At 63.2% G+C, this 98479-nt stretch carries 81 protein-coding genes and 2 pseudogenes (1 of these 83 only partly in view); 37 read left to right on the top strand and 46 right to left on the bottom strand.

The annotated features are described in order from the left end of the window. Nucleotides 1-357: 357 nt before the first annotated feature. The 4 genes from NL2_RS08275 to NL2_RS08260 are packed head-to-tail and all read right to left on the bottom strand — an operon-like array spanning nt 358 to nt 3867. Nucleotides 358-879, bottom strand: coding sequence for a hypothetical protein (locus tag NL2_RS08275; RefSeq protein WP_068073629.1), 522 nt, complete (start codon nt 877-879; stop codon nt 358-360). Then, nucleotides 876-2093 (bottom strand): phosphotransferase family protein, encoded by a 1218-nt coding sequence (locus NL2_RS08270; protein ID WP_068073627.1) that lies wholly within the window; start codon nt 2091-2093, stop codon nt 876-878. The genes NL2_RS08275 and NL2_RS08270 overlap by 4 nt, the downstream gene beginning before the upstream one ends. Nucleotides 2094-2123: 30 nt before the next feature. Then, complete coding sequence (locus NL2_RS08265; protein WP_068073625.1) at nt 2124-3095, bottom strand: DUF7064 domain-containing protein; 972 nt, start codon at nt 3093-3095, stop codon at nt 2124-2126. 25 nt (nt 3096-3120) lie between these two features. Beyond that, entirely contained in the window at nt 3121-3867 is a 747-nt protein-coding gene (locus tag NL2_RS08260) for an SDR family NAD(P)-dependent oxidoreductase (RefSeq protein ID WP_068073624.1), read from the bottom strand. Nucleotides 3868-4085: 218 nt separating this feature from the next. Here NL2_RS08260 and NL2_RS08255 point away from each other — a divergent pair, with 218 nt between their 5' ends. From NL2_RS08255 to NL2_RS08190, 14 genes and pseudogenes are all read left to right on the top strand, one after another. Continuing rightward, nucleotides 4086-4739, top strand: coding sequence for a TetR/AcrR family transcriptional regulator (locus NL2_RS08255; protein ID WP_068073623.1), 654 nt, complete (start codon nt 4086-4088; stop codon nt 4737-4739). A 564-nt stretch (nt 4740-5303) separates the two neighbouring features. Next, on the top strand, nt 5304-7709 hold the full coding sequence (locus tag NL2_RS08250) for a TonB-dependent receptor (RefSeq protein WP_084355974.1): 2406 nt from the start codon (nt 5304-5306) through the stop codon (nt 7707-7709). Between the two features lie 117 nt (nt 7710-7826). Then, nucleotides 7827-8486, top strand: a complete 660-nt coding sequence (locus NL2_RS08245; protein ID WP_068073620.1) for a glutathione S-transferase family protein — start codon at nt 7827-7829, stop codon at nt 8484-8486. Nucleotides 8487-8574: 88 nt separating this feature from the next. Continuing rightward, a complete protein-coding gene (locus NL2_RS08240) occupies nt 8575-9768 on the top strand; it encodes an LLM class flavin-dependent oxidoreductase (RefSeq protein WP_068073619.1) in 1194 nt (397 codons plus the stop codon). 104 nt (nt 9769-9872) lie between these two features. After that, nucleotides 9873-11819, top strand: coding sequence for a flavin-containing monooxygenase (locus NL2_RS08235; protein ID WP_068073617.1), 1947 nt, complete (start codon nt 9873-9875; stop codon nt 11817-11819). A 6-nt stretch (nt 11820-11825) separates the two neighbouring features. Next, a complete protein-coding gene (locus NL2_RS08230; RefSeq protein WP_068073615.1) occupies nt 11826-12590 on the top strand; it encodes a crotonase/enoyl-CoA hydratase family protein in 765 nt (254 codons plus the stop codon). 7 nt (nt 12591-12597) lie between these two features. Beyond that, nucleotides 12598-13476 carry a 3-hydroxyacyl-CoA dehydrogenase family protein gene (locus NL2_RS08225; RefSeq protein ID WP_218006100.1) on the top strand — a complete coding sequence of 293 codons (879 nt, stop codon included), beginning with the start codon at nt 12598-12600 and terminating at the stop codon, nt 13474-13476. A gap of 27 nt (nt 13477-13503) precedes the next feature. Continuing rightward, nucleotides 13504-14685 carry an acyl-CoA dehydrogenase family protein gene (locus NL2_RS08220; protein WP_068073614.1) on the top strand — a complete coding sequence of 394 codons (1182 nt, stop codon included), beginning with the start codon at nt 13504-13506 and terminating at the stop codon, nt 14683-14685. 2 nt (nt 14686-14687) lie between these two features. Then, nucleotides 14688-16229, top strand: coding sequence for a long-chain-fatty-acid--CoA ligase (locus NL2_RS08215; protein WP_068073613.1), 1542 nt, complete (start codon nt 14688-14690; stop codon nt 16227-16229). A gap of 10 nt (nt 16230-16239) precedes the next feature. Continuing rightward, nucleotides 16240-17055, top strand: coding sequence for a nuclear transport factor 2 family protein (locus tag NL2_RS08210; protein ID WP_157083095.1), 816 nt, complete (start codon nt 16240-16242; stop codon nt 17053-17055). Nucleotides 17056-17068: 13 nt separating this feature from the next. Then, nucleotides 17069-17995 (top strand): 3,5-dioxohexanoate:acetyl-CoA acetone transferase, encoded by a 927-nt coding sequence (gene kce / locus NL2_RS08205; protein ID WP_068073609.1) that lies wholly within the window; start codon nt 17069-17071, stop codon nt 17993-17995. Between the two features lie 3 nt (nt 17996-17998). Continuing rightward, nucleotides 17999-18763 (top strand): annotated as a pseudogene (locus NL2_RS08200) (cyclase family protein); the annotation flags it as partial. 182 nt (nt 18764-18945) lie between these two features. Then, nucleotides 18946-21102 (top strand): methyl-accepting chemotaxis protein, encoded by a 2157-nt coding sequence (locus NL2_RS08195; protein WP_218006099.1) that lies wholly within the window; start codon nt 18946-18948, stop codon nt 21100-21102. Next, nucleotides 21095-22723 (top strand): chemotaxis protein CheW, encoded by a 1629-nt coding sequence (locus NL2_RS08190; RefSeq protein ID WP_068073607.1) that lies wholly within the window; start codon nt 21095-21097, stop codon nt 22721-22723. The genes NL2_RS08195 and NL2_RS08190 overlap by 8 nt, the downstream gene beginning before the upstream one ends. Nucleotides 22724-22858: 135 nt before the next feature. Here the strand turns inward: NL2_RS08190 and NL2_RS08185 are convergent, their stop codons facing one another. Beyond that, nucleotides 22859-25660: a DUF3857 domain-containing protein gene (locus NL2_RS08185; RefSeq protein WP_068073605.1), complete on the bottom strand. Its 2802-nt coding sequence runs from the start codon at nt 25658-25660 to the stop codon at nt 22859-22861. Nucleotides 25661-26046: 386 nt separating this feature from the next. Here NL2_RS08185 and NL2_RS08180 point away from each other — a divergent pair, with 386 nt between their 5' ends. Beyond that, nucleotides 26047-26289, top strand: coding sequence for a helix-turn-helix domain-containing protein (locus tag NL2_RS08180; protein ID WP_068073636.1), 243 nt, complete (start codon nt 26047-26049; stop codon nt 26287-26289). Between the two features lie 49 nt (nt 26290-26338). Here NL2_RS08180 and NL2_RS08175 read toward each other — a convergent pair whose 3' ends face one another. The 10 genes from NL2_RS08175 to NL2_RS08130 all read right to left on the bottom strand — a co-directional run bounded on the left by NL2_RS08175 (nt 26339) and on the right by NL2_RS08130 (nt 38307). Continuing rightward, on the bottom strand, nt 26339-27661 hold the full coding sequence (locus NL2_RS08175; RefSeq protein WP_068073602.1) for an Hsp70 family protein: 1323 nt from the start codon (nt 27659-27661) through the stop codon (nt 26339-26341). A 102-nt stretch (nt 27662-27763) separates the two neighbouring features. Next, nucleotides 27764-28564 carry an SDR family NAD(P)-dependent oxidoreductase gene (locus NL2_RS08170; RefSeq protein WP_068073600.1) on the bottom strand — a complete coding sequence of 267 codons (801 nt, stop codon included), beginning with the start codon at nt 28562-28564 and terminating at the stop codon, nt 27764-27766. Further along, nucleotides 28561-28929: an EthD domain-containing protein gene (locus NL2_RS08165; protein WP_068073598.1), complete on the bottom strand. Its 369-nt coding sequence runs from the start codon at nt 28927-28929 to the stop codon at nt 28561-28563. Before NL2_RS08165 ends, NL2_RS08170 begins: the two co-directional genes overlap by 4 nt. 17 nt (nt 28930-28946) lie before the next feature. Beyond that, nucleotides 28947-29687, bottom strand: coding sequence for an SDR family NAD(P)-dependent oxidoreductase (locus tag NL2_RS08160; RefSeq protein WP_068073596.1), 741 nt, complete (start codon nt 29685-29687; stop codon nt 28947-28949). A 12-nt stretch (nt 29688-29699) separates the two neighbouring features. Beyond that, nucleotides 29700-30485 carry a glucose 1-dehydrogenase gene (locus NL2_RS08155; RefSeq protein WP_068073594.1) on the bottom strand — a complete coding sequence of 262 codons (786 nt, stop codon included), beginning with the start codon at nt 30483-30485 and terminating at the stop codon, nt 29700-29702. Beyond that, nucleotides 30485-31600: a saccharopine dehydrogenase family protein gene (locus NL2_RS08150; RefSeq protein WP_068073593.1), complete on the bottom strand. Its 1116-nt coding sequence runs from the start codon at nt 31598-31600 to the stop codon at nt 30485-30487. Before NL2_RS08150 ends, NL2_RS08155 begins: the two co-directional genes overlap by 1 nt. Then, a complete protein-coding gene (locus NL2_RS08145) occupies nt 31597-33195 on the bottom strand; it encodes an AMP-binding protein (protein ID WP_068073592.1) in 1599 nt (532 codons plus the stop codon). The genes NL2_RS08150 and NL2_RS08145 overlap by 4 nt, the downstream gene beginning before the upstream one ends. A gap of 5 nt (nt 33196-33200) precedes the next feature. After that, a complete protein-coding gene (locus NL2_RS08140) occupies nt 33201-34442 on the bottom strand; it encodes a thiolase family protein (RefSeq protein ID WP_068073590.1) in 1242 nt (413 codons plus the stop codon). Nucleotides 34443-34453: 11 nt separating this feature from the next. Next, on the bottom strand, nt 34454-35764 hold the full coding sequence (locus tag NL2_RS08135; protein WP_084355979.1) for an acyl-CoA dehydrogenase family protein: 1311 nt from the start codon (nt 35762-35764) through the stop codon (nt 34454-34456). 17 nt (nt 35765-35781) lie between these two features. Then, nucleotides 35782-38307 carry a TonB-dependent receptor gene (locus NL2_RS08130; RefSeq protein ID WP_068073588.1) on the bottom strand — a complete coding sequence of 842 codons (2526 nt, stop codon included), beginning with the start codon at nt 38305-38307 and terminating at the stop codon, nt 35782-35784. Nucleotides 38308-38609: 302 nt separating this feature from the next. Between NL2_RS08130 and NL2_RS08125 the strand changes: the two genes are divergently transcribed. Both NL2_RS08125 and NL2_RS08120 read left to right on the top strand, forming a co-directional pair. Beyond that, a complete protein-coding gene (locus NL2_RS08125; protein ID WP_068073587.1) occupies nt 38610-39584 on the top strand; it encodes an AraC-like ligand-binding domain-containing protein in 975 nt (324 codons plus the stop codon). Nucleotides 39585-39798: 214 nt separating this feature from the next. Next, entirely contained in the window at nt 39799-40680 is an 882-nt protein-coding gene (locus NL2_RS08120) for a LysR family transcriptional regulator (RefSeq protein WP_068073586.1), read from the top strand. Between the two features lie 2 nt (nt 40681-40682). On the opposite strand, the gene NL2_RS08115 is transcribed toward NL2_RS08120, so the two are convergent. Next, complete coding sequence (locus NL2_RS08115) at nt 40683-41378, bottom strand: peroxiredoxin-like family protein (protein ID WP_068073583.1); 696 nt, start codon at nt 41376-41378, stop codon at nt 40683-40685. A 44-nt stretch (nt 41379-41422) separates the two neighbouring features. Beyond that, nucleotides 41423-42772 carry an NAD(P)/FAD-dependent oxidoreductase gene (locus tag NL2_RS08110; RefSeq protein ID WP_068073580.1) on the bottom strand — a complete coding sequence of 450 codons (1350 nt, stop codon included), beginning with the start codon at nt 42770-42772 and terminating at the stop codon, nt 41423-41425. Between the two features lie 315 nt (nt 42773-43087). Between NL2_RS08110 and NL2_RS08105 the strand changes: the two genes are divergently transcribed. From NL2_RS08105 to NL2_RS08090, 4 genes are read left to right on the top strand one after another with little or no spacing between them, the layout of a single operon-like run. Next, the gene (locus tag NL2_RS08105) at nt 43088-43360 is read left to right on the top strand and encodes a BufA1 family periplasmic bufferin-type metallophore (RefSeq protein WP_068073578.1); all 273 of its coding nucleotides are present in this window, start codon (nt 43088-43090) and stop codon (nt 43358-43360) included. 44 nt (nt 43361-43404) lie between these two features. Then, entirely contained in the window at nt 43405-44271 is an 867-nt protein-coding gene (bufB, locus tag NL2_RS08100) for an MNIO family bufferin maturase (RefSeq protein ID WP_245647618.1), read from the top strand. Further along, nucleotides 44264-44983 (top strand): HvfC/BufC N-terminal domain-containing protein, encoded by a 720-nt coding sequence (locus NL2_RS08095; protein ID WP_068073576.1) that lies wholly within the window; start codon nt 44264-44266, stop codon nt 44981-44983. The genes bufB and NL2_RS08095 overlap by 8 nt, the downstream gene beginning before the upstream one ends. Nucleotides 44984-45011: 28 nt before the next feature. After that, the gene (locus NL2_RS08090) at nt 45012-45491 is read left to right on the top strand and encodes a DoxX family protein (protein ID WP_068073574.1); all 480 of its coding nucleotides are present in this window, start codon (nt 45012-45014) and stop codon (nt 45489-45491) included. A 112-nt stretch (nt 45492-45603) separates the two neighbouring features. On the opposite strand, the gene NL2_RS08085 is transcribed toward NL2_RS08090, so the two are convergent. The 3 genes and pseudogenes from NL2_RS08085 to NL2_RS08080 form a co-directional block, all read right to left on the bottom strand. Continuing rightward, nucleotides 45604-47268 (bottom strand): FAD-dependent oxidoreductase, encoded by a 1665-nt coding sequence (locus NL2_RS08085; protein ID WP_068073572.1) that lies wholly within the window; start codon nt 47266-47268, stop codon nt 45604-45606. Nucleotides 47269-47274: 6 nt separating this feature from the next. Then, nucleotides 47275-47475: pseudogene (locus NL2_RS20725) on the bottom strand (ubiquitin carboxyl-terminal hydrolase family protein); the annotation flags it as partial. A 198-nt stretch (nt 47476-47673) separates the two neighbouring features. Next, nucleotides 47674-48327: an FABP family protein gene (locus NL2_RS08080; protein ID WP_068073571.1), complete on the bottom strand. Its 654-nt coding sequence runs from the start codon at nt 48325-48327 to the stop codon at nt 47674-47676. A 190-nt stretch (nt 48328-48517) separates the two neighbouring features. Between NL2_RS08080 and NL2_RS21115 the strand changes: the two genes are divergently transcribed. Continuing rightward, on the top strand, nt 48518-48694 hold the full coding sequence (locus NL2_RS21115; protein WP_157083094.1) for a hypothetical protein: 177 nt from the start codon (nt 48518-48520) through the stop codon (nt 48692-48694). Nucleotides 48695-48715: 21 nt separating this feature from the next. Here NL2_RS21115 and NL2_RS08075 read toward each other — a convergent pair whose 3' ends face one another. Together NL2_RS08075 and NL2_RS08070 are read right to left on the bottom strand one after the other, a co-directional pair. Then, nucleotides 48716-49453: a DUF2182 domain-containing protein gene (locus tag NL2_RS08075; protein WP_245647617.1), complete on the bottom strand. Its 738-nt coding sequence runs from the start codon at nt 49451-49453 to the stop codon at nt 48716-48718. Between the two features lie 113 nt (nt 49454-49566). Beyond that, complete coding sequence (locus NL2_RS08070; RefSeq protein WP_068073565.1) at nt 49567-50199, bottom strand: DUF1326 domain-containing protein; 633 nt, start codon at nt 50197-50199, stop codon at nt 49567-49569. Between the two features lie 121 nt (nt 50200-50320). Here NL2_RS08070 and NL2_RS21110 point away from each other — a divergent pair, with 121 nt between their 5' ends. Further along, entirely contained in the window at nt 50321-50614 is a 294-nt protein-coding gene (locus NL2_RS21110) for a DUF4166 domain-containing protein (RefSeq protein WP_218006098.1), read from the top strand. A gap of 187 nt (nt 50615-50801) precedes the next feature. Here the strand turns inward: NL2_RS21110 and NL2_RS20720 are convergent, their stop codons facing one another. The 13 genes from NL2_RS20720 to NL2_RS08010 form a co-directional block, all read right to left on the bottom strand. After that, nucleotides 50802-51146, bottom strand: a complete 345-nt coding sequence (locus tag NL2_RS20720; protein ID WP_081798938.1) for a helix-turn-helix domain-containing protein — start codon at nt 51144-51146, stop codon at nt 50802-50804. Continuing rightward, nucleotides 51052-51264 carry a DUF2274 domain-containing protein gene (locus NL2_RS08065; protein ID WP_036524254.1) on the bottom strand — a complete coding sequence of 71 codons (213 nt, stop codon included), beginning with the start codon at nt 51262-51264 and terminating at the stop codon, nt 51052-51054. Before NL2_RS08065 ends, NL2_RS20720 begins: the two co-directional genes overlap by 95 nt. Then, a complete protein-coding gene (locus NL2_RS08060) occupies nt 51264-52472 on the bottom strand; it encodes a TraB/TrbI/VirB10 family type IV secretion system protein (RefSeq protein WP_036524252.1) in 1209 nt (402 codons plus the stop codon). Before NL2_RS08060 ends, NL2_RS08065 begins: the two co-directional genes overlap by 1 nt. After that, nucleotides 52469-53296 carry a P-type conjugative transfer protein TrbG gene (gene trbG / locus NL2_RS08055; protein ID WP_036524250.1) on the bottom strand — a complete coding sequence of 276 codons (828 nt, stop codon included), beginning with the start codon at nt 53294-53296 and terminating at the stop codon, nt 52469-52471. Before trbG ends, NL2_RS08060 begins: the two co-directional genes overlap by 4 nt. Further along, on the bottom strand, nt 53293-54147 hold the full coding sequence (gene trbF / locus NL2_RS08050) for a conjugal transfer protein TrbF (protein ID WP_051586744.1): 855 nt from the start codon (nt 54145-54147) through the stop codon (nt 53293-53295). The genes trbG and trbF overlap by 4 nt, the downstream gene beginning before the upstream one ends. 3 nt (nt 54148-54150) lie before the next feature. Further along, the gene (trbL, locus tag NL2_RS08045; RefSeq protein ID WP_036524247.1) at nt 54151-55455 is read right to left on the bottom strand and encodes a P-type conjugative transfer protein TrbL; all 1305 of its coding nucleotides are present in this window, start codon (nt 55453-55455) and stop codon (nt 54151-54153) included. 135 nt (nt 55456-55590) lie between these two features. Then, nucleotides 55591-56310, bottom strand: a complete 720-nt coding sequence (gene trbJ / locus NL2_RS08040) for a P-type conjugative transfer protein TrbJ (protein WP_036524810.1) — start codon at nt 56308-56310, stop codon at nt 55591-55593. A gap of 2 nt (nt 56311-56312) precedes the next feature. Continuing rightward, on the bottom strand, nt 56313-58784 hold the full coding sequence (gene trbE, locus NL2_RS08035) for a conjugal transfer protein TrbE (RefSeq protein ID WP_036524245.1): 2472 nt from the start codon (nt 58782-58784) through the stop codon (nt 56313-56315). Beyond that, nucleotides 58778-59050, bottom strand: a complete 273-nt coding sequence (locus tag NL2_RS08030; protein ID WP_036524242.1) for a VirB3 family type IV secretion system protein — start codon at nt 59048-59050, stop codon at nt 58778-58780. The genes trbE and NL2_RS08030 overlap by 7 nt, the downstream gene beginning before the upstream one ends. Then, nucleotides 59047-59409 carry a TrbC/VirB2 family type IV secretion system protein gene (locus NL2_RS08025; RefSeq protein ID WP_439646887.1) on the bottom strand — a complete coding sequence of 121 codons (363 nt, stop codon included), beginning with the start codon at nt 59407-59409 and terminating at the stop codon, nt 59047-59049. Before NL2_RS08025 ends, NL2_RS08030 begins: the two co-directional genes overlap by 4 nt. A gap of 7 nt (nt 59410-59416) precedes the next feature. Continuing rightward, nucleotides 59417-60421 carry a P-type conjugative transfer ATPase TrbB gene (gene trbB, locus NL2_RS08020; protein ID WP_174522599.1) on the bottom strand — a complete coding sequence of 335 codons (1005 nt, stop codon included), beginning with the start codon at nt 60419-60421 and terminating at the stop codon, nt 59417-59419. Then, nucleotides 60418-60843: a hypothetical protein gene (locus tag NL2_RS08015; RefSeq protein WP_036524239.1), complete on the bottom strand. Its 426-nt coding sequence runs from the start codon at nt 60841-60843 to the stop codon at nt 60418-60420. The genes trbB and NL2_RS08015 overlap by 4 nt, the downstream gene beginning before the upstream one ends. Nucleotides 60844-60845: 2 nt before the next feature. Next, on the bottom strand, nt 60846-62876 hold the full coding sequence (locus tag NL2_RS08010; RefSeq protein WP_036524237.1) for a conjugal transfer protein TraG: 2031 nt from the start codon (nt 62874-62876) through the stop codon (nt 60846-60848). A 207-nt stretch (nt 62877-63083) separates the two neighbouring features. Here NL2_RS08010 and NL2_RS21410 point away from each other — a divergent pair, with 207 nt between their 5' ends. Both NL2_RS21410 and NL2_RS08005 read left to right on the top strand, forming a co-directional pair. Continuing rightward, nucleotides 63084-63251: a DUF6771 family protein gene (locus NL2_RS21410; RefSeq protein ID WP_169799489.1), complete on the top strand. Its 168-nt coding sequence runs from the start codon at nt 63084-63086 to the stop codon at nt 63249-63251. Nucleotides 63252-63375: 124 nt separating this feature from the next. Beyond that, entirely contained in the window at nt 63376-63624 is a 249-nt protein-coding gene (locus NL2_RS08005; RefSeq protein ID WP_051586743.1) for a hypothetical protein, read from the top strand. Between the two features lie 124 nt (nt 63625-63748). Here the strand turns inward: NL2_RS08005 and NL2_RS08000 are convergent, their stop codons facing one another. Beyond that, complete coding sequence (locus tag NL2_RS08000; RefSeq protein WP_068073560.1) at nt 63749-64906, bottom strand: hypothetical protein; 1158 nt, start codon at nt 64904-64906, stop codon at nt 63749-63751. A 59-nt stretch (nt 64907-64965) separates the two neighbouring features. Then, complete coding sequence (locus NL2_RS07995) at nt 64966-67041, bottom strand: caspase family protein (RefSeq protein ID WP_162177367.1); 2076 nt, start codon at nt 67039-67041, stop codon at nt 64966-64968. A 215-nt stretch (nt 67042-67256) separates the two neighbouring features. On the opposite strand from NL2_RS07995, the gene NL2_RS07990 reads away from it, so the two are divergent. After that, entirely contained in the window at nt 67257-71036 is a 3780-nt protein-coding gene (locus NL2_RS07990) for a caspase family protein (RefSeq protein WP_081798936.1), read from the top strand. Nucleotides 71037-71057: 21 nt separating this feature from the next. On the opposite strand, the gene NL2_RS20715 is transcribed toward NL2_RS07990, so the two are convergent. Both NL2_RS20715 and NL2_RS07975 read right to left on the bottom strand, forming a co-directional pair. Continuing rightward, nucleotides 71058-72896, bottom strand: a complete 1839-nt coding sequence (locus tag NL2_RS20715) for an NACHT domain-containing protein (protein WP_081798935.1) — start codon at nt 72894-72896, stop codon at nt 71058-71060. Between the two features lie 122 nt (nt 72897-73018). After that, nucleotides 73019-73861, bottom strand: a complete 843-nt coding sequence (locus tag NL2_RS07975; RefSeq protein ID WP_051586741.1) for an NYN domain-containing protein — start codon at nt 73859-73861, stop codon at nt 73019-73021. Between the two features lie 265 nt (nt 73862-74126). On the opposite strand from NL2_RS07975, the gene NL2_RS07970 reads away from it, so the two are divergent. From NL2_RS07970 to NL2_RS07960, 3 genes are read left to right on the top strand one after another with little or no spacing between them, the layout of a single operon-like run. After that, nucleotides 74127-75602, top strand: a complete 1476-nt coding sequence (locus NL2_RS07970; RefSeq protein WP_036524222.1) for a flavin-containing monooxygenase — start codon at nt 74127-74129, stop codon at nt 75600-75602. Then, nucleotides 75599-76777 carry a CaiB/BaiF CoA transferase family protein gene (locus NL2_RS07965; RefSeq protein ID WP_036524219.1) on the top strand — a complete coding sequence of 393 codons (1179 nt, stop codon included), beginning with the start codon at nt 75599-75601 and terminating at the stop codon, nt 76775-76777. Before NL2_RS07970 ends, NL2_RS07965 begins: the two co-directional genes overlap by 4 nt. Next, nucleotides 76774-77397 (top strand): glutathione S-transferase family protein, encoded by a 624-nt coding sequence (locus NL2_RS07960; protein WP_036524216.1) that lies wholly within the window; start codon nt 76774-76776, stop codon nt 77395-77397. Before NL2_RS07965 ends, NL2_RS07960 begins: the two co-directional genes overlap by 4 nt. 10 nt (nt 77398-77407) lie before the next feature. Here the strand turns inward: NL2_RS07960 and NL2_RS07955 are convergent, their stop codons facing one another. Further along, complete coding sequence (locus tag NL2_RS07955) at nt 77408-78205, bottom strand: helix-turn-helix transcriptional regulator (RefSeq protein ID WP_051586740.1); 798 nt, start codon at nt 78203-78205, stop codon at nt 77408-77410. Nucleotides 78206-78260: 55 nt separating this feature from the next. Between NL2_RS07955 and NL2_RS07950 the strand changes: the two genes are divergently transcribed. From NL2_RS07950 to NL2_RS07940, 3 genes are all read left to right on the top strand, one after another. Then, a complete protein-coding gene (locus NL2_RS07950; RefSeq protein ID WP_051586739.1) occupies nt 78261-79136 on the top strand; it encodes an alpha/beta hydrolase in 876 nt (291 codons plus the stop codon). After that, nucleotides 79133-79882: an SDR family NAD(P)-dependent oxidoreductase gene (locus tag NL2_RS07945; RefSeq protein ID WP_036524210.1), complete on the top strand. Its 750-nt coding sequence runs from the start codon at nt 79133-79135 to the stop codon at nt 79880-79882. The genes NL2_RS07950 and NL2_RS07945 overlap by 4 nt, the downstream gene beginning before the upstream one ends. 65 nt (nt 79883-79947) lie before the next feature. Continuing rightward, nucleotides 79948-81555, top strand: coding sequence for an AMP-binding protein (locus tag NL2_RS07940; RefSeq protein ID WP_036524207.1), 1608 nt, complete (start codon nt 79948-79950; stop codon nt 81553-81555). Nucleotides 81556-81582: 27 nt separating this feature from the next. Here NL2_RS07940 and NL2_RS07935 read toward each other — a convergent pair whose 3' ends face one another. Then, complete coding sequence (locus tag NL2_RS07935; protein WP_036524204.1) at nt 81583-83907, bottom strand: TonB-dependent receptor; 2325 nt, start codon at nt 83905-83907, stop codon at nt 81583-81585. A 139-nt stretch (nt 83908-84046) separates the two neighbouring features. Beyond that, nucleotides 84047-84973 carry a HEPN domain-containing protein gene (locus tag NL2_RS07930; RefSeq protein WP_036524201.1) on the bottom strand — a complete coding sequence of 309 codons (927 nt, stop codon included), beginning with the start codon at nt 84971-84973 and terminating at the stop codon, nt 84047-84049. A gap of 405 nt (nt 84974-85378) precedes the next feature. Between NL2_RS07930 and NL2_RS07925 the strand changes: the two genes are divergently transcribed. From NL2_RS07925 to NL2_RS07905, 5 genes are all read left to right on the top strand, one after another. Continuing rightward, nucleotides 85379-85993, top strand: a complete 615-nt coding sequence (locus tag NL2_RS07925) for a DUF2971 domain-containing protein (protein ID WP_036524198.1) — start codon at nt 85379-85381, stop codon at nt 85991-85993. A gap of 221 nt (nt 85994-86214) precedes the next feature. Then, the gene (locus tag NL2_RS21105) at nt 86215-86739 is read left to right on the top strand and encodes a hypothetical protein (RefSeq protein ID WP_155986197.1); all 525 of its coding nucleotides are present in this window, start codon (nt 86215-86217) and stop codon (nt 86737-86739) included. Then, complete coding sequence (locus tag NL2_RS07915) at nt 86739-89948, top strand: DEAD/DEAH box helicase (protein WP_051586737.1); 3210 nt, start codon at nt 86739-86741, stop codon at nt 89946-89948. Before NL2_RS21105 ends, NL2_RS07915 begins: the two co-directional genes overlap by 1 nt. A 1-nt stretch (nt 89949) precedes the next feature. After that, nucleotides 89950-93030, top strand: a complete 3081-nt coding sequence (locus tag NL2_RS07910; RefSeq protein WP_036524192.1) for a sacsin N-terminal ATP-binding-like domain-containing protein — start codon at nt 89950-89952, stop codon at nt 93028-93030. 259 nt (nt 93031-93289) lie between these two features. Then, entirely contained in the window at nt 93290-95515 is a 2226-nt protein-coding gene (locus NL2_RS07905; protein ID WP_068073551.1) for an ATP-binding protein, read from the top strand. Nucleotides 95516-95723: 208 nt separating this feature from the next. Here NL2_RS07905 and NL2_RS07900 read toward each other — a convergent pair whose 3' ends face one another. The 4 genes in view from NL2_RS07900 to NL2_RS07885 are tightly spaced (at most 52 nt apart) and all read right to left on the bottom strand, a layout consistent with a single transcriptional unit that may run on beyond the window. Further along, complete coding sequence (locus NL2_RS07900; RefSeq protein ID WP_036530991.1) at nt 95724-96920, bottom strand: DNA cytosine methyltransferase; 1197 nt, start codon at nt 96918-96920, stop codon at nt 95724-95726. A 49-nt stretch (nt 96921-96969) separates the two neighbouring features. Beyond that, nucleotides 96970-97704 carry a hypothetical protein gene (locus tag NL2_RS07895; RefSeq protein WP_157083093.1) on the bottom strand — a complete coding sequence of 245 codons (735 nt, stop codon included), beginning with the start codon at nt 97702-97704 and terminating at the stop codon, nt 96970-96972. Further along, nucleotides 97701-98417 carry a hypothetical protein gene (locus NL2_RS07890; protein WP_155986498.1) on the bottom strand — a complete coding sequence of 239 codons (717 nt, stop codon included), beginning with the start codon at nt 98415-98417 and terminating at the stop codon, nt 97701-97703. The genes NL2_RS07895 and NL2_RS07890 overlap by 4 nt, the downstream gene beginning before the upstream one ends. Before the next feature lie 52 nt (nt 98418-98469). Beyond that, a protein-coding gene (locus tag NL2_RS07885) for a hypothetical protein (RefSeq protein WP_157083092.1) crosses the window boundary here: on the bottom strand, nt 98470-98479 show its 3' portion. The gene runs 1532 nt beyond the window's last position; 10 of the gene's 1542 nt are visible here — the last part of the coding sequence; its start codon lies off the right edge, out of view; its stop codon occupies nt 98470-98472.

Below are 98479 nucleotides of genomic sequence, written 5' to 3'. Positions count from 1 at the left end.
TCATCTGGTGGCGGGTCGCATGGGCTGACGATTATCCATACGAACCGTTGCTGCTGTTGAACTACAAATTGTCCGCCAGCAGCAGCACCGGCGTTTCGATCAGCTTTTTCACCGCCTGAATGAAGCTGGCCGCGTCCCATACGTCTGACCTGCTGCGCACGGCGCGCCGCATCATGCTTGGCTCGGTCGAAGTTCCGATGAATCGGGTTTTCGTGGCCGAATGAAGCAAGAAGCGAGGCCGAACCTGGTTCCAACCCAACGGCCAGGCTCCACTACGGAATGCTTTTGTCCTATTTTTTCGGTGTGTTATATCGTTCGGCTGCGGAGCAGTATCCGTCGCTCCGCATAACATTATCGTCAGCCCACCTGATCCTTCTCAATATCCGGCAAATCCTCAGGGCGAAGCTCAAACCCCAGCGGAATGCACCATACCCGGTCGCGCAGCAGGATCGGTCCACTCAGATCCAGAATCAGCGCATCCAGCGCCCCTTCATAAGCTGATTCGGGGGCATCTGCGGCCACGGCCGCGATGCGCGCACGCAATTGACGGGTAAACCCGATGTAGTGGGCATCATCGGCTGCAGGCGCCTGCAGCAGGCTGCGACCCTCGGTGACCAACACCGCCAGCCCGCCGCTTTCGGCACCCGCGTAACCGGACAAAAGCGCGATGATGGCCTCCGCCATAGCAACATAACTCGATACGGTTTCTCGATGAAAGTGCCGCGAACGGGACAGTCTCTGCTGCATGAAGGCCAGGGCGGCGATCGACAGGTGCAGTTGCTCGATCACGTGCCCCTCGGCGCCCCCCAGCGCCGGCAGGACGACTTCGCCAAGCGCGCGCTGGACCACCTGCAGTTGGGTTTCGAACTCCTGGTTCATGCCGTCACGCTCCGGAAATAGTCACGCAGGTCCGACAGCGCGAGATAGCCCATGCCCGATACGTGGTTGAGCAGCACGTCCTGGTGGGTCGCCGCACAGCGCGCTGCCCGGCTGGACGCCGCCAGCAGCAGCACCGAAACCAGGTAGCGGTTGAACACGCCGAAATAACCGAGACGCTTCGGATCGACCGGAAGGCCCGATGCCTGTTCGTAAGCGGCGAACAGTTCGGCCTCGGGCATCATCCCCGAAACCAGGATCGTCTCGCCATCCTCGGCATAGTGCTGAAAAATCGGAAGCGCCGCATACGTCAGGTCCTGATGGCGATCCCCCAGCACCGCCCCTTCCCAGTCGAGCCATGCCGTGATCTCGCCGGGCTGCTCATCGAACAGGAAATTGCCGCTGCGATAATCGCCGTGGACGATCGATACGTGATCGATCGGCGGTGCGTTGCGGATCAGCCATTTGTAGACGACCGCCATGACCGGCTCGTCTTCGATGCGATCTTCCTCCCAGATCCGCCGGGCGGCGTTCACTTGCTTGATGATGGACGCGTTCGAGCCGACTTCGGGTCGGTCGAAGCTGGCAAGGACCGGCGGCGCGCCGATCGGGATGTTGTGGATTCTTGCAAGATAATCGACAAACTGCGGCGCCAGCCGCGCCCGCAAAGCGGGACCATAATTCTGGCCCAGCCCGGTCACCTTGGCGGCATCCTGTGACGGCTTCGCCGATCCGGTGGCGAAACCGTAAACCATCGCCGGATAGGGCAGGAACTCGGCGTCGGGGTCCATCCAGTAGGCGTGTGGAACCGGCACGGTGCCCTCGGCCGCCCTGATGACTTCGAATTCCCGGCGGCGGCTCGATTCGGTGACCGACGCGGCCGGTTCCATCCGCACCACGAGCGGCGTCACCACGTGTGCGTCCGCTGCGCCATCCTCGCCACGCCAGTGCAGATCGAACCGCATCTGCAGTTTCGACGCCCCGCCCGATAGCCAGCGGGCGTCCTCGACGCTGATTTCATAGCCCAGCCTTTTGGCAATCAGCCGCTCGACCCCGCTGACCAGCGTTTCGAGTGCAACCGCCCGGAACGATGGTCCGTTGCGGCGACGCATCTTGCGCGTGAGCACCGTGTCCACTTCGCGCTCGGTCGGAAAGCGGGCGCGCACCTCGGCGATAAAGGCATCGCTGGGGTGCCGCCTGATGTCGTCGTCGGTCATGGTGATCCCGTCATCCCGTTAAGCTGTCGATCAATTGTCGTGCCGGTCGGCCATGCCCCGCGACAGATACGCCAGGCCGGCAAAATCGGCGATGTGACTGTAGCCGACGCGCGATCCGCTCTCCCACCGCATCAGCGTCTGGAAGGCCGCACTCGACGGATTGAAATTGTACCACGGCGCTGCAGCCACGGTCGTGCCGACCGCTTCGTAGCAGTTGCCGCGATCGTCCTCGAATTCGACCACCGCGCGCGTCACCAGCATGTCGAACCGCTGCGCACGCATCGCGGCGCGGACGATGGCGCGGCGTTCCCCGTCGATGGCCACGAACCCGAAGTTGAAGGGGCCATAGACCACCTCCTTGTTGTCGAAAGCCAGCCCCAGAACCAGGAACGCGCCCAGGTTGTCGCCAAGGTTTACATGAACCCACGTCGCACCCTTGCTGCCCCAGTCCTTGCGCGGGCCCCAGCTCTTGTCCATGCCGTCGATGCAATCGACCCGGTAATCGCGACCGTGGAGCGAAAGCGTTCCCGTCACCCGGCCCTTGCTCTCCATGTGCCCGGTGTTCCAGCCGTCGTAGCCCTGGACCTTGGCCGAACCGATCAGCGGATTCTCGTTCGCATCGTGCGGATCGAAGGGATCGCATACCGCCTTGAACGCCAGGTCGAGCGAGCAGTTGCCGTCGAGCGAGCGATACCGGAACTCGCACTCGCGCGCGCTGTGCGCCTTGAACGACAGGCCGTTATCCAAAGTGAAATCGTCAAAGCGTTCCGGGCAAGGCAAATGCATTTGCGCATCGTTGTGGTCGATCTGCCACGGATGCAGGCTCATGCCGGTGTGGATCTCGATCGAGCTGTGGCAGATGCCCAGATTGGGTCTGGCGAGCGTATAGAGATTGCCGCTGATCCCGGCCTCGGCCACCGAGAAGATCAGGAACAGCGTTTCGGTCCACAGCTTGTCGGCCGGGTCACAGGGATGGAATGCGAAATCGGCTGCGGTGATCATCGTTGCTACTCCTGCTCCAGCCTGCTCACGACGCGGTCATGCCGCCGTCGATGACGTGCTCCATGCCGGTGATGAACGAAGACTCATCCGATGCGAGGAACACGACGAGAGGCGAAATTTCCTGCGCCTCGGCAAACCGTCCGAGCGGTATCGCCGACGCGGCCCCGCCGCCGTCTTCGTCCGTGGCCGCCACCATCATCGGTGTGTTGACGTAACCCGGATGGACCGAATTGGCGCGGATGTTGTCGGCACCGTATTCGACCGCCACCTGTTTGGTCATACCGCGCACCGCGAACTTGCTGCCGGCATAAGCCAGGTTGGGCGTGCCGACGTTGGCGACCATACCCGACGTCGATGAGACATTGATGATCGAGCCCCCGCCCAAGGCCAGCATCGAAAGCAACACGGCCTGCATCCCGAGGAACACGCCGGTCTGATTCACCGCGCAGACATGCGCATAATCGGCTTCGGCGATTTCGGCGGTTCTGGCGACCGGACCGATAATTCCGGCATTGTTGACCAGGACGTTGATCGGCCCGAACCGTGCTTCCCCGTCGGCCACGACTTGCGCCCAGCCCGACGCGCTGGCCACATCATGGCGGATGAACATCGCGTCGCCCCCCAGCGATTCCGCCACGGCCCGCCCCGCCACCTCGTTGATATCGGTGAGGATGACTTTCGCACCCTCGGCCACGAACGCCACGGCGTGCGCCGCGCCCATGCCTTGCGACGCGCCCGTGATCACCGCGACCTTGCCGGCCAATCGTCCCATGACATCTCTCCATGCCTGATCCCGGCATTCCGCCCGGATAGCCAACGCGTGCGAGATCTGCGCGTCTCGTCCATCTGCGCCTCGCTTATCGACTGCCGGCCAAAAATGTCAACATTGCCGTTGATTGATCGGCTCGACCTCGTCAAAATGGCGATTGATCGGCTTCGATATCGCGTTAATCGTCCCCTCCAAGAATGGCTTTGAAAGACAGTGTGGATATGACGAAGGTAAGTGGCATCGGCCGGAGGCGGGTTGCCGCAGAAGAAGAATCCAGCGACGCCTACAAGGTGCGCCGCGGGGAAATCGCCAAAGCCGCCGTCCGGGTGTTCAATCGCGTCGGCCTGCAGCGCGCCACGCTCAAAGCTGTTGCCGATGAGATGGGTGTCGATCGCGCATCTCTATACTATTATGTCACCTCGAAAGAGGCGCTCTTCGACGAAGTCGTGAAGACTGTTGTTGAAAACAATCTTGAAATTACAAATAAAATTTGTGCAAGCGATTTAAGCCCCCGCCGAAAGTTGCGCGATCTTATTTGCACCTTGATGACTTCGTACGGTGAACACTATCCGATTTTCTACATTTATATTCGTGAAAATCTGAGCCATGTCGACGAGACGCGGTCTGCCTGGTCAAGAGAAATGCGCGATCTGAACCGTCAGACGACCGAGGCGGTTATCTCGATCATCGAGCAGGGCTATGCCGACAAGAGTTTTCGCAACGTCGGATCGGCGCGGGTGGTGGCCTATGGCGTGCTGGGCGTGGTGGGGTGGACGCATCGCTGGTATCGCCCGGGCCAGAGCGACGTCAGCGCCGAGGAAATCGGCAAGATCTACGCAGAGATGATTTTGGCGGGAATCGAATCGCCCTACTGACCGGATTTTACGCCCACGTTGCTCCGTCGCAGCCATCCCGCACCAAAGCGCTGAAATTCCCGCATTCCAGCCCTGTCGACTCGCCTAGACTATGAGATTGGCCATGCCGCGTGGAACTGCTCGCGGGCAATCCCGTCGCGGCTTGAAGTCCATCCCATAATATCGAGACATTTCAGCATGAATTTGCAACGGCCGGCTCCGGCCAGGATGGCGCTCGCCCTATGGAGTTTTTGCCACGGGCATCCCCGCCGGACATCGGCCAGATCCGCTGTGCGCAAAACTTCGGGCGCAATTCTGTGCGCTTGTTCAAGCATTTAACCTCACCTCACTGCACCACGCAATGCATCGCCACTGCCCTTGTCAACTTAGGCGTTGACGCGTCAACGCACGCGTTATAATTCCATTCTCAACTTGAATCGGGGTCGGCACCCCAAGCCTTCGCAAAGATGCAGCCGCGAACGGCCCGATGTCGATCACTGGGGCAAGCGCCGGTCAGGGCCAATCCAAGGCTCGCCCGGGTGCGAATGAAAATATTCGAAAACAATAACCTTGGGAGAAAATGAGATGTCCAGGCTGAAAGTTGGCTTCGCGTCCGCAGTGACAGTGCTGGCGTTGCTGGATGCGTCCGCAGCCTTGGCGCAGGCCGCACAGGCGCAAGCGGCGCAGGATGGGCCGTCGGCAGGCACCGGTAGCGACATCATCGTAACCGCGCAGCGTCGTTCCGAAACGCTGGAGCGCACCCCGGTCGCGGTGTCGGTGCTCAGTGCCGATACACTGGTCAAGCAGGCGATCGTGACCGAATCCGATCTGCAGGCGGCAACCCCCGGCCTGACCATCCGCGCCGGCCAGAACTCAAACCAGCTCAATTATTCGTTGCGCGGCCAGTCGCTCGACGCGTTCAGCGATACGCGCCCGGGCGTGCTGCCCTATTTCGACGAAATCCAGCTCGACGGCGTGGGCGGCGGATCGTCCGCGTTCTATGACTTGCAATCGGTGCAGGTCCTCAAAGGTCCGCAGGGCACGCTGTTCGGCCGCAACTCGACTGGCGGCGCGGTGCTGTTCACGTCCGCCCGACCGACCGACACCTTCGGCGGCTACGTCAGCGGCCGCGTCGGCAACTATCATGCCTACCAGCTTGAAGGTGCGGTCAACGTGCCGTTGGCGGGCGACAAGGTCATGGCGCGCGTCGCCGGCTTCTATGAAAAGCGCGACGGCTATCAGCAGAACCTGTTCAACAACACGCGCGCCGGCAATGTCGATCGCTATGGCCTGCGCGGAAGCCTGACGATCAACCTGACCGACACGATCAAGAACGAACTGGTGGTCGATTACCTGCACTCGGGCGGCAACAGCCTGAGCGGCCTGATCGACAGCCTCGAACCGACCGGGCTCGTGCCGTTGATCGCGCTGACCAATTTCGGCAACCAGGCCCAGTACAATTTCCTGATCAACGCCTTCACCGGCGGCGCGGCCGGCTGCAACGCCACCACCAACAACTGCGCCGCAGCCTATGCCGCCGCCCATCCCAAGCTCGATCCGGGCGGCCTCGCCTCCTACCTGGCGACGCAAAAGGCGCGCGGTCCCTACCAGATCGAATCCGACGGGCCGGCAAAATATCGCGGGCGCAACATCATCGTCTCCAACATCACCTCGTTCGAGGTCGCACCCGACACCAAGATCCGCAACATCTTCGGCTACACGTACCTGAAAAACGGTATCGCCGGTGACATCGACGGCACGCCTTACGGCATCGACGACAATGGCAACGGCGGCAAGAACGACGACACGAAACAGTATTCCGAGGAGCTCCAGCTGGTCGGCAAGGCGCTTGGCGGAAACCTCGACTACGTCATCGGCGGGTTCTACTCGCACGAAACCAACGTCGACCTGACCACCAGCCTGCTGCTGCAGTTCCCGCCGCTGACGGGCACGACGGTCTACAACAAGCTGACCACACGCGACATGTATGCCGGATACGGCCAGGGCACCTACAACCTGAGCGAGGCGACGGGCATCGAGGGTCTCGGCATCACCATCGGCGCACGCTACACGCACGAGAAGATCAAGTTCGACGTGCTTCCATCCGATACCGCCTACCTTGCGGCCCCCGCGCAACTGGCGACGTACGATTTCCACCAGAAGAAATCTTACGGCAACGTCAGCTGGACGCTGGGCATCCAGGAACAGGTCAATCCCAACCTGCTGATCTACATCGCCTCGCGCCGGAGCTACAAGAACGGCGGCTACAACGGCATCCAGAACCCCGTTCCGGGACTGGGACCGAACGGCGGCGACGGTTACGGGCTGGAAACGGTTACCGATGCCGAAATTGGGCTCAAATATCGCGGCAACATCGGCAGTGTCCCGACCCAGTTCACGATCGCCGGGTATCAGGACTGGATCAAGGACGGGCAGCGCGTCGCGTACACCCTGCTGGGATCGACCCCGGCTGCGGTGACCGTGAACGTTCCGCGCTCCAAGGTTACCGGCTTCGAGTTCGACGGAACGATCCGTCCTTCGTCGTGGTTCACGCTGGGCGGTTCGCTGAATTATACCGACGCGCGCTTCACCGACAGCTTCGTCTCGATCGGCGGTGCCCCGCCGGTGCTGTTCGGCACCTATCCCGACACCCCGAAATGGTCGGGATCGGTGTTCGGTGAAATCGAGGTGCCGGTTCGCAATTCGATCACGGCCAGCTTGCGGTCCGATCTCTACTCGCAGTCGTTCTTCTGGTTTGCTTCGACCGGCAACCGCAGCCCCGGCGCACGGATCGAGGGGTACACACTGGTCAACTTCCGCGCCGGCCTGGCCGATAGCGATGCGGGCTGGTCGCTCTCGGCCAACCTCAAGAACGCCTTCAACCGCGTGTATTACGTTGGCGGCATCGCGACGGGCGAGCTGTTCCAGTTCAACACCGTGGTCCCCGGATCGCCACGGACATTCATGGCCGAGGTGCGCTACAAATTCTGAGCACCGGATCGCAAGGCTGACTGCCGGTCGGACGGGTCCCTCTCCGTCCGACCGGCCCCCGCAGAAGTGGCCTCTGCATGGACGAGGCGCCATGTCCGGCACGGCAGGAGAATTGAAATGGCATTCACGCTGATCAATGCCCGGCCCAGTCCTTTCGGCCGCAAAGTGGCGATCGCGCTGATCGAAAAGGGCATTGCCTACGATGTGCAATACGATGTCCCCTGGGGCGATCTGACGTGTACGCCCGACTACAGCCCGCTCGAGCAGTTGCCGATCCTGATCACCGATCACGAGACGGTCTACGATTCCGCGCATATCCTCGATTGGCTGGAAGCCCGTTTCCCCGAACCCGCGCTCATGCCGATGCAAATCGACGCCCGACTGGATGCCATGAAGCGGCGCATGCTGGGCGAACGGCTGATGGAGGTGGCGCAGGCGCTCATCTTCGAGCTGGTCCGCCCCGACCCCAGCGCGCCGTGGGCCGATCGCCAGACCCGCAAGGTCACGGGTGTCCTCAACGAACTGGAGCGCCTTTACAGCGTGCGAGCACAGGACGCGGCGTCGCCGCTCGACCTTGGCGACATTGCCGTTGCCACCACGTTGCTGGGTATCGAATTCGCACTCACGTCAGGGTTGAGTCCCGATATCGCCGTGCTTCGTTGGCGGACGGCGCATCCTGCTCTCGACGGCGCGACGGCGGCGCTCGATGCCCGGCCTTCGTTCGCGGCAACGCGGCCGCAGATGATGGACTTCAACTTGCAGGCCACCGTGGCCTGAGCAGTCGCAGTTTTCGCTGCGTTGCGCGCGCGCAATGCCGGCCACGATCGATCAACCACCCGCAAGGGTGATAACAAGGAGCACTCGGATGTCTGGAAAACTTCGGTTCGGCGCGTTTTGCGGTCCGCATCATCCGTTGAACGAGAACCCCACGCTCGCCTTGCAGCGCGATCTCGAACTGGCCGAGCACCTCGACGATCTGGGCTTCGACGAACTGTGGTACGGTGAACACCATTCCGCCGGCTGGGAGCTTATCGCCAGCCCCGAAATCATGATCGCGGCGGCGGCGCAGCGCACCAAGCGGATCATGCTCGGGTCGGCGGTGACGTCGGTTCCGTATCACCATCCGCTGATGACCGCCGAACGCTACAGCCAGCTAGATCACATGACCCGTGGCCGTGTCATGCTGGGCATGGGGCCTGGGTCGCTGGCGTCCGACGCCAAGATGATGGGCATCTCGGTGGCCAAGCAGCGCGACATGATGGACGAGGCGATCGACGTGCTGGCCCGCCTGATGCGCGGCGAGACGGTGACCGCCAAGACCGAATGGTTCACGCTCGACAATGCGCGCATCCACATGACCCCGTACACCCGGCCGCGCATCGAAATGATCGCCGCCAGCACGGTCTCGCCCACCGGATCGCGCGCGGCGGGGCGCAACGGCATCGGCATGCTGTCATTCGGCGCCACATCGGGCGGCGCGTTCGATGCGCTGGCGGCAAACTGGTCGATTGCCGAGGAAGTCGCTGCAGCCAATGGCCAGACCGTCGATCGCAAGAACTGGCGGCTCGTCGCCCCGATGCACATCGCCCCGACGCGCGAACAGGCGCGCGAAGAGGTGAAGTTCGGCATCGATGGCTGGGCCGACTACTTGCGGGAAGTGGCCGCGCTGCCGATCGCTCCGGGTGGCGGCGATGTGATCGATGCGCTGCTCAGCTCGAACATGGCGGTGATCGGCACGCCCGACGATGCGGTGGCGCAGATCCGCCGCCTGCAAAAGCAGTCGGGCGGGTTCGGCACGCTGGTGCTGTTCGCGCACAACTGGGCCGACTGGGCGCACACCAAGCGATCCTACGAAATGTTCGCGCGCTTCGTCATGCCGCAGATCGACGACATGGTCGACAACCGCGTCGTGTCCGAGGCCGAGTGCCGCGCTGCCCGCCCCGAACTGGCCGGACAGATCGGTGCCGCGATCCAGGCGCGCATCCAGCAGCACATCGATGAACAGGGCACCAAAAACATCAGCCCGGACCTCATCGCCGCGCTGCCCAAGCGCGGCTGACGCGTCGCCCGGCGAACTTCGGCATCCCCGGCGGACCGGCAGGCGGGGTTCGCCATGCCGGACCGTCCCGGCTGCTCCCACCTTTTCGAATCGAGACGACAGTCGTGACAGCAGGCAGCACCCCTTCAGTTCCAGACAGCGCGTGGCTGCAGGCCGCCATCGCCACTGCCAATGTCCCGACGCTGGCCTGCATCCTGGTGCAGCTGACCGGCGATCGGCGTTGGATCGAGGGAAACTATGTCCCCACCCGCACGCGCGGGCTTGAGGACAACGACGACGGCGGCCTGCCTGAGACAGTCCAGCAGGAGATCAAGGACGCCGCGTTCGATGCGCTGACCGCGTGGTTCAACGGCCGCCCGCTGGCGATGCCGAACCCGTCCGACGATCTGCTGCTCGAGATGATGAGCGTGACGCTGGGCGAGACGATCCCGTCGGAATACGCATCGATCATCCGGCACGAGTTGCGCCTGTCACCCTTGCCGGAGGACTTGGCCTCGCCACCGCCGGGGTTCAGCGCACTGATCATCGGCGCCGGGATTTCCGGGCTTTGCGCAGCCGTCCAGCTCGCCGCCGCCAACGTGCCCTACATGATCGTCGAGCGGCGCGAGGAGTTGGGCGGGGTGTGGTTCGACAACCGCTATCCCGGCGCGGCTTGTGACGTGCCGAGCCATCTCTATTCGTTTTCGTTCGCGCCCTACCCGTGGTCGCGCTATTTTGCGGGCAGCCGCGAAATCCATCAGTACCTCGAACATGTCGCGGACGAATTCGACGTGCGCCGCCACATTCGCTTCGGCGTGGAGGTGATCGAAGCCCGGTTCGATGAGGGCAGCGGCACATGGCAGGCCGACGTGCAGACCAAGGGCGGGCAGCGTGAAACGCTGCACGCCAACATCGTGATCAGCGGCGTCGGCGCGTTCAACAAGCCGCGCATTCCCGATGTCCCGGGACTTGCCCTGTTCGACGGGCCGAGTGTCCACACCGCGCGCTATCCCGATGCCGGGCTGGACCTTGGCGGGCGCAACGTCGTGCTGGTGGGCAACGGCGCCAGCGCGATGCAGGTCGCCCCGGCGATAGTCGACGAGGTCGGCTCGCTCACCGTCGTGCAGCGCACGCCCCAATGGGTTGCGCCGTTTCCCAAGTTCAAGCAGCCGATTCCCGGCCCGCTGCAGGATCTGCTCCGGCAAGTCCCGCTCTACCGTCTGTGGTATCGCCTGCGGCTGAGCTGGGCGTTCAACGACAAGCTGTACGATGCCCTGCAGCAGGATCCGGCATGGCAGGGCCAGGGCCGTTCGATCAACCCTATCAACGAAGCCCATCGCCGCCACCTGACCTCGTACATGACGGCGGAACTGGGCGACCGGCAGGACCTGCTGCCCGACGTGCTGCCGCAGTATCCGCCGTTCGGGAAACGGATGCTGCTCGACAACGGCTGGTTCCGCGCGCTCACTCGCAGCCACGTCGACCACGTCAACGGGTCGGTGGTCGAAGTCCGGCCGCACAGCGTGATCACCAGCGATGGCGTGGAGCGCCCGGCGGACGTGATCATCTGGGCTACCGGGTTCGACGTGGTCAACCTGCTGGCGCCGATGAAGATCACCGGTATCGGCGGCCGCGACATTCACGATGACTGGGATGGCGACGATGCGCGCGCCTACCTCGGCACGGTGGTTCCGGGCTATCCCAACCTGTTCTGCCTTTACGGCCCCAACACCCAGTTCGGCCACGGCGGCAGCCTGATCACCGTTCTGGAACGGCAGATGCATTACGTGATGTCGCTGCTGGAGCAGATATTCGCAAACGGGATCGCCACCGTCGATGTCCGCCAGGACGTGCACGATGCCTATAATGAGCAGGTCGACAGCATCCATTCGCGGATGATCTGGACGTATCCCGGCGTCGAAAACTACTGCCAGAATTCCAAGGGCCGCATCGTCGTAAACAACCCGTTCCGCATCATCGACGTGTGGGGGATGACCGAAACCGCCGATCTGTCCGACTACATCTGCACGCCGCTCCGCGCCAACGCCGCGCCTGCGGCCAAGGCGGGATAGGCGCCGATGACCGATCCCGTCCTGATCGAACGGCACGGCGCGGTGCTGGTCATTGCGATCAATCGCCCGCGCCAGCGCAACGCGGTCAACCGCGCGGTGTCGGAGGCGATTGCGGCGGCGCTGGACACGCTCGATGCCAGCGCCGAGCTTCGTGTCGGGATCCTGACCGGGCAGGACGGCAACTTCTGTTCGGGCATGGACCTGAAAGCGTTCGTCGACGGCGAACGGCCCGAACTGGAGGGTCGCGGGTTCGGCGGCCTGACCGAGCGATCACCGGCCAAGCCGCTGATCGCCGCAGTCGAGGGTTTTGCGCTGGCCGGGGGCTGCGAGCTGGCGCTGGCCTGCGACCTGATCGTCGCCGGCGAAGATGCGTGGTTCGGCTTGCCCGAAGTGGCGCGCGGCCTTGTCGCCGGGTCGGGCGGGCTGGTGCGATTGCCCCGGCGCATCCCGCCCGCGATCGCGCTCGAATATGCGCTGACCGGCGAGCGGATGGCGGCGCCGGTGGCGCACAATTGGGGGCTGGTGAACCGGCTGGTGCCATCGGGCGGCGCGCTGGCAGAGGCGCTGCGTCTGGCCACGCAGATCGCCGCCAACGCCCCGCTGTCGGTGGCAATGACCAAGCGCATCGTCAGCGAATCCGCTGACTGGCCGATGGACGGCGTCTGGGACCGCCAGCGGCCGCTCGCCGAAGCGGTCATCGGATCGGACGACGCGCAGGAGGGCGCCCGTGCCTTTGCCGAAAAGCGCGCGCCCGTATGGACAGGGCGGTAGCGAAGCGATGGCGGACAACACTCTGGAACGGGAACGCGGCATGGCGGATCGGATGGCGGTCCTGGGGGGTGGCACGATGGGTGTCGGCATCGCCTATGTCGCGGCGCAGGCAGGCTATGACGTGCTGCTGGTCGAACCCGACGATCGCCGGGTCAATACGCTGCGGGCGACCATCCGCGATGCGGTCGCCTCGGCCATCGGTCGCGGCAAGCTGGACGCCGCGCAAGGTGAGGCGCTGATCGGCCGCATCGACCGCGTCGCTTCGATCGAAGCGCTGCCCGATGGGCTCGACCTCATCGTGGAATCGGTGCCCGAACGGCTAGACCTCAAGCTCGATGTGCTGGCGCGTTCGGCAGCGCGCAATCCCCGCCTGCTCGCCAGCAACACCAGCGCGCTATCGATCGACCGGCTGGCCGAGGCGGTAACCGATCGCCAGGCGTTTCTCGGCATGCATTTCTTCAACCCGGTGTGGTCGATCAAGCTGGTCGAACTGGTTCGCGGCGATGCCACGTCCGAAGTCGCGCTGGAACAGGCGCGCGCGTTCGTCACCCGGCTGGGCAAGGAATCGCTGACGGTGCGCAACGTGCCGGGCTTTGCCACCAGCCGCCTCGATCTGATCGCCTCGCTCGAAGCCATGCGCATGCTCGAAAGCGGGGTTGCCAGTGCCGAGGACATCGATCGCGCCGCCGTACTCGCCTATCGTCACCCGGTCGGTCCGCTGCGGCTGAGCGACATCGTCGGGCTCGATGTCCGGCTGGACATCGCGCGCACGCTGCAAGCCGCGCACGGCGACCGGTTTGCCCCGCCTGCTCTGCTGACCCGCATGGTCGCTGAAGGAAAGCTGGGCGCAAAATCGGGCCAGGGCTTTTTCGCCTGGCCCGCCTGAACCGATTTGAGAAGAGGAAGTCCCGAGATGTCCGCTGTACCGATGTTCTTTTCGCCGCTCGTGGATACGGCCGACCACCACCGTGCCTTGCGCGAAAGCGTGGGCAAGCTGGTGGGCAAGTACGGGCGTAAGTATTTCCAGGACATGGTCGCGAAAGGCACCCAGCCCGACGCACTGTGGAAGGAACTGGGCGAAGCCGGGTTCCTGGGCGTTCACATCCCCGAAGCGTACGGTGGCACGGGCGGCGGGCTGGCCGAACTGTACATCGTGATCGAGGAATGCGCGGCGCAGGGCTGCCCGATGCTGTCGCTGGTGATCGCATCGATCTGCGCGCCGATCATCGCCGGGTTCGGATCGAAAGACCTGAAGAACAAGTGGCTGCCGGGCCTTGCCAGCGGGACGCTGAAGATGGCGTTCGGCATTACCGAACCCGATGCCGGCTCAAACACCCACAAAGTATCCACGACCGCACACAGGACCGACAAGGGGTGGGTGCTCAACGGCGCGAAGTACTGGACGTCGGGCATCGATGAATCCGAAGCGGTGATGGTCGTTGCGCGCGATGGCGATATCCCGGTCGAGGAAGGGCGTTCGGCGCTGTCGCTGTTCGTCGTGCCGACCGATACACCGGGCATCACCCTGCAGCAGATCGACGCTGCGGTGCGGACCACCGAGCGCCAGTTTTTCGTGTTCTTCGACAATGTCGAACTCGCGCCCGAGGCGCTGGTGGGAGAGCGCGGCGCCGGGCTCAAGCAGGTGTTCGTCGGGTTGAACCCCGAACGCGTTTCCGCCGCCGCGATCAACAACGGCATCTCGCGCTTTGCGCTGGCACAGGCGGCACAATACGCGCGCGACCGCAGCGTGTGGAAAACGCCGATCGGCGCGCATCAGGGCGTCGCGCATCCGCTGGCCGAAGCCTACATCGGGGTGCAGGCTGCGCGCCTGCTGGCGGCCCGCGCTGCCGATCTTTACGATCAGGGCGAAGATGCGGCGGAAGCGGCCAACATGGCCAAGTTTTTGGCGGCCGAATCCTCGCTCAAGGCGCTGGACCAGGCGATCCAGGTCCACGGCGGCAACGGCTTGTCGTTCGAGTACGGATTGGCCGACTTGTGGTTCATCGCCCGACTGCACAAGACTGCGCCGGTCAGCCGCGAGATGATCCTGAATTACGTAGCGCAGCATAGTCTGGGCCTGCCCAAGAGCTACTGACCATGACCCCGCACCTCGTCGATCTTTTGCGGCACTTCGCTTCGGAAACGCCCGACGCGCGGTGCCTTGCGCACGAGGACGAGTTGTTGAGCTATGCGAACCTGCATCAGCGCAGCAGCCGGCTGGCCAATGCGCTCGCCGCTGAAGGCGTCGGGGCCGGTGACCGCGTGGCGATCCTCGATCGCACCGCAACGGCGACTTACGAACTGTTCTTCGCCTGCGCCAAGATCGGCGCTATCATGATGCCGCTGAACTGGCGGCTGTCGGCACCCGAAATCGCCGGCATCCTCGCCGATGGCACGCCGTCGCTGATGCTGGTCGCGCCCGACCTCGTGCCGCTGCTGCGCGATGCACCGGCGCTGCCCTGCCAGATCGAACTCGGCGCGGACTGGGCGGCGTGGCGCGATGCGGGGGGCGATACCGATCCCGCCGTGCCGCACGCGCCCGACGATGCGCTGTTGCTGCTATACACATCCGGGACCACCGGCGTGCCCAAAGGGGTCATGCTCACCCACGAGAGCCACGCCTACAACGGCCGCATCGCCGCCGAGGCGTGGGAATTCACTGCCGATAGCGTGAACCTTGTTGCCATGCCGCTGTTTCACATCGGGGGCATCGGTTACGGCATGATGGCGCTCAGCCAGGGCGGCCACACCGTGCTGATGCAGCAACCCGACGCCGCCGCGGTGATGGACCTGATCGCGCGCCATCGCGTGACGCATGCCTTCTTCGTCCCGACCGTGATCCAGCGCCTGGTAGACCATGCCGAGCAGGGCGGCGCGGCCCCGGCCGGCCTGGAACGCATGATCTACGGCGCCTCACCCATCGGCGAAAGTGTGCTCCGGCGCGCCATGGCGGCGTTCGGGTGCCGTTTCACCCACGCTTATGGCATGACCGAGACGAGCGGAACGGTAGTATCGCTGGCACCGCAGGATCACGACCCCGACGGGCCGCACCCCGAGCGCCTGCGCTCGTGCGGCAAACCCTTTCCGTGGGTGGACGTGATCATCGTCGATCCGGCTACGGGTGAGCGCGCTGCCGCAGGGAATGTCGGCGAAATCCGGATCAGGTCGGCGATGAACATGGCCGGGTACTGGCACAAGCCCGCCGAAACATCGGCGACGGTCGATCCCGGCGGCTGGCTGTGCACCGGGGATGCGGCCTGGCAGGACGCCGATGGCTATCTGTACATCCACGACCGGTACAAGGACATGATCGTGTCGGGCGGGGAGAACATCTATCCGGCCGAACTCGAAAACGTCCTGCTGGCCCATCCGCAGATCGCCGAAGTCGGCGTGATCGGCACACCGCACGCGCACTGGGGCGAAACACCCCGCGCGTATGTCGTCACCCGAAGCGGCGGTCAGTCGCCCAGCGAAGCAGACGTGATCGCGTTTACCCGCGAGCGGCTGGCGCGCTACAAATGCCCGACTTCGGTGGTGTTCGTTGCTGCCTTGCCGCGCAACGCATCGGGCAAGCTGCTCAAACGCGATTTGCGCCTGATCGACCAGTCGGGCGACGGCCCGGCTCAAACCGATGGATGAAGCGCGCATCATGACCGGTACGATCGATCCTGCCGCCTGCCTGCTGCGCGGCTTCGCGGTCGATTTCCTGACCGCACACAACGCTGCCGCCGCGCAACGGATCATGGATCCCGGCTATCGCCTGTCGATCGGCGGCCATCTGTTCGACGGGCGCGACGGTTCCTACCTTCCGGCCACGCTGGCCCAGCTGGAGCAGTTTCCGGGCCTGTGCGTCACCGTGCACGATGTCATCATCGGTGAAGACGCGATGGCGATGCGCTTTACCGAGCACGGCGTTTCGATCCGCTCGCCCGGCCATGCCGCCGCGTGGGGCGGCATTACGCTGTTCACCACCAGCGCGGGCCGACTTCGGCACGGCTGGGCGGAGGAAGACTACTTCGCGCGCAAGCGGCAGTTGAAGTCGGGCGTCTGCGATCAGGTTTTGCCGCCACATCAGGCCCCGTGGGATGAGCCGGCTCTGGCACCGGACGCCAGCACCGAAGCGGCCGCGCGTGCGTTTCTGGCGGTGCCCGGCTCCCTGCTGGAGCGACCCCATGTCGAGACGATCTGCGCGGGCGGCCCGGCGTTGGGCCAGCTGATCGTACCTTCCGCCCTGACGGTCAACATGCTGTTCACCGCCGGCAACCGCGCGGGCTTTCACGTCACGTGTCATGGCAGCTACGCAGGCGGATTTGCCGACGTCGATGCAGGCTTGACCGGGCGGGAGGTGACGTTGCCGATGGCCGGAATGATGACGCTTGATCCATCAGGCGACGTGACGCGCGTGCAGGTTTCCGCCGACCGGCTGGGCTTGCATCGCCATCTCCTCGACCAATCGCGACGCTGAGAGCGAGAGCACCATGGCCAAGATCATCGTCACTTGTGCGGTCACCGGCGGCGCCCACACCCCGACGATGTCCGATGCCCTGCCGGTGACACCGCAGGAGATCGCCGAACAGTCGATCGCGGCGGCCGAATCCGGGGCTGCCATCCTCCACCTCCACGCGCGCGATCCCGCCACGGGTGCACCCACCGGCGAACCGGCGGTCTATTCGCAGTTTCTGGGCGCGATCCGCCAGCGCACCGATGCCGTGGTCAACATCACCACCGGCGGCTCCGCAACGATGGCAGTGCAGGATCGGCTGAAAGCCGCCATGGCGTTCAAGCCGGAGATGTGTTCGCTCAACATGGGCAGCATGAACTTCGCGTTCTTCCCCGCAGCCGCGCGGATCGATCGCTGGAAGCATGATTGGGAACGCGATTATGTCGTCAATTCGGACGACTACATCTTCCGCAACACCTTCCGCGACATCGCCTTCATCATGGAAAGCCTGAGCGACGCGGGCACCCGGTTCGAACACGAATGCTATGATCTGAGCCACCTCTACAACCTGGCGCACTTCGTCGATCGCGGGTTGGTCAAGCCGCCGTTCTTCATCCAGATGATCTTCGGGATCCTCGGCGGTGTCGGCCCCGATCTTGAAAACCTGATGTTCATGAAATCGACCGCCGACCGGCTGTTCGGCCGCGACAGCTTCCAGTGGTCCGTGCTCGCCGCCGGACGCCACCAGATGCCGTTCCTGACGCAGGCCGCGCTGCTCGGCGGTCACGTGCGGGTGGGTCTGGAAGACAGCCTGTTCATCGAACGCGGCGTGCTCGCAACGTCCAACGCCCAGCAAGTTGCCAAGATCGTGCGCATCCTGCGGGAAATGGGCCATGAACCTGCCACCCCGGTCGAAGCGCGCGCAATGCTGAGGCTCAAGGGCGGCGATCGGGTGGAGTTCTAGGGCATGGCACGCACCATCATCGACTTGTCGATCTACCTCGAAAACGACGTGGTCTCGGACCCGCCGCCCTACCGGCCGAAAATCCACTACATCGACCACAAGACCTCGGTCCCCGAACTGACCCAGTTCTTCCCCGGGCTTGAGGCCGCCGACTTGCCCGATGGCGAGGCCTGGGCGATCGAGCGGATCGAGCTGATCACGCACAACGGCACGCACCTTGATGCACCCTACCACTTCGCCTCGACGATGAACCGTGGCGAACGTGCGATCACGATCGACGAGGTTCCGCTCGACTGGTGCCTGCAACCCGGCGTCAAGCTGGACTTCCGGCATTTTCCCGATGGTTACGTCGTCACCGCCGCCGACGTGGAGGCGGAACTGGCGCGCATCGGCCACACGTTGGCACCGCTCGAGATCGTCGTCGTCAACACCTCGGCCGGCTTGCGCTACGGCCATGACGACTACGTCACCGCCGGCTGCGGCATGGGCTACGAAGCGACGATGTACCTGCTCGAACGCGGCGTGAGGCTGACTGGCACCGACGGCTGGAGCTGGGACGCACCGTTTGTCCACACCAAGGAACGCTATGAGGCGACGGGCAACGCGGGCCTGATCTGGGAAGGCCACAAGGCCGGCCGCGACATCGGCTACTGCCACCTCGAAAAGCTGCACAATCTCGAGGCCTTGCCCCCCAGCGGCTTCACGATATCCTGTTTCCCCGTCAAAATTCGCGATGCCTCGGCGGGTTGGACCCGCGCCGTCGCGATCCTGAACATGCTCGACCAACGCGGCGATACCGATTGCACGCTTCCTGACGCCGCGCGCGTTCACCATGACGGCCTGGCCGAAGATGGGCCTGGCCCCGGCCAGGAACAGAACAATATCGTGTTAAAACAGAATACTGATGGTCCAGCTAAGTAGTCTGCTGAGTGGCACTTTAAAGCGTTGTGATGGGGAAGTTGGTAAACGGGCCGCAGACCACCATCGACACGGGCAGCCCGCACATGAAAATTGAAAAGATCGACACCGAGGATGCGACCCCGATCCTGGGGCCAATAGCGCACGGCGACGACGATACGCTGGCGGCGATCGAGCGCGCGTTCGCGGTGATCGAATTCGATCTTGCGGGCACCATCCTGCGCGCCAACGCCAATTTTCTGAATGCGCTGGGCTACGAAGCGCAGGAACTGGTCGGCAAGAGCCACCGCTTGTTCTGCACCAAGGCTTTTGCCGCGTCGGCCGGCTACCACCAGTTCTGGCAGCAGTTGGGCGAAGGCCGCAACCAGCAGGGTGAATTCTGCCGACTGCGCAAGGACGGCAGCGAAATCTGGCTTCAGGCCAGCTACAACCCGGTGCTCGACGAGGCGGGCAACCCCGTCAAGATCGTCAAGGTGGCGATGGATGTCACCCAGCGCCAGATCGAAGCGCTGGCCGCGATCGGCAAGATCGATGCGGTCGAGAAGTCGCAGGCTGTGGTCGAATTCGACCTGTCGGGCCGGATCGTGGCGGCCAACGCGCTGTTCCTTGAGATGAAGGGCATCGAGCCCGGCACCGAGCACACCATGACGCACAAGGACTTGTGCGATCGGGCTTATGCCGAGTGCGATGACTACACCGCATTCTGGAGCACGCTGACCAAGGGCAACTTCGTCTCGGGCGTGTTCAAGCGGCGCGCGACCGACGGGCGCGAAGTGTGGATCCGCGCGGTCTACAGCCCGATCCTCGATCTCAACGGCAAGCCGCGCCGGATCGTGCAGTTCGCACACGACATCACCGACCAGCGGCGCATCGATGCCGAACACGAAGGCAAGGTCCGCGCGATCGACCGGGCGCAGGCGATCATCGAGTTCGATCTTGCGGGCAACGTGCTGGCTGCGAACCCGAATTTCCTCAACCTGACGGGCTACACCTTCGATGAGGTGATCGGGCGCCACCACCGCATCTTCTGCGACCCGGCAACCACGCAAGGCGAAGCCTACCTGGCGTTCTGGGACAAGCTGGCGCGCGGCGAATTCGATGCCGGCGAATACAAGCGGCTGCGCAAGGATGGCCACGAAGTGTGGATCCAGGCGAGTTACAACCCGATCTTCGACGCCAACGGCAAGCCGGTGAAGGTGGTCAAATTCGCTACCGACGTGACTTGCGAAAAGGTCCGCAACAACGAATTCGTCGCCAAGGTCGATGCCATCGGCCGCAGCCTTGCCGTGATCGAGTTCGATCTTGACGGCAAGGTGGTCAGCGCCAACGACAATTTTCTGCGCACCCTGGGCTATTCGCTGCGCGAGATCATCGGGCAGCACCATTCGATGTTCTGTTCGCCCGACTATATCCGCAGCCAGGACTACCGCGACTTCTGGCTGAAACTGAACGCCGGTGAATTTCACGCCGGGCGCTTCCACCGGGTGGGCAAGTACGATCGCGATATCTGGATCCAGGCGACCTACAATCCCATCATGGACCTGCAGGGCCAGCCCAGCCGGATCGTCAAATATGCCTTCGACGTCACCGAACAGGTCAAGATGGAGCAGGCGATCACCCAGCGCGCGGCACAGATGGACGGACTTTCGGACCGGCTGTCGCATTCCATCCACGAGATCACCGCATCGACCGGGCTGGCGCGCAGCCTGTCGTTGCAGACCAAGGTCAATGCCGAACAGGGCCAGGAAACGCTCGGCGCCGCCATCGAAGCGATCGAACTGATCCAGAAATCGGCCGCCGCAATCGCCGAGATCGTGCGGATCATCAGCGAGATTTCGGGCCAGACCAACCTGCTGGCCTTCAATGCCGAAATCGAGGCCGCCCGCGCCGGTGAACACGGCGTGGGCTTCTCGGTGGTCGCGGGCGAAGTGCGCAAGCTGGCCGAGCGCAGTTCGACCGCGGCGCGCGACATTTCGCGGCTGATCGAGGAATCGAACACGCGGGTCGTCGAAGGCACGGGGCGTTCGCGCCATGCCCGCGATGCCTTCGCGCACATCGTCACCAGTGTCCACCAGACCAGCGATGCGATCGAGGCGATCAATGGTCTCGCCGCCGCGCAGGAAGTGGTCTCGGGCGAAGTGGTCGATCTGGTCTCGCAACTCGTGGCCGCGACCAAAGGCAATGCTTGAGGCAGCGGACGGCGATACCCCGTTCGGGACCGACGAAGCCCCGACGATGAACGCCGATGCCACCGACCCGGCGCGCGGCCTGTTCGGCCTGATCCGCCTCGCGGGGCTGTGTGTCGCCATCCCGGCCATCGCGATCCGCGAGGTGGTGCCCTGCCCCGCCACGCTCGATCGCTTCCCGGCCACGCGGCCCGACGTGGTCGGCGCGATCGACTTGCGCGGGCAACTGATCCCGGTGCTCGACCTGACCCGCGCGCTGGCCGCCAGCACGGCGGTTACCGTTGACGCGGCAGCACCGATTGCGGTGATCCTGCGGCACGAGGGCAAGGTGTTCGGCGTGCTGGCCGAAGGAATCGAAGGCGTCAGCCTGATCGATGACAGCGCGATCGGCGCGCTTTCGATCGGCGCGGCATTATCCTGCGAGAACACGACCGCGCGCCCGCTGGTGTCGTCCACCTTCCATCAGGGCGATCGGCGCGGGATGCTGCTCGGTCTCGACGCGGTCTGTGGCCTGCCCGGCTTGCCGCGTTCTGACGATCGGGCGGGGCAGCATAACCGCGCGCGAATGGTCGATGAACCCACGCTGGTGTTCACGCTGAACGACTTGCGCTGCGCCTTGCCGACCGGCTGCGTCGACGCCACGCTGCCGTGGCAGGACCTGGTCCCGGCGCCGGTCGAGGATTCGCTGTGGATCGCCATGCTGCCCTACAAGGGCGCCGATATCCCGGTGGTCGATACCGTGGCGCTGCTCGGCCACGGCGCGATGGAACCGGGCCGGCGTCGCGGCGCCGCGATTGTCCTGCGGACCACACCACCGCAAGCGTCTGAATCCACCGGTGCTGGCCCCGGATTCGGCTTGGTCGCGCTGCTGATCGATTCGGTCGACGATATCGTGCGTTTCGATGCCGACGCGGTCACGCTGCTGCCACAAGGCACGCCGGGCACCCGGTTTGCGCGCGGCCTGGTCCAGCGCGGCGAAGGTTCGTGTTTGCTGCTCGACGCCGAGCGGCTCAAGCAGGATGCACGGCTTTGCCAGCTCGGAACGATCGAGCAAAGACCCGGTACCGGCGCCAGCAAAGGTGCCTTGAGCGCGGCAAGCGTCAGCGCGCAATGCACCAAGGTTACGACAACCGCCGAGCCTGCCGAGGGCGCTGAGGGTGCGGACGCGCGCAAACCCTATCTTGTGTTCGGGCTGGGCGATTGCGATTTTTCGGTGCCGCTCGACATCGTCGACGAGATACTGCCCGCCTCGCTCGATGTCGTCCCGCTGCCCGATGGCGGCACGGGCATGATCGGCCTGTTTTCGCGCCGCGGGCTAGCGGTTCCGCTGATCGACCTGGGCAGCCATCTGCACATTCCCGGCGCGGCCGAAGGTCGTTTCGTCGTGGTCGCACGGTTCATGCGCGGTGCCGAGATCTTGCGCGCGGGATTTCGCGTCGATGCGCTGCGCTCGGTCGAACGCGCGGTAGTGCAGCGGCTCAAGCCGTTGTCGCGTGACAAGGCGGATCGCCGCACTCCGCACAACATGATGGAACGCACGATCCGGATCGACAATGGCAGCACTTGCTGCGTGCTCGATCTGGCGGAGATGGCACATGCTCTCGTCCTCAGCGGTCATGCCTGACGCGGCTGTCCGTCCGCCGCCAATGCCCGCCCGGATCAACATCGCCATCGCGTGCTCGCCATGTGGGCCTGCGCCGGGCTGGCCAGCAATCGCCGGACGACACCGACGCCCTCAGGGCGTACTGCACCGGCGCCCTCAGGGTTTGATCCCGTAGCGCTGGTAGAAGTGATCGATGTCGGGGAAAACGGTGCGGGCCGCGCTTTCCTCGATCGCGGCCCTGCCCTTGTCGCCCAGCGCGGTGTGCACGATCCCCGACATGAACAGCGAACTGGACTGTTCGGGCGACGAGGCGAGCGCGGCTTCGTAATCGGCGCGTGCGAGATCGAGTTGGCCGGCCCGGAAATGGACCATGGCCCGGCTGTCGAGATAGGCGGCGGGATTGGAGGCGAGCTCGATGGCGCGGTTGCAATCGGACAAGGCAGCATCGAGGTGGCTGTTGCGAAGTCCTTCGTACCAGCAGCGGGCGTTGCGCAGTTCGGCCGAACTGCCCCGCTTTTCAAGCGCGCCGTCCAGCAGCGCGATCGCATCGTCATGGCGGTTGCCGGTTTCCAGCACGTCGATCCGCATCAGGAACGCGGACAGGCCATCGTCGGTGGTGACGTCCGGATCGGACTTAAGCAGCGCGAGGCCGTCGTCGGTCTTGCCGGCATCGGCCAGTTCGATGGCCAGCCGATTGCGGGCCTCGTCATTGCCCTGCTCCAGATCGTACGCGGCTTGCGCATCCTTGAGCGCGCCGGGATGATCGCCGCGCTCGGCCCGCAGCCGGGACCGGGCGAGATAGCGCGCGGCCGATGCGTCGATCGCGATGGCCTTGCCATAGTCCGTTTCGGCCCTGGCCCGATCGAACAGCCGTTCCTCGAACCACGCGCGATCGGCCAGGCGGCCGGCATCGTCGGGCTTTTCGGCGACGCGCTGGTCGAACACCGCGCGCACCCGGGCCAGCGCAGCGGACGTGCGCATGCGCGACACGTCGTCCCAGTGTTGGGGATAGCTGCGGGCCAGATCGACGTGGGTCGTCTTGCCCATCGCATCGGCGATGGTCCTGCCGGTCGTGCTGATGCTGTCGGGCGGGATTTCAACGCCGCTCTCGCGCGTGGTGATCTCCTCGACCAGTTGCGCACCGCCGAATTGGACCGAGCGCTGCCAATCGACGGCGGGGAGCGTGAACCGCGCGGGCTCGTTGCCGGACACCGTCATGCCCTTGCCGCCATCGGGCAGCAGGGTGACGATATGACTGTGCGCCGTCCACGGCTGGTCGATCACGGCGGGAATCGACCGCCAGCTCGCCCGGTCGCGCGCCGCATCGAACACCACGCGCAAGGTCGGCGCCACCGCCAAGCCATAATGGCCGTCGCGATATTTCCAATCCGGGTAGGCTACGCCATCGACGGCCAGCGTCCACACCGCCAGAACGGGGTCGTAGGTCGCTTGCGGTTTGGCGATCGTGTCGCTGCCGGTCCAGGCTTTCGCGGCCTTCTCGGCAAAGGCGGTCAGCTTTTCGTCGTAATCCGCGCCCGGTTCCACCCGGTTGGAAACGCCATAAAGCCCGGCATAGCGCAGCGTCATGCGGAACGGCGCGGGCAAGTGCGGCCCGCTGGTCATGTCGTAGGCGACGTCGATGTCGAGGTCGGGCCGGGCATGCGCACGGCGCGGCAGATCCACCAGCCTGCCTTCCGGCGCGAACACCGGCAACACCGTACCAAATCGTGGCACGTCGTGGATGTCGGCCAGCCGCGAACCCAGCGAGGTGCCGTCGAGCCAGTAGCTTTCGCCACCCACGCGCGCGCGGACGATCACATGGTCGAATGCCATGGCGGCGGGGACGGACTGTGCGACCGCGTCACCGCGTTTCGAATTCGCGAGCACCGGCTCGGCCGCGATCCCCAGCCGGTCGAGAATGGCCAGCAGCAGGCGCGACTTGGCCTTGCAATCGCCATACCGCTTGGCCCAGGTATCCGCCGGCGCCTGCGGCACGTAGTTGCCGGTGCCGAGCGCGATCAGCTGATACCGCACATCGTCCTGCACGAGACGGAGCGCATCGGCCATCCGCTGCAACGGATCGGTCGACCGGGCGGCGATGGCGTCCACTTTGGCCGCGAGGTCCGATCCTGGCGCGATCGTTCCCTTGACCCCGTAAAGCGGCGCCATCGCCTTGGCGACAGCGCCCCAATCGGCAAAGCTTGAAAAGATGATCATCGGCACCGGACCAAACCGCGACGGGCTGTTCTTGGGCATTTCGGGCAGCTTGGGCGTGGGCAGGGACACCACCAGCTCGGTCCATTTCGCGTCGATGGGGTGCGGCACCGCGGTGATGCCCGGCAGCATCGCCTTCCACTGGATCGCGCGGTCGGTGGGCCAGACCAGCCGCGCGCGGCCATAACCGATCTGCACCGGCGCAGGCAGCAGCAGCAGCCCGTCCTGCACGTTGCCGCCCAGCGTCTCGTCGCGTTCCGACAGGCTGAACACCATGCGCAGCACATCGCCCACCTGCAGGCCCTCGATATGCTTGACCGCAGTCAGCTGGCCATCGACGACCAGTTGCTCGAGGCTGGCTTCCCGGCGCAGCACGGTAAAGCCTTCGCCGCCCTTGAGCACATCGATCGCCTGTCCGCCGCGCAGGATCTCGATGCGGTGGAACGTGAGGTCGGCGTGGCTGGGCTGCCAGTTCATCGACAACGTCCCCATCCGGGCCAGCTGCTCGGGGCTGGATACCCTGGTCTCGCTGTCGAAATAGGCGGTGACGGTGTCGCCATCGACCCGCACCTGCTCATCGAACCGGGGAACGGCAATGGCCGCACCCGTCACGGTTCCGGCAGCCTGCGGCGGCGGCGGCGTGATCCAGGTGGGCTCGGGACCGGTCAGCAGCTTGTCGCCTGCGCGAGCCGGGCCGGAAACCAGCACCGCCAGCGCAACCGAACCCAACAGCAGTTTCTTCAATGCACAGCCCCCCGCCGAGCAGACAAGCTCGATACTTGCACAGGCATAACCTGTGGGAACGCAAATACTATGCGGTTTTGGTCAATGGCTGGAATCGGTCGGGATTTCCCGGTCGGCTTGCTTGCCTCGCATTACGCCCTGCCCCCAATGCCTTCTTCGGACCGAAGCGCCCACATGACCCTGACAGTGGCCGCCAGAGGCTCGATCGGCGGCGCGACGGCAATCGCACCCCGACCGACGTTGCGCCAGCGCAGGCATTACAGATGTCCATCGCTGCGAAATGACGATGCCGCCCTTCAGAGATCATCCGGGGATTGACGGGCACATCGGTGTTGCCGCAGTCGCATGACAACATCATCGCCCACAGAAACGAAATGAGTCCCACCATGACCGCGTCAGTCACCATGCCGGATCCGCGAGACCAGTTTGCCCATTGCGTCCAGGTGCTTGGCGGTGTCACTGCGTCGTCGCGCCGCCTCGGCATCGACGAACGGGCGATCCGGCGGTTTATCAACGGCGAGCGGCCCGTCGGCCAAGGTCTTCTGGACGACACCGCAAAAGCGCTGCGCGTCCTTATCGCTGAGGCAACAGCGGCGGAAGGACAGATCGCTGCGGCTTCTGGCTCTTAGCCGAACGACCCGCAAATAACGAGGCCGGCGAGATCGGCGATGCCGCCGTTCACGCCTGCCCTTCATGCGGCGCGACCCAATCGTTCAGGTCCGGCGCTTGTCCCATCAGCGCAAGGCCGTGGGCAATCGAGGTCAGCTCGTTGCCGCTGGCGATCCGGCTTTGTCCAAAACGCCGTTCGAACAGCTGGCGTACGGCAGGGATCATCGAAGAACCGCCGGTCAGGAACACATGATCGATCTGGCTGGCCTGCAATCCGGCGCTGGCAAGCGCCCCGTCGAGGGTTTCGCCGATCCGCTCCAGGTCCGGCGCGATCCAGCGTTCGAAATCGCTCCGGCTCACCTCGGCATCTATCACCAGACCCGGGCCGTCAAACCGGAATCGGCCATGGGTTTCGCTTGAAAGGGTGCGCTTCAACTGCCCCACAGTTTCATACAGCGCATAGCCGAGTTCGTTTTCAACCACCGAGATCATGCGCGCGATCGCGGCGGGATCGGACGCACTGCGCTGCAGCCGCGCCAGTTCCTCAAGCGTCCGCCGGTTGCGCATCAGGGCCAGCCGCGACCAATCGCTGAAATCGCTGAAATGCCCGGCCGGAATATCCAGCACTTTGCCAAAGGAATTGTAAGTGCCGCCCTTGCCCAGCAGCGGCAGCACCAGCTGATCCATGATCCGCGCATCGAACCTGTCACCTGCGATGCCGATGCCCGCCGAGCCCAGTGGAACACACCGCTGCGCCTCGCCCGGCGGGCCGACGCGTACGATCGAAAAATCGCTGGTGCCGCCGCCGAAATCCGCCACAAGCAGCGTGGCCGGATCCGACAGGCCGGCGGCGAAACCATAAGCCGCGCCCAATGGCTCGTAAACGTAGTGGATCTCTCGCCCGAGCAACGCAAACATCGCGTCATAGCGCGCGCGGGCCAAGGCCGGATCTGGCCGCGCGCCAACATAGCGCACGGGCCGCCCCACCACGATGCGCTCGGGCAAATCGCGCAACGGCTCGCCGCCGTGCGCCAGCATATGCTTCAGGAAGACTTGTCCCAGTTCCTCGAAGCGCAACCGCTTCTCGAACAAGTTGGCATGCTGGAACGTGGCGCGCGCCGCCACGGACTTGAAGGATTGCAGGAAACGCGACCCTTGCGGAAAATCCAGAAACTCGGCGATGGCCCAGGGCCCGGCTTCATGGGCCAAGCCACCACGAACAGACTCGTCCTGCCAGAAGCACAAGGCCGACCGGAAGACCGAGCTGGCGCCATCGGGCGCGTCGAATTCGACAAGTTCCGCATCCCCGGCGCCTGATGTCCGGGCGATGACCGAATTGGTGGTGCCAAAGTCGATGCCGACAGCACGGACGGGCGGCGTGCTGGCGGGCATGGGGTGGTGTCCTTATGGGAATCAGAAGCGGTCGGCGCCTATGCCAGCGTGAGCATGATCCCGCAATTGATACGACCGGTCCTGCCGGCGAAGCACGCCAGCTTACGCTCCAAAGGCCAGCGTTCCGACGTCCACAATCGCGCCACCGCCGTCGGCCACCACCACCGACCCGGTCATGAACGCACTGTCGGCCGAACCCAGGAAGGCGACGATCGACGCGATCTCGTCGGGCTGCGCGATGCGGCGCAAGGGATAGACCTTGACCATCTCGGCAATCATCTCGTCGAGACTGATGCCCTTTGCTGCAGCGAATTCGCCGATGGCGCGTTCGGCCATTTCAGTCCGCACCCAGCCGGGGCAGAGGGCGTTGCAGCGAATGTTTTCCGGCCCGTAGTCATAGGCGAGCGAGCGGTTCAGGCCGAGCAAGGCGGCCTTGCTGGTCAGGTATGCGACATAGTGTGGTGCGCCCGACAGCGCGGCCACCGAGGCGACAAGCACGATCGATCCGCCGCCGCGCTTGCGCATTGCGGGCACACACGCCCGCGCGGCAAGCATCGATCCATCGAGGTTGACTGAAAGCGTGCGCTGCCATTGGTCGATCGGGACATTTTCGACCGACCCGAACACTTCGATCCCGGCGTTGGCGACCAGAATGTCGAGTCCGCCGAACGTTGCGACTGCCGCCTTGACCGCCCGCACGAGATCGGGCTCTGACGATGTATCTCCGATCACCGCGAGCCCGCCGCACTCTGCCGCCACCGCCTCGAGTGGCTCGGCACGCCGCCCGACGAGCACAACCTTCCCGCCCTCGGCCGCGATCCTGCGTGCCGCCGCCGCGCCGATGCCTGTCCCGCCGCCGGTGATCAACGCAACCTTGTTCGTGAACCGCCGGGACGTCGTCATCCGATGACCTTTTTAGCTTGCGTGAACAGGATCGCCGACCGCGCAAGGTCGATGAACTTGGCCTCGTCCTGCGCGAGTTCGGCCTGTGCCGCGGCAGCGGCGGGATCGAGATTGCCGCGTTCGAGCGCCTCGAAGCTTTCGAAGCCGATCTCGGCCACGCCATCGAACGGCGCCTGCAGTCCGCGCATCGCCTGCATCGCAACGGCGGCTTCGGGGGCAATCGCATGGTGCTGCACATAGCGGATCACGCCGATCGCTGGCGCAACCCGCTTGACCAGATCGGCGTGCGGACCGTTCCAGTAAGCGCTGAATTCTTCCAGGCTGAGTCCCGGCTTGCGGTGCAGGCAATAGTGGATCGTGATCATCGCGGACGCTCCCCGTTTCAGCTTGCGGTGATGCCGCCATCGACGAGGTGCGCCGATCCGGTGACCGATCGCGCATCGCTGCTCAGCAGGAACGCGGTCATCGCCGCCACGTCTTCGGGGCTGGCGCAGTGGCCGGTGGCATGGCGGGCATCGAGTTCGGTCCAGATCGCCGGGTCCTTCAATTCGGCCAGCGTCAGCGGCGTCTGCACATACGTCGGGCAGACCGCGTTGCAGCGGATGTTCTGCGCACCGTATTCCAGCGCGACGGTCTTGGTCAGGCCGATGACCGCGTGCTTGGCCGCGACATAGGCGGCAGTGCCGGCCTGTCCGATCAATCCGCAGATCGACGACATGTTGACGATCGCTCCGCCCCCGCCCGCCGCCAGCAACGGCAGCTCCGCGCGCAGCGAATGGAACACGCCGGTCAGGTTGATCGCCAGGGTCCGATCCCACCAGTCGAGCGGGTAGTCCGCCGTCGGGATGAACGGGCCGCCGATCCCGGCGTTGTTCACCGCACCATCGAGCCGGCCATGATCCGCAATGACCCGGCCGAACGCCTCGACCATTCCGGCCGCATCGGTCACATCCGCCCGATAGGCCCTGGCCGACCCCGCCTCGCTTGCGACCCGCTCGGCTGCGGCAAGGTCGATGTCCATCACCGCCACCAGCGCGCCTTCGCCGGCGAGGCGCTTGACGATGGCCTCACCCAGCCCGGAACCGCCGCCCGTGACCGAAATGACCTTGCCCGAAAATCGCATGGGGATGCTCCGCTAGTTGGACAGGGTCATGCCGCCATCGACGACAAGCTGGCTGCCGGTGATGAACCGCGCCTCGTCCGACAGCAGGAACAGCACGGCGTGCGCGATGTCATCGGGTTCCTGGAACTTGCCCAGCGGGATCTGGTCGAGAAACACCTGCTCGGCCGCAGGCAGCCCCATGCTGGTTTCGCGACCGACCCGATCGATGATGGTGTTCATCATCTCCGTCCTGACCTGACCCGGATGGACCGAGTTGCAGCGGATGCCATACCCGCGCGAGGCGCAGTGCATCGCCACCGACCGCGTGAGGTGCGCAATCGTTGCCTTGCTCGCACCATAGGCGATGACGAATGCCGCCGGGATCAGCGCGGCGATCGACGACAGATTGACGATCGCGCCCGGCCCGCTGCGCGCCATCAATGGCAGGGCATGCTTGCAGCCCAGCACCGTGCCATCGACGTTGACCGCAAAGATGCGGTGCAGGTCGTCCAGCTCGATGCCTTCGATATCTTCTGCGCCGGTGCTGGCGGCGATGCCGGCATTGTTGACCAGCCCGTCGAGCCCGCCCAGTTCCTGTTCGGCCCACGACATGGCCTGTTGCCACTCCCGCTCCGACGTCACGTCGAGATGGAGATAGCTGCCGCCGGTTTGCGCCGCCAGCGAACGGCCAACGACATCGCGCACGTCGGCAACGATCACATGCGCGCCTTCCTGCGCCAGACGGCGGACAAATGCCGCGCCAAGGCCCGCCGCACCGCCGGTGACGAGAATGCGCTTGCCGTCGACCCGGCCTGCCATCAGATCAGCACCGAGGTCTGGCCCAGCACGCCTTCGCTGACCAGCTCACCGCGCATCCGCTCGACCCCGACGACGGTGGTGGCAGGCTGGAAACCGACCGCGCGCTGGCGTCCCAGCAACAGCGTATCGATCGTCACGGCCCCGATCGCGCCGGTCATCACATAACCCGTCACGCCCCAGGTGGCGGTAGAGCGCGCCACCAGCGTGCCCCGGCCGTGGCAGGTGAACACCACGCGGTGCTGCGAATAGTCCTCGCGCGGCATATCGCCTTGCGGCGCGATCTCCATCGCCCAGGCATTGGTCGCCGCTTCCTGTTCGGCGGCCGACAGATGCGCGTACTTTTCGGCGAATTCCTGCATCTTGGGCACGAGCATGCCCATCAGCCCCTGATTGAGGAAGGTGACCATGGTCGAACAGTTCTGCACACGGGCGTCGTGTTCGTAGAACAGCGATTCACCGCCGCCGCTCCACGGCAGCGCGGTCAGCACCTGATGCATCCCGGGCACCGCGACCGGGAAGTGAGCGCCGGCGGGCCAGGGCTCCAGATTGCCGTGGACCAGGCGCAACTGCGGTTGGCAGCACATGCGCATGAAGCTGAGCGTCGATGCGGCAGACGGTACGCCGTGCAGCGTGTAAAGGATGTCGATGCTGTCGATGCCCGGCTTTTCGAGCACGGTTTCCGCAGCCAGCAATCCCGATACCCACATCGACGATGTCGCCGGGGCCAGCACCAGTCCCTTGTCTTCAAACGCCAGGCCATACGTATCGCGCAGCAGGATCTTCCAGTCCTGCTCGCCGGTCGCGTCGAGATAATGGCAGCCGGTCGCCAGCGCCGCCTTGACCACCGGCTCGCCATATTGCGCGTAAGGTCCGACAAGGTTGTGCACGACCTTGCGGCCACGGAACAGCTCGGTCAGCGCGGCTTCGTCGTGCGCCACCTCGACCACTTCATAGCGGGCGTTGCGCAGTTCGGGCTGCTCGGCAATGCGCCGTTCCAGCTTCGCCTTGTCACGGCCCGCAGCGATGAACGGGATGCCGCGCTCGGCCAGCTTCCACATCACATGCTCGCCGGTGTAGCCGCTGGCCCCGTACAGGACGACTTGCGGATCGGTCATGGTCTGGCTCCTTCGATGGTGTGGACGGGCGCGGCCCGGTCCTGGAACATTGCGATGAGAAACCGCTCCTGCGGCTTTTCCGACGCGGTCTTGGGGATGGCCGGCACGACCTGGACGTATGTCGGCACCGCGTTGGGTTCGAGCCGGCTGGCGGCCCAGCCAAGCAGCTCGGCCGGGTCGATCGGCGAGGCCAGCACGGCGGCGGCCACGATATCCTTTTCGCCCGGCGCACCATTGGCGGCAGGGACGCCGTAGACGAAAATGTCGTCCACTGCGGGATGCTCGGCCAGCACGCGCTCGACATGCGCAGGGTTCACGAACTCGCCATTGCGCCGCAATCCGCCGCCCTTGCGATACTGGTAGAAGATCCAGCCATCGGCATCGCGGTGCACGATATCGCCCGAGCGCAGCCAGCCATCGACGACCTTGGCCGCCGAAGCTGAGGGATTGTTGTGATACGAAACCGGCGGAAACGGTGCGTCGCTCAGGCGGAACAGCAGTTCGCCGGGTTCGCCGGGCGCTACCTCGACGTCATCAGCGTCAACGACCTTGACCTCCAGCCCCGGCGCCGGGCGACCACAGCTTCCGACCGGCCCTTCGCCGACGCGCTTGATCGTCATGCCGCCTTCCATCGCGCCGTAGAACTCGAACACAGCAACGCCAAAGCGCCGCTCGAACGCTTCCCAGATCGCGGCGGGCATTCCGGCCGAAATGACAAGGCGCACCGGGTTCTCGGCATCGTCCGGCTTGGGCGGTTCGGCGTAAATCGCGGTGACCATGCCGCCCAGCAGCGAGAACGTGGTGCAGCCGTGCGCGCGGATCACCTCCCACAGTCGCGATTTGGTGAAGCGGCGGCTGAACACCACGCGCAGCCCCATCTTGAGCGACGGCGCGAGCGTCACGAACTGCGCATTGCCATGCGTCAGCGACAGCCCGGTGTAGGGCCGGTCGTCCGGACGATAGCCGAACACCGCCTCGCCATGGTTCGATACTGCGCCAAACCGCGCGTGCGGCACGACGATGCCCTTGGGATCGCCGGTCGTGCCCGATGTGTACATCAACTGCATCGGCTCGGCTTCGCTAGCGACCGTCACCGGCAGCAGCGGATCGGGCAACGGGGCCGCAAGCCAGTCTCCCAGCGCGTAAGCCGGGCGCGGCAGGGCGCGATCCCCCAGCTCGCCGATCAGCGCGATCCATTCGACCTCGGGGCATTCGGGCAAGGCTTCGGCCAGCCCTTCTCTGGAATAGCCCGCGCAGATCACGCCGCGACATCCGCTGTCGCGCAGCATGTAGGCCAGCTTTGCGCCACGCGTGCGCGGGTCGATCGGCACGAACACGGTGCCCAGGATGGCCGAGGCGACCATCAGTTCGACGAACTCGGGATGGTTCTGGATCAGCAGGGCAAAGCGATCGCCCTGGGCCATGCCAAGGCCGCGAAGGCCGTTGGCCAGCCGCTGGCCGTTTTCCCACAGCTGCCGGTAGGTCAGCGTCTCGACCTCGCCTTCGTGCTCGAACGTCAGCACGTCGTGGTCGGGCTGGCTCGCGGCGCGGTCCGCCACGAGATTGGCAACGATCAGGAGGTTGGCCTGTGACATGACGGTTACCGCTTGAGGATGGTGACGCACAGCGCCGCGACATCGCCGTTGATGTAGCCCCCGCCGTTCTCCGCCACGCCGATGCGGGGATCGCCCGGCACCTGCCGCGCCTCGCAGCGGCGATGAAGCTGCTCGTAAAGCTCGACGACCTGCGCGATGCCCGTCGCGCCGATGGGGTGCCCCTTGCGCAGCAGCCCGCCCGACGGGTTGACGATTGTGCGCCCTTCCCCGCCAAGCGCGGTCATGCCGCTCTCGATGAAGCGGCCGCCTTCGCCCGTGGCGCACAGCCCGAGATATTCGGTATGGAGGATTTCCGAGGACGCGGAGGCATCGTGCAGTTCGACCACGTCGATGTCCCGCGGGCCAATCCCGGCATCGGCATAGGCGCGGGCGATCGTCTCGTGGAACACCAGCGATTCCTCGCCTTCGGGATAATCCCAGCTGGTCTGGAGGTTCGAGGCGACGATCCGCACCGGATCGGTGATCCCCAGTTCGCGCGCCTTCTTTTCGCTGACAAGGACCACCGCCGCCGCACCGTCACCGATCGGCGAGCACATCGGCAGGGTGAGCGGCCAGACGATCTCGCGTGCGGCCAGCACTTGCTCCACGCTCACGATGTCGCGGAATTGCGCGCGCGGATTGAGCGCACCGTGGCGCGAATTCTTGGCCGGCACCGCCGCCAGCTGCTCGCGGGTGGTGCCGTATTTCTGCATGTGCGCGATCGCCTCGGTCGCGTAGATGTCCATGAACAGCGATCGGCTGGCCGCCGTCGCCGGATCGGGCTTCAGCCCCACCGCCGCCATCTTGCGATCGATCAGCGCGGCCAGGCCGTCCATGTTGCCGACATCGACCGCGCCGGTGAACACCGAGAACGTCCGCGCCTTGTCGGCGTGGACCAGCTTCTCGTAACCCACCGCCAGCACCACGTCGTACAGCCCTGCGCTGACCATCGCCGCCGCCTGATTGAGCGCGGTCGAGGCCGTGGCGCAGGCGTTCTCGATATTGATGACCGGGATGCGCCCCATGCCCATCGCGCGCAGCACCACTTCACCCGGCACGCAGACCTGCCCGGTGATCGTGCCCGCCGCAGCGTTACCCATATAGGCCGCCTCGATCGCGCCCGGCTCAAGCCCGGCATCGGACAGTGCGGCGCGGATAGCTTCACCGGCCAGATCGCTCAAGGCACGGTCGGGGAACTTGCCGAAAGCGGTCATCCCGCCCCCGGCAATGATGGCATTCATCTTCATCGGTCAGGTTCCTAGAGGAGATCGGGATCCATCATCTGGTAGCCGCCCTTGATCGACAGGATCTCGTTGCAGCCGTCCTCGATCATCGAAGCACGGGCATCGCGCAGGATCTTCTCGATCGGGTATTCGCGGGTGTTGCCGTTGCCGCCGAGCATCTGCAGCGCATCGGACGCCACCTCGAACGCGGTCTGCGTGGCGGTAACCTTGGTTGCCATCGCCGACTGGAGCGACGGCATCGGCGCGGTCATGTTGTACATCGCCACCCGGCGTACCAGCGCGCGCGATGCCTCGACCTTGCGGTACATATGAAACAATCGCTGGGCGACCGACTGGTGGCGATAGATCGGGACGCCGCCCTGCTTGCGTTCATGCGCGTACTTCCACGCAATCTCGAACGAGGCGCGCGCCGATCCGGTCCAGATCGCGCCCATCTGCCCGTTGGCCTCGCAATGGATCGCATAGACCGCACGCTGGAATTCATCGGGCCCGGCGATGATGTGGTCGGCGGACAATTCGACATTGTCGAAGAAAATCTCGCCCTGCGGCAAGGGACGCTGGCCCAGCTTGTCGATGAACTTGCCACGACTGATGCCCTTGGCGTTCATCGGCACGATCATCACCACGCCGTTTTCGGGGTCGGGACCGTTGCCGCGATCCGCCGCCGCATACAGCACGCAGACGTCCGCGATCGGGCCGTTGGAGACCCAGGCGGATTTCTGGCCGTTGATGATGACCTTGTCGCCCACGATCTTCGCGACGCAGTTGGGACGCCCGTACTGGCCTTGCGGATGGAAGATCTGCTTCGACGGATCGAGCGAGTCCGATCCATGGTCGGGCTCGGTGATGGCCCAGCAGCCGATCAGGTCGACCGGGTAGCGTTGCAGCAGATATTCCTTGCCGAACATCAGCGCCAGCAACGGCGGTAACTGGCACGCGCCGATGGTGACCGACAGCCCGCCATCACCCCAGCCGAACTCTTCCATGATGATCGGCAGGACTTTGCCCAGATCCTCGGGCGGCAAGGCCCCGAGCGTGACCGGGTTGATGTCGAGCGCAAGGTATCTGGGCCGGAACTCGGTGTAGTACGGCGAATCCTTGGCAAGAATCTGCTCAGGCGTCAGCTTGTCCAGCGCCTGCCCCACCGGGCGCATGACATCGCGCGCAAACGCGTGGGCCATGTCCTGGAAGGCCGTTTCGGTCTCGGACAGCGGCGGCTCCGCACCCGTCATGCCGAGCTTGACCTTGGGCTGGCGGGGCCACGAGAGCGGCCCCACCGTCGGTGCCGCCGATACATCGGCGACGCTGTCGATCACGTTTGCCATATCGCTGTCCTCGCGCATCAGAACTTGACCCGACCGGTGACGAACCACTCGGCCGGGCGGCTGTAGGTGCCGTAGGCGAGACCGCCTGCCACCTGGTTCTGCCCGGTCGTCAGGTAGCGCGCGTTGGTGATGTTGGTGGCGCCGCCGACCAGCTGCCAGTGGTCGCCGGGCGCCTTGTAGGTCAGCGAGGCGTTGAGCACATCGGTCGCAGGCCGCAGCAGCAGCACGGTGTTCTCGGTGTCGTTGAACAGCGAGCTGGTGTGCGTGTAGTCCGCCGAAAACAGCAGGCTGCCGTGATCGCCAAGATCGACGGTGTATTCAGGGCTGAGCGTGAACTTCCATTCGGGCGTCTTGGGCAGCGACGATGCCAGCGTCACCCCGGTCACGAACGGCGACAGCGACGAATAACGCGCATGGGTGTAGCCCAGGTTGGCGGCGATGGTCAGCGCGGGGAGCGGACGCGCCTGCAGTTCGGCCTCGAACCCGTAGATGTGCGCATTGCCCGCGTTCTGCAGCGTGGGCGACGTGCCCACCTGGAAGTTGAGCTGGATGCCCTTGTAGTCGGTGTAGAACCCGGCAAGGTTGAACACGACCTTGCGGTTGAGGAACTGCGACTTGATGCCGCCTTCATACGTCGTCGCCTTTTCGGGGCCGAACGTCGGCGCGCTGGTCCCGGCGGGCTGCGGCGTGGTCAGGCGCGTGGTCCAGCCGCCGGTCTTGTACCCGCGCGAGAACGAGGCATACATCAGGAGGTCGGGGTTGGCCTGGAATTCCAGCCCCACTTTGGGCGAGAAGTTGTTGAACGACTGCTGGAACCCGCCTGCGGGAGCCACGGGATAGACCTGGTAGATGTTGTTCGGGTTGGGATAGCAGAACAGGCCCGGCGGAATGCCCTGCAGCGACGGCACTGCGGCACCGGCGGTGCACAGCGAGGCCTGGCTCGCCGTCGTGGGCGCGTAATAGCCGTTGAGCTTGTAGAAGATGCCGTTGGGATCGGACTGCAGGCCGGTGAAGTGCTTGTTCTCATGCGTGTAGCGGCCGCCGATGGTGATGCTCAGCTGGTCGGTGACTTTGTAGTTGAGGTGGGCGTAGCCGGCGTAGTTGGTGGTCCGCAGGAAGTTCTGCCCGTCGATCTGGAGCAGGCCCGCCGGGAACGTCACGAGATCGTGGAGGTTGCCGCCTTCGTTGAAGTAATACAGGCCGAACACATAGTTGAGGCGGTTTTCGATCGCCTTGCCGGTCAGCTGCAGTTCCTCGCTGAACTGGTGCTGGTTCTCGTCGAACGAGGTCTGCAGGATCGGCAGCGGCGAACCGTCCTCGTCCTCGGCCGATTGCCAGTGCAGCTTGCGATAGGCAGTGACCGACTTCAGCGCCGCGCCGCCGAGTGACAGGTCGATGGTCAGCGAACCGCCATAGTTGCGCAACCGCGAGAAGTTGTTGCCCGTGGCGTAGGACGTGTCCTTTGACGGCGCGATGAACTGGTCGCCGTAGAACAGCGTCGGGCTGGTCGCGACCAGGCCGCCCAGGCTGGTGCCGTTGACGATGTTGTTGCAGATGCCCGCCGTGGCAAACGGCGGCAGCGCGCCGGCGATGCAGCCATTGTAGAGCGGGCCGAACACGTTGCTGGGATCGGCGGGGTTGGTGAATGTCTTCAGGACCGTGCTGGCGACGCCGTTGTTGTTCTGGTGCAGGTAATCACCCGACAGCGTGAACGACAGGTCGGGCGTGGCCTCCCACAGCAGCTTGCCGCGCATGCTGTACTGGTTCTCGCCGCCAAAGCTGTTGGGATGGCCCGAACCGAAATAATTGAAGTTGTCGGCGACTACGCCGCTCGCGAAGCCGGGGAAGCCGATCTGCTTCTGGTAACCATCGTTGTTCTTGGTCGAGAAGCTGAACGAGGAATACAGCCCGGTTGCCAGCGGAATGTTGATGACGCCCTTGGTGTCGATGCGGTGGAACCGACCGCCGGTCACTTCGAACTTGGCGCCGAACTCGCTGGTCGGCTTCTTGGTGTTGATCGAGATGGCGCCGCCAATGGTGTTGCGCCCGAACAGCGTGCCTTGCGGCCCTTTGAGGATTTCCACGCGGTCGATATCGAGCAGGTCCTGGTTCGCGCCGACCGAGCGCGCGAGATAGACGCCGTCGAGATAGACGCCCACGCCCGGATCGAGGTTGAAGGCGAAATCGTTCTGGCCGATGCCGCGGATGTAGGCCGAAAGCACGGCCGACGATCCGGCAAACGGCGTGCCCGCGTCCAGCGTGACGTTGGGTGCCAGGTTGCCGATCGCGGTCACGTCGGTGACGCCCTTGGTCTCGAGCGAAGCGGCGGTGAACGCGGTGATCGAGATCGGCACGTTCTGGATGTTTTCGGCGCGCTTCTGTGCGGTCACCACGATCTCGGCGATGCCACCATCGTCCTTGGCCTGCGCCGCCTGATCGGGCGCGGTCTGGGCCGAGGCGGTCTGCGCGGTGAGCGATACGGCCGCAACACCGGCGAGAAGCGCGGGCGTGACGCTGCGCTTGGCCCATGAGAATGATTTCATTGGTTTACCCCTCCACTGCACGTCAGTTCGATCCGACGGCTTTTGAATTTCAGGCTGGATCATGACCGACAGCACGCCGCAAGTCTGCGCGATTGCGGCCCAAATTGTTTGCATTTTGGGAACCGGGTGCATTATTCGCTGCAGCAAGGCAGGATACCGCACGCAACCTGCGTGTACATTCATATATCTGTTATATAATCATATTTTTTGCATTTTGGGTAGTTTTCTGATCGTTTCTCATCTCCACCACCCAGCAACGATTTGCATTTTCTGATGAAGTTTTCTGATGACAAGGATGGGCCATGCGTCGGCGGAGACTCGAACGAACCGGTGATTTCGTTCCCATCGCGGGCGGCAAGTCGGCGTGGGAGGCGGGCCTTTCGGACGTGTTCGTCGAACTGGAATTCCAGCAGGTCGATCCTGCAGCCCGCCTGGTCGGCAGGATGTACCCTTATCCGTTTGGCGATCTGACGTTCATTCGCGCTGTCACCCGTGGCGGCGCGCATCGCGTGATCCGTTCCGCCCGCACGATTGCCCAGTCGAGCCACAACAACTATTTCATCGGCTTCCTCCTCGCGGGCGAAGCGACTTTGTCGCAAGCGGGCCACCAGGCAGACTTGCAACCCGGCGACATCGCCATCCTCGACAGCACGCGCGAATACACCATCGAAGTCCCGCGCAGCTTCGACGCGCTTTGGGTGCGCGTGCCGCGCTATCGGCTGGAAGGGCGCCTGCGATCCTCGTCCGATGTGATGGCCCAAAGGCTTGATGGCAGCGCCGGAACGGGTCACGTCGCTTCCACGATGCTGCACACCGCGCTGGAAGAAGCGCCAAGGATCGAGCCTGCCGAGGCGAACCGCATCGCCAATCACCTCCTCGACCTGATCGCGATGAGCCTGGGCAACCAGGTCGGGACCAGCCCCGACCGGACCAGCAACCACCAGAAGTCGACGCTGCGCCGGATACAGGAGTATATCGAACAGCGCCTCGACGATGAAGACCTGTCGCCGAGCGCAATCGCCGGGGCGCACGGCGTAAGCATCCGCTATGTCAACAAACTGTTCGAACGCGAAGGCGCCTCGGTTGCCCGCTGGATCAGGACACGGCGGCTGGAAAATTGCCGGGCCGATATAGAAGACCCGGACAAGTCGGCGCTGAACATCAGCGAAATCGCGTACCAGCACGGCTTCGGCAACATCAGCAACTTCAATCGCGCGTTCCGCAGCCGTTTCGGTGTGTCGCCACGGGCACTGCGCGGCGATGCAAGGCAACGATGATGCAAAATGCCCAAAATCGCAGTCGGTCGGAGCAGATTTTGCAAAAAAATCACGGTAACGGACAAAAATCGCAAAACGCAACTTCCCATACGTGAACGTCCGCCCATCAGGAGTTGAATGCGCAAAGTGGCCGGGGCTGATCCCAGATTGTTCCATGCGGCTTGATTGACTGGCATCGATTGCGCATAGTGCGCGGGGTTAGGAAATCGCCATCATGGAAATGCAGCAAGTCCGCTATTTCCTCGCCGTGGCGAAGACCCTCAACTTCACCCGCGCGGCCGAGCAGTGCCATGTCACCCAGCCCGCACTGACTCGCGCGATCCGCCAGCTTGAGGAGGAACTCGGTGGCGAGCTCATCCGGCGCGAAGGGCGGCTGAGCCACCTCACCGACCTCGGCATGCGGATGCTGCCGTTGCTGACCCAATGTCATGACAGCGCGCTGGGTGCCAAATCGCTGGCGGCGCAAGTGCAGCGCGGCGAGGTCAGCGTGCTGGCGGTGGGGATCACCCGCTCGTTCGATCTCGACCTGCTGCTGCCGTCGCTGAATGAAGTCCGCGCTGCCTTTGCCGGGCTGCAGTTGCGCGTGATGCGCGGCAACGGAGCCCAAATTGCCGAGTGGCTCAAGATCGGCGAGATCGAGGTGGCGATTGGCGGCGCGCTCAGCGAAGGCTGGGACCGGCTCGATTCGTGGCCCCTGTTCGCCGAGGCGTTCGAGCTGGTCATGGCGGCGGACTTTCCGCAGGGCGCTGACGTCGAGCCGGCAGCGGTCGGCGGCGACGCGCGGTTGCTGGTCCATGCCGATGCCGAAGAGATTCCGTCCGACGTGCTTGACCGGGCGGGCCTGTGCCGCGACCGGGCGCATGAAGTGACCTGCGCGCGCGATCTGGAGGTGCTGGTGACGGCCGGATTCGGCGTTGCGATGTTGCCGGCGAGCGCGATGCGGCTCGATCACCTGCATCGCACGCGCTGCCCTGAACCCGGCCACACGCGCACGGTGGCAGCGCATGCAACTGCCGGGCGCGCGCGCTCGGATGCGGCAGCGGCCTTGCTCGCGCTGGTTCGTGCTGCGGACTGGTCGGCGCTTCAGTCCTACTGACGTCAGGCAGCGGCCGTCACGGCGGCGAGCAGCGCATCGAGCTCCATCCGGCGGCGATAGTCGGGATCGACGTGGCGCGATCGGACAATGCCCGCGCGATCGACGACGAACACTGCCGGGATCGGGACAATCCACTGGCCGCCGCCATGATAGGCATGAAGATCGCGTCCCGCGTTCCGGTGGAATCTGGCCAGATCGTCGTCGAGCCACACAGCCAGCCCGAGGGACAGCGCATATCCCGCATCGATATCGGTCAGGAACGGGAACCGCGCGCGCGACAGGTCGCGCATCTGGCGTGCATATTGCGCAATCTGCGGCGAGATCGCGTGGAGTCTGGCCGGACCGAGCCGGTCCTGGATCTCAGCCAGCGCGGTCATGCTCACCTTGCAGAACGGGCACCAGTGGCCGCGATGGAACACCAGCACCGCCGGACCCTGGCGCAGGATCGTGTCGAGGCTGACGAGGTGCCCATCGTGATCGGGCATGAGGAACGGCGGCATCGGATCGCCCACACGCGGCGCGGTCTCGCCGGCTTTGGCCGCCACCAGCCGGGCGACGAAGCGTTCGAGTGCGGCGATGTAGCCGGGACTGCGCGCACGGGTCGCCTCGGCCTCGCGCATGAGGCGCGAGGCGAGGGGCTCGGGAAGCATGTCTGCGCGGCGATCGGGTGGTGCATCGGGGATCGGGCTGTCCTCCATGGACTCCACCCTAGCATAAAAGCCGCCAGCGACGTCCGCCGCGTTCATGCGGGCACCAATTGCGCGGGGGGCGGGACTACCGGCTCAGCTGCGTTCACCGGCACCGGCTCGATCTCGCCGGTGATCAGCCGCGCATGGCGAGCGTAGGTCAGGTAGTTCCACAACAGGCCCCAGCCCACGCTGAACCGATTGCGGAAGCCGACCAAAAAGAAGACATGGATCATCGACCAGATCAGCCAGGCGGCAAGCCCTTCGACCTGCCACCGACCGAAGTCGATGACCGCGTGGCTGCGACCGATGGTGGCCAGGTTGCCATAGTGGCGATAGCGAAAGCTTGGCGGCGGAGCGCCCGTCTCGGCCGCCAGGATCGCGCGCGCCACATGTGCACCCTGTTGCTTGGCGACGGGGGCGATGCCGGGCAACGGGCGACCGTTGGCCCCATTGCAACTGGCGGTATCGCCGATCACGAAGATGCGGGCATCGCCTGAGGGATGGAAGTTTTCGTCCACGGCGACGCGCCCCGACCGGTCGGATTCGTGGCCCAGCCACTTTGCCGCGGGTGAGGCCATGACGCCCGCCGCCCAGACCGCGGTATGTGCCGCAATCGTCTCGTCGCCGAGCATCACGTGATCGCAGCCGACCCCCGTCACGGCGGTATCCAGCCTGACCTCGACGCCCAGCTTGGTGAGATCGCGCAGCGCGGAGGCAGACAATGCTTCAGGGAACGGTTCGAGCAGGCGCTTGCCGCGATGGACCAGCACCACGCGTGAGCAATGCGGCGTGATCGAGCGGAAATCGCGGCTGACCGAGCGGTGCGCCAGCTCGGCGATGGCCCCCGCGAGTTCGACCCCAGTCGGGCCCCCGCCGATCACCACGAATGTGAGCAAGGCCGAACGGCGCACTTTGTCGGTCTCGGTCTCGGCCCGTTCCAGCGCGAGCAGAATCTTGCGCCGGACGGCGGTGGCATCCTCGATCGACTTGATGCCGGGGGCATGAACGGCCCAATCATCGCGCCCGAAATAGGAATGGCGCGCACCGGTCGCGAGCACCAGCCAATCGTAGGGCAGGTCGCGCCCGCTTTCCAGCTTCACCACGCGTGCCGTCCGATCGATGCCGCACACCGCGTCGAGGATGACCTGCACGTTGCGCTGTCTGCACACGATCGCGCGGACCGGCCCGGCGATGTCGGCGGGCGACAGCGCCGCGGTCGCCACCTGATAGAGCAGCGGCTGGAACACGTGGTGGTTGCGCCGGTCGACCAGCGTGATGTCGACATCGGCACCATCGAGCGCGCGCGTGGCGGCAAGTCCGCCGAAGCCCGCGCCGATCACCACCACGCGCGGGCGCCTTATCGGGACGGCAGCGACTGGCCGGGTCTGGCGGAAAAGGCTCATGGCAGTGCTCCTCGATGGGGGGCTGCAGAGGTGCCGCCCGCGAAATGTCGCGCTGTTTTCGCTTAGGCACGCGGCGGTTGAAAATGCCGATTGGTTTGCGGTTCCATGCCGGAAAGTCATCGGTCGCAGCGCGCTGCCATGCCTTTCGTGCATCGAACCGATGAAGCCTTGGAATTGGCGCAAGGTCGCCGATCCGGGGCAATGTCCTGTCAGCCGGGACGGTCCCGACCGGCTCAGCGGTGATCCGATCTGCCCGTGGCAGCATCCTCGCCGTCCCTCTCACCGGGCCAGCCATTGAAGAAAAGGACGCCTGCCATGAACAAGACCCTCTCGATCGCCAGCGCCGCACTCGCCGCCACGCTGTTCGCCGGCATCGCCCATGCCGGCCCGGTTGCGCCGCAGCCGACCAAGGAAAAGTGCTTCGGCATTTCGCTCGCCGGCAAGAACGATTGCGCGGCGGGTGCGGGCACCAGCTGTGCCGGTACGTCGCACTCCAACTACCAGGGCAATTCCTGGAAGTATGTCACCAAGGGCACCTGCGCCTCGATCAAGACCCCCAAGGGCATGGGCTCGCTGACCCCGCGCTGACCTCTCCCAGATGACCCCAAGCGCGAGCTGAGGAGCACGCTGCCATGATGACCCCCACCGCCGGGATCGGCTTCAAGGCCCAGCACTTTGCTGACGCGCTGAATGCCTGCCAGTCGGCTGATACGTCTGCCGACGGCACGGCGGTGGGGCTGTGGTTCGAGGTTCATGCCGAGAACTACATGGTTGCGGGTGGGCCGCGGCTGGCGATGCTGGCCGCGCTGCGCGAGGCGGCCGATCTGTCGATCCACGGCGTGGGCTTGTCGCTCTCCAGCCCTGACCGACCCGATCGCGATCACCTTTCCGCGCTGGCCCGGCTGGTCGGGCGGTTCGAGCCACAGCTGGTCTCGGAACACCTTGCCTGGTCGCGCGAGGACCACCGCGCCTATCCCGACCTGCTGCCATTTCCCCGCACCCACGAGGCGCTGGACGCGACTTGCGCGAACATCGCCGAAGCGCAGGATGCCTTGCGCCGGCCGATCCTGATCGAGAACCCCTCGCTCTACCTCACCATTACCGGCCATGACTGGAGCGAGCCCGATTTCCTGCGCGAAATCGTGCGGCGCACGGGCTGCGGGTTGCTGCTCGATCTCAACAATGTCCACGTCAGCGCGCACAACCTGGGGTTCGATGCGGCGGCCTATATCGACGCCATCCCTGCCGCAAGCGTCGGCGAAATTCATATTGCCGGGGCCGAAGCTGATCCGACGCTCGACCTGCTGGTCGACAACCACGGCGCCCCCGTCGCCGCGCCGGTGTGGTCGCTGCTTGCGGACTTCGTGATGCGGCACGGCTCGCGCCCGGTACTGCTCGAACGCGATCGCGACGTGCCCGATTTCGCCACCTTGATGGTTGAACGCAACCGCGCAACCCGGCTGCTTGCACCGCAGGCAAAGGTCATGGCCCATGGCTGATCTGGCTACCTTCCAGCGCGAGCTGGCCGCTGCGCTCGATCGCCCGCAGCAGGGCCCGCTGGCGATCTACCGCAACACCGTGCTGCTCGGCGCGGTCGATGCGCTGGCTGCCAACTATCCGGTGTGTCGTCGCCTGGTCGGCGACGAGGGCTTCGCGCCGCTAGCGACCGAACATGCGGTCGCCCACCCGCCCGAACACGCGGTGCTGGCGCACTATGGCGCACACTTTGCCCGCTGGCTCGCGGATCATCCAGTGAGCGAGGAACTGCCCTATCTGGCCGACGTGGCGCAGTGCGAACGCCTGTGGGTCGAAGCGCTGCACGCGGCTGATGCGCCGATGCTGGAGCCTGCGGACTTGCAGACGCTGGGCCCCGAGGCGTTTCTTGCAACCCGACTGGCACTCCATCCCGCAACGCGTTTTGCATGGCTGGCGACCCCGGCCATGCCGATCTGGCTGGCGCATCAGGACGACGACTGCGCCGAGTGCGCACCCGATTGGACCGGGTTCGGCGCGCTGTTCACACGTCCGGCGCTGGTCGTGGTCGGCCATGCGCTCGATCAGGCGCAGTACGCGCTCCTCGTGCGGCTGGCCGATGAGGAAAGTCTGGGAACCGCAAGCGCGGCCGTAGCGCACGAATTTCCCGATGCCGATCTTGCCGGTGCGTTCGCCCTGCTTCTCACCAGCGGCGCATTTGCCGCGATGTTGTCCTGAAACCGTTAGCTCACGAAAGGCCAAGACGATGACCACAACCACTTTCAACGCCCCGACTTCCGATACCATCCTTGCCACACCGCGCACGCGCGTGACCACGCTGCTGGGTCAGGTCCTGTCGCCATCCTTGCTGCTGCTCGTCCAGCGGCTGGGCATCGGCGCCGTGTTCTTCCTGTCCGGCCGCACCAAAGTCTCGGGCGTCTTCACCATCACCGACAGCGCCTATGAACTGTTCCGCACCGAATATGCCTTGCCGCTGATTCCGCCCGAAATCGCCACGGTGATGGCGACCGTTTCGGAACACCTGTTCTCGATCCTGCTGTTTCTGGGCCTGTTCACTCGCGTTTCGGCAGCCGCGCTGCTGGGGATGACACTGGTGATCGAGGTCTTCGTCTATCCCGATGCCTGGCCGACGCACCTCAGCTGGGCGGGCCTGCTGCTGCCGCTGATCGCCATGGGCGGTGGACGTCTCTCGCTCGACGCGCTGTTCTTTCGCAAGACGGGGTAGCGGCCGAACTGCGAGGTTCAAATTTCATCCGTGGCAGAAAGTGGACCGTTTGCATTCGGACCAGCTTCGCGAGCCTGGATCGGAACAGCGGTCGTCCCATTGCGACCGCCATTCAAGAAGGGGCCCGGTCGATCGTCTCTTCTACCGCAAGCAGGGCATGAATGGCTGCGACCACTTGCGCGCCATCGCCCACCGCCGAGGCGACGCGTTTGACCGATCCCGAGCGCACGTCGCCGACCGCGAAGACGCGGCGGCGGCTCGTCTCGAGCGGATGGCGCCCCTCCCCGGCTGATGGTCCGGTGCAGAGAAAATTCTTCGAATCGACCTTGAGCCCGGCAGCTGCAAGCCAGTCCGTGTTGGGGTCGGCGCCAATGAACGAAAACAGGTGCGTGGTTTCGTGACGGACTTCACCTTTGGTGAGGTTGTTTCGCCAGATCACGGCCGCGAGTGTTTCGCCACTGCCCTCGAGTGAGACGATTTCCGAGTCCACGACGAGGTTCACGTTGGTCAGTCCTGCAATGCGGTCGACCAGATAACTGGACATGGTCGCTTCCAGTGGCCGCCTGACGATCACCGTCACGGACCGCGCGTGCGTGGCGAGAAAGACAACAGCTTGCCCAGCCGAGTTTCCGCCGCCAGCCAGCACGACATCCTCTCCGGCGACCAGTGCTGCTTCCAGCGGGGATGCCCAATAGTGGACCGCGGAGCCCTCGAAATTTTCGAGGCCGTCCACGTCAAGTCGGCGATAGCGTGCGCCGGTCGCGATCACCACGGCGCGGGCCTGGACTGTTTCGCCGGTGGCGAGATCGAGCCGTACCGGGTTCGTGCTGCACTCCAGCCTGGTTGCTTCGTCGGGAATTGCCACTTCAACCCCGAACTTCTGCGCCTGGTTGTAAGCCCGGGCCATCAGCGCCATTCCCGAAATCCCGGTGGGAAAACCCAGGTAGTTCTCGATCCTTGCCGAAGCGCCGGCCTGGCCACCGAATGAGCGGCAATCCAGCACGAGGACCGACAATCCTTCTGAACCGGCATAGACGGCGGTCGCAAGTCCCGCTGGCCCCGCCCCGACGATAGCAACGTCGAACACCTTGTCCTGATCGATCGGCCCGACGATTCCGATGCACCGGGCAAGCGCGCTCTCGCTCGGATTGCGCAGCAACTGGCCACCCGGGCACAGCACGATCGGCATTTCGTCGGCCGAGACGCTGAACCGTTCGACGAGCGCCCTTGCCCCGGCATCTTCAGCAGGGTCCAGTTGCTGGTGTGGGTGTCCGTTTCGCCCGAGAAACCCCGCCAGATTGAGCACGGCGCGGTCGCCGGCATGGCCGACAATGACTGGCCCCCCGGCCCCGGATTCGATCAATCCTACCCGCCGCAGGATCAGCGCGCGCATGATCCGCTCGCCCAGATCCGCCTCCGCAATCAACAGCGCCCGCAGGCGCTCCGGCGGGATGATCATGGCTTCGACCGGCGTGAGAGCATGGGCATCGACCAGCGACGGCCGACCGGAAAGCTGCGCGAGTTCCCCCATGAACGAACCCGGCCCGTGGGTGACGATGTGCAAGGCCTCACCGTTGTCGCGCTGGGTGACCTCGACCTTGCCAGACAGGACCAGCGTCAGGCCGTGGCCCGCTTCTCCGGTCGATACGATGGCCGTCGCAGTGCCAAAATTGCGCCGAGTCCCGAAACGCGCAAGCCGGGCCATTTCGCCCGGCCCGAGCGTCGGAAACATCTGGTCACCACGCTGTTCGATAATCGTCTGAGGAACCTTCGCCATTCAACGTTACTTCCGATGCTGGCGCCGCTTGCCTTGGGCAAAGCGCGGGATGGGGCCGATCCGTTCGGTCTGGCTCGGCAGCGGGACGACCGCTTCGTCGATGTAGCACCACCTCCAACCGTCCGGCGGGTCATAGCCTTCAACATCTGGATGCTGCGAAGTGGCAAAATGCTTCGAAGCATGGCGATTGGGAGAACCGTCGCAACACCCGACATGCCCGCGCGTCCGTCACCGTCGCGGTATCGGTCATGGCTGATCTCCTCGACTGAGCGTTCCCTTTCCGGCTTCGAAAAATAGTGCAGTTTCCGAATGGGCGGAAGGAAAAATGGCTTTCCGTCACGTCCCGGCGAGTTCTGCGCAGACCCTCGCGATCTTTCGGCCTGAAATTGGCTTCCGGCCTGGCGTTCAGGCGGGAGGTGACCCGACGATCTGCGCCAGCGGGTTCGGGTTCGGCTCGCCAACCTTGAACAGCGTGTTCTGGTCCTTGTGGTTGAAGATACCCTTCTGCCCCCGCACTGCCATCAGCGTTTCGGAGATGTAACTCCACGAGCCGTCAGGGTTGAACGTGACTTCGATCGAATAACTATCCGTACGGAAGGCCTCCTCGAGAAATGTCGTGGAGCAGATGCCGTAGTCGGTTTGTCCCCGCGTTGCGGTCAGCTTCAGCCGGGTCGCGTCGGGCGCGGCGAAGCCCGATGCAAGCGCAACCTGGCCGCGCGGAATCGCCACCGTTTGCAGGATAAGGCCCGTCGCTGGTTCATACAGCCAGTAGCCGGTCTGGTCGTGGAAGGTGGCGTCCTCCTCGGGCGTGTTGATGTGGAGGTGGTAGCGCAGGCCGTAGAACAGCTGCGGACCATTGGCCTGGGCATCGATCGGATGGGCTTCGAACCGCTCGCTGAAGACGCGGCGCTCGGGACCGTCGGCCTTGGGATTGATATCGACTCCCCGCGGTCCTTCGCTCGACCAGATACCGGCGAGCCGGCGCAGCGGGCCAAGCTGGGCCAGAGTGTCGGGGCTGGAATCGGGTTCGGTGAAAATGTCGTCCGGAATTTTCGCCATCGTACTGTCCCGCAGAAGTGTTGCTTCCGCGATATGTCAGGGCGTCACCCCCCGCAAGCGCGGGCGCCATATCCCTTGCGGATCGGCCGTAGTTCCATGCTTACTGCGTGAGCAGATGCCTCTGGAGAGCGGGGGCCAAGGTACGAAGGGGAGTGTCCGAAGCGACGCATGACCGCTGATAGCGAGCCTGGTGACGGTCGCGGCACTGTCGGTCTTGGTGTGGAGCGATCCGGTGGGCGGGCGTCCCGGCCTGATCGCGGTCCTCATTGTCGTATTGCTGACAGCGCTTTACCATGCGTTCGTGCGCGATCGACGGATCGATGGGTGGAGCCTTGCCGGCCCGCCTGGCGGGGAAACCGCGATCTGACCCGGCTGCACCGCAGGGCTGTTATCGAAGCGGTACGCTCAAAGCGATCGTCATGCCCGCGGCCACGCACGCCAGACCGGTCACCAGTGCCACCTTGCGGCCGTGCGGCAACATCTTCTCAGCCGCCACCAGAAGCGTGAGCAGCGCAATCCAGGCCAAGTTCATGACTCCGCCCACGAACAGCAGTGCCATCAGGATGCCGCAGCAACCGATGCAATAGCAGCCGTGAACGACACCCATCCGCGCGGCCCCCAACCGGCCGGGGCGGTAGTGGCGGCTGAGGAATTGCGCGGGGTTGCGGCAATGGCGCAAGCACACATCCTTGACCGGGCTGAGCTGGTAGAGGCCTGCGGCCACCAGGATCAACGCTGCCGGCCAAGGGCTGTGCGTCGCCATCAGCATCGGGCTGAGCGCTCCACCCTGTTCCAGCAGCAATTGCAGCGCCGCCGCCACCAGCGAGAAGCCGGCCCAGGCGACCAGATACCCGGTAAGGAAGCTCGCCGTGGCGGGCCGCGTGGGTGCACGTCCGTGCGTTGCCGCGCGCGCATAAAGCAGGATCGTCGGTGCGGCGGAGGGGAGCATCATGGCGATCATCATGATCAGCCACATCGACGCGGTCGGCACAAACTGTCCCGCCGCCCACCAGGTTGGGCTCGCCATCGGCATCGCGGGCATCGGGCCGGAATTTGCGCCTGACATCGCACCCGCAGTCATCGCGGCGCGCGCACCGAGCGGCGGCAACGACACGACCGGCGCCATCCCCGTTCCGGCGCCGTCGATCAGGGAAACCCACGCCAGGAGCGAAAGCAGGACAAGGGCAGCGATCGACCACGCCCGGTGGCGTCGCAGTGCTGCCTCGAGCGCAGAGGGCATCAGGCCCTCACGACTCCATGGCTATCGAGATGCAAGTGGGCGAACTGGCCGTAACTGGCCGTATGCTCGAGCGTCATGGGAGCGATCGACCGGCTGGTGCCCGATCCGATCTCGGCCACTTCGTATTCGAAGCCATCGGGAAGCCGGATCTGCGCGCGGATTTCGGAACCGTCGACCGGACTGCGAATGGGCACACCGTCCATCGCCACATGTCCGTCGATGCGCAGGCGGCCCGTGCGCCCTTCGACGTCGACGATGAACTCGATCGGCGTGAAATTCGGCGCGTGCATCGTCTCGACCGTCGCTGCGAAGACCGCAAATACGGTTGCCATCGGATCGGTATCGCCGCCGGTCATGATCGTCAGCAAGGCATTGCGTTGTGCTTCACTGGCCCGTTCATCGACAAAGGCCGCGCATTCGCCTTTTCCTTCGTGGATCGGGCCAGGCCACCGGAAAACCGCAGCAATGTTCAGGTCCGCAAGATCGGTCTGGTCATGGAAACCTTCGTCGATGGCCATGGCGAATACAGCCTGGCAACCACCCTTGTCGGGCAGTCCGCCGAACTGGCAGTTGCAGCCATATTCGCAATTGCAATTCGCGAGTTCCCGCCCCTTCAATTTCCAGTAGGCCATTGCGCAGTCTCCCACGTTTTGGGTTTGCCATATGCGTATCCGGTCGACTGGACTTCGTAGCACACTCAGCGCGGGAACGGGAGCGCTCCGAAGCAAGACTTCCGACCCCAAGCCGCCTGCGATGACCGACGGGCTTGAGGAATATCTGGGCGGCGGGTTTGGTATCGCACTGAGGGTGGAAGCGAACGCGAACGGGATCCGTTTCCCCAGCGACCACTACTTCCTGCGCATCGGCGCACATCGCCTTCGTCTGCCCGCGATGATGGGCCCGGGCGCGCTGACCTCGACCACACCGATCCTGGGCATGGCCGCTTCGCCTTCACGCTGGCCCCCGCCTGCCAAGGTGCGCGCATGGAAGGGCGCACCAGCAACTTCACATTTCCGGGTCCCGACAGCCCCCTGCTTGCCAAGCTAGTAACGAGCACCGACGGAATACCCGCGATGCCACCTGTAAGGGGACCAGATTGGTAGCGGAGGAGGGTTCCATATTTTACCGGTAACCGTCTGAAACTACGCATTAATGTTTCCAAATCCGCCGAAAACCACCCCCAATTTGTTCCCTTTGCGACGAACCGTGCCAATCCACCGCCAAACAGCGCTTCTCATCTATCACCGGGCAATCGACGACTATTTTGAGCTGCCGCGCGGGCACGCAGGAATGCGTTCAAGCTGTCAACGAATACGATCCGTGCCTTACCAATCTTGACCGTCTCGATGTCACCCGAGGCAATGAGCCGGAATATCTTCGACCGGCACAGCCCTGTAATGCGCGCGGCATCGTCGACCCGAACGGTGATCGGTTCGACATCGGGTCCCCTCTGCCCATTTCGACTCCTTACCGACACTACGCGGCTAGGCCTTCCGAGCCCGTGCGAAACCGCGGTCGCTTTCGAGGAATGCAGCCAGCATGTGCGGAATGAGGTCTGCGACCGCTTCGATCTGGCCATATTCCGCCTCATAAGCCGCGGCGTAGTCCTGCAACGACTTTTCAAGATTGGGCGTCAGCTGGATCGTGCATTTGACGAGGGTACGCTCGGGCAGTTTGGGGAGCTTCAGATTTCCCATTAACGCCTCCAGGGTTTCAGGACGAGATCCTTGTGGACGACAATCCGAAGCGGCCAGCCAGGCCGCACTTTGAGCGTTGGCTGCACATCGAGATTGCGGGCGACAAGCTGATCGCCGGCTCGGGCACCATTCTGCTGCGTGGATTCGCGGACGGCGCGCACCAGATCGCTCTCGCTGCTGCCCCATCCGAGTTCGGTTCCAACGCCGAGCAGCGTCGAGAGAGCGACGCCCTTGAGAAGCTGCCATGTGTGCCGATCGACCCGATCAGATAGCCCGGCATAGCCCTGTGTATCGCTCGCCGGGACGTTATCGATCCTGATCGACGCGCCATCGGGCAGGATGACCCGCTGCCAAACGACGAGCGCCCGGTTTTGCCCGAAGGCAACGACACTGTCGTAACTGCCGATCAATCGCGAACCTTGCGGGATGAGCAATGTTCGCCCGGTCACGCTGTCATAGGCGTTTTCGGTCACCTGCGCGGTTACAATGCCCGGCACATCCGAGTTCAGCCCGGTGATGAGGCTCCCCGCGATGATGCTTCCCGCCTGGAGCGTCCACGGGGACGTCGGAGCTTCTAGCTGGTGAGGATTCGCATCGCCGCGGCCATTCGCTCGACCGACAAGCTCGTTCTTGCGCATCTGGCCATTGGGATCTGCGCCCGTCCCGGACGGCGCGGCCTCCGCAACGGGCGGTGCTGGCAATAATCCGGCATAGGCCGCCGGACCCGCCGCCGCATTTGTCATTTGCAGCATGACGCCGGATTCGCGGGCGGTGCGTTTCTCGGCTGCGAGGCGCTGGCGCTCGGCTTCGGCCTCCTGCGCGGCACGCGCGGCCGCCTCGGCTGCAGGATCGGTCGGCATTGCCATGTCCATCTCGCGTTGCTTCTCGAGAATGGGGCGGCCGAGATCACCCGGCAGCGGCGCCCCCAGTTTCGGGATATCGCCGTAACTCGAAGGTGCACCAGCGAGCGCGTCGGAAGGCGGCTTCGCAGCAACCGCCCGGTCGTCGCCCGGCGTCATCGAGCCGAGGCTCACGGGTTTGAGCGCCAGCCAGGCAGCGCCCGCGATCAACGTCGCGCCCGCCCCGCCGATCGCGACGATCACGCCGCGGCGGAAGCGCGTGGCACGCACCGGGCTGGCGCGTAACACCAAGGTCTCGGGGTCGACCTTCGGCGAATCCGCATCGGGCGGTGCGGTGGTGTCGGTCATGCCCCCCTCCCGCTTCCCGCTGGCTTTTTGCCGGCGCGGGTGATGCGGACGATCTTCTGCTTTTTCGCACCCAGCCGAAGCTCGGCGGCAGCGAAGAGGCGATCGACGACATAATAGCGACCCGCGACCCGGTAGTTGACGAGCTCGGCCTCTCCTTTCCCGCCAAGAACGAAGAGCGGCGGGGCTTCGCCAGCCCCGATGTCGGCAGGAAATTCGATCCAGGTCTGACGGCCATCATCGAATGCGCGCAGTGGACGCCATGGCGGCGAGTCACCGCTAATCCGGTAGCCGAAATCGAGGCTTTCGATCTCGATGCCGGCGGAGACTGGCTGTGCGGCTTCCGCTGTCTCGCGCCGGCGCGCGAGCGCAAGCATCTCGTCCTGCGGATAGGTCCAGCGTATCGCCGTCATCGCTGTCGACGCCGTGCTGGTCAGCTGGACGTGATAAACGCGCCGGTCGGTCGTAATAACCAGATTGGTCGACAGCCCCGACGCGAAAGGCTTCACAAGGAGATGCGTGCGCTTTGCCTCGCCACTCCCGCTGGTCGTGTCGCCCACGGTCCAGCGCACCGTGTCGCCTGCGGCCACCGACGTTAGCATCTCGCCGGGCTGCAGCGCGATATCGCTGACGCGCTCCGGCGCGGCGAAGAGGCGGTAAAGTACGCCTTCTCCATAGGGGTAGACTTGCACCGCGTTGATGTAACCCGACGGCGATGGCTCGCGGAGTGCGGCCCTGTTGGCGTGTGCGACCCCGGGAGGAGCCTGCCCGAAGACAGGCGGCGCGAGCGCAGCAAGGCTCACGCAAAAAAGAACAGAACGGATCATTGGGCTTCTCCTTTGAAAGCGGGCCCCGTGGGCGGCATCGATACGGCAGGCGGATCGAGCGGCGACCCCAGTGGAACAGCCGGCGGCGGCATGGGCACAGCGTCCCGTCCTGTTCGCAGTCTTTCCGATAAGCCCGGATCGGCGCTGGCAGCCGCTGCGGGCGCCGCCGTCTCGAGTTCGCGGCTCCAGTCGATGGCGTCGACATAAAGGCCGAGCGGATTTCTGCGCAGGACCTCGGCGGAGCGTGGCGGCTGGAGCTTGATCGTCACGACCGCCGTCCAGCGCGATGTTCCCGCGAGGCTGCCGCGATCAAATGCCTGCTCGGTCCAGTTGATGCGAAAGCTGGTCTCCGAGGCGCGCACGACGCTCGTCACCTGCACCGACACGGTGCGCCGACCAACCTCGGCAAAGGGGCTCGAGCTCCGTGCATATTCGCCGAGGAACAGGGCGCCGCGCTCGCTGGCGAAGTCGTAGGCCGACAGCCAGTTCTCGCGCATCAGCACCGCGTCGAGCGAGCGCGATCTTATGTCGGTGATGAAGCGGCCGAGATGCCAGGATATCTGCGGATCCGTGGGGCGATATTCGGCGCCTGCCGGCGCGACGGCCTGCGCCCGCCCCAGATTGTCGACTTCGACCACATAAGGCACGACGCGGCTCTGCATCGATTGCCAGACGAGCGCGACGGCAAGACCAGTCGAGAGGAACAGTCCGCCGAACGCCATGAGGCGCCAGTTCCTGGCCTGCACGCGCGCCGATCCGATGCGCTCGTCCCAAAGCTGGCCGGCGCGTTGATACGGGGTGACGGGTTCGGGCGTCTGCCCATAACGCTGCAATGCGCGTTTGAATCGCATGACTTAGTCCCTTTCGTTGATGTCGGGTGTGATGCCGGCGCCGCCGCGATCGCCGTCTTTGATCGTGTGCATCGCCATCTGACGGCGGTGGCGGGCGCTCTGCTGGCCTTGCAGGCGCTGCGCCCATGCGGGTGCCGCGTCGGATGCGGCGGGCGCGGTGGTCGATGACGGACCGCCGCCCTGCGTTGTGCCCGCATTCCAGGCGGCCTGACGCCCGCTTGCCGCGGCCGTATCGAGACCGGCGGCTGTACGAAGTCGATTGGCGGCAGCACCACTGGCTGCGGTTGCCATCCCGCCGATTCCGGCGCGAATCGTGGACGAGCCCGAGGTTTCCTGCCCGAGCTTGTAGGCCGTTCCCGCCGCGCTTCCCATCGATGTGCCGGCACGGATCGCGCCGAGCCCTGCACCGCCCACTCCTCGTGCCGCAGCCACCGCGCTGGCTCCGCCCATGGCAAGGCCGCCGGCGGCGAGCGCGGTGGTCGCGATCGCCGAGCCGGCGCCGAGCTGCGGTGCTCCGGAAACGAGACCTGATGCAATCGCGGGGCCGAAGATCGCGAGACCGAGAAGCGCAAGGCTTGCGAGCATCAGCGACACGGCCTGTTCGATCATCACCTGGTCGTCGCCGAGCGCAGTCGTAAACTCGGCGAAATAGTTGGAGCCGATGCCGACGATGACGGCGAGCACCATGACCTTGATGCCCGAGGTCACCACCGACCCGAGGACACGCTCGGCGAGGAAGGCGGTACGGTTCCAGAGTGCAAAGGGTACGAGAACGAAGCCCGCGAGCGTCGTCAGTTTGAACTCCAGAATGGTGATGAACATCTGCACCGCGAGTACGAAGAAGGCCGCGATGACGATCAGCCAGGAAATCAGCAGGACGGAAATCTCGACGAAATTCTCGAAGAAGGCGATCGGTCCGACCAGCTCCTTCGCGCGTTCGAGCAGCGGCGACGCCGCGTCGAATCCGACCCCGCCGAGGCGTCCCGGGAGCAGCAGGTCGTTCGCCCCGATCGCGCTGCCACCGGCGGTCAGGCCGAGACCGGCGAAGGAGCGAAAGATGATCTCGGAGAGTGACTGGAAATTGTTCAGGATCAGCGCGAAGGCGCCGACATAGAGAATCTTCTTCAGGAACTTCGCGATGATATCATCTTCGCCGCCGAGCGCCCAGAAGAGCCCAGCGAGCGTGATGTCGATGCCGATCAGTACCGTGGTGAGGAAGCCGACATCAGGCCCCAGCAAGCCGAAGCCGCTGTCGATGTAGGCGATAAACGCCTGCATGAACTGGTCGATGACGTTGAGATCGTCCATATCGCGATCCTCCTTCGAAATTTTGTCGCGGGGACCGGCGGCCCGGAGAGGGACGGCCGCATAAGTCCCCGCGACGGGACAGGCGTGGGCGGGGGAGCGGTGCGGCCCGTCCTGCCCCAAGCGGTCAGCTCAGGCTCAGCGCGGCGGGGTCCATGCCTTGCCGTCGCCGAGGAAACGGCGCGTCGACTCGCGGGCTTCACGCGCGATCTGGGCGCGCGTAGCGCGTTCGAGCGCTTCGGCGCGGAATTGCGCCGCCATCAGCTGCTGGATCTGGAATTGCTGCTTGGCGGCGAGCGCGAGGAGCTGGTTGGTGGCTTGGCTCACTTGCAGGTTACCCGCAGCGCCTTGGCTCTTCTCGACGATGGCCTGAAGAACTTCGGCATCGCCGCGAATATTTTCAACGATGCCGCCCTGAACGCTCATCGTTTGGCGATATGCGGCCATTTCGTTTTCGAGCCGTTCCTTCGCGATCGCGATGCGTTCGTCGCGCCGAGCCAGATGCTCGAAGGTCGTCGGAAAAGCCTGTCGGAACTGCTCGTCGAGACGGTCGACCCGAAAGTCGATCCCCTGCGCCTGCCCCATCAACCGCTCGATGTCCTGCAGTCGCTGCTGGAGCGCCGACATCTGCGGGAAGTCGATCGTCTTCAGATTCTTCTGCTGGTTCGCCAACACTTGCGCTTCGTTCTGAAGTGACTGGATTTGCTGGTTGATCTGCTGAAGCGTTCGCGCCGCGGTGAGCAGATTCTGCGAGTAGTTGGCGCTGTCGAACACGGGGACCGCATGCGCAGACGGGACCGCGACGATCGTTGCCGGCGCAAGCGCGGCTGCCAGCAGGGCGAGGGTAAGCTTCTTCATGTTCATTCTCCTTCTTCGGGGGACGGGTCTGCGGGGGATTGAGGTGGCGCGAAGTCGGCAAGGAGTTCGGCGGCCCAGCCGAGGCCGGCGCCGCGGAGAAAATGCGCGGCGAAGTCGCCCACGCCATGTTCGGCGAGGATCGCGTCGATGCGCTTCTGCGTGTCGGGATCGGAGGCGCCGCACAGCGTTAGCCCGACGGACCCCAGCCCCAGTTCGAACAGCCGGTTGCCGCGCGCGGACTGGAGATAATAATGCCGCTTTGGTGTGGCGCGCGCGATGAGCTCGACCTGCCGCGCATTGAGTCCGAAGCGTGCATAGGCGGCCTCCGACTGCGGTTCGACCGCGCGGTCGTTGGGCAGGAGGATGCGCTGTGGGCAGCTTTCGATGATCGCCGGCGCGATCGCACTGTCGGCGATGTCGGCGAGACTCTGCGTCGCGAACACCACCGCGACATTCTTCTTTCGGAGCACTTTCAACCATTCGCGGATGCGCGCCGCGAAGATCGGATTGTCGAGAAAGACCCAGGCCTCGTCGAGGATGAGCAAGGTCGGCCGCCCTGTGAATCGCTCCTCGAGCCGGTGGAACAGATAACTGAGCACGGGCGCTACGACGACTGCCTGACCCATCAGCGCTTCGGTCTCGAAACACTGGACGTCGGCGACGCGCAAATCATCTTCGGCGGCATCGAGCAGCCGCCCGTACGGGCCCTCGAGCGTGTAAGGCGCGAGCGCCAAGCGCAGCGGCACCGATTGCAGGAGCAATGCGAGGCCGGTAAGCGTGCGCTCTTCGACCGGCGCAGTGGCGAGGCTCGTCAGCGCCGACCAGAGCGCCTCGCGGACCTCGGGGGTGACGGCTACCTTTTCGTGCGCGAGCAGCCCGGCGATCCACTCGGCCGCCCAGGCGCACTCGCCCGCCCGGTCGATCGCGCGCAGCGGCTGGAAGGAGATGGCGCCCTCGCCTTCCCCCTCGCCTCCGCCAAGGCCGAGCGCATGATGCGCGCCGCCCATCGCCAAGACCGCGGCACGCGCCGAGAATCCTTTGTCGAAGATATAAACCTGCGCGCCCTCGTAACGCCGGAACTGGAGGGCGAGCAGGCCGAGGAGCACCGATTTGCCGGCACCTGTCGGCCCAACGATCATCATATGCCCGACGTCGCCGACATGCGTCGCGAGACGGAACGGAGTCGAACCGCTTGTCTCGGCATAGAGCAGTGGTGGCCCGCCGAGATGATCGTTGCGTGCCGGTCCCGCCCATACCGAAGACAGCGGCATCAGATGCGCGAGATTGAGAGTGTGGACGAGCGGCTGGCGGACATTGGCGTAGACCTGCGCCGGGAGCGACCCGAGCCACGCCTCGACCGCGTTCATGTTTTCGCGGATGCAGGTGAAGCCGAGCCCGTTCACGATCCGCTCAACGCTGCGGACCTTTTCCTCGACGCGGGCGCGGTCAGGGTCCCACACCGTGATCGTCGCGGTCAGATGGCCGAATGCGACATGGTCACCGCCGAGCGCCTGAAGCGCGAGGTCAGCGTCGAACATCTTATTGTCCGCGTCGCTGTCGAGCAGCTGCGCCGGCTGATTGTACATCACCTCGCGCAGGAGCGCCGAGATCGACTTGCGCTTGTTGAACCATTGGCGGCGAAGCTTGGTCAGCGCGCGGGTCGCCTCGGTCTTATCGAGCGCTATGAAGCGCGTCACCCAACGATAGGAAAAGCCTTCATGATTGAGCGCGTCGAAGATGCCTGGGCGGCTCAGATTCGGGAAGCCGAGGACAGTGAGTGTCCGCAGGTGCAAATCCCCGAGCATCGGCTCGAGTCCGCCGACGAGCGGCGTGTCGGCGAGCAACCCGTCGAGATAGATCGGAGTCACGGGCACCGCGACGTCGTGGCGCCACGCCGAGATCGTGCCGTGAAGATAGGTCAGCGTCTCGGCGTCATCGAGCGCGCGCACCTCGGGCATGAAGCCGGCAAAGAGATCGAGCACGCGCTCCGTCTCGGCGACGAAGGCGGCGAGCGCCTGCCGCCAGTCGCGTCCCTGGTTGCCGTCGCTGCGCTCGACGAGCGCGCGTCCGGCACGGTCGGTCTGGTCGGGTTCGGCGAGGAAGGTCAGTGTCAGATAATAGCGACTCTCATAATGCGCCTCCGCGCTCTCGAACGCCGCGCGCCGTTCTCTGTCGACGAGCCAGGATGCGGCGTCGGGAAAGGCACTCGCCGGATAGCCGGGCGCTTCGCGGCGCTCGGCCTCGATGTGGAGCGCCCAGCCCGAACCAAAGCGCTTCAGTACATTGTTCGCCCGCGCCGCGACCGACACGAGTTCGGCCTCGGTCGCCGATTCGAGATCGGGGCCGCGGAAGGCGAGGACGCGGCTGAAGCTGCCATCCTTGTTCAGGATGACGCCCGGCGCGATGAGCGCGGCCCACGGCAGATGGTCGGCAAGCCGGTCGGCCTTGCGGCGATATTCGTGGAGCATCAGCATGAAAGTTGCCCCCGCTGCTTGAGATGCCGCATCAGGACGGGCGCGAAATCGGGATCGCGTTTCGCCGCCATCACCGCCGCAGTGTGGCCGAACGCCCAGAGCGCGATCCCCGCGACCCATTGCTGGAGGCCGAGGCCGAGCGCGGCGGCGAGCGTGCCATTGAGGATGGCGATCGCGCGCGGCGCGCCGCCGAGCAGGATCGGCTCGGCGAGCGAGCGATGCACCGGCGCCTCGAAGCCCTCGATATGCTGTCCGGCGCCGATCATGCGATGAGCGCCCCGCCACCGAAGCTGAAGAAGGACAGGAAGAAGCTCGAGGCCGCGAAGGCGATCGACAGCCCGAAGACGATCTGGATCAGTCGCCGAAAGCCGCCCGCGGTCTCGCCGAACGCGAGCGTCAGCCCGGTCGTGATGATGATGATCACCGCGACGATCTTGGCGACCGGCCCCTGGACAGATTCGAGCACCTGCTGAAGCGGTTCTTCCCACGGCATGCCCGAACCCGCTGCCTGCGCGGCTCCGCTGATGCAGAGGATCAGGCCGAGACTCCAGTAGGCCGCGGTCAGCTTGAGGAGTCCGGGGGCGCGGGCGCGGGCCTTGTCGGTCAGCCGCGCGGTGGCATTCATGTGCATATCAGTCTCCTTCGGACGCAGTGATTTGGGGGGTGAGGTCGACGACGCCGTATCCGCCATCAGGATCGAGGCCGCCGACGCGCGCGACCGTCTCGACGCGCCGCGCGAGTCCGCGCCCCGAGATGAAGACGATGATGTCGATCGCCTCGGCGATCAGGCGGCGCGGCACGGTGACCACGGCTTCTTGGATCAGCTGCTCGAGCCGGTAGAGAGCGGCGACGGCGCTGTTGGCGTGGATCGTCGCGATACCGCCGGGATGGCCGGTGTTCCAAGCCTTGAGCATGTCGAGCGCCTCGCGCCCGCGCACCTCGCCGACAATGATCCGGTCGGGTCTCAACCGCAGCGTCGAGCGCACGAGATCGGCCATGGTGACGGTGCCGATCCCGTCGGCGCCCACGGTGCGGGTGCGGAGCGCGACGACGTCGCGCGCGGCGCACTGAAGCTCACGCGTGTCCTCGATCAGGATCACGCGCTCGTCGAGATCGCCCATTTCGGCGAGGAGGGCGTTGGCAAGCGTCGTCTTGCCCGATGATGTACCGCCGACGACGAGGATATTCTGGCGCTCCACGACAGCGGTCGCGAGGCGCCGCGCGATCTCGGCCGACATGATGCCGTCCTTCACATAGTCGAGCAGCGTGTGGACCTTTGCGGCGGGCTTGCGGATCGAGAAGCAGGGCGCGGTCGACACCGGCGGCAACACGCCTTCAAACCGCTCGCCGGCCCCCTGCCCGTGCGGCGGAAGCTCTGCCGAGACGATCGGCGCGGTGGCGTGCGCCTCGGTGCGCGCATGGCTCGCGACGAGGCGAATGATCCGCTCGACCTGCGCGGGCTCGAACCGGGAACCCGTGTCCCAGCGTCCCCGCCCGAGGCGGTCGAGCCAGAGGCACCCGTCGGGATTGATCATGATTTCGATGACCTCGGGGTCGGCGAGCGCCGCCGCGATCGTCGGCCCCATGGCCGTGCGCAGCATTGCGCGGCTGCGGGCCGCTGACAGACCTTCGCTCATGACCGATGCTCCCTGTCGCTGGATGCCGGTCCGAGCGTTCGCGCGCCGCTCGCCATCGCTTCGCCGACGCGGCTGACGAACGCGTTGAACCGGTCGCGCCCGATCGCGCGAGCTGCCTCGTCGCCCTCGGCGATCGGCGCCTGCACGGTCAGTTCGTAGCGGATGAACAGCGCGAGGCTTTCGAGCAGGATCTGGCCGTCGCGTTCGATTCGCCCGAGCGCCATCGAGATGCGGTCGAGCCGCGCGCTGAACTTATTCTCGAGTTCGGATACCGCCTGCCGATTGAGCCAGGCGGCGAGCGCGTCGACGAGGATCGCCGACTTCGCTGCGCCGGGCTGCGCGGCGATGGTCTCGAACCGCTGGCTGAGTTCCTCTGGCAGGAAGAGCTGGTAGCGGACCTTGTTGAGCTTGCGGCGTCCCATTGTCAGAAGCTCGGCAGGGTGTCGTCACCCTGTCCCTGATTGAGTGCGTGGGCGCGCTGCACCGTATCGAGCGAACCCCGCGAACGATCCAGGGCGCGCTTGTCAGCGGCGGGATCGACGTCGTCCATCTCAAGGCCGAGCAGGTCGAGCTGCTTCGGCGGCAACGCGGGAGCCGGCATTTCGTCGGCCATATCGGGCGTCCGCTGCTGCTGGAGACCGCCGTCGTCGGCAGTCGTGTCGACATCGACCGCAGCTTCGAGCCGGCGATCAGGACGCCGCGCGAAGTTGCCCCAGTCATCGCCCCGCGCTGCAGGCCGATCGGGGTAGACGGCGCCGCTAAGCACCGGAGGCGGCGCGAGGCGGGCCTTGAAGCGTAGATCCTCATAATAGCGCAGCTTCCTGGCGCGGATCGGCGCCATACCCGAGACGAGGACCAGCTCGTCGTTCGGGTCGAGCTGCATCACCTCGCCCTGCGTCAGGAGAGGGCGCGCAGTCTCCTGACGGCTGACCATGACATGCGCGAGCCAGGGCGCGAGCCGGTGCCCGGCATAGTTGCGCATCGCGCGCTGTTCGGTCGCGACCCCGAGCGCATCGGAGATGCGGCGCGCGGTCCGTTCGTCGTTCGTCGCAAATGCAACACGGACGTGGCAATTATCGAGGATGCTGTGGTGCTCGCCATAGGCCTTCTCGATCTGGTTAAGACTCTGGGCGATGAGGAAGGCGCGCACGCCATAGCCCGCCATGAACGCCAGGCTTGTCTCGAAGAAGTCGAGCCGCCCGAGCGCGGGGAATTCGTCGAGCATCATCAAGAGCTGGTGGCGGCGCACAGTCGATCGATGATCGTCGAGCTTTTCGGTGAGCCGCCGGCCGATCTGGTTGAGGATGAGGCGGACGAGCGGCTTGGTGCGGCTGATGTCCGATGGCGGAATGACGAGGTAGAGCGAGATCGGGTGCGGCGCTTCGACGAGGTCGGCGATGCGCCAGTCACAGCGCGAGGTCACCTCGGCGACGGTCGGATCGCGGTAGAGCCCCAGGAAAGACATCGCAGTGGAGAGCACGCCCGAGCGTTCATTCTCGCTCTTGTTGAGGATCTCGCGCGCCGCCGACGCGACCACCGGATGGACCTTCGGCTCGTCCTTTGTGCCGAGATGATTGGTCGACATCATCCGCTTGAGCGTCGCCACAAATGGCCGCTGCGGGTCGGAGAGGAAGGTCGCCACGCGCGCGAGCGTCTTCTCTTCCTCGGCATAGAGGATATGGAGGATCGCACCGACGAGCAAACTGTGGCTCGTTTTTTCCCAGTGATTGCGCCGTTCGAGCGCCCCTTCAGGATCGACGAGAATATCGGCGATATTCTGCACGTCGCGGACCTCATGTTCACCGCGGCGCACTTCGAGCAGCGGATTATATTTGGCCGAGGCGGCGTCGGTCGGATTGAACAGAAGCGCGTGGCTGAAGCGCGAGCGCCAGCCCGCGGTCAGCTGCCAGTTTTCGCCCTTGATGTCATGGACGACGGTGCTGCCGGTCCAGCTGAGCAGCGTGGGGACGACGAGGCCGACGCCCTTGCCCGAACGCGTCGGCGCGAAAGCCATGACATGCTCGGGGCCGTCGTGCCGCAGATATCGCGATCCATGCCGGCCCAAAAACACGCCCGCATCGCGCGTCAGCCCCGCCCGCGTGATCTCGCCATCGCTTGCCCAGCGCGCCGACCCGTAGGTCGTGACATGACTCGACTGCCGCGCGCGCCACAAGGATCCCGCGATCGCCGACGCACAGCCCAGAAATCCACTGGTGCCCGCGATGGCGCCAGCGGTGTCGAATATCTCGGGCGCATAGGCTTCGAAGTGATACCACCAGGGAAACAGGGCCCAGGGTTCGTACACGGGCGTGCCGAACAGGACGAACCATGCCGGGCCGAGCTGCGGCTGATAGCCGAGCGCCGCGGCACACCATTGTGTCGCCGCCCAGACGCCGAGGACGACGATCGCAAAGACGATGAAGATCTGGCCCAAGAGGAGGCGGGTTGGCGACATGGATGTTGCTCCGGCAAGAACGGGGATCGCTCTTGCCCGGCAAGAATGGCATCGGTCGGCGCCTCACCGACACTGTCGCTCCGCTGTCGCTTCACTGCTTCTTGACGACCAGATGCGAGATTTCGGCGCTTTGGCGCGAACTGTGCTGGTCAGTCCGGTGGCTACTGCACCATTGCCGGACGACCATGGTTGGCGCATAGGCCGCGCATGACCGGCGACCTCACCAACATCATTCTCCAGGTAATCGAACGCGCGCCTCAATGGATGCGCCGCGACCTCGACTCCAAGGATTCTGTTATGCGCGTCCAAGCCGAGGAGTCGCTCGCGGCCATGATCGCGGACGCGCTCGAAAAGCAGGGCAGCGCTGCCGATTGACGACAGCCCGTCCGTCCGCCGCAGCGCGACCGTCCGGAAAATTCGAACCAGAATTGGGTCCATCTCTCCTTCAAGACGGAACCGAAGCGATTATAATCGCTCGTCAAAACTGAAGGAGACGACGATGCGCATGACCATGATCCTATTTGCGGGGTTCGGCCTGTCCGCCTGCGCGCCGAGCGAGCCGCGCAGCACGCAGTTTTTCGAAGCGAACCTCGACGAAGCACGCATGATTGTCGCCGGCTGCAGGGACGGGTCAGTCCGCGGCGGCGAATGCGCGAACGCCGATTATGCCGTGCAAAGGGCCGAGAGCCGCGAACGATCCAAAGGGTTCTTCGGCGACGGAAAGGCCTACACGCCGCCCGATAAGTGACCTGCGATCAAGTCGCGCGTGCGGTTCCGGTACGCTATTCGCTCCCGGCGGATAGCGTGCAACCAGGTCCCTCGGCACGACCGCTGCGCCACAAAAGCCCCGCCCCGGCGGCCGATACAAATGGTCAGGGCACGTCCTCGCCCGTCAACTGCCGGTACACCGCCTGGCAATTGTTCGCGATGCCGCTCGGAGCGAGCAAGGAGATTTGGGCAATTTTGGTTTCGTCGACCTTTTTCGAGGGCGTGGGGAGCGCGGCATCGGCTGCGGCGTAAGCGCGCAAAGCCGCCTTCGCCGTGACGCCCTCAGCCACGGCATCGCTGCCTGCCTTGCTGCACGCAACCAATGCGGCAAGCGCCGACCCGAACTTTTCCTCGGCAACGCCCAGCGCGGAAAGGTCAGCCTGCTGCTTGACCGCGTTCGCGGCAGTTTGGGCTCCCGGAACGAAAACGAGATTCGCCTGCTCGGTAATCTCCTTCTTGACCGCGTCGTCGTTAAAGATCGACGCCAGAAAGGCGAAGAACGGACTGCCGGGCTGGCTTTCCGAGAGAAGCGCGGTGATCGTCAGCGGCTTTTTCACATCGTCTTCGCTGAGCGTGAACCAGGGCGCTTCGTAGCTCGTTGCCTGGCCATTCGCGTCCGACGCAAATTTCAACACCTGGCCAGGCTGCATCTCGCCGAGGGTGATGGTCGCTGCCGGATTGCTATCGAGATTGGGATTCTCCCCAGCTCCCGAAAAAGCGAACAGGAGAACGACGCTGCGCGTCTGGCCTCGAAACGCACGCTCTCCTTGCGGGGTGAACATGACCGTTTGGAGTGGCCGCACCGTTGCAGCCGTTCCGCCATTGCTGATGACGAGAGCGCCCTCGAAGAAGAAGTCGGGTTTGTCGGCGAGCCAGATGCCATTGGACTTCAGCTTGTCAAAGGCCGTAGCCGGGAGCGAAAGGCTTTCAAAACCCGCCGGTGCCGAGGCAGGCGGCGTGTTCGTCTGGAAGCGCCCGCGGACGATCTGGATACATTGGGGAACGGCCCCGTCGAGATTGCGCGAGCCCATCGCTTTCCAGGTCTTGTCCTGACCAGCCTCGCTGAGCGCCCGCCCGATGAGATTGACCCCCTTGGAGACGAGCAGCGGGAGGACTGCGCCGGCAATACCGCGCGATGGATTCGCCTGGCTGACGCAGTCGCCGACGCCGACCTGTACCCCCGGCGAAACATTCTGGACGGGCGGCGCCGGTTTGGCGGCGAGAGGCGACGCCAGCGCGCCCGCCAGCAACGTCGAAATCAAGAAAGCTCTCATCCCTACCCCCATCTGCAATATCGTTGGCGAACGCCCACCGGACGATCCTATTGTCGAATCAGCACGTCGAGTTGCGCCGTTGTCCACTCGTTTGACGTGAGGCCCTCGGCCGCATTGGGATCGCGGCTCTTTACCGCGGTCGACTGCGCGAGAAGCCATGCCAGCGGCGCCGTGGACGCCGATTTCGTCGCGCCCGGACTTGCCAACAGGGAGTAATCGACGTCGCTGCGCGTCGAGGCAATCACCTTGTACGTCTCGATCCCGAGCGGCGCGCCGGCGGTTTGCGGCGGCTTGGTCATTATGAAATTATTCGGGTTGATCGCGTCGCCACCCGGCGTTGGCGTCAGCACCTGGATCGAACCGCTCGTCCCCAATGCGATGAGCGAGGCATAAAGCTTCTCGTTCGAGAGATTCGTCAGACGGAAGGCAAAATATTCTCCGACACGCAGCGACGGAATACCGTCGCCAGGAACAAGAGTCTGGCTCACGATGGTGAGGCCGCCGCCCGGGGCAGGACCCGTCTTGACGCGCATGAGATCGAGGCGAAGGAGATTGTCGAGCGTCGAATTACTGTTCGTCAGGCTTCGCAGGCCCAGTTGCTTGGCCTTTTTGGTCAGCGCATCGCCGAGCCTTACCGGCGCGTTGGGGTCGCTTCGCCTGACCCAAAAACCCATGATCGGGACAAGTTCCTGGCGCGTCGCGATATAGTAGGAGCTCTCGCAGCCCGCAGCCGCAGGCCCATCGGGGATTACTTTGCCCGTCGCTGTCAGGCAGCCGCGCTGGACGGCCAGGCTCCAAGGCTCGCCAGGCTTGGCTGCGCGAAGCAGCTCATTGCCAGCCAGTCTGTCCTGGAGAGCCGCCAACATGACGCGATCGGCAGGTTCAACGGACTGATCGCCCAGCGTATCGAGTTTAACGAGGAGCGGATCCATGCCGAAGTTCGGCGTAACAACGACGACCGTGCTGTCGAGCGGCAGAGCCTTTGGGGTCCCCAGGATGATTGCGCTCGCGGTCCCGAGGCCCACGCTATCGACGCGGGCGTCCGCGATCTTGTCGGCGTCGCCGACGGTCTTCGGCGCTCCCGCGCGATAAATCGCGAGCAAACCGCCAACGCGCACGCCGTGGGCACTGCCTGCCCCGATCACGAGTTTGCCATCGGGCGTCGCGCTTCTGAGTTCGATCGGCGCCGCCACCGCGTCGCCCGCGCCGAAGACGGCGCTGTCAATTTCACCCTCAACCTGCGGATGTTGGGACGCCGCGACGCGAAGCACGGCCTCACGTGCTCGCGCGACGGCCGCGCGGTAGCTCGACGAGGGGCGCTGTTTTAGCGCCTGCACCAGATGATAGGTCAGATAGCCGTGTACGACCGTGCCGGACGGCGTCTCTATCTCGCCCTCATAGGAGAGTTCGTCCGCCAGCGATCCCGAGATCACTGCAAGCTTTGCAGCCCTTGGAATGACGATGTCCCGCGGCTGTCCTGCTGCAAGCGACACGGGCGCTCTCATATTGGGGTTGGGCGAGAGCCGGCGGGCTGTTGCGGCCGCGCTCGCCGGGGCGCGCGTTGCCGTTCCCGAGTGGCAGCTGTCGAGAATGACCGCGATATGCCCCACATAGGGCTTGAGCGTCGCTAACCAGTCCTCAAGCTCGTCATCGACGATGTCTCGCCCCGTGTCGCTTCGGCTGTCGTAGGCGACGAGCGTCTCATCCTCGCCATCGCCTTCGTCATTGTCGAGATCGCTCGTCCGGGCGCCATGTCCGCTGAAATAGAAAACGACCGTAGACCCAGGGTTTGCGCGGACCTTTGCGAGCATGTCAGTGACTAGCGCCCTGCGAATGGCCGCGACGCTCGCTGCGCTGCCACGCAGCGTCACGATATGTTGCGCGTCGTCCACAAATCCATATTGCTCGATGAGCAGGCGGCGCATCAGTACGATGTCGTTCGCTGGACCGCTTAGGACATTGACGCGATTTCGAGGGTCCGACGGCTGCAACTGATCGTCAACGCCGACCAGCACGGCAAATTTCTCGGCTGAATGAGCTGAAATGGGGCTTGTCGCGAAGCCGAGCGTAAGAATGACGTAAAAGCCAACGAGCCTTAATTTCCGTCCGAAAATACGCTTCAACCTTGCCCGCGTGCTCGGCATATCACACCCCTCTCGCGACCCACCAATTAATATCCGCCCATTAAGCGAGTCGCTATTTGCTCCTTATCATGAAAGACAGTCGCCTCCATCTACTATAGGAAGCGAAGAGGAACATTGAGGCGGTCGAATCGATCCAATTTGGATTGAAATTACACTTCAAAATTTCTGCGCTAATCGGCTTGAGGATTGCGCCCATGATGATCGGCATGAAAAAGCTGTTACGCTTGCTCTGCAAATTGGGCGCCGTAATGCTGCTTGCAATGCACGGCATTGCCGCCGCTGATGAGCGACCGCTAGCGCAACCACGGCTCGTCCGCCAGGTCACGGCAACGGAACTGCTGAAGTCGGACTGGAACAAAAGCGCCTTTGATCAAAGCGGGGAATTGCTGCTCGTCGTGGCGAACGACCGCGCTTTCATTGTCATCACGCGCACGGGACGCGTACTGCGCGACGTCGCGCTACCGAACAGAGAGCTATTGGTTGCCGCTATCGCAGATGCTGGTGGTCACGGCTGGCTCGGCTTCACGAGCGAAGCAAGGCTAGTTCGAATCTCGCCGGAAACCGGTTTGGCAACGCCGCGGATGGATCTCGGCGAAGCTGCCCGGAAGAACGTATACGAGCGGCCTCGCGCGGCTTTCGCCTATGACGCGAGCGGTGCACTCCTCACATTGGTGCAGATCAACCGGGAGATACTTAACGCACGCAATAAAGAGCAAAGCCTCCTCTTGCTGGAAAACGACTCCGAAAATCCTGTTTTAGAGGCGCGCATCGATCCACAAGGGACTGCCCCTTCCGAGGGCGTCCTGACTATTAACCGCCGGCAAAATCTGGCCGCCATCTACGACCCGAAAAATGCCATGGCGGATATATTGTTCTGGTCGTTACCGACAGCCGCGCAAACTCCGCAAAGAGGGATTCACCAGCTTTGCTCTGTCGCCTACCGCAAACTTACGGCCTCGATGCAACCGCTCGACGAGGGATTTGTGGTGTTTAATCGAGACGGGAGCGCGACCTATCTCTCAGCGCCGGATGCCGGTGTTTGTAACGATCCCACAAATCCACCCGTGACTGAGAATGAACCAGCGACATGCAACTGGCAAATAGTCGAACCGGATGTGGGCGTGATTTCTGCTTTTGCGGGCAATCGTCCGGACCAGTTCATCATAGTCGATCTTGGACTGCGCGCTTATGAAGTTACATTAGAGCGCAATCGCTGCGCATTTACCAAACGCCTTCTCCTGGACCTGACGCCATTCGACACCATCAGCCGGATGACCAAGCGGATCGGAACCTCGCCGAATGCGAGAACCGATCCTGACGAATATGCGGCAAAATATCTGGAGCGCGACGGTAGCCTCGCATTCATCGCTGGCGGCGGTTTGGTTATTGCGCAGCCTGGCCAGCAACCGGTGCTCGTCGGGGACCTCGCCGGCGATCCGACGGGCGCTTGGGAAATGGATCTGGAAGGCGACCTCATTCTGAGCACCCTTCCCCTGTCGCCGCTCAAGCTGTTCGATCTGGGCGCATCCAGTGGTGCGAGCATCGATTATGATGTCTTCACCAGATTGGAACGCATTTTCTTCTACCAGCGCCCTTATGCGCTGATCCGCGACATGCGCGTCGCTGCCGTCATGACGCTTGACGGCATGGTGCGCTACTACACGCCTGAAAGGGGCGCCGGCCGACTGAAGCCACCGGATCAGGCCCTGGACGTCATCGATCCTATCGGCCTTTGCGCCAGTGTGGATGGGAAGCGCCTCTGGGTCACTGACCTTGACGGCGCCGTCCATTCATTCGCGCGGGAGGACCCCTTGCAGCCGTTGGCCAAGGTCGGCCAGATCGAGACCAAGGCACGCGGCGTGCTTTACAAGCTCGGATGCGATCCGAAGGGACAATTGGCCATCATCGGCGGGTCGATCGACGACGATATATTCATATTTGAAAGCGGCTCACGCGGTGTAAAGCTACTCCAACGGCTGAAGCTTGAAGGAACGTCCAGCGATCGTGCCCGCCCTTCGATTGCGGCCGATGGCTTGAATTTCGCGCTGGGTTCGCACATTTTCTCACGCGCGACCAAAAAGCATCATTTCAAGCTGGATCTTGAGGTCGAGGGAAGTACTCGCATCCTGTTCGACGCTACTGTTTCGCAAGCGCTGATCGTGGGCAACTCGGCGCGCATCGTGCCGCTCCGCCGCACCAGGGATGGAAAACTCCATCTCGAACCCCCGCTGTACAGTTTCGGCGCCGTTCCGAGCGGTGGATGGCTTAGCGATGGTCGCATTCTGCTGCAGCGCGAACCGAATGATTTCGAGATATGGCGCCCTGGCCAGCCCACAGCGATCGGTTCTTTTGCGTTCGCGCCAGAAAATAGCTGGCTGTTCATCGCTCCCGATTCGCGTTTCGATACCAACCGGGTCGAAGCGACGCGAGCGGGGCATTGGCTCATGCCCGACGATCCGCTGCGCACTTATCCTGCCGAGATTTTTATGCGCGATTATTTCGAGCCGCAGTTGCTCGCAAGGCTGAGCGCCTGCAGCGCGAAGAAGGCTGAAGACCCTGGCGCTTGCGACGCCGCCTTTTCCGATATCCGACCGCTGGCATCGCTCAATCGCGTCCAGCCGGGCGTTCGCATCGTCAGCGTCATGCCGAGGGGTGGTGAGCATGCAACCATCGAGATCGAGGTCACGCCTGGCGAAGATCAGACCCAACCAAACGATCGCAAAAAGACTGGAGTCTATGACCTGCGTTTGTTTCGCGACGGACAGCTTGTCCATCGCCTGCCCGATCGCGAAACCGACGCGAACAACATCGAGACGTGGAGAGCCGAACATCTGGTTCGGATACCCGCCGGGGAGAAGGGTCTGAGGATCAGTTTCGAGGTGGCTCTTCCGACACTTCCCGATAGCCGCTCCGTCAGTTTCTCTGCCTATGCCTTCAACGAGGACCGCGTCATCAGTAACCTGGCAACAGCGCCCCCCTTCAAGGTGCCGGCCGACGCGAAGCCTAGAGCCCGGAAGGCCTATTTCATTGCGATCGGCGTGAACGGCTATGACGCACCGTCACGCAATCTAAGCTTTGCGGTGAACGATGCCGAGATGATGGCCGGCACGGCTGCCCGCTTTGCGGGTTATGAAAATGTGCCGGTGATTTTGGCTTCGGACGCCGGGGGCCCGCGACGCGATGCCACCACAGCAGCTATCCGCGCGGTGCTACAGCGCCTGGCGGGCGCCGAAATCGACGACGCGCTCCTAGCCCATATTCCCGGTGCGGATCGCCTGGCCAAGGCGACGCCTGACGATATGATCGTCATCAGCTTCTCGGGCCACGGCCACACCGACAAGAATGGCGGCTTCTATCTCCTGCCCTCGGATTCGGGGGCGAGCCCGATCATCGATGAAAACAGCCTGAAAAAGTTCATCTCGAGCGAAATGCTCGGCACCTGGTTGCGACCGATCGACGCGGGACAGATGGCGCTCATCATCGACGCCTGCCATTCGGCTGCCAGCGTCGAGCAGCTGGGGTTCAAGCCGGGGCCGATGGGAGATCGCGGCTTTGGGCAACTTGCCTACGACAAGGCGATGCGCATTCTCGCTGCAAGCCAGGCAAACGATGTCGCCCTCGAAATCAACACGCTGAGCCAAGGGCTTCTGACCTATGCGCTGACTCATGATGGGCTCGGCGCCGGGGGCGGCGTGGCTGGTGCCGACATCAACAAGGACAAGATGATCTGGTTAGGCGAATGGCTGCAATATGGTGCCGAACGCACGCCGGTCCTTTATGAAGAGATGAGGCAGAACCGCCTTGCGTATCGATATGTCGGCATCGATCTCGAATTTCAGGGCCGAGATCCGAGCGTCGATCCACGCTTTGCATCGATGATCGAACGCCGCGCCCAGACTCCAAGCCTCTTCGACTTCGCACGCCCTGGTACCGACGCGGTCATCGGCATAAGTCTGGTCGCGCCGCGGCGATAACGAGTAGCGGGTTTTATCGCTTCAGACCGATGTGCGCGCCGGATATTTGCGATCATATCGGACATCGCGGATTCGATCCTTGAAGAACAGTTCGATCGGCCCGCGCCGCTGCAGCATCTGGCGAATCTGGTCGCCCGAGATCGGGACGAGCAGCGGCCGGTTCTCGCCGCGCGCGACGTTCCGAAATGCGGCATAGGCATCTTCGGTGAACCCATTCACTGACACCAGAAAACCCAGCTTCAGTCTCGGCACCTCGACCTTGCTGATGAAGGTATGCACTTGATGGGCCTCGACGGCCCGGCTCAGATTCTTGCATTCGACAAAAATATCGGGGCCCCAATAATCCCAGAATTTTGCTCCACCGCGCACTTCCATGATCAGGTCGAGCTCGCCATGTTCGCTACGGAAATTTCGTTGCACCGGTTCGAACGGGCCATCGAAGAGCGCTTCGGTAAAGCCCTCAAAGCGCTTGCCGCGCTCATGGTTGGGCCGACTCATGTCGCACGCATCGTCGAGGAGCCCGAGCAGCTTGTCATGCAAACCCAGAGCTTCGCCGGCATCTTGGACATAGTCGAGGGCGGCCGGGACTTGCTGGATCAGTCGTCGGATGAAGCCTTGCCCGATATGGCCGCCCAACCGAACGGCCACATAGGCTGAGAGCGCGTCATTCTCGACACGGGCGAAGCGCAGGCAGGTCACCGCATCGAGTACGCGGTCCTTCTGAAGAAGGAGCTCGACCATGGGCGCTACTTCGTCGGCGAGGCCGGCAGCGAAACGCAGGATTTCCTCGACCGACGTTTCGCCGAGCTCTAGCGCCTCAATCAGACGTGATGGCGACGCATGAAGCCGGCGCGCGACCATGAATTCGACAAAGGATCTATGGACAAAACTCAGTTGTCCGTCATCGACACGAACGAAGCGTGTTGCGACCAATTGCTCAACCATCCTGGCGTGCCCGATCATCAAACGCTCACCCGGCAGTTCGAGAGGGATGTCTGCGGCGGGAGCCGTACTCCATCCCGAGACATGATATGTGACTGCCACTTCGCCGAGGAGCGCGAGCAGCTGCTCGGCGGAAAGGCCGGCTTCTCTGCTGCCAGTCGCTTGGCGCAGCCCCTCATCGAGGAGGTCGTCGAAAAGGTCTGCGGTCGAAACAAATGGCGCGCTCCCGCCGTCACTTGCTTCCCAGAGCAGCTTCGCCAAAGGCGGGTTCCGCGCCGCATCAGGGAGATCTGCTCGCCGCATGAAGGCGAGGAAGCGCTCGGCGGCATCGCCATTTCCAAGGCCAAACGTACGTATCAGCGCCGCAACCTGGTCTTTCGAAAATGGAGCAAGCGTATAGCTTGCCAATGCCGAGAGTTCGGCGCCGAAAGCGCCGGGCCTTGTTGCGACAACGGCTGCCAGTCTAGGATATTGATGAAGAATGTTGGCAATACGGAAGGCGCCGAGGCGCCCGTCGGGCATTTCGTCGACTCCATCGACAAGCAAGACGATTGCGTCGCTATCGAGCAAGCGCGCAAGCTCGCGCGGTGAAACGTCAATCTCAAGATCTCGCAGGACTGCCGCGATCCCGTCCGAAAGGTCGTGCCGGGCACCGTGGACTAGGATCGGTGCGCGCGTATCGAGAATCCCCGCCAAATAGGAGCCGGCGGTCGCACGGGCAAATGCGTGCATTAGGGTTGTCTTTCCGGTGCCTCCCTCGCCGACCAGAGCCATGCGGTGTTCGGATCCGAGCACATCGAAAGCCGGAATCACAGCCCCATCTGGGCCCGCGACATGTGGCAACACAAATTCGAGCGGCCCTGCGCCGATCGATGCGAGCGTCGCCCGGGCAATTTGCTTCGCAAGCTTGTTCGACACTCCCCGGCCCCCGTTTCCACCAGGCTCATTCAAAATTGAACAGCCTGCCCTCACCCAAGCGAAAAGGCTGCGCTACAGTAAACCGACGCGAAAAGAACGGCCGCTGATAACCCGCAACCGCATTATCGCGTCGGCTTGGGCGCCCTGTCCTTGTTGCGCAAGTCGGCAACATAGCTGTGGCCGCCATCGACTTTCACGATTTCGAATAGACCGGTGGCCTCGAACAGGGCAGGAAAATTCTTCGCGCCATAATTGCGCGGATCGATCGGGGCCTGCCGTTTGGCGGCGCTGCCAGCCCCGGACATCGCGGCCCATCCATCATCGCGCGCCGCGGCCTCAACCGCGCCGCGCAGGATCGTGACCAGCTTCGTATCCTGCGCGAGCTGTTTGCCTGACATCTTGGCTGGCGCCGCGGCAGCCGCACGGGTCGCCCTGGGCTTCGAGGCCACGTCCCCTGCCGGCTCCGATGGCGCCGCCGAAGTCCCTTCTGCGCTGTCGAGGTTGTCGAGGTACAGAAAGGTCGTGCACGCATTGACGAATGGGCTCGGCGTCTTCCGCTCCCCGAAGCCGTAAACGTCATGGCCGTTGGCACGAAGCTGCATCACGAGCGGCGTGAAATCGGCATCGCTCGATGCCAGGCAAAAGGCGTCGAGCTTCTGGGTATAGAGCAGTTCCATGGCATCAATGACGAGCGCGATGTCGGTCGCATTCTTGCCGGTGGAATAGCTGAACTGCTGGATCGGCCGGATCGCAAACTCGTGGAGCTTGTCTTTCCAGCCTTTGAGTCCAGCGCTCGCCCAATCGCCGTAGGCGCGGCGGATGTTTGCGGTGCCGTACTTGGAGAGTTCCGCGAGGATCGCCGCAATCTTGGCATGCGAGACATTGTCCGCGTCGATCAAAAGCGCGATCTTGCGATTCGCCACCGTGCCAGCCCGGCCTTCGTTGTCGATAACTCCATCGGTCATTGTTGACGCACCTTGCTTTCTTAGGCCGTGTTGAAAAACGACTGAAGCCATAAGCGGCTATCTCCGCTCGGTCGAGCGTGCACCTCTCCTGCTAGACGTGCTTATGCACGTGCGCGCGATGTGCCGCCCCACGGATTCGAGGGGCCGGGCCAGAGCGGTTGCCGTCCCTAGATTCATCGACAATTCTCCCCCCGTTTTCGGGGGGGCTATTCAAAGGGCGGCCTTGCTAAGGATCCTGCGACAGCGATTTAGCGAGGTATTATCAATGGTCGAGAAACCCGGGCTGCGCATTGCGGTCATTGGCGCCGGAGCGTCGGGACTCATTGCGGCGGTGAAGCTGATCGAGGCCGGTTTCGACGATGTCGTGATATTTGAAAAGGCTGACGAGTTGGGCGGAACCTGGCGGGACAATATCTATCCCGGCTTGACCTGCGACGTGCCATCGCACGCTTATCGGCTATCGTTTGCGCCCAATCCGGACTGGACCCAAGTTTGCGCGTCGGGAGCGGAGATTCTCGCTTATTTGAAGAAGACGGCCCGCGATTTCGATATCGACCGACATATCCGCTTTGGCGAGGAAGTGATCGAGGCACACATCGAAAACCATCGCTGGCATCTGACGACCAACAGCGGCGCGCAGGGCGAGTTCGATATCGTGATCACAGCGACCGGCGTGCTGCACCATCCGGTCTATCCCCAAATCGCAGGGCTCGATAGCTTTGCCGGCGAGGCATTCCATTCCGCCCGATGGTCCCGGAATTACGACTGGTCCGGCAAACGCGTCGGGATCATTGGCACCGGATCGACGGCGACCCAGATTGTCTCCGCGATGGCCGGTCGGGTCGCAAAGCTGTCGTTGTTCCAGCGCACCGCGCAGTGGGTATTTCCTCAGTCCAATGAGGACATACCAGAGGAAACCAAGCAAATGTATCGCGCCGATCCCGACCTGCTGGACCGCGACTACCGTCAGCTTCTGTCGAAGATCAACGCGACCTTTGCTGCCTCGCTGGTAGGCGAAAATCCCAGCGCCCGTGCCAAGATCGTCAAGGCTTGCGAAGACTATCTGGCGACCGTCAAGGATCCCGACCTTCGTGCCAGGCTGACACCGGATTACACCGTTGGCTGCAAGCGGCTGGTCATGTCCGATACATTCTACGAAGCCATGCAAACGCCGGGTGTCGAACTCGTCACGGAACGGATCGTCCGCTGCGTGCCCAATGGGCTGGAAACCGCCGACGGGAGTTTGCACGAACTAGACCTGATCGTTATGGCGACGGGCTTCAACACGCATCAGTTCTTTCGGCCGATGCAGGTCACCGGGCGCAATGGGCTGACAATCGAGCAGGCCTGGGCGGATCGCAATCGCGGCTACAACACCGTCAGCGTGCCCGGATTTCCCAACTGGTTCATGCTCGGCGGGCCGTCCAGCCCGATCGGCAACTTCTCTTGGCTACTGACAGCGGAAACCCAGTTCGCCTACGTCCTGCAACTGATCGAAAAGCTGCGTGATAAAAAAGTCCTGGAAATCGAGCCGAAGGAAGCGGCGGTGCAGCAGTTCGAGGCGCGCCTGGCCGAACAGATCCCGCGTACCGTATGGGCAACCGGCTGTTCCAGCTGGTACGTCGATCCTCAGGGCAATGTTGCATCCTGGCCTTGGACGTTCGACAAGTTCGTGGAGGAGTTGAAGGTTCCGCGCTGGGACGATTTCGAGATCGTCCGCGCTGAAGGAACCGGACAATGACTGGCAACCGCATGCTCGAAGGCATTCGCGTGATCGACATGTCGGGGGTCGTATTCGGTCCCTATGCCACCTTCATGCTCGCCGAACTGGGCGCCGAGGTCATCAAGGTGGAAGGGCCGGGGGGCGATCAGATGCGGCATCTCGGCAAGCCGGCTCGCACCAAGGGGATGAGCCCGACCTTTGTGACCGTGAACCAGGGCAAGAAATCGGTGGTGCTCGACCTCAAGTCCGAGGGCGACCGGGAAATGATGCGCGATCTGCTCAGGACCGCCGATATCTTCATCCACAATGTTCGCGGCGATGCCATTCGTCGGCTCAAGCTTGATTACGAGAACGTCAAACTGCTCAATCCCGATCTCATCTACGTCCATTGTGTCGGGTTCGGCTCGGACGGCCCCTATTCCGGCCTTCCGGCCTATGATGACGTTATCCAGGCCGCGAGCGGCGCGACCAGCCTGTCGCAGCGCGTATCGGGTGGTCCACCGACCTATCTGCCCTCGCTGATCGGCGACAAGGTGTCGGGGCTCTATGCAGCCAACGCAGCGCTCGCTGCGGTCATCCACCGCCTGCGCACAGGCGAAGGTCAATTGGTCGAAGTGCCAATGTTCGAGGCTTTTACCCAGTTCATGCTGCTCGAGCATCTCGGCGGCAAGCTATTCGATCCGCCCAACGCCCCCGTCTGCTATGCGCGACAAGTCGATCCCGACCGTCAGCCCTTTCCAACCGCGAACGGATTTATCAGCATCGTCCCCTATGTGGACGCCGCCTGGCCGAAGTTGTTTCAGCTGCTCGGCGATGCCGGCATTCTGGAATTCGAGGAGATGACAACGGCATCAGGTCGCTACAAAAACATCGACCGGCTCTATCGCGAGGTCGCGCGCTTGACTCCGCAAAAGACGACTGAAGAATGGATGGCTCTCCTCAAGGCCGCCGATATTCCGGCGATGATCGCGCGCGACATAGACGATATTCTCGATGATCCGCATCTGAGCGTTACCGGCTATTTCCAGCGGCTGGAGCATCCATCGGAGGGCGGCTATTATGCGACCAGCCGCCCGGTACGCTATCAAGCCTGGCCCGACCGAATACGGTCCCCGGCGCCGCTTCTGGGAGAGCATAATGATGAGGTGCTGCGCGATCTTTCTGCAGCGAAACAAGTATCCGACGCGTTATGATCGAACTTTATCATTGCCGCGATGCGCGCTCCTTCCGCCCGTTATGGGCGCTGGAGGAATTGGGCCTCGATTATCGCCTGCACCTGCTGCCCTTCCCACCGCGCGTGCGCCAGGCTGACTACCTCGCTGTCAATCCTCTAGGGACAATCCCGCTGTTGATCGACGGGTCGACAAGGATGACCGAGTCCGCTGCGATCCTGGAATATCTCGCGGTGCGCTACGGACCGACGCCTTTAGCCGTTGATCCGACCGACGACGCATATGGTGCATGGCTGAACTGGATCCATTTCGGCGAGGCGTCGCTGACCTTTCCGCAGACTTTGATACTGCGATACAGCCGTTTCGAGCCGGAGGCACGCCGGTCGCAGCAGGTCGCGGACGACTATACCCAATGGTTCCTGTCGCGACTGCGCGCCATCGACCGCGTGCTGTCAGACAACGACTATATGTGCGCAAACCGGTTTACCATGGCCGACATTTCGGTGGGCTATGCCCTGCTGCTGGCACGCTTGCTCAAGCTGCAGGATAATTTTTCGCCCCATGTGGCTGACTATTGGGAAAGGCTGAGTGCCCGTCCCGAGTTCCTTTCGGCCAATGGAAAGCAGCGCGCAAACGCCTGATCGAATATTCTTAGCCAATCGAACCGAGCAACCCAAGTTGCGCAGCGAGCGCCACGGCATGGGTCCGATTGGCAGCGCCGAGCTTCTGCACGACATTGTCGAGATGAAAGCGCACGGTGGTCGATCCCAGTCCGATGGTGGTTGCGACCTGTTCCTCGCGAAAACCTTGGGCCGTCAGGCGCAGGCATTGCCATTCACGCGGCGTCAACCGGGCCAGTTCCTCTTCGCTGGAACGAAAGCCCGCGTTTTCGTGAAGATAACTGCTCATGAACAAGTGGGCGGCCGCGATGAGGGTGGTGCGGGTTTGTGCCAATACCGAACGTGCCAACGCTTTCGTCGCCGACCCGCCCCAAGTTACCATGGCGACCCGTCCGCGCGGTAAATGGATTGGCATAGTGATGAGAGAGCGTACACCCATTGCGTTGATTGCGCTGACAATCTGCCGCAATTCGGCAGTGCGGGGCGGCACATTGTCCGATGGCCCGGTCACAAATGGCATCCCGCTCGTCCGGCACCGGATATAGAGTGGGCTCTTGAGCATGGCGTTGCGGTTCCACCACAATGCCATCACCTCGTCCGGCCACCCTTCTTGCCGCAGAAACGCATCCATATGCTCGTCGAATTCGGGGCGCGAAACATCGGGTGCCCACGCCAGCAAAGGCATGCCGATTGCCACCGCGACCGCTTTCAACCCCACTTGAGCCGCAGCGAAATCACTCGCCGCATCCAGTTCGGCAAGGCCATGATGGAGCGCATCAGTCGCAATATCGGCGACGGCGCCCTGCGGGTTTCGAGGGGTGCTAAGCATCCAAATGATGATAGCGCAATCCTATGGATCGGCAATGCATCGCAGGAGAGTGAAGATGGCCAGCGCACCACTGGAGGAATTGTTGCGAACCTTTCGGGCGCATGCCTTCGATCCCTCAGTCGATGAAGCGACGGTGCGACGCCGGCTGGACGGCTTTGCCAAGCTCTATCCGGTTTCGTCTGACGTGAGCATCGAGGTCATCGAGCTGTCCGGTCGCCCGGCAGAGCGGGTGAGTGCCGGTTCAGGGCCAACCGTGCTGTATTTCCACGGTGGCGGTTATGTCGCCGGATCGATCCGCTCGCACCGCCATCTTGGGGCTCGACTGGCAATGGATATGGGCGGCACGGTTATCCTGTTCGACTATCGGCTGGCCCCCGAAGCGGTGTTTCCCGCTGCCCTGAATGATTGCGTGGCCGCTTATGCTGCATTAGCCGATATTCCGGTATCGCTTGCCGGAGATTCCGCCGGTGGCGGACTGGCTTTCGGCGTGGCGATTGCAGCCGGACAAATGGGTTTGCCCCGGCCGGTCGCCATCTGGGCAGCGAGTCCCTGGATCAACCTCGGCACCGAGCATGAGAGCTACGACCTGCTCGCATCGGTCGATCCGATGCTCTCGCGCGACATCGCCGAATGGCATTCGACGCGCTATCTCGCCGGAACGTCGCATGACGATCCGCGGGCATCGCCGCTGTTTGCCAATCTCGCCGGCCTTCCGTCCACGCTGATCCAGATCGGCGATCGCGAGGTGTTCTTTGGCGATGCCGTACGATTGCATCAACGCTTGATCGCCGCAGGCGTGGATTGCGAGCTGTCTGTCGGCCGGGAGATGTTCCACGTCTGGCATCTCTATTGGCCCGATCTGCCGGAAGGTCGTGAGGCGGTCCGCGCCGCAGCCGACTTCCTTCTCATGCAGCATCGGGCAGACGCATGAGCGGATATCTGAAAGGCAAGTCGGTCATCGTTCTCGGGGGCGCTTCCGGCATCGGCAGAGCCACAGTCGAAGCATCGGTCCGCGAAGGTGCCGCCGTCGTGATCGCGGATCGCGACGTCGTCGCAGCAGGCCGACTGGCGACCGAGATCGGAGAACGCGCACTGGCCTTCGAACTCGACGTCTCGAATGCTGAAATGGTGGATGCCGGGATTTCGTTCACGGTCGCCGCTTTCGGGCGCCTTGATGCACTGGTGAACTGTGCGGCGAGACCCGAGCCATTTCGGAGCCTGCTCGATGCCAGCGAGGAGGATTTCGCGGGAATTGTCGACATTAATCTGCGCGGCACATGGTTGGCGATGCGCGCAGCAATCCGACAATTCCAGCGCCAGGGCGGCGGCGGCGCAATCATCAACATCTCATCCGCCGCGGGACTGAAAGGCTCGCCCGCCATGGCGATTTACAGCGCCAGCAAGCATGCAGTCATCGGGCTGACGCGGTCTGCGGCACTGGAATTCGCAAAGACCGGTCCGCGGATCAACGCGGTTTGCCCCGGCGTGATCGACACGCCGATGATGCAAGGTGTCGCCAGCGATCCGCGGGCCCGCAAGGCGTTCGAGGCGGCACAACCCAACGGCCGCTTCGGAAGGGCCGAAGAAGTCGGCGAGACCTGTGCTTGGCTAATCTCTGACCGAGCTTCCCTTATCACAGGGGCCATATTGGGCGTGGATGGCGGCCTGACCGCCTAACCCTCGATTCCGAGGGGGTGTTTTTTTCGGCGCCGGGCTAGTTTGGTCTTCAGGAGAGAACCCAAATGATCGACAACAATCCGCCGACAGCGGACGCCTGCGTCCTGCGCAACCTGCTCGACAGACACGCCATTGAGCGCCCTGACGATATCTTCGTGACATTCGAGGACGGCACAGCGCTGACCTGGGCACAAATACGGATGCAGGTGCGGCAAACAGCCGCGGGATTGCAGGCGCTGGGCGTAAAGCAAGGCGATCACGTCCTGTCCTGGCTACCCAATGGACTCGACGTGCTGCGGACATGGTTCGCGATCAATTATCTTGGCGCTGTCTATGTGCCGCTCAATCTCGAATATCGCGGGCGCCTTCTCGAACATGCGATCGGACTGTCCGATGCGCGGCTCATGATTGCCGAAGCCGGGCTGATCGAGAGGCTCGGCCCTATCGATAAGGCGCGCCTTGAAACGATCATCGCCGTCGGCGGCACGGCCGACCTGCCCGCGAGCCTGAAAATCCTTTCTGCCGATATGCTCGACGGCGATGACACCAAGCTGCTGCCACTGGATCGACCGATCCAATCATGGGACATCCAGTCGATCATCCTCACATCGGGCACCACCGGCCCGTCCAAGGCAGTACTGTCGTCTTACGCCCATCTCCAAGCGTTATGCGGGTCAGAGAGCTGGGCCTTTGTCGAGCCGACCGACCGCTTCATGATCAACTTGCCGCTGTTTCACATCGGCGGCACAGCCTGCATCTACGCAATGGTGATGCGCGGCGCATCGATCGCAATGATCGAGCGATTCCGCACTGAAGAGTTCTGGCCGACGGTCCGCCGCACACGCAGCACCGTCGTCGGCCTGATGGGTGCGATGACGCCGTTTCTGGCATCGGCTGCACCTTCGCCCGACGATCGCACGCACGGCCTCCGCGTCGCTGTCATCATCCCGCTGATCGGAGACATTGCCGCGTTCGTCGAGCGCTTCGGCGTCGAGGTCTATACCGTCTACAACATGACCGAGATTTCCACGCCACTGATCTCCGATCGAAACCCGACGCAGCCCGGCGTTTGCGGGCGTCCGCGTCCCGGCGTCGAAGTCCGGCTGGTCGATGACAATGACGTCGAAGTTGCCGAGGGCAAGATCGGAGAACTCATCATCCGCACGGCGCGGCCCTGGTCATTGAACTCCGGATATTACAAGGACCCCGAGGCGACCGCGCGTGCGTGGCGCAATGGCTGGTTCCACACCGGCGACTCGTTTCGCCGCGATCCGGACGGGCTCTATTACTTCGTCGACCGCCAGAAGGATGCAATCCGTCGCCGCGGCGAGAATATTTCTTCGTTCGAGGTCGAGGCGGAAGTCGGCGCGCATCCGGGCGTGAAGGAAGTGGCGGCCCTCGCCGTGCCCAGTCCGCTGGGCGAGGATGAGGTGCTGGTTGCGATCGTGCCGCATCCCGGGACGATTATCGACCCGGTCGAACTGATCGCATTTCTGACGCCCAGAATGCCACGCTATATGGTGCCGCGCTATGTTCGCATCGTCGCCGACCTGCCGCGGACACCCACCGCCAAGGTCCAGAAGCATCTGCTGCGCGAGGAAGGACTTTGCGCGGGCGTATTCGATCGCGAGGCGGCAGGTCTGCGCATCGCTCGCGAGCGGCTGAAAGTCTGACCCCAGCCGCCTGCCCGCGACATTCGCTTAGTATTTGAACCCGAACTGGATGCCGTAGGTCGCGGGACGGGCCGCAGCGCGCGCGATACCGTCGGTCCCGCGGATCACGTTATTCCAATAATATTCATTGAGCACGTTGTTGCCGAAGACCGAAACCTTCCACCCCGCATCGTCGTTGCGGATGCCGGCGCGCAGATCGACGACCTGATAGTCTTTGATTTCCTGTCCAGCGACATTGCCGAAGAATGCCGATGTCGCGCTGCGATAGCTATAGTCCGCACCGACGAAAGCGGTGAGATTCGACGACACGTCCCGCTCATAGGATCCGCCGGCATTGACCGAATGTTTGGGTGAGAAGTTCAAGGCGTCGCCCGCGAAATCCTCAACCTGGTTCGAGAAGTTGATGCCGGTGAACTCCGTGATCTTTGTGTTCAGGTACAGATAGGAAGCATAAAGCGTCAGCCCCTGAACGGGGCGCAGGCTTGCTTCGACCTCCGCGCCGTAAATTCGCGACTTGGGCACGTTGACCAGCGTCGATAGGCCACCAAAGGTCGGGTCGATGATCCGCCCCCGCTGCTGCTTGTTGGTGTAGTCGTAATAAAAGGCTGCCGCATTGAGTTGCAGCAGCGAGCCCAGCGGACTGGTCTTCGCGCCGATTTCATAGGCAATCAGCTTTTCCTGCTTCACAGGGCGCAACTGCACTTCGGTGGTCGACCCCAACGTCGCGAACGCGCCCGCCTTATAGCCTTGCGATATCGTGGCGTAGACCAGCGTCCGCGGCGCGGGCTTCCAGTTGATACCCGCGTGGTAAGACACGTTATTCTCGACCAGGCGCTTCTCTTGCAGGCCAGGCACAAGGTTGGCATCCAGCGTCACGCAGGCTCCCGGCGCAGTTGCCGGAAGTGGGGCCAGGCCGCGCGCGGCGCGCAGCGAATTCACGATCGGCGAGAAAAACGCGGCGAGATCACCGGCGCCGCTATCGGCCGTACATCCGGCGAAATCGCGCCTGTCCTCGGTATAGCGAACGCCGCCGACCAGCGAGATCGTCGAGGCGATGTCGAATTCACCATCGGCGAAGACGGCATAGGTCTCGACTTGCTGATTGGCGGTGACAGGTGTCCGGCGATAGGCACCAACCGTGCTCGTGCCCTCGCGGATACTCGTGTCCTGAAGATCGCGGATCTTGTCATGGCGGTAGTTCCCGCCAAAGCTCCAGAACAATTCGTCGGTATCCCCGCTTAACCGCAGTTCCTGATACCAGGATTTGATCGTTCCCTTAACCCGGGCCTCGAAATTGACCGCTGCCATGCCGTCGCGATCGAGCAAGGCATTGCCCTTGTAGTCCGAATAGGACGAGATCGACGTCAGGCGGATAGCATCGCTTAGTTCGTATCCGATCTTGAGCCCAGCCTGCCCAAAGCGGTCGTCGCGGCCATAATCCAGACCGGGCGTCCAGTCGGCGTCGCGGGCGTTGTTGCCAGCAAAGGGCGAATTGAATACTTGCGGCAGCCGGGGAACATTGGCCGGTCGGGCCGGTGTGAACCGGATCAATTGCAGCGCCTGCGTATCCGATTTGTCATACCAGCCGTTGAGGTCGAGATCGACGCTAACCCGGTCGCTCGGCTCCCAATTTAACAGGGCGCGGAAAGATCCGCGTTCGACCTGGCCAAGCTCGTCGCCGGGACGAGAGATGCTGCGTTGCCAGTCGCCACCCAGAGCGAAATCGGCAGCGATCCGCGCCCTGACCGTTTTGGACAGCGGGCCGCTGACATAGGCCTGGCCGCGCATGGTATCGAACCGACTGGCGGTCACGTCGATGCCGGCCTCGAAGGTGTCGCTCGGTTTGTTGGAGATGTAGTTGATCGTGCCGCCCGTCGAGTTCTGGCCGTAAAGCGTTCCCTGCGGCCCCTTCAGAACTTCGATCCGCTCAAGGTCGAGCACTGCTCCCTGCGTCATCGCCGGATAAGCCAACGGAATTTCATTCACATAAACGCCTACCGCCGCGTTGGCGCCCAGGCTGCCGTCGTTGAAGCCAACGCCGCGCAGCGTATAGAGCGGCACGTTCAAGGCTGAATCCGCGGCGGTAAACCCGGGTACGATCTTGGCAAGGTCGGAGGCAGAGGTGATGCCATGTTCCGCGATGGCATTACTCGACAGCACGCTGACGCTGATACCGACATCGCTGAGCGCCTGGTCCCGCCGTTGGGCCGACACAACGATTTCGTCTGGATCATGGGCTTGCGGGGCACCGTCAGTCGCGGAAACATCCTGCGCCGCAGCGCCATCCGGGACCGAGCAACAGAACAATGCGACAGACGCAAACAGCCCCGCACGCGAACTGACAAATGTCATCAATTTATCCTCCCAAGAACTGGTCTATTCAAACCATTGTCCCGGGACGGTAGACGGAAACTGCGGACATCGGCCCCCTCGCTATCGAGGGGACTTTATAAGCCGACCACAGACGCGGATTGCCGTAACCGCGTCAGCCTCATTCCTGTGCCGTTTTCTCTTCGAGCGCGACGATACGTTCGGTGCAGATCGCATGGACGGCACGGCCGAGTTCCTCGACGCAGCCGGCGAGCCAGAGCAATTCCTCTTCGGTGATGCGATAATGTTTCGAGTAGCGGGCCTTCACATAGGCCTCTTTCAGCTTCTCGAACCGCCCGCGGTCCGCGCGTGTCTCGCGCGGCCATGCCTCGACAAGCCGCAGATCGATCCGCTCAGCCTGCGTGCGCAGGAAACCGAGATTGTGGACGTGCGGAGTATAGAAGGTACAGACCAGCAAGACGCAGTGGTATAAACGCTCGACCGCTTGGTGCGTGTCGAACGCAGCGTCCTTAAGGTAACCCTTTTCAGTCCCGAACTTCGCAATGTCGAAGCGCTTGATCGCGCTCGGAAACCATTCGTCGAAATATTCCTTCGCCATCGCAAGCGCCTGTTCGGGCGTCTTGGGCTTGGGAGTGTGAAGCCCCTTTTCGTCAAACTCGTAGAGCGCGATCCCGTCGCGCGCGACGTCCATGAAGAAATAGCGCCCATGCGCGAGGCCGTCGTTCACTTCCTGAATGGTGTGAACAATGAAATTGACGGGCGTGTGGAGCGTCTTGTCGATCGCAAGCTCGCGGGTCAGCCGATCGTCGAGCTTGAGCCAGTAATCGACCTTCTCGGTCAGGCGTTCATCGTTGACAATGATCAGCAGATCGAAATCGGATCGGTAGCCCTTCGCCGTATGCGGTTCGTCGACCCAACCGCCGCGAGCATAGCTGCCATAAAGAATGATTTTATCGATCCGACCCTTCTTCTTCCAGTTCATCGTGGCGAGCGCGAGCGCATCCTCGAATTCCTCGAAGATGATCTGCTTTACCCGCTCAAGCTCGCGCTGCTTGCTGGCCGGAAGATGATCGAGATCGGTACGCATGGCTCCTACCCTGTAGGCACTGAGTCCAGTTGGCAAGATCGAAGCGGCCTCGCCTGCACCACAACTGCCTCCAGTGTTGGGTCCTTTTGTCACAAGCCGAAAGTCAGGTAGCACCTGATCTAAGTCGTAGCTGACCAGTGACTGCTGCCTCAAAGATGCTGCTCGGCGTCGCGGAACCGAGGCGTCTGCTTCGCGTCTCATTGTCGCCGAACAAGTGAGCAAGGCCGTTGCTCGGAAGCAGACATTCGCTATTTCATCGATGTTAAGGCTATAGGACCGTGTCCTTGACGTCGCTTGCCGGGCCGGGATCATCCGCAGCGGTGCGATACTCAAGTTCGCAGCGGGGGGACCAAAGTGCGAGCATTCAAGTTTCGGACTCTGCGCGATTTGGATCGCGTCCTGGGTATGATCCGCTCCAACGATCTATGGTGCGCAGACTGGCAAACCCTGAATGATCCGATGGAAGGATTCTATTACTACGAACCGGGTAATGCCCAAGGGGACGCCCAGCGGATCATCAATGCAATTCGACGAGGAAAGCGTGGCAGATATGTTTGCTCGCTGTCAGCCCGTTTCAATATCGCAACTCAATGGGCTTATTATGCCGATGAGTTTCGCGGCCTGGCGTTGGAATATGATCTTTCCGGCCTTAACACCTCGGGCGACGTCACCGTCGGTCACGTGCGCTACGAACCCCTAGAAGCTAGCTTTGATATCTATCAAGATGCGGATCCGGCACGCCTGGCCGAGTTGGTCTTGCTGACAAAAATCGACGAGTGGCGGCATGAGCAAGAAATTCGCATCATCTCCCGTAGAGAGGGGCGGCTGCGGATCCCGGGAGGCGTGCAATCCGTCACTCTCGGCCACCGGATGGCTTCGGATGTGAAGGAGGTCGTTTCATCGTACTGCCAAGCCCGCAACGTTCAGGTTTATGAATTGGTGTTAGACGGTCGCGGTATGAGCCGGGAACCTCTTGATTTCGAATTCCAGTCTCGGCGGCAGCGGCACCTCCGACCGTAACCGCGACACGCTCCGGTCGAGCGGCGGGAAAGTTTCTGATTGCTCGCGACAAATTTGCGACAGTGGCCGGGCTCGATACGCCCTCGACATCTCCAATGAGCTATAGCGGTGTCGTTGTCGTACACGGCTCAAATCGGAACCTTTGAGAAATTTTTCGATCCGCCTTCCCAGTTTGTTTGTGAGCCTCGCAATATAACTGAGAGAATGACGTGAGAAATATGATGGACGAGGTTGAGCATCTTTCGTTGGAGGAAGTCGGACGGCTGTTCAGCCGTCAGCGGCAATCCGACTTGCTGCGCCTCGCCGCCCTTGCGAACACTTGGGTCTGGTTCGCCCCCCGGCGAGACCCGTTTGATCTTCTCAATGAAGCGTTCGCCCGAATATTAGCCGGGGATAGACCCTGGCCCGCACATGTTTCTCTCCATACCTTTATATCCCAAGTGATGCGCAGTATTGCCAGCCAATGGCGCGCTGAGGACATGCGTGAACCGCTAGCTGGAGATCGGGGTGGCGGGCATGCCGACGATCTTGAGACCGAAGAGCTTGATTTAGCCGATCTCGCCCATCGAATGAGAGCGCACTTGATCTACGATCCCCCCGCAATGGGTATCTTCGACCACATGCTGGCCCAGACAAGTCGAAAGCAAGCTTGCAGCCAACTCGGTCTCGACGCGACTGGCTACGATACTGCTCGTCGCCGCATGACCCGAACTTTGCGACGTCACTTCGAACCTGGATGGAAATAATGACGACGACTCCGAACTCTGACGACATTCTTGCGCTGATAGCGGAGGGAATTCTCGATGCCACCGACGAGGAAATCGTCGAAACGGCGCGCGCGCATGGCGTGGACGTCGATGCTCTCGAACGGAAGGTTCGTGAGGTGATCGCAACACGTGTCGCCGCTTTGCAGCCGATGCCTGCCCTCACCATCGGCGAGACAGTTGCATTGCGTTCTGACCCCGCCCGCATCGGTGTGATCACGGGCATCACGCCCAGCAATCGGGAAACACGTCTCAGCGTTTTCATCGATGGTCGCCTCGAAACCCTGTATTTGAGTCAAGTCGTGCGCGCGAATCTTGCGCCAGGGGCGGTGCGCTCCACACTGAGCGAATTTAACGCCCGCCTGACTGCTCTCCAGCTTGCTGAGCCCAGCATTGCCAACTTATATTCGCTGCAAGCCGGCCGCATTGATTTCATCCCATACCAGTTCCGGCCCGTGCTGAAATTCATTCGGGCCGATCGACCGCGCCTGCTCGTCGCGGACGAGGTCGGGGTGGGCAAAACTATTGAGGCGGGGCTCCTGCTGCGCGAACTGCAGGCGCGTCGTCCGCTCCGGTCGGTTTTGATCGTTTGCTCGAAAGCGCTCGTCGTGGAGGAGAAATGGCACCGCGAGATGCGGCGGTTCGATGAGGAGTTTGTTACGCTGGGCAGCGACGAGTTGCGCTATTGTCTTGACCAGAGCGACCTCGAGGGAGAATGGCCCGACCGGTACTCCCGTGCGATCCTTCCATTCTCGCTCGTAAACGAGAATTTGTTACAGGGCTATCAGCAACGCGGAGGCCGTCGCGGACCGGGGCTGAATACCCTCGATACGCCGCCTCGGTTCGATCTCTTGATCGTCGACGAGGCGCACAATGCGCGTAATGCCGACACTGGTCTTCATCAGGGTCTACGGATCCTTGCAGACAATGCGGAAGCCGTCGTGCTTATCACGGCAACCCCTGTTCAGCTCGGAACCGGTGATCTGTATTCGTTGCTAAACCTTCTGCGCCCCGACCTTGTCATTGACCGCCCAACCTTCGAGCGGATGGCCGAACCGAACGAAGCCATCAACGCCGCGATCGCTGCCATCCGCGGCGCTGCAGCAGGATGGCAGCAAGAAGCGATTGGACACCTCAATGAGGCCGCTGCGACCGATTGGGGGCGAGCGATGCTATCCCCGTCGCCCGAGTTTCGCAATCTGCTTACGGCCACGCGTGGCGCTGCAAGCGACGACGACCGGGTGCGGCTTATCCGGCCGGCCGAAGGGCTCCACAGCTTTTCAACGATGATCAGTCGGACGCGGCGCCGCGATATCGGCAACTTCACGAGCCGGAAAGCGCGTACCGTGGAGGTGCCATTCACGCAGGAGCAGCAAAGCGTCCATGACGATCTGCTGGCCCTTCAGCGCATCATCTATTTGCGAGCGCACGGCGCTGCTCCCCTCGGCTTCCTGATGACGACAATCCGCCGCCAGGCAGCAAGCTCGCTCCACGGGCTTGCCCCGTTCCTTGAAGACATCCTGTCTCGTCGGCTCAGCGACCTCGAACTTATCGAAATCGACGATCATGCGCTCGACCATAATGACGCCGACATAGATGCGCTTCGCACGGAAATCGCCTCTCTGGTGGAACGCGCGCGCAACCTGTCGGACGAAGACCCCAAGCTCACAGCCCTCCTCGACATCGTCAACCAGAAAGGGGGGATGGCGAACCGCCGACTTTTGCTGTTCAGTTCCTTTCGGCATACGCTCGCCTATCTCTACGAAGCGCTTCGCGCTCGCGGTGTCCGCGTGGGGCTTATTCATGGCGGCGTTGCCGACGACGATCGACGCGCCCTTCGCAAGGCCTTTGCGCTTGCGCCTGAGAACGAAGACGCGATCGATGTTCTCTTGTCCTCGGAGGTCGGGTCGGAAGGTCTCGACTTCCAGTTCTGTGACGCATTGGTCAATTTCGACATTCCCTGGAATCCCATGCGGATCGAGCAGCGCATCGGCCGCATCGACCGCTACGGCCAAGCAAGTCAGACAGTCGCAATCTACAACTTTGTGACCCCGGGGACGGTGGATTTCGATATCTATCAGCGGTGCCTCGTGCGGATCGGCGTCTTCGAACGCGCGATCGGAGGTAGTGAGGCAATTTTGGGCGAGATCGCTGGACGGCTTCAGGCCGTGGCGGACGATTTCCTGTTGACCGAGGAAGAGCGGCAAGCGCGGCTTCAGCAACTCGCTGACAATGAAATCCGTCAAATCCTCGAGACCGACGCGCTCGAGGAGCGTGAGGCCGAGCTGTTCGGGGTTCGGATCGAGCGCACGCGAATGAACGACGAGATCGCCGAGGCATCGAGCCGCTGGCTCGAGCCGGCCGCCATTGAGCGGCTAGTGGGGCTACACCTCGAACGCGAACTCGATGTCGGTCGGAACCCCATTAGCGGCCAAGGCCCGGTCAAGAGCCTCCGTTTGGCCGCCGATGCCCGGCGCCACCTCGTTCCGGCGCGCGCGCGCGGGACGCGTCTCAGTCTTGCGGACCGCGAATGGGAGACCTGGTTGCGCGGCGATCACCAGACGCTTGCGCTGACGTTCGACCGCGAGGCGGCCAACGAGGATCGTTCCCTTGCGTTCATCACGCCGGTCCACCCGCTGACGCAGGCAGCAGCGCGCTCGTTCGCAGGAGACGACGAAATTGTGGTGACGCTTCGCGTGAACGATCCCGAGTTGCCGGCGGGCGATCATCCGTTTGCAATCTACCAATGGCAGATGCGCGGCTTGCGCGAGGATGCAATGCTCGTGCCGGTCGTCGAAGATCCGCGGGTCGCGTCAGCCTTCTTGGACATTTTCACGATGGCAGCAGACGCGCCCGATGTAGCTCCTCCTGACAGTTCTGCGGTGGAGGGACTCGAAGGCTGGCATCATGAATTATGGACCCGTCGGCGCGCCGAGCATGTGTTCGAGGCAGGCGAGATCGCTCGCTTTCGGAGGGATAGCTTGGAGGCCAGTCACCGGGCGCGCGTGACAATCCTCGAGGAGCAGCTCGCCGCGGCCTCCGAAGATCGGATCCGCCGGATGCGGACCGGGCAGCTGGCGCGCGCCAATGGGGATTGCCGGGAGTCTCTCGATGGCCTCACGATGGCTGAGCGGCGCGCGGATATTCTCCCACGCCGGGTTGCGTCCGGAACATTGCGAGTGGAGCATTGATATGAACAATCCCTTCCTCGAATGGCTCGATGATCTGTGCGCGAAGCGTCAGCGGTGGGTTGATGCCAGCCACGAGAATGACTTTGATCGGGGCATCTGGAACGCCACCGTCGACAAATATGCTGATCCCAGCCACTTCATCTTCGAGCTTCTCCAGAATGCGGAAGATGCCGAAGCGACATGGGTTCGCTTCCAGCTAGAACCCGATAGGATCATCTTCGAGCATGATGGCCGGCCGTTCGATCGCCTGGATATCGAAGGCATCACGGGGATTGGAAACACGACCAAGCTGGATGACGGACATAAGATCGGTTGCTTCGGGATCGGATTTAAATCGGTTTACGTCGTCACGGACCGGCCTGAGGTTCACTCGACTATTGAGGGCGCACCTCTCGCTTTTGCAATCGAGAGCCTCGTCGTCCCGAAACTAGTCGAAACGACACACGCCGAGACGACGACGCAGATTGTCCTGCCGCTCCGGGCCGATCGTGCCGAACTTGCCCTGACGCGCGCGCGGGAGGGGCTCACTGCGTCAGGGCCTCGCTCGCTGCTGTTCCTGCGAAACATAAAGCGTCTTGGATGGGTGGATGGGGACCGCCGCGGTGAAATTGAAGTTAGCGACACCGACGGTTCAATCCGGTCGATCCGCTCGAATCTGTCCGACGGCAGCAGCCAGCTCGATCGCTTTCTCGTGCTTGCCCGCGCTGTCGAGTATCGTGAGGGCCGCAAGCAATATGAAGTGAAGGCCGCGCTGCGGTTAAACAGCGGGGGCGACCTGATCCCCGAGGACGCGCCCACGCGACTGGCGGTGTTTTTCGAAACCGAGGAGCTGACCGGGCTCCATTTCCATATCCACGGTCCGTTTCAGCTCACTGACAACCGCGGGAACATCAAGCGTGACGACGCCTGGAATGCGGAACTCATAGAAACGATCGCCGCCATGGTTGCAGACGCGCTGCCGTCGCTGCGCGACCGGGGCCTGCTAAAGCGCAGTTTCCTTGATCTCTTGCCCAACGCGTCCGATGAACTGCCTGTCGCTTTCGCGCCGATCCTCACGACGCTTGTCGCCAAGTTCGCAGCCGAAGAGCTGATTCCGGTTCAGGGCGGAGGGTTCACAACGACCGCCAGCGGTATCAGGGGTCCAGCGGATATCCGCGACCTTCTCGGGGAAGCCGGATTGGCGGAATTTTGCGGAAGATCCGGTCGTCGCTGGATCATTGCCGCTTTGAAGAACAGCCGCGCCGACGCTTTCATCAATACGTTGAAGGTGGAAGAGTTCGGACCATCGGACTTCTTCACCTCTTTTCGGCACGTGCTCGGACCGCAGAATCTTTGGCTCGAAGCGGATAAGCTTCGGCGCAGCTGTGGTCGCGAATGGTTCGATGCGCTAAGCGACGAACAGATCCAGCATTTCTATCTGGTCCTGGAGGCCGCGCACAAGGTTCAACGACCGTCAGTGCCCATTGGCGATTTCAAATTTGTCAGGCTTGAGGATGGTCGCCGTCATTCTCCGCGGCACGCGGTCTTTGCGCCGACCGACAGCGATCTCGACTCCGATGCCGATCAAGGCGAACTTTTCCTCGTAAAAAAGAGCCTGATCAAGCTCGGCAGAGGGCGCGGCAAGGAGGTCGAACAATTCTTGCGGCGGATGGGTGTACGCGACATCGATGAGCGCGCCTTTCTCAACGCCATCCTTCGGACGAAGTACAAGGGTGACGTCCCCAAGCCCAATCGCGAGCAGCACCTGCAACACATGCGCCGCTTCCTGCGCTGGTGGAAAGAAACGGCCGACGTGGGACCATTCGCCGATGTGTCCTGCATCCGCGCGGGTATCGAAGCCACCTATCACGACGCGGAAGATGTCTATTTCGGATCGCCGTTCCTGGAATCGGGCCTCGCGACGATATACGACGGTAACACGAAGGGCCGTGACCGTGTCGCGCTTTGGGAAGGATACAAATATCTTCCTCGCAAAGACCTCATCGCATTTCTCGGCGATTGCGGGGTCGAGAACGAGCTTACAATATCATCGTCTGTTATTTCCTACGGTCATCCGTATTGGAACGATCTGCGCTATGACTGGGGTTCTGCACGTCACACCAGTACGGGTATCAACATCGATTTCTACATCGACGAATTGCCCCTGCTCCTCGCGCGCAAGGATCCCTCCATTTCAAAGCTGATCTGGGGTGCCGCGCGCGCCGTCGGCGCGTCGGTTATGATTGCTCGATTTTCTCCGAACCAACAATATGAGGCGCGCAAGCGTCCCTCGTCACTGGCGGTCGCATTGCGCGACACGCGCTGGATTCCCTCCAAGGATGGGAGCTTACAAAAACCGAGCGAGTTGACGTCGGCCGATCTCGCCAAGGGATATGCAGTCGGCGGGAATGAAGAGTGGCTTCGTGCGATCGGGTTTGGCGAGCAAGCGCGGCAGCGCAGCGAGCAAACCAAGGCGCGGAGGCAGGCCGGAGAGCTCATCGGGCTGTCCTCGGAACTGGTGGATCAGCTGGGAGGCCTTTCTGCGGACGCGCTCGCTGCGCTGAGCGCCGATATGATTAAAACGATCAACAGTCGTTCCTTCGAACCGGTTGATTTTCCAGCGCGCGAAGTGGGCAACCCCGACCGCCGCGCCGAACGTCTGGCGCAGCGTGCCAAGGCCGCTCCCACCAAGACTTATGAGGTCCGTGAACGATCGGTGCGGACAAGTGATGCCGGAAGCCGGGCGATCGCCCGAACCTATCTTGAGGACCATTACACCAATCACCTGAACGAGATGATCTGCCAAGGCTGCCACGAGAAGATGCCGTTCGACCGGCCCAACGGCTCGCCCTATTTTGAAGCAGTGGAATGTCTCGATACGCTTCCGCAGGAGCAGTCCGAAAACCATCTGGCATTATGCCCGACCTGTTCGGCCAAGTGGCATCATGCCAACCCCATCACCGATGCCGAGCTGCGACAAAAGATCGCAGAGGCTTCGACACCAGAGATTATGGTCGAACTCGCGGGCGCACCGGTGCGGCTGAGATTCACTCAGGTTCATCTCGATGACCTCCGTGTCGTGGGAAACCTCGCTTCGCCCTAAGCAAAAAATCAGTTCCTTCCCGACGCGCAAGCTGAGTGGCGCGGTCCGAAGAAGCCGCGGATAGCGCTGTCGGGCATCCGCCGGCCTGCCAGCGTACCCGGTAATGGGCCCCCGCGCCAATTGCCGCCCCATATTTTTAAGGCGCGCTGATGGCGCGCTTCTACAAAGATAATCTTCTGACTTTCTGGCCCAATAAGCGTCGGCCGTTAACCGGATCGATAGGTTGCGCGGTAAGCCTCGGGCGATGTAAGGCGATGAAATGGAAAAACAGTTGTCGGACCAAAAAGGGAAAAGCCCGGATGCCGATCCCGAGCTGAGATTCGATCACAACGTGATCGAACATCTTGGGATAAAGCTGTATCAGAATAAGCCCGTCAATGTTCTCGCGGAACTACTCGCGAATTGCTGGGACGCAGATGCCCAGCACGTGTGGGTTGATTTCAGACAGGGCTTCGCGACCGTCGCGGACGATGGCTTCGGAATGTCGCTGAAGGCCCTGCGCGATCGCTATCTTGTGATCGGCAAGTCGAAGCGCACGTCTCCCAAGGAGCAGTCACCCGGTGGGCGAAAGCCTATGGGTCGCAAAGGAATCGGTAAGCTTGCGCCTTTCGGTGTCGCCCGGATGGTTGACGTTGCGACCGTTAATGCCGGCGTGCTCAACTGGTTCACGCTCTCGCTGGACGATCTGTTGAAGATGGGCCGCGACGGGGGCGAACATCGCTACAAACCCGTTTTTCACGCCAAGGACGTGAGCGCCGATCTTTCAGCGGCGCAGGGGGCTACGTCGACAGCCACAGCGGAAGTCAGGCGATTTTTACGCCGGATGCGTAAAATACCGCTCGCAGAACGTTCCGGTACGTTGGTCGCGATGTACGGTCTGACGGCAAACGCCTTGCCGGCCCCCGACGATATCATTTCGGGGTTGGGAGCGCGGTTCTCGGTTGTACTCGCCCGCCCCGACTTCAAGGTGCGTGTTTCCTCGCGGCTTATAGACGAAAAACGGGCGCTTCCCGCGTTTGACTTCAGAATTCCCGCAGAAGGCTTCAAAGAGGGCAAAGTCGGTGGTCGCCCGGTAAAATGGTGGGCTGGATTTGTCCTACGCGCCGACTGGCCTGCTGACCAGGCAGGTGTCGGGGTATTCGCTCACAGCAAAATTGCTCAGGACCGGCCCTTCTTCTTCGGTGCCAAGGGCAAGGAGATATATCAGCGCTATCTCTACGCCGTCGTCGAAGCAGACTGGCTGGATGAACTGGAGCGCGATCTCGTTTCGACCGACCGGACCAGCATCGACTGGCACGATCCCGAAACTGCGGAATTACTTGAGTGGGGCCGCAAGGAGGTGGGGACTTGGCTGGACAGATATGCGGAATGGCGCGCGACGCTCGTTCAACAGGAAGTCGAAACCGCCGCTTCTACAATGCGGTCGAAGGGGCGCATCCATATATTCTCCGATGTGGAGAATCAGGCGATCGTGAAACTGGTTGCCGATGCATCGGGTAGCCTCGGGCGGGGCGCGGCGGCCGACAAGTCTCGCGAGGATCTGCTCGACGTTGTGTCGCGTGCGTGGATTAATCAGCCGACGAGAGAACTGCTTCGTAAGGCGTGGACCGATTTGGCGAACGCCGCGGATGATGCGGACGCGTTCAAATCGCTCGCAGAGACCGTCGGAGACCATGCCGTCCCGGAGGCTATGGGTTTGGCATTGACGTTTGCGCAGCGCGCGTTCGCCTTGTCCGTTCTTGAGACCGCAATCGGCAAGAAGTCCGAAGCACGCCTGCAGAAACTGGTCGAGGAGTTCCCCTGGATCATTCAGCCTCGCGGCGAATTGCTGACTGCTGACCAGTGGCTCAAAACCAGTATCGAGAAGATCGCCGACGAGGATGAATCCAAGGATCGTGCCGGCAGGACGATACGCGAGATGTCGCACCAGGAGCGTGCCGATTTTGTGTTTCTTACGTCGCCCAGCGAGACCCGTATCCAAATTGTCGAGATAAAGCAGAATGATCCCCAGCACACGCTCAACCTTGAGAATCGGAGGCAGCTTGCTGACTATCTCGATATGGTGGAGAGTGAGCGCTCAAGCGCAGACGTGAGCGGGCTGTTGATCGGTCACACTGGCAATCCCAGATTTGACGCGAAAGATTCGCGGATCACCGTTAAAAGTTGGGACGAAATCCTCATCGAATGCCGGGCGGCTTATCTTGAGCTTCTGGCCGGCACCCTCGAACAAGCTGACCTGGGGCCGGGCGATTCCCGGCTAGCAATGGTGAAGCAATTCGGCGGGCCAAAGGTCTGGACGTGGCTCAACAAAATGGCTCAAAAAGATAAACGGCTCGCCGCGATCATGGAGAAAGCCAAACAAACTGGGATCATGATCACGGCCAGCACGGCGGCTCCCGCCCCGGCCCTTCCTCCTCCAACGCCGCCAGCGGCGGCAGAAATTCCGCCGGATGCGTCAGCTGCTCTGCCTGCGAATGAGGATTGACCTCGAAGGAGGTCATCCAGAGCAACTAGGCAAACCAGAGGCGGTGACCTCGGTCCCACAGGTGGACATCGTCGGGCGGCATCGGCCTTCCGCTCGCACGCCAGCTCGACGCAAATCTCCTGCGAAGTGTTTCGAAGTGGTGTCTGCGGATGCCGCTCAGCAACCCTCTCACCACGATGTGCCAGAATGACTTAGCGCGGGGCTGGACTCACCCGCCGAGGTCTCCGCCGGCGGCAAACTCGTTATGAAGCTCGATTGCGCGCTTTATCTGAGAACGCACGGACTTCGTCATTTCGGCAAATTCCTGTCGATCGCGCAAACGACGGATCGCATCCTCCGCCGTTGGAACCGCATTCTCGCCGTCACCGATGAGGCGATTGACGCGGCGCAGACGCGAAAGCACGTCGCCGGCGGCCCTAGGCGTATATTCGTGGCAGGTGCGCAGCCATGCGCGGAACAAATCTTCGGGGCTCTCGGTTGCCGACATCTCATACTCCATAATCGTCGCGGCCACATGAGCTGCGAGACGGCACGGCACGGCGTTGGCTACCATCATGTCGATGTCGGTGCGCGTGCCCTCAAAACTATGATGCCTCGGAAATGTCTGGATCCGCGCACGCTCATTCTGCGTCAAGGCACGTACCTGTTCCGGTGCTGCAGGATCGTCGGGATGCTGTTTGTAGCCAGGTGCAACGGGGCGATTGGTCGAGCGGACCGTGGGCGAGGGTTCGTCTAACGAGAAGATCGCGCGCCGTCCCCAATTACGCGGATGACGGTAGTAGAAGTCGACGTCGAAGTGGCCTTCACTGCGCTCGTCTTCCCCCGTGTCATCATGCTCGGCCTGCAGAAACGACCGAATAGTAAGTGGCTCTGCGGTCCTGCCGCCCTCCAGACGGTGTTCGAGAAACGCGTCCTCCGCCTCAAGCTTTCCGACGGCGAAATAGCGCTTTCGCGATTGCGGCACGCCGTGGAACGCAGCATTCAATTTCGCCTCAGAAATTCCGTAGCCTGCATCCCGCAATATTCCACGTGCGATCGCCCAAGAGCGGCTGCCCTGCGCTTCGGGGACATTCTCCATTACGAACCATTTCGGTCGCGCCGCTCGAATTGTTTCTGCGAAGGCCACGGTCAAACGAGCTCGACCCGCCTCTACCCGCGAACCGGCTTGCGAGAAGTCTTGGCACGGGGGGCCGCCCATGATCACGTCGGCCCTTGCTGCACGAACCTTGCGGACGGTGGAAACGACATCTTCAAGGTCAAGGCGTTCGACATCGTGGCCAAGGTTCCGCTCGTAGGTGGCGGCAGCGGCTTCCCACTTTTCAGCTGCGAAGGCGAGCTCCATTCCGGCTTCACGACTACCGGCGCTCATTCCCCCGCAACCCGCGAAGAGATCCGCAGTCCGCATTATCGTCCCCTTATCATTTTGGAGACGATAGGCATCAACGGCGTTGACGTCAACTCAGTTGACGCCGAATTCTAAAGTCGGACGGCAAAAGCTCAAGAATCTTTGCTGCGGGAAGCGACACGATGTCATAATTGACGTCCAGCTGCGCTAAACAACGCACGAAGTGGATAATGCCGCCGCGACTGGTGCTGTTCGCACCGCGGCCTGCCCTCCCGGCATCCGCGTCGTAATGGATGTCGTAATAGGCTTCCACGGCGTTCCGCATATAGGCCAGCGGATAGCCGCTCTTGCGGCTGAGGATGTTTTCCTCAGCCTTGCTGGCCGAACCCGCGTCGGCAAGCAAGACTCTTGCGTATATTCCAAAATACATGACGCACTGGACCGCACCGCGTACAAGATGGCGGTGGCCGTGATCATATTTCGCCCAGTCGGACGAGTTGGTGATGAGATGCCGGTGTGGCTTTCCGATGAACCTTTTTCCGTTCCGAACGGGCATGGTGCGAGACGAGTGATACAGCGAGAGCCACGGCCAAACGGCTGGGTCGGCCAGTAGCTTCGACACATCACTGTCTTGCTGCACGCCCGTCAGAATGGATTGTCCAAGGTCGTACTTCGAATCCGTTGGCAGTGGCGCGACTACAAGTTCGATAGGGAGTTCGTCCGTGTAGCGTCCGTCATACAGCAGATGGACCGGGGGAGGTTCATCGCGGGTTGTTGACGAAACATAATCGGCAAATAGCGAGTGTCCGGCTTGGTTCAGCCGGCGGGCGAGGATTTGGCTCAATCCATCTCTCCATGGCGTTCCATCGCGCTAACGACGCGCGAGGCTAGGCGGTGGTTCTGTGCAAATTCTCTTAACGTCTGTTCGATCCAAGCTTCATGCTCCTCGATGTCCTCTGCCGTCGGTGGCTCCACGGGTGACACCGAGGCGGCCCATTCCGACCAAGCGCGTCCCCAGTCGGATTCCCGAAAGGAATCATCTGACAAAAGCTTTGTCAGAACGATACGCAAAGCGGCGGGTAGCACTAGGGCCGACGCGACAGGATCGCTCTCGATCCACGTCTCGGCGGCCGGGATACGTGAATTGACCACCAAGGAAGTTTGCCCGTCCGGGGCTATATCGACCGCCCAGGTGAGTTCGCCCAGATTACGAGAGCGCACCTGAAGCAGAGCTTCGCGTTCGCCTGACCGGCGGTCATCCGGGCGAATTTCGTCGCTCGAGGCAAGAATTAAGCCGTCAGCGGCGACGACCTTAACCGTAAAAAGCGCGTCCGTGGGATCGCTGAAGTTCTTCAATAGATGTTGGCTTGAACCGCCCTTGGCCCTTACTGACTTCGTCGTTCCGATTGCCCATCGGTCGAAGGATGCAGTCCTGGCCTGCGACGCTTCCATCCAAACGTCGGCTGTCTCGAATGCTTCGTCTTCCTGAGCAGGAACCGGCAGATCGAGCCTTAGCACTCGCACGACAGCGGGATCGCCGCCGAGCGAGAGCGACACGGCTCGCTCAGCGATATGCAGTCTTCCGGTCGAATTGATGATCTCTTTGACCCTACGCCTCG

Source organism: Novosphingobium lentum NBRC 107847 (genome assembly GCF_001590965.1).
In the GTDB taxonomy this organism is placed as follows: domain Bacteria; phylum Pseudomonadota; class Alphaproteobacteria; order Sphingomonadales; family Sphingomonadaceae; genus Novosphingobium; species Novosphingobium lentum.
Note: the sequence above shows the minus strand (reverse complement) of the source record. Positions and strands in the feature narration are given on the sequence as shown.

Excerpts from the sequence above, each read along its gene's own strand:
- NL2_RS08120 (WP_068073586.1), top strand. The coding sequence starts at position 39,799 with ATGGAAATGCAGCAAGTCCGCTATTTCCTCGCCGTGGCGAAGACCCTC.
- NL2_RS08025 (WP_439646887.1), bottom strand. The coding sequence starts at position 59,409 with ATGAATGCCACCGCGCGGCTGACCGACAAGGCCCGCGCCCGCGCCCCC.
- NL2_RS08155 (WP_068073594.1), bottom strand. The coding sequence starts at position 30,485 with ATGGCAGGCCGGGTCGACGGCAAGCGCATTCTCGTCACCGGCGGTGCG.
- NL2_RS08005 (WP_051586743.1), top strand. The coding sequence starts at position 63,376 with ATGCGCATGACCATGATCCTATTTGCGGGGTTCGGCCTGTCCGCCTGC.
- bufB (WP_245647618.1), top strand. The coding sequence starts at position 43,405 with ATGATGACCCCCACCGCCGGGATCGGCTTCAAGGCCCAGCACTTTGCT.
- trbL (WP_036524247.1), bottom strand. The coding sequence starts at position 55,455 with ATGGACGATCTCAACGTCATCGACCAGTTCATGCAGGCGTTTATCGCC.
- trbB (WP_174522599.1), bottom strand. The coding sequence starts at position 60,421 with ATGAGCGAAGGTCTGTCAGCGGCCCGCAGCCGCGCAATGCTGCGCACG.
- NL2_RS08085 (WP_068073572.1), bottom strand. The coding sequence starts at position 47,268 with ATGGCGAAGGTTCCTCAGACGATTATCGAACAGCGTGGTGACCAGATG.
- trbE (WP_036524245.1), bottom strand. The coding sequence starts at position 58,784 with ATGCTGATGCTCCACGAATATCGCCGCAAGGCCGACCGGCTTGCCGAC.
- trbF (WP_051586744.1), bottom strand. The coding sequence starts at position 54,147 with ATGCGATTCAAACGCGCATTGCAGCGTTATGGGCAGACGCCCGAACCC.
- NL2_RS08095 (WP_068073576.1), top strand. The coding sequence starts at position 44,264 with ATGGCTGATCTGGCTACCTTCCAGCGCGAGCTGGCCGCTGCGCTCGAT.
- NL2_RS08255 (WP_068073623.1), top strand. The coding sequence starts at position 4,086 with ATGACGAAGGTAAGTGGCATCGGCCGGAGGCGGGTTGCCGCAGAAGAA.
- NL2_RS07970 (WP_036524222.1), top strand. The coding sequence starts at position 74,127 with ATGGTCGAGAAACCCGGGCTGCGCATTGCGGTCATTGGCGCCGGAGCG.
- NL2_RS08160 (WP_068073596.1), bottom strand. The coding sequence starts at position 29,687 with ATGCGATTTTCGGGCAAGGTCATTTCGGTCACGGGCGGCGGTTCCGGG.
- NL2_RS07975 (WP_051586741.1), bottom strand. The coding sequence starts at position 73,861 with ATGACCGATGGAGTTATCGACAACGAAGGCCGGGCTGGCACGGTGGCG.
- NL2_RS07925 (WP_036524198.1), top strand. The coding sequence starts at position 85,379 with ATGATCCGCTCCAACGATCTATGGTGCGCAGACTGGCAAACCCTGAAT.
- NL2_RS08245 (WP_068073620.1), top strand. The coding sequence starts at position 7,827 with ATGGCATTCACGCTGATCAATGCCCGGCCCAGTCCTTTCGGCCGCAAA.
- NL2_RS08260 (WP_068073624.1), bottom strand. The coding sequence starts at position 3,867 with ATGGGACGATTGGCCGGCAAGGTCGCGGTGATCACGGGCGCGTCGCAA.
- NL2_RS08030 (WP_036524242.1), bottom strand. The coding sequence starts at position 59,050 with ATGATCGGCGCCGGACAGCATATCGAGGGCTTCGAGGCGCCGGTGCAT.
- NL2_RS08215 (WP_068073613.1), top strand. The coding sequence starts at position 14,688 with ATGACCCCGCACCTCGTCGATCTTTTGCGGCACTTCGCTTCGGAAACG.
- NL2_RS21410 (WP_169799489.1), top strand. The coding sequence starts at position 63,084 with ATGACCGGCGACCTCACCAACATCATTCTCCAGGTAATCGAACGCGCG.
- NL2_RS07910 (WP_036524192.1), top strand. The coding sequence starts at position 89,950 with ATGAACAATCCCTTCCTCGAATGGCTCGATGATCTGTGCGCGAAGCGT.
- NL2_RS08130 (WP_068073588.1), bottom strand. The coding sequence starts at position 38,307 with ATGAAATCATTCTCATGGGCCAAGCGCAGCGTCACGCCCGCGCTTCTC.
- NL2_RS08105 (WP_068073578.1), top strand. The coding sequence starts at position 43,088 with ATGAACAAGACCCTCTCGATCGCCAGCGCCGCACTCGCCGCCACGCTG.
- NL2_RS07915 (WP_051586737.1), top strand. The coding sequence starts at position 86,739 with ATGACGACGACTCCGAACTCTGACGACATTCTTGCGCTGATAGCGGAG.
- NL2_RS20720 (WP_081798938.1), bottom strand. The coding sequence starts at position 51,146 with ATGGCCAGATCGAAGCGGTCGCAGACCTCATTCCGCACATGCTGGCTG.
- NL2_RS08010 (WP_036524237.1), bottom strand. The coding sequence starts at position 62,876 with ATGTCGCCAACCCGCCTCCTCTTGGGCCAGATCTTCATCGTCTTTGCG.
- NL2_RS08250 (WP_084355974.1), top strand. The coding sequence starts at position 5,304 with ATGTCCAGGCTGAAAGTTGGCTTCGCGTCCGCAGTGACAGTGCTGGCG.
- NL2_RS08135 (WP_084355979.1), bottom strand. The coding sequence starts at position 35,764 with ATGGCAAACGTGATCGACAGCGTCGCCGATGTATCGGCGGCACCGACG.
- NL2_RS08015 (WP_036524239.1), bottom strand. The coding sequence starts at position 60,843 with ATGGGACGCCGCAAGCTCAACAAGGTCCGCTACCAGCTCTTCCTGCCA.
- NL2_RS08230 (WP_068073615.1), top strand. The coding sequence starts at position 11,826 with ATGACCGATCCCGTCCTGATCGAACGGCACGGCGCGGTGCTGGTCATT.
- NL2_RS07955 (WP_051586740.1), bottom strand. The coding sequence starts at position 78,205 with ATGCTTAGCACCCCTCGAAACCCGCAGGGCGCCGTCGCCGATATTGCG.
- NL2_RS08065 (WP_036524254.1), bottom strand. The coding sequence starts at position 51,264 with ATGGGAAATCTGAAGCTCCCCAAACTGCCCGAGCGTACCCTCGTCAAA.
- NL2_RS07900 (WP_036530991.1), bottom strand. The coding sequence starts at position 96,920 with ATGCGGACTGCGGATCTCTTCGCGGGTTGCGGGGGAATGAGCGCCGGT.
- NL2_RS07945 (WP_036524210.1), top strand. The coding sequence starts at position 79,133 with ATGAGCGGATATCTGAAAGGCAAGTCGGTCATCGTTCTCGGGGGCGCT.
- NL2_RS08140 (WP_068073590.1), bottom strand. The coding sequence starts at position 34,442 with ATGAAGATGAATGCCATCATTGCCGGGGGCGGGATGACCGCTTTCGGC.
- trbJ (WP_036524810.1), bottom strand. The coding sequence starts at position 56,310 with ATGAAGAAGCTTACCCTCGCCCTGCTGGCAGCCGCGCTTGCGCCGGCA.
- NL2_RS08220 (WP_068073614.1), top strand. The coding sequence starts at position 13,504 with ATGTCCGCTGTACCGATGTTCTTTTCGCCGCTCGTGGATACGGCCGAC.
- NL2_RS08195 (WP_218006099.1), top strand. The coding sequence starts at position 18,946 with ATGGGGAAGTTGGTAAACGGGCCGCAGACCACCATCGACACGGGCAGC.
- trbG (WP_036524250.1), bottom strand. The coding sequence starts at position 53,296 with ATGATCCGTTCTGTTCTTTTTTGCGTGAGCCTTGCTGCGCTCGCGCCG.
- NL2_RS07965 (WP_036524219.1), top strand. The coding sequence starts at position 75,599 with ATGACTGGCAACCGCATGCTCGAAGGCATTCGCGTGATCGACATGTCG.
- NL2_RS08090 (WP_068073574.1), top strand. The coding sequence starts at position 45,012 with ATGACCACAACCACTTTCAACGCCCCGACTTCCGATACCATCCTTGCC.
- NL2_RS07940 (WP_036524207.1), top strand. The coding sequence starts at position 79,948 with ATGATCGACAACAATCCGCCGACAGCGGACGCCTGCGTCCTGCGCAAC.
- NL2_RS08150 (WP_068073593.1), bottom strand. The coding sequence starts at position 31,600 with ATGACCGATCCGCAAGTCGTCCTGTACGGGGCCAGCGGCTACACCGGC.
- NL2_RS08075 (WP_245647617.1), bottom strand. The coding sequence starts at position 49,453 with ATGGCGCCGGTCGTGTCGTTGCCGCCGCTCGGTGCGCGCGCCGCGATG.
- NL2_RS08180 (WP_068073636.1), top strand. The coding sequence starts at position 26,047 with ATGACCGCGTCAGTCACCATGCCGGATCCGCGAGACCAGTTTGCCCAT.
- NL2_RS08115 (WP_068073583.1), bottom strand. The coding sequence starts at position 41,378 with ATGGAGGACAGCCCGATCCCCGATGCACCACCCGATCGCCGCGCAGAC.
- NL2_RS08265 (WP_068073625.1), bottom strand. The coding sequence starts at position 3,095 with ATGATCACCGCAGCCGATTTCGCATTCCATCCCTGTGACCCGGCCGAC.
- NL2_RS21110 (WP_218006098.1), top strand. The coding sequence starts at position 50,321 with ATGACCGACGGGCTTGAGGAATATCTGGGCGGCGGGTTTGGTATCGCA.
- NL2_RS07905 (WP_068073551.1), top strand. The coding sequence starts at position 93,290 with ATGGAAAAACAGTTGTCGGACCAAAAAGGGAAAAGCCCGGATGCCGAT.
- NL2_RS21105 (WP_155986197.1), top strand. The coding sequence starts at position 86,215 with ATGGACGAGGTTGAGCATCTTTCGTTGGAGGAAGTCGGACGGCTGTTC.
- NL2_RS07935 (WP_036524204.1), bottom strand. The coding sequence starts at position 83,907 with ATGACATTTGTCAGTTCGCGTGCGGGGCTGTTTGCGTCTGTCGCATTG.
- NL2_RS08125 (WP_068073587.1), top strand. The coding sequence starts at position 38,610 with ATGCGTCGGCGGAGACTCGAACGAACCGGTGATTTCGTTCCCATCGCG.
- NL2_RS08080 (WP_068073571.1), bottom strand. The coding sequence starts at position 48,327 with ATGGCGAAAATTCCGGACGACATTTTCACCGAACCCGATTCCAGCCCC.
- NL2_RS08060 (WP_036524252.1), bottom strand. The coding sequence starts at position 52,472 with ATGACCGACACCACCGCACCGCCCGATGCGGATTCGCCGAAGGTCGAC.
- NL2_RS08175 (WP_068073602.1), bottom strand. The coding sequence starts at position 27,661 with ATGCCCGCCAGCACGCCGCCCGTCCGTGCTGTCGGCATCGACTTTGGC.
- NL2_RS08190 (WP_068073607.1), top strand. The coding sequence starts at position 21,095 with ATGCTTGAGGCAGCGGACGGCGATACCCCGTTCGGGACCGACGAAGCC.
- NL2_RS08165 (WP_068073598.1), bottom strand. The coding sequence starts at position 28,929 with ATGATCACGATCCACTATTGCCTGCACCGCAAGCCGGGACTCAGCCTG.
- NL2_RS08110 (WP_068073580.1), bottom strand. The coding sequence starts at position 42,772 with ATGAGCCTTTTCCGCCAGACCCGGCCAGTCGCTGCCGTCCCGATAAGG.
- NL2_RS08240 (WP_068073619.1), top strand. The coding sequence starts at position 8,575 with ATGTCTGGAAAACTTCGGTTCGGCGCGTTTTGCGGTCCGCATCATCCG.
- NL2_RS08225 (WP_218006100.1), top strand. The coding sequence starts at position 12,598 with ATGGCGGACAACACTCTGGAACGGGAACGCGGCATGGCGGATCGGATG.
- NL2_RS07930 (WP_036524201.1), bottom strand. The coding sequence starts at position 84,973 with ATGCGTACCGATCTCGATCATCTTCCGGCCAGCAAGCAGCGCGAGCTT.
- NL2_RS07960 (WP_036524216.1), top strand. The coding sequence starts at position 76,774 with ATGATCGAACTTTATCATTGCCGCGATGCGCGCTCCTTCCGCCCGTTA.
- NL2_RS07990 (WP_081798936.1), top strand. The coding sequence starts at position 67,257 with ATGATGATCGGCATGAAAAAGCTGTTACGCTTGCTCTGCAAATTGGGC.
- NL2_RS08210 (WP_157083095.1), top strand. The coding sequence starts at position 16,240 with ATGACCGGTACGATCGATCCTGCCGCCTGCCTGCTGCGCGGCTTCGCG.
- NL2_RS07950 (WP_051586739.1), top strand. The coding sequence starts at position 78,261 with ATGGCCAGCGCACCACTGGAGGAATTGTTGCGAACCTTTCGGGCGCAT.
- NL2_RS08170 (WP_068073600.1), bottom strand. The coding sequence starts at position 28,564 with ATGACGACGTCCCGGCGGTTCACGAACAAGGTTGCGTTGATCACCGGC.
- NL2_RS08145 (WP_068073592.1), bottom strand. The coding sequence starts at position 33,195 with ATGTCACAGGCCAACCTCCTGATCGTTGCCAATCTCGTGGCGGACCGC.
- NL2_RS08070 (WP_068073565.1), bottom strand. The coding sequence starts at position 50,199 with ATGGCCTACTGGAAATTGAAGGGGCGGGAACTCGCGAATTGCAATTGC.
- NL2_RS08275 (WP_068073629.1), bottom strand. The coding sequence starts at position 879 with ATGAACCAGGAGTTCGAAACCCAACTGCAGGTGGTCCAGCGCGCGCTT.
- kce (WP_068073609.1), top strand. The coding sequence starts at position 17,069 with ATGGCCAAGATCATCGTCACTTGTGCGGTCACCGGCGGCGCCCACACC.
- NL2_RS08270 (WP_068073627.1), bottom strand. The coding sequence starts at position 2,093 with ATGACCGACGACGACATCAGGCGGCACCCCAGCGATGCCTTTATCGCC.